The sequence below is a fragment of the Actinopolyspora xinjiangensis genome (genome assembly GCF_900104475.1).
Lineage (GTDB): Bacteria > Actinomycetota > Actinomycetes > Mycobacteriales > Pseudonocardiaceae > Actinopolyspora > Actinopolyspora xinjiangensis.
The window spans coordinates 1-113,297 of sequence record NZ_FNJR01000008.1 but is presented as its reverse complement, the minus strand read 5'-3'; the positions used below and the strand labels follow the sequence as shown (position 1 = coordinate 113,297).

Annotated in this window: 107 protein-coding genes, 1 tRNA gene and 1 pseudogene; 74 read left to right on the top strand and 35 right to left on the bottom strand. The window is 68.6% G+C overall.

Annotated elements, in window-relative coordinates; all coding sequences use genetic code 11:
- Nucleotides 1-35: 35 nt before the first annotated feature.
- Nucleotides 36-710 (bottom strand): response regulator transcription factor, encoded by a 675-nt coding sequence (locus BLQ75_RS13530; RefSeq protein WP_211481358.1) that lies wholly within the window; start codon nt 708-710, stop codon nt 36-38.
- A gap of 381 nt (nt 711-1,091) precedes the next feature.
- On the opposite strand from BLQ75_RS13530, the gene BLQ75_RS13525 reads away from it, so the two are divergent.
- The gene (locus BLQ75_RS13525; protein ID WP_092602238.1) at nt 1,092-1,700 is read left to right on the top strand and encodes a TetR/AcrR family transcriptional regulator; all 609 of its coding nucleotides are present in this window, start codon (nt 1,092-1,094) and stop codon (nt 1,698-1,700) included.
- Between the two features lie 71 nt (nt 1,701-1,771).
- Here the strand turns inward: BLQ75_RS13525 and BLQ75_RS13520 are convergent, their stop codons facing one another.
- Nucleotides 1,772-2,410 (bottom strand): ScbR family autoregulator-binding transcription factor, encoded by a 639-nt coding sequence (locus BLQ75_RS13520; protein WP_211481357.1) that lies wholly within the window; start codon nt 2,408-2,410, stop codon nt 1,772-1,774.
- Nucleotides 2,411-2,718: 308 nt separating this feature from the next.
- On the opposite strand from BLQ75_RS13520, the gene BLQ75_RS13515 reads away from it, so the two are divergent.
- From BLQ75_RS13515 to BLQ75_RS13495, 5 genes are all read left to right on the top strand, one after another.
- A complete protein-coding gene (locus BLQ75_RS13515; protein WP_092602236.1) occupies nt 2,719-3,681 on the top strand; it encodes an NAD-dependent epimerase/dehydratase family protein in 963 nt (320 codons plus the stop codon).
- Between the two features lie 130 nt (nt 3,682-3,811).
- A complete protein-coding gene (locus BLQ75_RS13510; RefSeq protein WP_092602234.1) occupies nt 3,812-5,692 on the top strand; it encodes an NHL domain-containing thioredoxin family protein in 1,881 nt (626 codons plus the stop codon).
- Between the two features lie 84 nt (nt 5,693-5,776).
- Nucleotides 5,777-6,097 carry a GroES family chaperonin gene (locus BLQ75_RS13505; protein WP_043569699.1) on the top strand — a complete coding sequence of 107 codons (321 nt, stop codon included), beginning with the start codon at nt 5,777-5,779 and terminating at the stop codon, nt 6,095-6,097.
- A gap of 163 nt (nt 6,098-6,260) precedes the next feature.
- Entirely contained in the window at nt 6,261-8,648 is a 2,388-nt protein-coding gene (locus BLQ75_RS24495) for a VanW family protein (RefSeq protein WP_092602232.1), read from the top strand.
- Nucleotides 8,649-8,850: 202 nt separating this feature from the next.
- The gene (locus tag BLQ75_RS13495; RefSeq protein WP_092602453.1) at nt 8,851-9,888 is read left to right on the top strand and encodes a zinc-dependent alcohol dehydrogenase family protein; all 1,038 of its coding nucleotides are present in this window, start codon (nt 8,851-8,853) and stop codon (nt 9,886-9,888) included.
- Between the two features lie 160 nt (nt 9,889-10,048).
- On the opposite strand, the gene BLQ75_RS13490 is transcribed toward BLQ75_RS13495, so the two are convergent.
- Nucleotides 10,049-11,893: an acyl-CoA dehydrogenase gene (locus tag BLQ75_RS13490; protein WP_092602230.1), complete on the bottom strand. Its 1,845-nt coding sequence runs from the start codon at nt 11,891-11,893 to the stop codon at nt 10,049-10,051.
- 295 nt (nt 11,894-12,188) lie between these two features.
- On the opposite strand from BLQ75_RS13490, the gene BLQ75_RS13485 reads away from it, so the two are divergent.
- The 8 genes from BLQ75_RS13485 to BLQ75_RS13450 all read left to right on the top strand — a co-directional run bounded on the left by BLQ75_RS13485 (nt 12,189) and on the right by BLQ75_RS13450 (nt 21,317).
- The gene (locus BLQ75_RS13485; RefSeq protein WP_092602228.1) at nt 12,189-12,968 is read left to right on the top strand and encodes a MerR family transcriptional regulator; all 780 of its coding nucleotides are present in this window, start codon (nt 12,189-12,191) and stop codon (nt 12,966-12,968) included.
- A 432-nt stretch (nt 12,969-13,400) separates the two neighbouring features.
- On the top strand, nt 13,401-14,954 hold the full coding sequence (locus BLQ75_RS13480; protein ID WP_170837479.1) for a DUF4135 domain-containing protein: 1,554 nt from the start codon (nt 13,401-13,403) through the stop codon (nt 14,952-14,954).
- A gap of 26 nt (nt 14,955-14,980) precedes the next feature.
- Nucleotides 14,981-16,249, top strand: a complete 1,269-nt coding sequence (locus BLQ75_RS13475) for a sensor histidine kinase (RefSeq protein WP_170837478.1) — start codon at nt 14,981-14,983, stop codon at nt 16,247-16,249.
- Nucleotides 16,246-16,983, top strand: coding sequence for a response regulator (locus BLQ75_RS13470; RefSeq protein WP_092602223.1), 738 nt, complete (start codon nt 16,246-16,248; stop codon nt 16,981-16,983). The genes BLQ75_RS13475 and BLQ75_RS13470 overlap by 4 nt, the downstream gene beginning before the upstream one ends.
- Nucleotides 16,984-17,504: 521 nt before the next feature.
- On the top strand, nt 17,505-18,695 hold the full coding sequence (gene lxmK, locus BLQ75_RS13465; protein WP_092602221.1) for a class V lanthionine synthetase subunit LxmK: 1,191 nt from the start codon (nt 17,505-17,507) through the stop codon (nt 18,693-18,695).
- A complete protein-coding gene (locus tag BLQ75_RS13460; protein WP_092602219.1) occupies nt 18,692-19,669 on the top strand; it encodes a T3SS effector HopA1 family protein in 978 nt (325 codons plus the stop codon). Before lxmK ends, BLQ75_RS13460 begins: the two co-directional genes overlap by 4 nt.
- Before the next feature lie 45 nt (nt 19,670-19,714).
- A complete protein-coding gene (locus BLQ75_RS13455) occupies nt 19,715-20,566 on the top strand; it encodes a class I SAM-dependent methyltransferase (RefSeq protein ID WP_092602217.1) in 852 nt (283 codons plus the stop codon).
- Nucleotides 20,567-20,573: 7 nt separating this feature from the next.
- Entirely contained in the window at nt 20,574-21,317 is a 744-nt protein-coding gene (locus BLQ75_RS13450; protein WP_244515522.1) for a response regulator, read from the top strand.
- Nucleotides 21,318-21,353: 36 nt separating this feature from the next.
- On the opposite strand, the gene BLQ75_RS13445 is transcribed toward BLQ75_RS13450, so the two are convergent.
- The 5 genes from BLQ75_RS13445 to BLQ75_RS13425 all read right to left on the bottom strand — a co-directional run bounded on the left by BLQ75_RS13445 (nt 21,354) and on the right by BLQ75_RS13425 (nt 26,145).
- Nucleotides 21,354-22,256, bottom strand: a complete 903-nt coding sequence (locus tag BLQ75_RS13445; protein ID WP_092602213.1) for a hypothetical protein — start codon at nt 22,254-22,256, stop codon at nt 21,354-21,356.
- Nucleotides 22,249-22,884, bottom strand: coding sequence for a flavoprotein (locus tag BLQ75_RS13440; protein WP_170837477.1), 636 nt, complete (start codon nt 22,882-22,884; stop codon nt 22,249-22,251). The genes BLQ75_RS13445 and BLQ75_RS13440 overlap by 8 nt, the downstream gene beginning before the upstream one ends.
- Nucleotides 22,881-23,849 (bottom strand): LLM class flavin-dependent oxidoreductase, encoded by a 969-nt coding sequence (locus BLQ75_RS13435; protein WP_170837476.1) that lies wholly within the window; start codon nt 23,847-23,849, stop codon nt 22,881-22,883. Before BLQ75_RS13435 ends, BLQ75_RS13440 begins: the two co-directional genes overlap by 4 nt.
- Before the next feature lie 113 nt (nt 23,850-23,962).
- Nucleotides 23,963-25,105, bottom strand: a complete 1,143-nt coding sequence (locus tag BLQ75_RS13430) for an ABC transporter permease (protein WP_170837475.1) — start codon at nt 25,103-25,105, stop codon at nt 23,963-23,965.
- A gap of 110 nt (nt 25,106-25,215) precedes the next feature.
- Complete coding sequence (locus BLQ75_RS13425) at nt 25,216-26,145, bottom strand: ABC transporter ATP-binding protein (protein ID WP_092602205.1); 930 nt, start codon at nt 26,143-26,145, stop codon at nt 25,216-25,218.
- A gap of 146 nt (nt 26,146-26,291) precedes the next feature.
- On the opposite strand from BLQ75_RS13425, the gene BLQ75_RS13420 reads away from it, so the two are divergent.
- The 11 genes from BLQ75_RS13420 to BLQ75_RS13390 all read left to right on the top strand — a co-directional run bounded on the left by BLQ75_RS13420 (nt 26,292) and on the right by BLQ75_RS13390 (nt 35,328).
- A complete protein-coding gene (locus BLQ75_RS13420) occupies nt 26,292-26,588 on the top strand; it encodes a helix-turn-helix transcriptional regulator (protein ID WP_092602203.1) in 297 nt (98 codons plus the stop codon).
- A complete protein-coding gene (locus BLQ75_RS13415) occupies nt 26,585-27,073 on the top strand; it encodes a hypothetical protein (protein WP_092602201.1) in 489 nt (162 codons plus the stop codon). The genes BLQ75_RS13420 and BLQ75_RS13415 overlap by 4 nt, the downstream gene beginning before the upstream one ends.
- 79 nt (nt 27,074-27,152) lie before the next feature.
- Nucleotides 27,153-27,788, top strand: a complete 636-nt coding sequence (locus BLQ75_RS13410) for a GPP34 family phosphoprotein (RefSeq protein WP_092602199.1) — start codon at nt 27,153-27,155, stop codon at nt 27,786-27,788.
- A gap of 5 nt (nt 27,789-27,793) precedes the next feature.
- Complete coding sequence (locus tag BLQ75_RS13405; RefSeq protein ID WP_170837474.1) at nt 27,794-29,050, top strand: M16 family metallopeptidase; 1,257 nt, start codon at nt 27,794-27,796, stop codon at nt 29,048-29,050.
- Nucleotides 29,047-30,327, top strand: a complete 1,281-nt coding sequence (locus tag BLQ75_RS13400; RefSeq protein WP_092602195.1) for a M16 family metallopeptidase — start codon at nt 29,047-29,049, stop codon at nt 30,325-30,327. The genes BLQ75_RS13405 and BLQ75_RS13400 overlap by 4 nt, the downstream gene beginning before the upstream one ends.
- Before the next feature lie 232 nt (nt 30,328-30,559).
- Nucleotides 30,560-30,727 (top strand): LxmA leader domain family RiPP, encoded by a 168-nt coding sequence (locus tag BLQ75_RS23475; RefSeq protein ID WP_170837473.1) that lies wholly within the window; start codon nt 30,560-30,562, stop codon nt 30,725-30,727.
- Between the two features lie 84 nt (nt 30,728-30,811).
- A complete protein-coding gene (locus tag BLQ75_RS23470; RefSeq protein ID WP_170837472.1) occupies nt 30,812-30,979 on the top strand; it encodes an LxmA leader domain family RiPP in 168 nt (55 codons plus the stop codon).
- 87 nt (nt 30,980-31,066) lie between these two features.
- Nucleotides 31,067-31,234 carry an LxmA leader domain family RiPP gene (locus tag BLQ75_RS23465; RefSeq protein ID WP_170837471.1) on the top strand — a complete coding sequence of 56 codons (168 nt, stop codon included), beginning with the start codon at nt 31,067-31,069 and terminating at the stop codon, nt 31,232-31,234.
- Between the two features lie 86 nt (nt 31,235-31,320).
- A complete protein-coding gene (locus BLQ75_RS23460; RefSeq protein ID WP_170837470.1) occupies nt 31,321-31,488 on the top strand; it encodes an LxmA leader domain family RiPP in 168 nt (55 codons plus the stop codon).
- Between the two features lie 208 nt (nt 31,489-31,696).
- Entirely contained in the window at nt 31,697-33,445 is a 1,749-nt protein-coding gene (locus BLQ75_RS13395; RefSeq protein ID WP_092602193.1) for an ABC transporter ATP-binding protein, read from the top strand.
- Nucleotides 33,442-35,328, top strand: coding sequence for an ABC transporter ATP-binding protein (locus BLQ75_RS13390; RefSeq protein WP_092602191.1), 1,887 nt, complete (start codon nt 33,442-33,444; stop codon nt 35,326-35,328). The genes BLQ75_RS13395 and BLQ75_RS13390 overlap by 4 nt, the downstream gene beginning before the upstream one ends.
- Before the next feature lie 330 nt (nt 35,329-35,658).
- Here the strand turns inward: BLQ75_RS13390 and BLQ75_RS13385 are convergent, their stop codons facing one another.
- Nucleotides 35,659-35,874 (bottom strand): hypothetical protein, encoded by a 216-nt coding sequence (locus tag BLQ75_RS13385; protein WP_092602189.1) that lies wholly within the window; start codon nt 35,872-35,874, stop codon nt 35,659-35,661.
- A 228-nt stretch (nt 35,875-36,102) separates the two neighbouring features.
- On the opposite strand from BLQ75_RS13385, the gene BLQ75_RS13380 reads away from it, so the two are divergent.
- From BLQ75_RS13380 to BLQ75_RS13345, 8 genes are all read left to right on the top strand, one after another.
- Nucleotides 36,103-36,633 carry a hypothetical protein gene (locus BLQ75_RS13380; protein WP_092602187.1) on the top strand — a complete coding sequence of 177 codons (531 nt, stop codon included), beginning with the start codon at nt 36,103-36,105 and terminating at the stop codon, nt 36,631-36,633.
- A 49-nt stretch (nt 36,634-36,682) separates the two neighbouring features.
- Nucleotides 36,683-39,454: a M48 family metalloprotease gene (locus BLQ75_RS13375; RefSeq protein WP_170837469.1), complete on the top strand. Its 2,772-nt coding sequence runs from the start codon at nt 36,683-36,685 to the stop codon at nt 39,452-39,454.
- A 170-nt stretch (nt 39,455-39,624) separates the two neighbouring features.
- Nucleotides 39,625-40,569 (top strand): CPBP family intramembrane glutamic endopeptidase, encoded by a 945-nt coding sequence (locus tag BLQ75_RS13370; protein WP_244515520.1) that lies wholly within the window; start codon nt 39,625-39,627, stop codon nt 40,567-40,569.
- Nucleotides 40,570-40,821: 252 nt separating this feature from the next.
- Nucleotides 40,822-41,268, top strand: coding sequence for a fluoride efflux transporter FluC (locus BLQ75_RS13365; RefSeq protein ID WP_425286453.1), 447 nt, complete (start codon nt 40,822-40,824; stop codon nt 41,266-41,268).
- The gene (gene crcB, locus BLQ75_RS13360) at nt 41,265-41,651 is read left to right on the top strand and encodes a fluoride efflux transporter CrcB (RefSeq protein WP_092602183.1); all 387 of its coding nucleotides are present in this window, start codon (nt 41,265-41,267) and stop codon (nt 41,649-41,651) included. Before BLQ75_RS13365 ends, crcB begins: the two co-directional genes overlap by 4 nt.
- A gap of 187 nt (nt 41,652-41,838) precedes the next feature.
- Nucleotides 41,839-42,822 carry a mechanosensitive ion channel family protein gene (locus BLQ75_RS13355; RefSeq protein ID WP_092602181.1) on the top strand — a complete coding sequence of 328 codons (984 nt, stop codon included), beginning with the start codon at nt 41,839-41,841 and terminating at the stop codon, nt 42,820-42,822.
- A gap of 188 nt (nt 42,823-43,010) precedes the next feature.
- Nucleotides 43,011-43,340, top strand: coding sequence for a PadR family transcriptional regulator (locus BLQ75_RS13350; protein ID WP_092602179.1), 330 nt, complete (start codon nt 43,011-43,013; stop codon nt 43,338-43,340).
- Nucleotides 43,337-43,696 (top strand): DUF1048 domain-containing protein, encoded by a 360-nt coding sequence (locus tag BLQ75_RS13345; RefSeq protein WP_092602177.1) that lies wholly within the window; start codon nt 43,337-43,339, stop codon nt 43,694-43,696. The genes BLQ75_RS13350 and BLQ75_RS13345 overlap by 4 nt, the downstream gene beginning before the upstream one ends.
- Nucleotides 43,697-44,196: 500 nt before the next feature.
- Here the strand turns inward: BLQ75_RS13345 and BLQ75_RS13335 are convergent, their stop codons facing one another.
- Entirely contained in the window at nt 44,197-44,613 is a 417-nt protein-coding gene (locus BLQ75_RS13335) for a hypothetical protein (protein ID WP_092602173.1), read from the bottom strand.
- Between the two features lie 242 nt (nt 44,614-44,855).
- On the opposite strand from BLQ75_RS13335, the gene BLQ75_RS13330 reads away from it, so the two are divergent.
- A complete protein-coding gene (locus BLQ75_RS13330; protein ID WP_092602171.1) occupies nt 44,856-45,461 on the top strand; it encodes a DJ-1/PfpI family protein in 606 nt (201 codons plus the stop codon).
- Between the two features lie 292 nt (nt 45,462-45,753).
- Nucleotides 45,754-46,725, top strand: a complete 972-nt coding sequence (locus BLQ75_RS13325) for a bile acid:sodium symporter family protein (RefSeq protein ID WP_092602447.1) — start codon at nt 45,754-45,756, stop codon at nt 46,723-46,725.
- A 388-nt stretch (nt 46,726-47,113) separates the two neighbouring features.
- Here the strand turns inward: BLQ75_RS13325 and BLQ75_RS13320 are convergent, their stop codons facing one another.
- A complete protein-coding gene (locus BLQ75_RS13320; protein WP_092602169.1) occupies nt 47,114-48,955 on the bottom strand; it encodes a glycoside hydrolase family 9 protein in 1,842 nt (613 codons plus the stop codon).
- A gap of 417 nt (nt 48,956-49,372) precedes the next feature.
- Between BLQ75_RS13320 and BLQ75_RS13315 the strand changes: the two genes are divergently transcribed.
- The 4 genes from BLQ75_RS13315 to BLQ75_RS13300 all read left to right on the top strand — a co-directional run bounded on the left by BLQ75_RS13315 (nt 49,373) and on the right by BLQ75_RS13300 (nt 53,505).
- Entirely contained in the window at nt 49,373-50,551 is a 1,179-nt protein-coding gene (locus tag BLQ75_RS13315) for a metallophosphoesterase family protein (RefSeq protein WP_092602167.1), read from the top strand.
- Nucleotides 50,552-50,669: 118 nt separating this feature from the next.
- Entirely contained in the window at nt 50,670-51,470 is an 801-nt protein-coding gene (locus tag BLQ75_RS13310) for an SDR family oxidoreductase (protein ID WP_092602445.1), read from the top strand.
- Between the two features lie 314 nt (nt 51,471-51,784).
- Nucleotides 51,785-52,708, top strand: a complete 924-nt coding sequence (locus BLQ75_RS13305; protein ID WP_092602443.1) for a DNA-processing protein DprA — start codon at nt 51,785-51,787, stop codon at nt 52,706-52,708.
- Nucleotides 52,709-52,965: 257 nt separating this feature from the next.
- A complete protein-coding gene (locus tag BLQ75_RS13300; RefSeq protein ID WP_139182979.1) occupies nt 52,966-53,505 on the top strand; it encodes a ComF family protein in 540 nt (179 codons plus the stop codon).
- 210 nt (nt 53,506-53,715) lie between these two features.
- On the opposite strand, the gene BLQ75_RS13295 is transcribed toward BLQ75_RS13300, so the two are convergent.
- The 3 genes from BLQ75_RS13295 to BLQ75_RS13285 form a co-directional block, all read right to left on the bottom strand.
- Complete coding sequence (locus BLQ75_RS13295; protein WP_211481355.1) at nt 53,716-54,480, bottom strand: DUF2182 domain-containing protein; 765 nt, start codon at nt 54,478-54,480, stop codon at nt 53,716-53,718.
- Nucleotides 54,481-54,521: 41 nt separating this feature from the next.
- On the bottom strand, nt 54,522-55,181 hold the full coding sequence (locus BLQ75_RS13290; protein ID WP_092602161.1) for a DUF1326 domain-containing protein: 660 nt from the start codon (nt 55,179-55,181) through the stop codon (nt 54,522-54,524).
- A 116-nt stretch (nt 55,182-55,297) separates the two neighbouring features.
- A complete protein-coding gene (locus BLQ75_RS13285; RefSeq protein ID WP_211481354.1) occupies nt 55,298-55,762 on the bottom strand; it encodes a GNAT family N-acetyltransferase in 465 nt (154 codons plus the stop codon).
- Between the two features lie 183 nt (nt 55,763-55,945).
- Here BLQ75_RS13285 and BLQ75_RS13280 point away from each other — a divergent pair, with 183 nt between their 5' ends.
- The 7 genes and pseudogenes from BLQ75_RS13280 (at nt 55,946) to BLQ75_RS13255 (ending at nt 62,503) form a co-directional block, all read left to right on the top strand.
- Complete coding sequence (locus BLQ75_RS13280) at nt 55,946-56,524, top strand: hypothetical protein (protein WP_244515515.1); 579 nt, start codon at nt 55,946-55,948, stop codon at nt 56,522-56,524.
- Between the two features lie 14 nt (nt 56,525-56,538).
- Nucleotides 56,539-57,027, top strand: coding sequence for a hypothetical protein (locus BLQ75_RS13275; RefSeq protein ID WP_092602157.1), 489 nt, complete (start codon nt 56,539-56,541; stop codon nt 57,025-57,027).
- Nucleotides 57,024-57,557, top strand: coding sequence for a DUF3558 family protein (locus BLQ75_RS13270; protein WP_092602155.1), 534 nt, complete (start codon nt 57,024-57,026; stop codon nt 57,555-57,557). The genes BLQ75_RS13275 and BLQ75_RS13270 overlap by 4 nt, the downstream gene beginning before the upstream one ends.
- Nucleotides 57,558-57,677: 120 nt before the next feature.
- Nucleotides 57,678-58,721: a S66 family peptidase gene (locus tag BLQ75_RS13265; protein WP_092602153.1), complete on the top strand. Its 1,044-nt coding sequence runs from the start codon at nt 57,678-57,680 to the stop codon at nt 58,719-58,721.
- Nucleotides 58,722-59,707: 986 nt separating this feature from the next.
- Complete coding sequence (locus BLQ75_RS23070; RefSeq protein WP_139182978.1) at nt 59,708-60,640, top strand: hypothetical protein; 933 nt, start codon at nt 59,708-59,710, stop codon at nt 60,638-60,640.
- A gap of 71 nt (nt 60,641-60,711) precedes the next feature.
- Nucleotides 60,712-61,949, top strand: a pseudogene (locus BLQ75_RS13260) (helix-turn-helix domain-containing protein).
- Complete coding sequence (locus tag BLQ75_RS13255) at nt 61,946-62,503, top strand: flavoprotein (RefSeq protein ID WP_092602151.1); 558 nt, start codon at nt 61,946-61,948, stop codon at nt 62,501-62,503. The pseudogene BLQ75_RS13260 and the gene BLQ75_RS13255 overlap by 4 nt, the downstream one beginning before the upstream one ends.
- Before the next feature lie 29 nt (nt 62,504-62,532).
- Here the strand turns inward: BLQ75_RS13255 and BLQ75_RS13250 are convergent, their stop codons facing one another.
- The 3 genes from BLQ75_RS13250 to BLQ75_RS13240 all read right to left on the bottom strand — a co-directional run bounded on the left by BLQ75_RS13250 (nt 62,533) and on the right by BLQ75_RS13240 (nt 64,522).
- A complete protein-coding gene (locus BLQ75_RS13250; protein WP_092602149.1) occupies nt 62,533-62,925 on the bottom strand; it encodes an NUDIX hydrolase in 393 nt (130 codons plus the stop codon).
- A 65-nt stretch (nt 62,926-62,990) separates the two neighbouring features.
- On the bottom strand, nt 62,991-63,683 hold the full coding sequence (locus BLQ75_RS13245; protein ID WP_092602147.1) for an HAD family hydrolase: 693 nt from the start codon (nt 63,681-63,683) through the stop codon (nt 62,991-62,993).
- Nucleotides 63,680-64,522 (bottom strand): GntR family transcriptional regulator, encoded by an 843-nt coding sequence (locus BLQ75_RS13240; RefSeq protein WP_092602145.1) that lies wholly within the window; start codon nt 64,520-64,522, stop codon nt 63,680-63,682. Before BLQ75_RS13240 ends, BLQ75_RS13245 begins: the two co-directional genes overlap by 4 nt.
- 118 nt (nt 64,523-64,640) lie before the next feature.
- Here BLQ75_RS13240 and BLQ75_RS23065 point away from each other — a divergent pair, with 118 nt between their 5' ends.
- Nucleotides 64,641-64,931, top strand: coding sequence for a hypothetical protein (locus BLQ75_RS23065; protein ID WP_139182977.1), 291 nt, complete (start codon nt 64,641-64,643; stop codon nt 64,929-64,931).
- Between the two features lie 92 nt (nt 64,932-65,023).
- A complete protein-coding gene (locus BLQ75_RS13235; RefSeq protein ID WP_092602143.1) occupies nt 65,024-65,293 on the top strand; it encodes a hypothetical protein in 270 nt (89 codons plus the stop codon).
- A gap of 146 nt (nt 65,294-65,439) precedes the next feature.
- On the opposite strand, the gene BLQ75_RS13230 is transcribed toward BLQ75_RS13235, so the two are convergent.
- Nucleotides 65,440-65,510, bottom strand: a tRNA-Gly gene (locus BLQ75_RS13230).
- An 80-nt stretch (nt 65,511-65,590) separates the two neighbouring features.
- On the opposite strand from BLQ75_RS13230, the gene dcd reads away from it, so the two are divergent.
- The 3 genes from dcd to BLQ75_RS13215 all read left to right on the top strand — a co-directional run bounded on the left by dcd (nt 65,591) and on the right by BLQ75_RS13215 (nt 68,966).
- Nucleotides 65,591-66,172 (top strand): dCTP deaminase, encoded by a 582-nt coding sequence (dcd, locus tag BLQ75_RS13225; protein ID WP_043571174.1) that lies wholly within the window; start codon nt 65,591-65,593, stop codon nt 66,170-66,172.
- Between the two features lie 208 nt (nt 66,173-66,380).
- Nucleotides 66,381-67,787 carry a sugar porter family MFS transporter gene (locus tag BLQ75_RS13220; protein ID WP_092602141.1) on the top strand — a complete coding sequence of 469 codons (1,407 nt, stop codon included), beginning with the start codon at nt 66,381-66,383 and terminating at the stop codon, nt 67,785-67,787.
- Nucleotides 67,788-68,105: 318 nt separating this feature from the next.
- The gene (locus BLQ75_RS13215; RefSeq protein WP_092602139.1) at nt 68,106-68,966 is read left to right on the top strand and encodes an alpha/beta fold hydrolase; all 861 of its coding nucleotides are present in this window, start codon (nt 68,106-68,108) and stop codon (nt 68,964-68,966) included.
- A gap of 123 nt (nt 68,967-69,089) precedes the next feature.
- Here the strand turns inward: BLQ75_RS13215 and BLQ75_RS13210 are convergent, their stop codons facing one another.
- Nucleotides 69,090-69,299 (bottom strand): hypothetical protein, encoded by a 210-nt coding sequence (locus BLQ75_RS13210; RefSeq protein ID WP_092602137.1) that lies wholly within the window; start codon nt 69,297-69,299, stop codon nt 69,090-69,092.
- Nucleotides 69,300-69,461: 162 nt separating this feature from the next.
- Between BLQ75_RS13210 and BLQ75_RS13205 the strand changes: the two genes are divergently transcribed.
- Both BLQ75_RS13205 and BLQ75_RS13200 read left to right on the top strand, forming a co-directional pair.
- Nucleotides 69,462-70,295 carry a helix-turn-helix domain-containing protein gene (locus BLQ75_RS13205; RefSeq protein ID WP_092602135.1) on the top strand — a complete coding sequence of 278 codons (834 nt, stop codon included), beginning with the start codon at nt 69,462-69,464 and terminating at the stop codon, nt 70,293-70,295.
- Nucleotides 70,296-70,304: 9 nt separating this feature from the next.
- Nucleotides 70,305-70,499: a DUF397 domain-containing protein gene (locus tag BLQ75_RS13200; RefSeq protein WP_170837467.1), complete on the top strand. Its 195-nt coding sequence runs from the start codon at nt 70,305-70,307 to the stop codon at nt 70,497-70,499.
- An 81-nt stretch (nt 70,500-70,580) separates the two neighbouring features.
- Here BLQ75_RS13200 and BLQ75_RS13195 read toward each other — a convergent pair whose 3' ends face one another.
- Nucleotides 70,581-71,219, bottom strand: coding sequence for a Uma2 family endonuclease (locus tag BLQ75_RS13195; RefSeq protein ID WP_170837466.1), 639 nt, complete (start codon nt 71,217-71,219; stop codon nt 70,581-70,583).
- A gap of 396 nt (nt 71,220-71,615) precedes the next feature.
- Here BLQ75_RS13195 and BLQ75_RS23885 point away from each other — a divergent pair, with 396 nt between their 5' ends.
- Both BLQ75_RS23885 and BLQ75_RS13185 read left to right on the top strand, forming a co-directional pair.
- Nucleotides 71,616-72,332: a hypothetical protein gene (locus BLQ75_RS23885; RefSeq protein ID WP_211481352.1), complete on the top strand. Its 717-nt coding sequence runs from the start codon at nt 71,616-71,618 to the stop codon at nt 72,330-72,332.
- 9 nt (nt 72,333-72,341) lie between these two features.
- Nucleotides 72,342-73,205 (top strand): hypothetical protein, encoded by an 864-nt coding sequence (locus BLQ75_RS13185; RefSeq protein ID WP_244515513.1) that lies wholly within the window; start codon nt 72,342-72,344, stop codon nt 73,203-73,205.
- Between the two features lie 331 nt (nt 73,206-73,536).
- On the opposite strand, the gene BLQ75_RS13180 is transcribed toward BLQ75_RS13185, so the two are convergent.
- Entirely contained in the window at nt 73,537-75,786 is a 2,250-nt protein-coding gene (locus BLQ75_RS13180) for a (Fe-S)-binding protein (protein WP_092602128.1), read from the bottom strand.
- A gap of 548 nt (nt 75,787-76,334) precedes the next feature.
- Here BLQ75_RS13180 and BLQ75_RS13175 point away from each other — a divergent pair.
- From BLQ75_RS13175 to BLQ75_RS13165, 3 genes are all read left to right on the top strand, one after another.
- On the top strand, nt 76,335-76,802 hold the full coding sequence (locus tag BLQ75_RS13175; RefSeq protein WP_092602126.1) for a DUF1707 domain-containing protein: 468 nt from the start codon (nt 76,335-76,337) through the stop codon (nt 76,800-76,802).
- Nucleotides 76,803-77,039: 237 nt separating this feature from the next.
- Nucleotides 77,040-77,363 (top strand): DMT family transporter, encoded by a 324-nt coding sequence (locus tag BLQ75_RS13170; protein WP_092602124.1) that lies wholly within the window; start codon nt 77,040-77,042, stop codon nt 77,361-77,363.
- On the top strand, nt 77,360-77,947 hold the full coding sequence (locus tag BLQ75_RS13165; RefSeq protein ID WP_092602122.1) for a TetR/AcrR family transcriptional regulator: 588 nt from the start codon (nt 77,360-77,362) through the stop codon (nt 77,945-77,947). The genes BLQ75_RS13170 and BLQ75_RS13165 overlap by 4 nt, the downstream gene beginning before the upstream one ends.
- Before the next feature lie 141 nt (nt 77,948-78,088).
- Here the strand turns inward: BLQ75_RS13165 and BLQ75_RS13160 are convergent, their stop codons facing one another.
- The 6 genes from BLQ75_RS13160 to hisG all read right to left on the bottom strand — a co-directional run bounded on the left by BLQ75_RS13160 (nt 78,089) and on the right by hisG (nt 82,587).
- Nucleotides 78,089-78,586 (bottom strand): MarR family winged helix-turn-helix transcriptional regulator, encoded by a 498-nt coding sequence (locus BLQ75_RS13160; RefSeq protein WP_092602120.1) that lies wholly within the window; start codon nt 78,584-78,586, stop codon nt 78,089-78,091.
- 324 nt (nt 78,587-78,910) lie between these two features.
- The gene (locus BLQ75_RS13155) at nt 78,911-79,441 is read right to left on the bottom strand and encodes a nucleoside deaminase (RefSeq protein ID WP_092602118.1); all 531 of its coding nucleotides are present in this window, start codon (nt 79,439-79,441) and stop codon (nt 78,911-78,913) included.
- Between the two features lie 37 nt (nt 79,442-79,478).
- Nucleotides 79,479-79,898: a DMT family transporter gene (locus tag BLQ75_RS13150; RefSeq protein ID WP_092602116.1), complete on the bottom strand. Its 420-nt coding sequence runs from the start codon at nt 79,896-79,898 to the stop codon at nt 79,479-79,481.
- Between the two features lie 56 nt (nt 79,899-79,954).
- Nucleotides 79,955-80,275, bottom strand: a complete 321-nt coding sequence (locus BLQ75_RS13145) for a DMT family transporter (RefSeq protein ID WP_092602114.1) — start codon at nt 80,273-80,275, stop codon at nt 79,955-79,957.
- A 73-nt stretch (nt 80,276-80,348) separates the two neighbouring features.
- Nucleotides 80,349-80,948, bottom strand: coding sequence for a DsbA family oxidoreductase (locus BLQ75_RS13140; RefSeq protein ID WP_092602112.1), 600 nt, complete (start codon nt 80,946-80,948; stop codon nt 80,349-80,351).
- A gap of 772 nt (nt 80,949-81,720) precedes the next feature.
- Nucleotides 81,721-82,587 carry an ATP phosphoribosyltransferase gene (gene hisG, locus BLQ75_RS13135; protein ID WP_092602110.1) on the bottom strand — a complete coding sequence of 289 codons (867 nt, stop codon included), beginning with the start codon at nt 82,585-82,587 and terminating at the stop codon, nt 81,721-81,723.
- Nucleotides 82,588-82,842: 255 nt separating this feature from the next.
- Between hisG and BLQ75_RS13130 the strand changes: the two genes are divergently transcribed.
- The 5 genes from BLQ75_RS13130 (at nt 82,843) to BLQ75_RS13110 (ending at nt 88,479) form a co-directional block, all read left to right on the top strand.
- Nucleotides 82,843-83,625, top strand: a complete 783-nt coding sequence (locus BLQ75_RS13130; protein ID WP_211481351.1) for a DUF4097 family beta strand repeat-containing protein — start codon at nt 82,843-82,845, stop codon at nt 83,623-83,625.
- 443 nt (nt 83,626-84,068) lie between these two features.
- Nucleotides 84,069-85,934 (top strand): molecular chaperone DnaK, encoded by a 1,866-nt coding sequence (gene dnaK, locus BLQ75_RS13125; RefSeq protein ID WP_092602108.1) that lies wholly within the window; start codon nt 84,069-84,071, stop codon nt 85,932-85,934.
- 83 nt (nt 85,935-86,017) lie between these two features.
- Nucleotides 86,018-86,683 (top strand): nucleotide exchange factor GrpE, encoded by a 666-nt coding sequence (gene grpE / locus BLQ75_RS13120; RefSeq protein ID WP_092602435.1) that lies wholly within the window; start codon nt 86,018-86,020, stop codon nt 86,681-86,683.
- A 138-nt stretch (nt 86,684-86,821) separates the two neighbouring features.
- On the top strand, nt 86,822-88,018 hold the full coding sequence (gene dnaJ, locus BLQ75_RS13115; protein WP_092602433.1) for a molecular chaperone DnaJ: 1,197 nt from the start codon (nt 86,822-86,824) through the stop codon (nt 88,016-88,018).
- Entirely contained in the window at nt 88,015-88,479 is a 465-nt protein-coding gene (locus tag BLQ75_RS13110; RefSeq protein WP_043569756.1) for a heat shock protein transcriptional repressor HspR, read from the top strand. The genes dnaJ and BLQ75_RS13110 overlap by 4 nt, the downstream gene beginning before the upstream one ends.
- Before the next feature lie 126 nt (nt 88,480-88,605).
- On the opposite strand, the gene BLQ75_RS13105 is transcribed toward BLQ75_RS13110, so the two are convergent.
- Nucleotides 88,606-89,253 (bottom strand): DUF1963 domain-containing protein, encoded by a 648-nt coding sequence (locus BLQ75_RS13105; RefSeq protein WP_092602106.1) that lies wholly within the window; start codon nt 89,251-89,253, stop codon nt 88,606-88,608.
- 87 nt (nt 89,254-89,340) lie between these two features.
- Nucleotides 89,341-90,522, bottom strand: a complete 1,182-nt coding sequence (locus BLQ75_RS13100) for a globin domain-containing protein (RefSeq protein ID WP_092602104.1) — start codon at nt 90,520-90,522, stop codon at nt 89,341-89,343.
- A 518-nt stretch (nt 90,523-91,040) separates the two neighbouring features.
- On the opposite strand from BLQ75_RS13100, the gene BLQ75_RS13095 reads away from it, so the two are divergent.
- The 7 genes from BLQ75_RS13095 to clpB all read left to right on the top strand — a co-directional run bounded on the left by BLQ75_RS13095 (nt 91,041) and on the right by clpB (nt 101,237).
- Complete coding sequence (locus tag BLQ75_RS13095) at nt 91,041-91,637, top strand: pyridoxamine 5'-phosphate oxidase family protein (protein WP_425286455.1); 597 nt, start codon at nt 91,041-91,043, stop codon at nt 91,635-91,637.
- Nucleotides 91,638-92,258: 621 nt separating this feature from the next.
- Entirely contained in the window at nt 92,259-92,753 is a 495-nt protein-coding gene (locus BLQ75_RS13090) for a MarR family winged helix-turn-helix transcriptional regulator (protein WP_244515505.1), read from the top strand.
- A gap of 322 nt (nt 92,754-93,075) precedes the next feature.
- On the top strand, nt 93,076-93,567 hold the full coding sequence (locus tag BLQ75_RS13085; protein ID WP_092602100.1) for a MarR family winged helix-turn-helix transcriptional regulator: 492 nt from the start codon (nt 93,076-93,078) through the stop codon (nt 93,565-93,567).
- Nucleotides 93,564-96,281, top strand: coding sequence for an MFS transporter (locus BLQ75_RS13080; RefSeq protein WP_092602098.1), 2,718 nt, complete (start codon nt 93,564-93,566; stop codon nt 96,279-96,281). The genes BLQ75_RS13085 and BLQ75_RS13080 overlap by 4 nt, the downstream gene beginning before the upstream one ends.
- Before the next feature lie 137 nt (nt 96,282-96,418).
- Complete coding sequence (locus BLQ75_RS13075; RefSeq protein ID WP_092602096.1) at nt 96,419-97,282, top strand: YceI family protein; 864 nt, start codon at nt 96,419-96,421, stop codon at nt 97,280-97,282.
- Between the two features lie 245 nt (nt 97,283-97,527).
- Nucleotides 97,528-98,343 (top strand): NAD(P)H-binding protein, encoded by an 816-nt coding sequence (locus BLQ75_RS13070; protein ID WP_139182976.1) that lies wholly within the window; start codon nt 97,528-97,530, stop codon nt 98,341-98,343.
- A 314-nt stretch (nt 98,344-98,657) separates the two neighbouring features.
- Nucleotides 98,658-101,237, top strand: a complete 2,580-nt coding sequence (gene clpB, locus BLQ75_RS13065; RefSeq protein ID WP_092602092.1) for an ATP-dependent chaperone ClpB — start codon at nt 98,658-98,660, stop codon at nt 101,235-101,237.
- 418 nt (nt 101,238-101,655) lie between these two features.
- On the opposite strand, the gene BLQ75_RS13060 is transcribed toward clpB, so the two are convergent.
- The 4 genes from BLQ75_RS13060 to BLQ75_RS13045 form a co-directional block, all read right to left on the bottom strand.
- Nucleotides 101,656-103,998 carry a heavy metal translocating P-type ATPase gene (locus BLQ75_RS13060; RefSeq protein ID WP_092602090.1) on the bottom strand — a complete coding sequence of 781 codons (2,343 nt, stop codon included), beginning with the start codon at nt 103,996-103,998 and terminating at the stop codon, nt 101,656-101,658.
- A 145-nt stretch (nt 103,999-104,143) separates the two neighbouring features.
- Nucleotides 104,144-105,169: a cytochrome c oxidase assembly protein gene (locus BLQ75_RS13055; protein WP_092602088.1), complete on the bottom strand. Its 1,026-nt coding sequence runs from the start codon at nt 105,167-105,169 to the stop codon at nt 104,144-104,146.
- 15 nt (nt 105,170-105,184) lie between these two features.
- Entirely contained in the window at nt 105,185-105,859 is a 675-nt protein-coding gene (locus BLQ75_RS13050) for a DUF5134 domain-containing protein (RefSeq protein WP_244515503.1), read from the bottom strand.
- Nucleotides 105,860-106,077: 218 nt separating this feature from the next.
- On the bottom strand, nt 106,078-106,998 hold the full coding sequence (locus tag BLQ75_RS13045) for a LysR family transcriptional regulator (RefSeq protein WP_092602086.1): 921 nt from the start codon (nt 106,996-106,998) through the stop codon (nt 106,078-106,080).
- Between the two features lie 70 nt (nt 106,999-107,068).
- On the opposite strand from BLQ75_RS13045, the gene BLQ75_RS13040 reads away from it, so the two are divergent.
- Complete coding sequence (locus tag BLQ75_RS13040; protein ID WP_092602084.1) at nt 107,069-108,244, top strand: TDT family transporter; 1,176 nt, start codon at nt 107,069-107,071, stop codon at nt 108,242-108,244.
- Nucleotides 108,245-108,340: 96 nt separating this feature from the next.
- Here the strand turns inward: BLQ75_RS13040 and BLQ75_RS13035 are convergent, their stop codons facing one another.
- Nucleotides 108,341-108,946, bottom strand: a complete 606-nt coding sequence (locus BLQ75_RS13035; protein ID WP_092602082.1) for a CGNR zinc finger domain-containing protein — start codon at nt 108,944-108,946, stop codon at nt 108,341-108,343.
- A gap of 91 nt (nt 108,947-109,037) precedes the next feature.
- On the opposite strand from BLQ75_RS13035, the gene BLQ75_RS13030 reads away from it, so the two are divergent.
- Nucleotides 109,038-109,877, top strand: a complete 840-nt coding sequence (locus tag BLQ75_RS13030; RefSeq protein WP_211481349.1) for an alpha/beta fold hydrolase — start codon at nt 109,038-109,040, stop codon at nt 109,875-109,877.
- A 199-nt stretch (nt 109,878-110,076) separates the two neighbouring features.
- On the opposite strand, the gene BLQ75_RS13025 is transcribed toward BLQ75_RS13030, so the two are convergent.
- Entirely contained in the window at nt 110,077-111,306 is a 1,230-nt protein-coding gene (locus BLQ75_RS13025; protein WP_092602080.1) for an MFS transporter, read from the bottom strand.
- 87 nt (nt 111,307-111,393) lie between these two features.
- On the opposite strand from BLQ75_RS13025, the gene BLQ75_RS13020 reads away from it, so the two are divergent.
- Both BLQ75_RS13020 and BLQ75_RS13015 read left to right on the top strand, forming a co-directional pair.
- Entirely contained in the window at nt 111,394-112,020 is a 627-nt protein-coding gene (locus BLQ75_RS13020) for a TetR/AcrR family transcriptional regulator (RefSeq protein WP_092602078.1), read from the top strand.
- Nucleotides 112,021-112,130: 110 nt separating this feature from the next.
- Nucleotides 112,131-112,853, top strand: a complete 723-nt coding sequence (locus tag BLQ75_RS13015; RefSeq protein ID WP_244515501.1) for a type III secretion system chaperone family protein — start codon at nt 112,131-112,133, stop codon at nt 112,851-112,853.
- The last annotated feature ends 444 nt before the right edge of the window (nt 112,854-113,297 follow it).

The window sequence follows — 113,297 nt, the reverse complement described above, 5'->3', positions numbered from 1 at the left end:
CGACGCCCGGAGATTTCCAGCGCCCCGTGTGACGCTCACTCGGTCGTGGCCGGCTCGTGCCCGAGCCGGAATCCGATGCCGCGTACCGTGACGATCGAGTTGCTGTCGTGCAGCTTGCTGCGCAGGCTGTTGACGTGCGTGTCGAGCGTTCTGCTGGTTTTGCGGTACTCTTCCTCCCACACCTCGGACATGATCTCCTGCCGGGAGAAGACCGTCTTCGGGTTCGAGGCGAGCAGGTGCAGGAGGTCGAACTCCTTCCTCGTCACGTTGATCAGGCGCTGTTTCCACCGGACCTCGCGTGCGTCCGGGTCGATTCGCAGCAGTCCGTGCGAGATGGCGCGGTCGCCCCGGAGCCGGCTGCCGGTGCGGCGGGTGACCGCCTCGACACGTGCCGCCAGTTCGTGCGTCCCGCAGGGGCGGGTCATGTAGTCGTCGGCACCGGCGCGCAGCCCGAGCACTCGGTCGGGCTCGGAGGCCCGCGCCGCCAGTGCGATCACGGGGATCTCGCACGTCGCTCGTATGTCGCGGCACAGCTTCAGACCGTCGAGATCGCCGATGTCGAGGCTCAGTATCACCAGGTCCGAGCTCCGGTACTTCTCGAGCGCCTGCTTGCCGGAGTGAGCAGTGTCCACCGAGTGACCGTGCCGTCGCAGCGCTCGACACATCTCCTCGCGTGAGGCGGTGTCGTCTTCGACCACGAGTAAGTTCAAAGTGACTCCGTCCCATGGATCGCTCGTCGCGGTGTCCCGAACTGCGGGAGGCGCGGGTGAGCCGTTCGTTCTGTGGTGGCAACCGGCCTCAAAATAACAAACCAATCGATTGGTTTTCAACGGCAGGGCTGGCTTCTGGTGCTGGTTGCGATATGTTCACCACAAGGTGACACTTCGTGTTCGAGTCGCATGCTGGTCCGTAGCACATAACCACTTTGAGCAGCGATTTTTCTTCTTCGTGACAGGGTGGCCGTGCTGGCGTCGGGACGCGGTGCCGCTGTGTTCGAGTGCGTGTTGCGGTGATTTCCGGCGGCATCGAGTAGGCTTCCGAGGAATATAAAACCGCTTAGGCGGTTTGTGAGGTGTGGAAGGAGTGTTCTGATGAGACAAGAACGTGCCAGGTACAGCCGCTGGGCGATCATCGAGGCCGCCTCCGAGCTCTTCGAGCGGAAGGGCGCCGACGCCACCGGACTGACGGAGATCTGCGAGGTCGCCGGACTCAGCCGTGGTGCGCTCTACTTCCACTTCGAGACCAAGGAGGAGCTGAAGGCGGCGGTACGTGAGCACGCGGCGGTCAGCATCGACGGGTACGAGTCCGCGCTGCTGCACGACCCACGCCCCGTCCCCGTGGCCATCCGTGACTTCACCGTCGCGATGCTGTCGCTGCTGGAGACCGACGTCGTCATCCGCGCGGGGGTGTACCTGGGCAGCGAGTCCGACGGCTCGGGAGGCGCGCACGCGATACAGCGGCGGTGGACACGGTTGATCCAAGACAAGATCGCTTCGGTGCGCGACGCCGAGAGCGTCGATCCAGGGGCCGAAGCCGGTCAGGGGCTGGCCTGGACGTTCAGTTCGCTGATCATGGGATTGTTCGGGCTGGGTAGGTTCGACCGGTTCTGGTGGCGCGAAACCACCGTGACCGAGCTCTGGGCGACCCTGTGGCCGGAAGTCCGACTGTTCTCCGTGCGCCATCCGGCGGCGACCGGTTGAGGTACGAGGGTCGTTCCCCGCTTCGGCCGGATCGTGGGCTCCACCGGCCGTTCCCGGGAGGACGACGGCGGTCAGTTCGTGGCCGGCCCGGAACCTGTCTCGTCCGGGAGGACGGCGCTCGTGTCCAGCCGCGCGAGAATGCCGGGCACGGCGATGCCGGGCAGCATGTGGTTCCAGAAGATCGACACCCGCTCGCGCAGGTCGCCCCGCCCACTCCTGGCCTGCGCCAGCAGCTGGATCCCGCTGAACGAGCCCACGACGAGCTCGGCCGTGTCGGCGGGCACGATGTGCGGCAGCAGTTCGTGGGATCCTCGCGCCTCCTCGAGCATCCGGCGGCACATGTCTATCCAGGTCATGTACGGGCTCTCCCGCACACTCATGAACGCCCCCTGCTCGACCGCCAGTCGGATGCCCGCACGCAGGACGACGTCGGCGGACAGGTCCCGCGCGACCGTCACGGTCAGGTCCACCAGTTCCTGCAACCTGAGTTCTCTCGGCGCCACCCGCACTTGCTCGGCCTGTGCGTCGATCACACCGTTGGCCAGGTCCTCCTTGGAAGCGAAGTGGAAGTACAGCGCACCGCGGGTCACCCGGGCCCGGTTGATGATCTCGGTGATACTCGCTCCGGAGTAGCCGAACTCGTCGAACACGCTGGCCGCGGCGCGGATCAGGGTGTCGCGGGTTTGCAGCGCTCTCTCCTGTACTGGCACGAAAAGTAGTCCCCCTGCTCTCGATGGCCCGGAGTCCGGGTACTGGGCCGAGACGAATCGGATCTTGAAAAAATACCGTCTGTTTTGTATTTTATCGCTCAGTGGTGTTCCTGCCCCGTGAGGTCGCGGGGCTGTTCCCGCTCACGCGTGGAACACGTGGTCCGGGGCTCGTCCCCACCGCAGCGTGGCGGCCGGGACCACCACGTTCGAGCGAGGTCCCGACTCCGGCCGGGGTCCACCGTGACTCCGCCGTCCGGTCGGATCCCGACGCGCACGGTATCGCCGTAGCATCAGCGGAAGGCTGTCGAATGACATCACGCATCCTGCTCACGGGGGCGAGCGGATTCATCGGAAGCCGGGTGGCCCGGGCACTCACCGCTCGGCCGGACTTCACCGTACGGCTCCTGCACCGGGGCGAGTCCCCGCGTGAGGGGGCCGAGACCGAGAGCGCAGCGCGGCTCGAAACCGTGCGGGCGGATCTGACCGACCCCGACTCCCTGCGCGGCGTCTGCGACGGTGTGGACGCCGTGGTGCACCTGGCCTCCCTCGTCAGCGGCGGCCCCGAAGCGTGCGCGGCGGTCAACACCTCAGGCACGCGGGCGCTCGTGGGCGAGGCGCTCCGTACCGGTCGGACACCCAGGATCATCTACCTGAGTACGGCCGCCGTCTACGGCAGGGGGCCGTTCCGCGATGCCGGGGAGAACGATCTCCCTCTCGCGCCGAGCTCGGCGCGCAGTCGCACCCGTGCCGACGCCGAGCGGGAGGTGCTGAACGCGGACGGGATCGTGCTGCGCCCCCACCTGGTATACGGCACCGGTGATCGCTGGGTGGTCCCCGCCCTGGTCGAGTTGCGGGAGAAGCTCGACGGCGGGATGCGCGACTGGCGGACGCGGATGTCGCTGATCGACGCCGACGACATCGCCAGGGTGATCGCGACCGCGGTTTCGGCCGAGCGGATACCGGGCGACGTCTACCACCTCAACCACCCGAGCCCCGTCGAGTGCGCCGAGCTGATGAACGCGGTCGACACCCTCTTCCCCCCTCGGCGAGGTGGGCCGGACCTGGACTCGACCACGGCGCGGGAGAGGCTGCGCGGTGACGAACGAGCACTGCACGACCTGGAGATGGTGCTGCACGACCACTGGTTCGCCGGGGACCGGATCTGGCGCGACCTCGACCTCGACCCCGGCCCCGGGTTCGGTGAGCGGTTTTCGAACCACCTCGCCTGGTATCGCCGGCTGCTGAGCACCCCGGCTGTCGGGGTCGGCTGATCCGGCGAGCCCGCCGTCCCCTGCCCACTCCGGCAGGGGAACTTCCCGGTGGCGGGGCCGAGCGCGGCGAGCTCGACCACATCGATCCGCGGGAGGAACACGCGCCCCGCGAGTGTTGTTCAATACGAACATGAGCGCTCAACAGCGGAATCGTCGTGCCCGTGTACGCGCCCCGGAGCCGACCGGCCGTCAGTGGTTGAACACCGGCGGGCGGACGCCGCGGCTGACCGAGCTGCGTGGCAGGTTCGTACTGCTGGACTTCTGGGCGTTCTGCTGCGTCAACTGCCTGCACGTTCTCGACGAGCTGCGGCCGCTGGAGCGCGAGTTCGCCGAGGAACTGGTCACCATCGGCGTGCACTCCCCCAAGTTCGAGCACGAGGCGGACCCGGACGCGCTCGCCGCCGCCGTGGAGCGCTACGACGTCGAGCACCCGGTGCTCGACGACCCTGAGCTGGCCACCTGGCGTGACTACGCGGTGAAGGCGTGGCCCACCCTGGTGCTGATCGACCCCGAGGGCTACGTGGTGCACGAGGCCGCGGGTGAGGGGCACGTCGAAGCGCTGCGCAGGATACTCGGTGAGCTGGTGGCCGAGCACGAAAGACGTGGCACCCTGCACCGTGGGGCCGAGACTCGGGTTCCCGCGCCGGAGTCGAACACCACCCTGCGATTCCCCTCGAAGGTCCTCGCCCTGGACGAGGGCACGCTGCTCGTCGCGGACTCCGCGCGGCACTCGCTGGTCGAGCTCGCCGCCGACGGCGAGACACCGCTGCGCCGCGTCGGCACCGGCGGCCGGGGCCGTGCCGACGGGGACGCCGAGTTCGCCTCCTTCAGCGAGCCCGGCGGATTGGCGCTGCTGCCCGAGGCCGTCGCGGCGCGGGCCGGTTACGACGTGGTGGTCGCCGACACCGTGAACCATCTGCTGCGCGGTGTTCGGTTGGCGGACGGGGCCGTCGTCACGGTCGCGGGAACCGGTGCGCAGTGGCGGGACGAACCGGACTCCGGGACGGCGCTGGAGACACCGCTGACCAGCCCCTGGGACGTGACCTGGTGGGAGCCCGCGGGCGGTGTGGTGATCGCGATGGCCGGAAACCACACCCTCGGGCTGTTCGACCCGGTAGAGGGAAGCCTCTCCCGGTTCGCGGGCACCACGGTGGAGGGGCTGCGCGACGGCTCGGCGGCCGAGACCTTCCTCGCGCAGCCGTCCGGACTCGCCGCCGCGAGCGCGGAGACGGACCCCGCCGGTTCCGAGCGGCTCTGGTTCGTCGACGCCGAGACCTCCGCCCTGCGGTGGGTCGAACCCCACGACGGGGGATTCGAGGTGCGCACCGCGATCGGCAAGGGGCTGTTCGACTTCGGCCACACCGACGGTCCCGCCGCCGACGCGCTGCTGCAGCACCCGCTCGGGGTCGCCGTGCTGCCGGACGGGACCGTGGCGATCTGCGACACCTACAACGGGGCGATCCGTCGTTACGACCCCGCCACGGCGGAGGTCTCCACGCTCGCGACGGGGGTCTCCGAACCCTCGGGTGCCGTCACCTCGGAGGGTGAGCTCGTGGTGGCCGCGAGCGCCGCGCACCGGCTGGAACGCCCGGTGCCGCCGGGGATGACCGCGCGCCTGATCGAGGGAGGAGCGCAGCGGGTCAACCGCCCGGCCACCGAGATCCGGGCCGGTGAGGTCGAGCTCACCGTGGTGTTCGATCCGCCACCCGGGCAGAAGCTCGACGAGCGCTACGGCCCCTCGACGCGGCTGGAGGTGAGTTCCTCCCCCGAGGACATGCTGGTTTCCGGTGCGGGTACCGGCACCGAGCTGAGCAGGCGCCTGGTGCTGGCCGAGGGCTATGAGCATGGGGTGCTGCACGTGGTCGCGCAGGCGGCCAGTTGTGACGACGACTCGGCGGTAGAGCACCCGGCGTGCCGGTTGACCAGGCAGGACTGGGGAGTTCCGATCCGGATCGACCGAGGGGGCAGCGACAGGCTCCCGCTGGTCATGGGTGGGCTCGACGAGCAGTGACCGGTTCGTGCCCGCCCCACCCCTGCGCGTACCCGGGCAACCCTGCGCATTCGGTGGTCTCGACCGGACGCGTAAACTTTCCGGGTGACCGATGCCAAGCTTGAGATCCAGATGTTGCACGACCGGGTCATGGTGCGGGTCTCCGAAGAGTCCGGTGAGCGCCGCAGCAGCGGCGGTATCGTGATCCCGGCGACCGCGCAGGTGGCCAAGCGCCTGCTCTGGGGTGAGGTTTTCGGTGTGGGCAGTCATGTGCGCAGCGTCCAGACCGGGGACCAGGTGCTGTTCAACCCCGAGGAGCAGTACGAGGTGGAGGTCCGGGGCGAGATCTACGTGGTGCTGCGGGAGCGTGACCTGCACGCCGTGGCCTCCGAACGGACCGAACAGGGGACCGGTCTGTATCTTTGAGCGAGGTGCGTCCGGTTCGACGGGGCCGATGTGCGCTGTGTCGCACGTGGGACCGGGTCGGAATCGGTGGAGGGCCGCCGCGGCCGGGCCGTACCGGTGATGGTGGTCGGCTGGCTGGTGTGCGCCGCCGACTCCGCCGCAAGACCGAGAAGAAGGGGACGCGGTGCCGGAAGACCACGAACGTCCCGATCGCACCGAGAGTGGTCGGGACCGGCGAGCGGACGAACCGACCGAGCGGATTCAGTTTCTCTCCGGTGATCTGAGCGGCAGTGGGGCCCCGAACCGCGACGTGGTTGGCGAGGGCACAGCGGAGGCGGACGCCACTCGGCGCTCGGACGATCCGGGGTCGGCGGAAGTCGACGAGTCACGTCGCGACACCAGGCCCGGCATCACACCGCCACACACCGCGGGGGCGGCCCTCGACGCCGCTGAAAGCCCGGACACGGGGCGAACCGGGGCTGATGGCACCGACGCGGCGGACGGCTCGGACCGGCCCGAGGCCCCGGCCGAGGACGACACCGAAAGCACCGACACCATCCCCCGGATCGCCGAGGGGACGACGGTGGTGCCTTTCGAGGGAGACGCCGAGCGCACCGACACCATCCCCGCCGTGGCCGACACCACCGAGACCGTCGAGCCGGCAGCGCCCGCCGCGTTCGTCACCGCCGCGCCGGAGTACTCCTCCGACGCGACCGCGTGGTTCGGTCACCACCAGCCCCAGCAGGAGCCCTTCGGGGTGGGGCAGCGGTTCGGGACGCCCGGTTACCCCCAGCAGCCCCCGTTCGAGGCTCCGGCGGAGGCCCCGGCTCAGGGGAAGGACGCGGCTGGTTCGCTCCTCGGGCGGAAACTGCCGCCGCGCCGTTCCTTACTCCGGGCAGGGCTCGCCGCCGGGATCACCCTCGGCGTGCTCGTACTGCTCTACATCGGTGACCTGGCGTTCAGCAGTGGCCAGGTGCCCAGGGGCACCACGGTCGCCGGTGTCGACGTCGGTGGACTGAACCCCGCTGCCGCCGAGCGGGAACTGCGCTCCCAGCTCGACGACTCGCTCAGCGACCCCATCCGGCTCGAGGTGGGCAAGGCCAGCAGCAGCATCGATCCCGCGGCCGCGGGCCTGTCGATGGACTGGGACGCCACACTGGACAAGGCGGGCTCGCAGCCGCTGAACCCGATCACGAGGCTGACCTCGTTCTTCACCACCCGCGAGGTGACTCCCGAGAGCAACGTCGACAGGGAGAAGCTTCGGGAGCAGCTGAAGCGGGTGCGCAACGACCTCCACCGGGAGCCGGTGGAGGGAACCATCCGCTTCGAGGGCTCCGAGCCCGTGCCGGTGTTCCCGGTCACCGGCAGGAATGTGGACATCGAGCGCTCGTTGGACGTCGTGGTCCGCGACTGGGTGGGCGGCGACCCCGTCGCGCTGCCCTACACGAAGGAGGAGGTCCGCACCACCGAGTCCGGCGTGCGGCGCGCGCTGGAGCGGGTGGCCCGTCCCGCCGTCTCGGGGCCGGTCACCGTGAACGGTGACGGGGTGCAGGCCACCCTGGCTCCCGCCGACATCGCCGGCGCGCTGCGCTTCGAGCCGAACGACTCGGGCGGTCTGGACTGGCACATCGACGTCCCCGCCGCGAAGAAGGTCGTCAAGCCGCAGGTCGAGTCCACCCTCAAGGAGGGCAAGGACGCCTCCTTCGTCTTCGAGGACGGCAAGCCCACCGTCGAGCCCTCCGAGACCGGGCGCGGCATCGACTGGAAGAAGACGTTCGAGCCGCTGCGCGAGAAGCTCACCCAGTCCGGCTCGGACACCATCGAGGCGGTCTACAAGGACGTTCCCGCCGAGCTGACCACCGAAGAGGCGAAGAAGCTCGGCATCGAGGAGAAGGTCAGCACCTTCACCACGGGCGGGTTCAGCGAGGACTCCGGGGTGAACATCAAACGCGTCGCCCAGGAGGTCGACGGTGCCCTCGTCAAGCCGGGTGAGACGTTCAGCCTCAACGGCCACACCGGCATCCGACAGAAGGAACAGGGCTACATCGCCTCCGGAATCATCAAGGACGGACGTCCCGACGAGGCCGTCGGCGGCGGCATCTCCCAGTTCGCCACCACGCTGTACAACGCCTCCTACCTGGCGGGTATGAAGGACGTCGAGCACAGGGAGCACAGCTACTACATCAGCCGCTACCCGATGGGGCGGGAAGCGACGGTGTTCCAGAAGAAGGACGGCACCAGTCTGATCGACGTGAAGTTCAAGAACGTCTCCGACAGCGGAATCCTGATCAAGACCGCGTGGACGCCGGATTCGGTGAAGGTGACCTTCTGGGGGACCAAGCAGTACGAGGTCAAGTCCAAGACCAGCGACAAGACCGACATCACCGAGCCCGAGAAGAAGACGATACCCGCCGGTGAGCACTGCATCGAGAGCAGCGGCAAGAAGGGTTTCACGGTCTACAACACCCGGATACGGAAGAACATCGAGACCGGTGAGGTGACCAAGAACCGGCGGAAGGTCGTCTACGACCCGCAACCGATCATCAAGTGCGAGAAGAAGGACGAGCAGTAGCCGTTCCCGGCCTCCGGGCGGTGCCCTGGCTCCGGGCGGGGACGGCGATGCCCGTCCCGTCAGTGCCGGCTCGGCCGCTTTCCGTGGAACGCGACGGGTGTGATGCCGCACGATCTCCGGATATATGCCGGTACGCGGGAATCCTGCCACTACTCCACACGTGTGAGAGGTGGAAGGTTCCGACCGGAAACGGAGTGGTTTCATGCGCGCCACCGTCATACACGGTGCGGGGGACGTGCGGGTGGAGAACGTCGCCGACCCGGTGCTGTCCGAGCCCACCGACGCGATCGTGCGGGTGAGTCTGACCTGCATCTGCGGTAGTGACCTCTGGCCCTACCGAGGCATGGAGCGGGACGGGGCGGGCAGTCGCATCGGTCACGAGTTCCTCGGTGTGGTCGAGGAGACCGGTTCCGAGGTGAACGGGCTGCGGCCGGGCGATCTGGTGGTTTCGCCGTTCACCTGGTCCGACGGCGAGTGCGCCTACTGCAGGGAGCGGCTGCAGACCTCCTGCGTCAACGGCGGCCTGTGGGGCTCGTCCGGTTCGGACGGGGCCCAGGGCGAGGCGGTGCGGGTGCCCTACGCCGAGGGCACCCTGGTCCGACTGCCGGTGGAGCCGGACAGCGAGCTGCTCCCAGGCCTGCTCACCCTCGCCGACGTGCTTCCCACCGGCCACCACGCCGCGGTCTCCGCGGGAGTGCGCCCCGGTGGCACCGTTACCGTCGTCGGCGACGGCGCTGTCGGGCTGTGCGGGGTGCTCGCGGCCAACCGGCTCGGCGCGGAGCGGATCATCGTCATGGGCAGACACACCGATCGCACGGATCTCGCCGTCGAGTTCGGTGCCACGGACGTGGTCCCCGAACGAGGGGAGGAGGCCGTGGAACGGATCCGCGAGCTGACCGGCGGCGAGGGGACGCGGTCGGTGCTGGAGTGCGTCGGCACCGGTGACTCGTTGCGAACCGCGCTGCGGGTGGCCCGGGAAGGCGGTCGGGTCGGTTACGTCGGTGTCCCGCAGGACGGCGACGGTGTGGACGTGCGCGAGATGTTCACGCGCAACGTCGGCATCGCGGGTGGAGTCTGCCCGGCCCGGGCCTACATTCCCGAGCTGTTGCCCGACGTGCTCTACGGCAAGTTCGACCCGGGACGGGTGTTCGACCGGCGGATCGGTTTGGACGGTGTGTCCGAGGGGTACCGGGAGATGGCCGAGCGGAAGGCGCTCAAAGTGCTCGTCGACCCGAGCTGAGTCCGAGGAGTGCGTTGCCGGTTCCCGGGGCGCCGCGATTTCGCGAGAAATCGACGCTCGTCGGGAACCGTCGAAAGAAGAACCGCGCCCACCGGTTCCGCCGGGTTCTCCCGGTGGTGCCGGTGGGCGCGGGTGAGTCGTTACGAGCGCGGTCCGGGGATCAGAACGCGGCCTCGTCGATCTCCATCAGCGAGTTGTCGGTGTTCTCCACGACCTTGCGCCGGGAGGAGAGCTCGGGCAGCACGTTCTTGGCGAAGAACCGCACGGCGGCGACCTTGCCGTTGTAGAACGAGGCTTCCCTGCCGGTGGCGCCGTTGTCCAGCGCGCGCAGCGCGATCTCGGCCTGGCGCAGCAGCAGCCAGCCGATCAGCACGTCGCCCATGCTCATCAGCAGGGTGACGGCCTGCTGTCCGACCTTGTAGATCTCGTTGACGTCCTCCTGGGCGGAGGTCGCGAAGCCGAACAGCGCCCCGAGCATGCTCTGCGCGTCGTCCAGCGCCTGTCCGAGCAGCTCCCGCTCCTCCTTGAGCCGCTCGTCGGCCTCGGAGGCGTTCAGGGTCTGCTGGATCTCGTTCGCCACGTGGCCGATCGCCTGGCCGTTGTTCTTCACGATCTTGCGGAAGAAGAAGTCCTGTGCCTGGATCGCGGTGGTGCCCTCGTAGAGGCTGTCGATCTTGGCGTCCCGGATGTACTGCTCGATCGGGTAGTCCTGCAGGTAGCCCGAGCCTCCCAGGGTCTGCAGCGACAGCGTGAGCATCTCGTAGGCGCGCTCGGAGCCGACGCCCTTGACGATCGGCAGCAGCAGGTCGTTGACCTGCTCGAACAGGCTGGCGTCCTCGCCGCTCGTCTTGGCCTGCGAGATGCGGTCCTGGTAGTCGGAGGCGTAGCAGTAGACGGCGCGCAGCCCTTCCGCGTAGGCCTTCTGCAGCATCAGGATGCGCCGCACGTCCGGGTGGTGCGTGATCGTGACGCGGGGCGCGGTCTTGTCGGCCGCGCGCGGCATGTCGGCGCTCTGCACCCGCTCCTTGGCGTACTCCAGCGCGTTGAGGTAGCCGGTGGACAGGGTGCCGATGGCCTTGGTGCCGACCATCATACGGGCGTACTCGATGACCTGGAACATCTGCGCGATGCCGTCGTGCACCTCGCCGAGCAGCCAGCCCTTGGCGGGTGTGCCGTGCTGGCCGAAGGTGAGTTCGCAGGTGGCCGAGGCGTTGAGGCCCATCTTGTGCTCGACGTTGGTGACGAAGGCGCCGTTGCGCTCGCCGGGCTCACCGGTGCTGCCGTCGAAGTGGTACTTCGGCACCAGGAACAGACTCAGCCCTTTGGTGCCCGGCTTGGGCTCCACGTCGGGCCCCTCGGGGCGGGCCAACACCAGGTGCATGATGTTCTCGGTCATGTCCTGGTCGCCCGAGGTGATGAACCGCTTGACGCCTTCGAGGTGCCAGCTGCCGTCCTCCTGCTTGACGGCCTTGGTGCGGCCCGCGCCGACGTCGGAACCCGCGTCGGGCTCGGTCAGCACCATCGTCGCGCCCCAGCCGCGGTCGATCATCAGCTCGGCCCAGCGCCGCTGCTGCTCGGTGCCGTTCTCCCACAGGATGGTGGCGAAGCTCGGGCCGGCCATGTACATGAAGATCGCGGGGTTGGAGCCCAGCATCAGCTCCGCCGCGGCCCACTGCACCGACGGCGGGATGCCGTAGCCGCCCAGCTCGTCGGGCAGGCTCAGCCGCCACCACTCACCGTCCATGACCTGCTGGTAGGACTTCTTGAAGCCTTCGGGCAGCGTGACCGAGCTGGTCTTCGGGTCGAACTGGGCCGGGTTGCGGTCGCCCTCCTCGAAGGACTCGGCCAGCGGGCCGGTCGCGAGGGTGTTCAGCTCGGTGAGCACGCCCCGGGCCGAGTCCTCGTCGGCCTGTTCGAACGCGCCCTTGCCCAGCCGATTCTGCACTTCGAACAGCTCGAAGAGGTTGAACTCGAGGTCGCGGATATTGCTCTTGTAATGGCCCATGGCGTGGCTCCCTCGTGCTGAATCGTGCAGGGCGGGCCAGGTACCACGCCCTTACTCATCGGTAACCCAAGTATATTACCTACCAGTAACTTCTGCCAAGCGAACACCGTCGAAACGCCCCGAACGTCGGTGTGCTCCGGCTCTTCGGCGTTCGATTCGCGGACGACGGCCGGTATTCGGCAAGCCCTCGGGGCGGCGGCTCCCGCCGGGGAAACCAGTGGTGTCCGAGGGTTCGGACTCCGGCTTGACCCTCACGCCGCGTGAGGCAGCACCCTCGTGGTCGAGGTGAGCGAACATGAGTCGTTCGGCGGCGGGCTCCGGCCGCGGTGTCGGTGAGGTGGCACGGCTCTCCGGGGTCACGGTGCGCACCCTGCACCACTACGACCAGATCGGGCTGCTGTCACCGAGCGGGCGCAGCGCGGCGGGTTACCGCGAGTACTCGGAGGCGGATCTCGAACGGCTGCGGCGGATTCTCGCCTACCGCGAACTCGGGTTCGGCCTCACCGACATCGCCGACATCCTCGACGGCGGTGACACCACTGCGCATCTGCGGCGCCAGCGACGGCTGTTGACCGAGCGGATCGACCGGCTGCGGGCGGTGCTGGCCACCGTGGAGCTGGAACTGGAGGCGAACACGATGGGAATCGATCTCTCCGAGGAGGAGAAGTTCGAACTGTTCGGCGGGTTCGACCCGGACGAGCACGCCGAGGAGGCACAGCGGCGCTGGGGCGGCACCGATCCCTACCGGGAGTCGCGGCGCCGCACGGCCTCCTACACCAGGGAGGACTGGCAGCGCATGGCCGCCGAGCAGCGGCAGCTGCACCGGGACTTCGCCACGGCGTTGGCCGAGGGCGAGTCGGCCACTAGTGCCCGTGCGACGGACCTGGCCGAACGGCACCGCCTGTTGATCAGTGGTTGGTTCTACGAGTGCTCCTACGCGATGCAGTGCTCGCTGGCCGCGATGTATTTGGCCGACGAGCGGTTCACGGCCACCTACGAGCGCGAGATCGGAGTCGGGGGCGCCCGGTTCGTGCACGACGCGATCCTGGCCAACGCCGAACGCGCCCGCGAGTGAGTGGTCCGGCGCGACCGCCGGTGAGGCCGGACGGCCGGTGACACCGGTTGCGGGCGGGTCCGTTCCAGCCCGCACCCACACACTGGACGAACCTGTGAGCATCACGGTCCGCCGTGCCGGTGAATCTCCTCACCGGCACGGACGCGCCGTCCACCGGGATGCGTGAAGACTGTTCGGCTTCTCAAACGTTGTTTCGCACGTTAACCTGATCGAGTGAATCCTTGGAGGGTGCTTTTCCCCGAGGTAAACGATCCTGACGAACTTGATGCTGTACTGGGGAGAATCGACGCCGTGGCGCTACCACGAGCATCGCGTTGGCGCCCGCGCGAAGCGCCGCAGTGTACTTTCGCGGAACTATATCCAAGAGGAACCGAAGGAGAGCCTCGGCTGGGGGAAGTCGCGGCGCGTCTGGTGGGGGATCTCGTCGAGCCGGTGCACGATGCGTTGAGCGCTCTCACGATAATCGCCCGTCCTGCCCGCGTGATCGACAGGGTGCGGGAACACCTGGTGGCCCAGGCCACCGCACTCGTGGCTCGCACCCTGCTGCAGCGGCTGGACGACGCGCGTCGAGCGGGCGCACTCCGCGGCCACAGCGCCGAGGAGCGCTTCGCCGCCTTCGTGGCGGAGTCGGCGTCCTCGTCCGGCATCGCCGACATCGCCGACGACGTGCCCGACATGGTCGCTTGGGTGCGTCTCGTGGTGCGAACGCGCCGTGACGCCGTGCTGGCGATGCTGCACGACACGCAGTCGCGGTGGGAGGCGGTGACCGGTGCGGTCGCCGGAGCGCGACCCGAGGACCGGATCGAGGACATCGACCTCGGCACAGGCGACACGCACGGCGGTGGCCGAAGTGTAGCCGTCCTCCTCCTTGACTCCGGTCGACGCGTCGTGGCCAAGCCGCGCGACCTGTGGGTCGAGCAGGGATTCACCCGGTTCGCTTCCTGGCTGGGGGAGCGGGTGGGGATCGAGGTGCCCGAACCGACGTCCTACAGCACGGACCTACGAGGCTGGGTCGAGCACTTCGACGGGCGGACACCGCCCGCCCACGGGTACCCGCGCGTCGCGGGCGCCCTGCTCGCGGCGCTGTATCTCCTCGACGCCACCGACATCCACTACGAGAACCTGCTCACCGACTCGCGCGGACTGCCCGTGGTCGTCGACGCCGAGACCCTCATGACCCCTCGCATCGAGGGGCTGGGGTTCGCTCGGTCCGACGGACTGCTCGGCGTCGTGGCGACAGGCATGCTCTCGCTGCGTCGTGAGCGGGCTGACGACGCGAACGACGAGTTCGATGACCGTGCGTTCGACCCGGGCGCATTGGCATACCGCCCGGGTGATCGCTCGCCGTTCCGAGGCTGGAAGGCGGTCAACGTGGGTCGCGACGACATGCGTCTCGAGATGGCTTCGATACGGGTTGAACACCCAGGACCGGCACCCACCGCCCACCCTCGGACTCGGGCCGAGCGCGACGAGCTGGTCGGTGGTTTCACCGACGTGGTCTCCTGGGTACTGCGCCACCGGGAACGGACGCTGCGCACGATCGAGGAATCCTTCGAACGGGGGAGCGTGCGCTACGTACACCGTCCAACGATGCTCTACCACCAGGTACTGCGTATGGCCACGCACCCGGCCTTCGCCGGTCACGAGGCACGGCGGCGGGTCTTCGGGCGTCTGGTCGTGCTCGATCCGCCAACTCCGCCACGACTGGTGAACGCGGAGATGCGTCAGCTCGCTGTGGGGGACATGCCGAGCTTCCGCGTTTCCCCGCGCGGCACGTCCGTCCGTGACGGACACGGTGCCGATACCGGGGTCCGCTGTCGACTGTCCCCGTTGGATCACTGCCTGCGGGCGGTGAGCCGGCTGACCGATGAGGATGCCGAGCGAGAAGCCGAAGCGGCGCACCGCGCTCTCGACGTGTGGGGGTCTGGGGAATCAGGGAAAACCGGAAGAACTACGACATTCGCGCAGGAAGACGGAGCCTTATGATCGGGTGGCTCCGACATGTGTCCGGTGTGGATGAACAATGGCGCCGGCCGGTCGACACCCGCCAGGTGCTGCGCATCGACTTCCTCTTCGCGCTGGTCTTCGGTGGATGCGCCCTGCTCTCGATGGAGACGGCCCGAAGTCTCGGTTCGCTCCTCGAAGTGGAAATGAGCGTTGTCGAACAGTTGCTGTGGGTCGTCGTTCCGATCCTGACCCTCGTTGTGCGGCGCCTGTTCCCCTTGACGGTGCTCGCGATCGCCACGGTCCACCTCATTCTGACCGCGATCTTCGCTCCGATGCTGTCACCGGTCTTCTTCGTGCAGGTGTACTATTTCTTCTCCCTTTTCAATGCCATGGCCTGGGCGTGGCACCGGATCGGCGCCATGGTGCTGGCGCTGGTCTTCGCCCTGGTGGCCGGTGCCTGGATCCTGTACGACTTTCTGATCCGTCAGCAGCTCGAAACGCTGGCGTTGCAGTCCAGCTACGGTGTCTTCTCCGCTACCACCGCGGCCGTGCTGCAGGTTCTGCTCTCCACCACCGTTTTCTATCTCAGCGCCACCCTCGCGGGTGTCCTCACATGGTGGAGGGCGCGACGGGAGGACGCCGCGACCCAGCAGGCGATCACCATCGCGAAGCAGACGGCCGAGCTCAGCGAGCGCGCTGTCGGCGAGGAACGACTGCGGATAGCTCGTGAACTGCACGACGTCGTCGGGCGCCACGTGTCGGTGATCGGTATTCAGACCAGTGCCGCTCGCCGTGTCCTCACCACCGACCCCGACAAGGCGGTCGAGGCCATGAGCCAGGTCGAGCATTCCGCACGGGCCGCCACTCAGGATCTGCGGCTGTTGCTGAGCGCGCTGCGGGTACGTGACGAGAAAGGCACGGGGGAAGGAGCTCACGACGGTATCGGGGCCATGCGTACCACGGTGGAGTCCTTCCGCCGGCTCGGTCTGCGGATCGACGTACGGGAGAGCGGTGACCTCGAGCGGATTCCTTCCGCACCGGCCCTGGCGCTCCACCGCATCCTCCAAGAAGCCCTGGTCAACGTTCGTCGTCATTCGACAGCCGATCACGTGGACGTGTGCGTCGAGGTCCTGGAGGACACCTCCCCTCGTGAGGTACGGCTGCGGGTCGTCGACAACGGCCGCCCCCGAGGCAACACCTCGGGCAGCCAGGTAGGGCTCGTGGGGATGCGCGAGCGGGTCGAGCTGCACAACGGAAGTCTGCGCACCTCGACCACCGAGAACGGCGGTTACTGCGTGGAAGCCTGTCTCACCTGGCCTCAGGAGAACACGTGAGCGTTCAGCACGCGGGCCACAACGAACTCACCCGGCCGATTCGGCTGCTGCTGGTCGACGACCAGCAGCTGGTCAGGTCCGGTCTCGCCACGATCCTCAACACCGAACAGTTCCTGGAGGTCGTGGGCGAGGCATGTGACGGTACGGAAGCGATCGAGCTGACCCGGCGACTCCGGCCCGACATCGTACTGATGGACATCCAGATGCCGGGGATGGACGGTATCCAGGCAACGTGGCGGATCACCGCGGAGTACCAGGCCTCGGTGATCATACTCACCAGCTTCGACGACGAGGACAACGTGCTGGAGAGCCTCCAGGCGGGTGCGTCGGGCTTTTTGCTGAAGAACTCCGACCCCGCCCAACTCGTCCAGGCCGTGTTCGCCGCCTTCGAAGGCCATGCCCTGCTCGCGCCCGAGGTCACCCGCCAGGTCATCCGTCGTGGTTGCAGCGCCGCCGAGGCATGGCGCGGGGCTTCCCGAGCCGGAGATCGCCGTCGTATGTTGGCCGAGCTGACCCACCGGGAGCGGGAGATCCTGTGCTACGTGGGCCAAGGGCTGTCCAACCGTGAGATCGCCGATCGTCTGGTGGTGGGTGAAGCGACGATCAAGACCCATGTTTCGAGCTGCCTGCACAAGTTGCAGCTGCGTGATCGGGTGAAACTCGTCGTCTTCGCGTTCGAGTGCGGCTTGATGGACGAGGTCGGCAACGTCGAGTCCAACGAGGACTCCTCCTGAGGGGTGCCTCACCGAGCCGTGAGCCCGTTGTGATCGATCGGACGGCGCAGTGGGGAACGAACACCCGCTGTGGCCGCCCGCCACGAGCACTTCGCCGAGAACACCCGCACATCCGTTGTCCGAGTCCTGCTGATCGTTCACCGTGACCGGATGTGTCCGGTGGGCGGAGTTCCCGCTGGAACCGCGAGGGTCCCCGCACGGGCACTTCGAGCTGGGCGGTTAATCGGCCGCGCCGCGGGTGACGAAACGTGTGATCGGGGCTTCCCGCGCCGACGGGTCGAACACTCCCCCTCCCGCGGTACCCGATGGAGCGCTGTTGGAGCGTGCCCTTCGTCCTCGCGGCGGTTTTTCTCCTCCGCGAGACGGAGCTCGACTCCTGCGCTCTCACTCGTTTGATTGAGCTGCCGCCGTCAACAAGTCGATCCGGCGGCCGATGCGCGTGAGCCCGCGAGCGGGCGAAGGTGGTGGCACCGACGGGCGAGCAGGCTGCGCCCGACAGCTCCCCGACCCCTAGGACAGACATGCGTATCGATTCCCGTGTCGACGAGTTCCTGACCGCCCACCAACTGGGTCGGGTCCGTCCGGAGACCGTCAAGGAGCAGAACGGCCGCAACGCGAACTTCCTGGTGGTCACCACCACGGACACCCCCTTGTTCATCAAGACCGTCCGAGGCAGCGGCGCGGAGAGCCGGGAGAGGTTCGCCGCGTGCACGGCGTTCGAGACGCTGCGGCGTGAGAACACCACCATCCGGTCGGAGCTGGGCACCGCTCCGCTGCTCGCTTCGGACCGGGAGCACGGGTTCCTCGCCTACGAGGCGGTGGCCGGGGCGTCCAGTCTGGCCGAACTCGCACGCGAGGAGCCGGAGAACGCGGAGTCCGCCCGGTCTTCCGTCGCCGATCACGCGTGGGCCCTCGGCCGAATCCTCGCCGCCGTTCACGCGCTCGACGTCGAGCGGGTCCCCGAACGCACCGAACCCCTGCACATGCCACCGGTCGCTTTCCTCGACGCCTTGCCGTGGAAGCTGTACCGGCAGGCATCCGCGTCGGTGCTGCGGGTGTGGAACCGGCTGCAGCGCGACGAGGAGGTCGCGGACGCGCTGCGCGTGCTGCAGCGTGACGAGGCGGCGGCCACCCCCACAGCCATCCATGGCGACTTCCGACTCGACCAGCTGCTCCTGGGGCACGACGAGGTGCTGCGGCTCGTGGACATCGAGGAGTTCCGTCGCGGCGATCCTGCCCGTGACGTGGGGTCGATGGTCGGCGAGTGGCTGCACCGTGCCGCTCTCGACATCGTCACCGACCGCTCCGGAGCCGCGGGAGCCGCCGCCGGGGCCGCCGCGGCCGAGCTGGAACTCGACCACGAGGATGTCGTCGCGGGCGGGACCGCGGCGCTCGACCGCCAGCGCCCCGTGATCACTCGGTTCTGGGAGTCCTACTGGGCAGCGCGCGGTGATACCGCGACTCCCGAGTTCGTGCGGCGCGCGGCCCGCTTCGCGGGGTGGCACATGTTCGACCGACTCCTCGCGGTAGCCGAATACGTCCCGCGCGTCTCCGCGGTGCACTGGGCCGCCGCGGGCATCGGACGTCAGGCCCTGCTGAACCCCGGCGATGCCGCCCCGGCTCTCGGACTGCCGAGTCTCTCGGACGCCGAACTTTCCCCGTCCGGGCGGACATCCGCCCTTCCCACAGCCTCGGAGGAGCCCGTCGCATGAACAACTCCATCATCCTTACCGGCGCCGGAGCACGCGAGCGCGTCCTCGAGGCGCTGTCCGAGGTACGTGTCGACGCGGAGAACTGGACCGCCACCGTCGGCCTCCGCGACGTGGAGGGGGGATCTCCTGCCAAGCTGCGGCCTCGTCTGGTCGGTGCCATGTACGAGGTCCTGCACATGGGCCGCGCCGAGGAGAAGGATCTCGGCCGTATTCTGCGCGAGGAGGACGTCGAGGAGACGTTTGCCGACAACCAGCCACATGACACGACGCCCCGGCGTGCCCACGTGCTGCGGCGTGAGGACGACGGCGCCGTGGTCGATCTCGGTGATGTCCGGGTTCGGGTGCCGGAGGAGCTGCTGCCCGAGGACGCCGCGAGCGGATCGGTCGCCGAACTGGCCCTGCCCGCATCCAGGCCCGGCCTCTCTCGCGGCTTCTATCTGGTGGACGGTCCGCGGGGCTCGACCCGCGGGAGCGCCACCGGTCTCCGACGGATTTACATCCATCTCGCCGACCCGGAGTCGGCAGGCCCCGTGTGGCGGGAGGCCCTTCGGGTACTCAACGACCTCGGCGTCCGTTACCGATCCAAGGTGCTGTCCCACCGGGAGGGCTACCCCCGACGTGACGCCCTGGTCGTCTACCTCGAGCGGAACGACGCGGACCTGGCCCACGACGTCGCCGAAGCGGTGGCGGGGATGCCCGGAATCCTCGACGAGGTCTCGACATTCGCCCACCGCATCGCGGACGGTGTCGCCGTCGCCGACGAACCCCGGGACCCGAGGCCGCAGTACCGCGAACTCAGTTTCGGCGAGCACCGTTGCACCGTGGTGGCCAACGCTCTGGTCCGGCACGCCGAAGACCCCGGGCCCGGATTCGACGAGCTGCTCACGGCGGAGTGCGCGCGAGCCGGTGTCGATCCCGACACCTTCGCGTTCAACGCGGTTCCCACCGGGGACGACAACTTCGATCACAGCTGACCGACACCAACGCTTCCGAGTTCCTCTCCCAGGAAGGACGTGCTCATGACGACCGCCACTCAGCACACGGACGACACACAGCGGCCCACGGAGCCGGGGAACCAGCGCCATGACCACACCGGACGGTCCGCTTCCGGGGAGTTCGGGGAACACACCTACGGCGACGGGTTGGCGGACGTCTACGACTACATGTACCCGGTCACCCCGGCTGCCAAGGCCGCGGGTGAATACGTCGCCCGACTCGCGGGCCCCGGGGGCACGGCGCTGGAGCTGGGAATCGGCACCGGGCGCGTCGGTGCCTTCACCGCGGCAGCGGGCGTCCAGCTCACCGGGGTCGACGCTTCGCAGCGGATGCTGGACAAGCTGCACGAGCTCCATCCGGACAGCGGAATCCGGACTCGCAGGCTCGACTTCACCAGTGAGAGCACGGGCGAGACCTTCGACGTGGTGTACGTGCCGCTGTCCACGTTCTTCGTGGCACGCACCCTCGAGTCCCAACTGCGGACGATGCGGTTGATGCGCGAACAGGTCGCCCCCGGCGGAGACATCGTCATCGAGGCCTTCGACCCGCGCGACTATCACGCCCAGCAGGGAACACGAACCGAGACGCACCCGTTCCCCGACGGTTCGTTGATGATCGACACCACCATCGTCGAACGCACCATGCAGTTGATCGTGGTCAGCCACACGACGATCGACTCCGGTCGGCACGAGACGGTCAAGGAAATCGTGCGCTACGCCTTTCCCGCCGAGTTGGATCTCATGGCTCGTCTGGCCGGGCTCGAACTGGTCGAACGCTCCGCGGACTGGGCGGGCACTTCCTGGAACGCGGGCAGTCTCAGTCACGTCTCGCGCTATCGAGTGGCCGATCCGGACACGACCCCGAGCCAGGAGTAAGCACACCATGGCCAGAGCATCAGCGGTGCCAACCGTCATGACCGTTTCCACACCCACCGAAGAGACCGAGGCGGTGCTGGAGCCGGCCCCCATCTCGGTGCTGATCGTCGATGACCAGGACCTCGTGCGCAGCGGTGTGGCCATGATCGTCGACAGCGAGCCCGACCTGACCGTCGCGGGTCAGGCGAGCGACGGCCGAACCGCGATCGACGTCGCGCATGAGCTGCGGCCCGACGTCGTGTTGATGGACATCCTGATGCCCGGCTCCGTGGACGGCATCGAGGCCACCCGTCGGATCGTCGCGGAGACCGAGTCGAAGGTGGTCATGCTGGCCACCTTCGACTCCGAGGAGTGCGTCTTCCCGGCGTTGCAGGCAGGCGCCAGCGCCTATCTCCTCAAGGCGAGCGACGGTGAGACACTCGTTCACGCCGTGCGTACCGTGCACGACGGTCGCGCGTTGATGTCGCCCGAGGTCACCCGGACGGTGCTGCGACACTTCACGTCACGCGCGACGGGAGGCACGTTTCAGCCGCAGCTCGTCGGCTGCCTGAGCGAGCGGGAACGAGATGTGCTCAGCCTGGTAGCTCGCGGTCTGTCCAATGCCGAGATCGCGGAGGAACTCGTCGTCAGCGAGTACACCGCCAAGAGCCATGTTTCCCACATCCTGAGCAAGACCGGCGTGCGCGACCGCGTGCAGGCCGTGTCCCTGGCTTACGAGAGCGGTTTGGTGCGGCCGGGAGAAGGGGGCTGATGCCGGGCGGTTCCCGTCGCCTCCCGCCGGAACGGCTCAGGCCCCCGTGAGTACGAGCCCGGGATCGCGGGCCAGCGCGGCGAGCCGTTCGAACCGCATCGCGGCGTTGTCGGGCCAGTCCACGTAGGCCGCGTAGTCGTGCAGGTGGATCGCCCAGCGCAGCACGGCTGCCCTGGCGAGCAGGGAACGATCGATTGGACCGTCGTAACCTGCCAGTACCGTCTCGGCGACAGGGTGACCGTCGAGAGACTGGGGTTCGGAGGCCGCGAACGGGGTGTTGGCGAGTTCGAGCGATTCACCCAGCAGCCAACCGAGGTCCCATTCCGGTGGCGCGTCAGCGAGCTCATCGGTGACCAGCACGGTCGTGCTTTCCCCGCTCGGGGCGGGGTAGAGCGCGTTGCCTCCGGGCGCGCCGAGCACGAGCGTCGCGGGAGCCGAGCGCAGCCGGCGCGCTCCGTCCAGCAGCAGTTCCCGCAGCTCCGGCTCATCGAGGAGTTGGGCGTGCAACCGGGCCGCGGCCCCGGGCCCCGTGCCCTCCAGGAGCCAGGAGGTGAGACGGCGCAATCCCGTGGGCTCCCGCCCGGCGGCGGCGCCGAGATCGTGGACCCCGGCGAGGGCCGGCCCCAAGGGGCTCACCATCCGGGCCAAGGCCGCGGTGGGCATACCGGCGAGGAGCAGCGTCGCCCAGGACGCCTGCCCCGGCACGTCGAAGTACAGCGCGGACCCGTGCGCCCGGGGCAGGGCCCAATCCACGCCGGGCCTGGTCACCTCGGCCACGCGTGACATCGCGGGAACCAGGCCGGGGCCGGGGGTTCGCAACCGTCCCGGCTCCCGGCGCAGCACTGTTCGACCGTCGGGCCTACGAATCGTGACGGTGCGCAGGTAGCCCGTCTCGGTGGTCCGCAGTACCTCGTCGTCCTGCTCGACCGACTCAGTCATCCGTGGCCTCCCGCGGCGACTTCGATGTGAGAGCGGTGGCCACGGATGCCAGGCCCACCGGGAAAGGCGCGGGTGGGAGACCCTCCCGACGTCCGGTTGCCGTGCTGACTCCGGTTCCCGGGTCGAGAACGGTCACATCGGGCCGCCCGGTGAGACGCTCCAGGTGCTCTTTGTAGGCGGGGGCATCGAGAGTGCCGGGCGGCAGAGCGGGGCACAGTACCACTGGTGAGGTCGTGCACTGCAGCGCGAGTTGGGTCGGCGTGTCGGCCAGGCCGTTCGCGACGCGGCCGAGGTAGGAGAAGGTGCACGGGTGCACGAGGAATGCGTCGGCCCACTCGGCGAGCTCGACGTGGGCGGTGCTGCCCGATGCCGCATCGTCCCAGGAATCGAGTTCGGTCGGCCTGCCCAGTAGCGCGGTGACCGCGGCCGTGCCGACCATGCTCGTGGCGGTGCGGGTGAGCCGCACCCGCAGCTGTGGCGGATGCGGCAGCCTGTTGACGAATCCCAGCCAGTAGGGCAGGTAGGCCGCGCTGAGCGAGCCGGTCACCACCACGACGACCCGTCGTCCTTCGAGGGTCGCGAGTATCTCGGCGAATTCGCTCGCCGCGTTCTCGGTCGGATCACTCACTGCTCGTCCAATGCGTCGGTGATCTCTTGCAGGTCCTGCAACGCCTCGACGGGGCCGTGCTGGAAATACACACCGCTGACGTTGAGCAGGATCTCGGTGACCCCGGCCCGGAGCCAGTGCGACAGCCGCTCGGCGATCTCTGTCGCGGAACCGTAGACGTACAGGCCCTCGCGTACGATTTCAGCGGCGTTGTGGTCGCGGTCGCCGATGATCACGTTATAACCCGCCCGCTTGAGCGTATCGCCGTAATGGGGCGCTGCCAGGTGACCGCCGAGCCCGGCGAGGGCCAGTTCCACCGGGTCGCGGCCGGGGCGGTCGAGAGCGACGTTGACCACGGTTGCCAGCCGGGGCGGACTCTCGCGCCCGGCAGCACCGCGAGCCAGCGCGGGCAGCAGTCGCTCGGCGCAGTACTCCGGCGGGGTGAGCCAGGAGATGGCTACGTCGGCGAGTTCCCCGGCCAGCTCGGTCATCCGGGGCCGCAGCACGCCGAGCCCGAGGTCCACTCGGTAGTCGAGATCCGGGTTCAGCTTCGCTCGTACCGAGAAGTAGCGCCCCTGGTGATCGACTTTCTTCCCGCTGACCAAGTCGCGCACGATCGTGGCGTACTCGCGGACGTAGGTGAGCGGACTCGCGGGCCAGCTGCCGGTCATCGCTTCGTTGAACTGCCGCGACCCGAGACCGAGCCCGGCGACGTACGGCGCCTTGGAGAAGACCGCGAGCTCCCGAGCGTGCATGGCGGCCGTGACCGGGTGCCGAAGCGGCATCAGGTTCACGGCCGTGCCCAGCGGTGTGGTGTTGCCTTGCGCGATCAGCCGTGCGAACGCGGTGTGCGGCTCGAAGATCATGCCCTGGCCGCAGTAGAACCGGTGCATCCCGGCGAGCTCGACGAAGGAGGAGAAGGTCTTGAGTTCGACGGGATCGACGGGTGAGCTCGGATATATCACCGAGCAGTCGGATCTGCGCACCGGGCGAGGGTCCATGGGTAAGTCCTCTCCGACCGGATCCGCTCGCCCCACGCGGCGGTCGCGGTCCGTTGACGACGAAGTGGGGTTGTCGGGGTGAGTTGTCTCCGGGGCGTTCATCGGTTCCGCACCGCTTCGTGCAACGGGACGCTGCCACCGGAGCGCAGCACGGATCCGGAGTAGATCCGGCCCGCGATCCAGAAGGCCGCGGCGACGGTGAGCAGCGCGACCGCGAAGGAGGTGGTTAGCTGCCAGATCGGGACGCTCTCGATCGCGAGTCGAGGGGGGAGTACGAACATGTTGAACACCGGGGCCATCGAGGCGGCGTCGAGCAAGCGGCTGTCGGTGGAGTCGAACACGAGGTAGAACGCCGCCGCCATCGGTAGCAGCGTCGCCGCCATGGCGGGCTGGAGGGCGCTGTTGAGGTCCTCCTGGCGTTCGACGCGAGCGGCGAGACCGGCCATCAGCGTGCCGCACGTGACTATGCTGAACACCAGGCACACAGCACCGACCGCGACCACCCCGGCCGAAGTGCCGTCCAGATCGGGTAGCTGGCCGCCCAGCGCGATCCCGGCGATCGCGGAGCCGAGGATGACGATGAGCTGCACGAGCCCGATGAGTGTGATGGCCACGACCTTGCCCGCCAGCAGCTGCCAGGGGCGCACACTGGTCAGCAGGATCTCCACGACGCGGGAGGCTTTCTCCTGCATCACATCGGTTGCCAGCGGAATTCCCCACAACAGGATGATGAGCAAGGCTCCGGCCGCGAAGCTGAGTCCGGTCAGCACGCCGGTCATGTCGATCTTCTCCCCGGTGGTGACCACGGACAGGGAGGCGGTACGCAGATCCCGGGCGAGCGCATCGGCGTCGACACCGTTCTCCGCTGCCGCCTGGCGCAGAGCTTGGTCGCGCAGCGCGCTCCGTAGCGTGGTAGCCAGCTGCTGGTCGAGCGAGTCCTCGACCAGCACTCGGAAACCTTCCCGGTCCCCTTCGCCCGGCACCAGCACGGCGTCGGCCTCGCCGTTGGAGAGCAGCGTGCGACCGTCGCTTCCGCTCGCCGTCTCCTTGAGGGTGAGCTGGTCGTCGAGCCCGGCGGCTGTGGTGGCGAGAGCACTTGTCGCGTCGGTGTGAGCCAGAGTGGGAGGGTCGTCGTTCTCACCGCTGAGCAGGGGGACGGCGAACGCCAGCAGCGCGAAGAGCGCGGTACTGAGCGCGAACGCACTGGTCCACAGTTTGGTGGCGAGCTCGCGTCGGAGCATGATCCATACCCCGCCGAGGCCGCGAACGCGCCGGGGCTCGGGCTCGACCCGCGGCCGCTTCGGGGGGGAGGGGGCGGACGTGCGGGTGGTTCCGGTGCTGGTGGGCAGGCTCATGCGGTGGATTCCTCCTGGTCGGCGGGATGCGGGTCGACGACGGAGCGGTAGATCTCGAAGAGGGAGGGGCGCCAGGGGCGCAGTTCCAGCAGCGAGCCGTGGCGCCGCACGGCATCGGCGAGGTGGTCGGGCCCCTCGGGAGTTCCGGCCAGCGAGACGATCACCCCGCCGTCGGGCGCGGGCTCCAGCGTGTCGCGCGCAGCGGAGTCCAGCTCAGCGCTCCACAACCGGGAATCGGCGTCGCTGCGTACCAGGTAACGTGGCTGCGCTTCGTCGGTGAGCTCGGCCACGGTCCCGTGGGCCAACAGCGAGCCCTGGCGCAGGACGGCGACCCGATCGCACACCCGCTCCACTAGGTCGAGCTGGTGGCTGGAGAAGATGACCGGCACGCCGCGGTCGGCCTCCTCGCGCAGGACTCGTGACATGACGTCGACGGCGAGCGGGTCGAGACCGGAGAACGGTTCGTCGAGCACGAGTGTGTCCGGGGCGTGCACCAGAGCTGCCGCGAGTTGGACCCGCTGCTGGTTGCCGAGGCTCAGCTCCTGCAAGCGGCTTTGTCGACGCTGGCTCAGCCCGAGAACCTCGAGCCAGTACGCCGCCGCGCGCCGGGCGTCGCCACGGGTGAGCCCGCGCAGCTCGGCGAAGAATCGCAGCTGGTGCTCCACCCGCATGGTGTCGTAGAGGCCGCGTTCCTCGGGCATGTATCCCATCCGGGAGCGGATGCCGTCGTCCACGGGCTCGCCGTCGAGCAGTACTCGCCCGCTGTCCGCTTCGGTGACACCGAGAACGATGCGCATCGAGGTGGTCTTGCCCGCACCGTTGCCGCCGACGAAACCCAGGATCTCGCCGCGTTCCACCGGCAGGCTCACGTCATGCAGGACCGGGCGGGTCCCGTAGCTCTTGCGGAGGTGTTCGAGGGCCAGCACGGTTCTCCTTCTGGATCGCCGGCGACGGGCGGTACGGCCCGTCTTGTCGTGTACGCTAAACAAGCTGTTGGGTTAACACAACATCTTTTCAGGTTCTTCTGTCAAGATGCTTGCTTTTTCGGTCCTCTGTTGCATAAACTAGCCGTATGGCTCGCAGTGCCCGTCGGGATGACGAAGGTCGGCGCATCTACAACCGCGTCGCCGTTGTCCGCGCCGAGGTGGGAATGAGTCGCGCCGCTCTCGCCGAGCACGTCGGTGTGAACAGGCAGACCATCGGTGCGCTGGAGCGGGGCGATCACTACCCCAGCCTGTTGCTCGCCATGAGCATCTGTGACGTGTTCGGCCTGCCCATCGAGGCGGTATTCAGTCGAGAACCGTTCCAGTCGATCACCGCGGCCTACGGCCGTCCCGACACCGGTGCCACGAGAGGAGACCAGGTATGAGCCGCACCGCGCGCCCGCACCCGTCCCGTCACTGGGCCATGGCCGCAGTGGCGGTCGGCCTGCTGTCCTGGGTGGTGTTCACTGGCGCCTCGATAGCGTCACGGACGCACTCCTGGGTATGGGGCCTCAGTCTCGGCCTCGTCATCGCGACGTGGATCTTCTGCCGGATACTCACCCGCGACATCGCCGAACGGCGTGCGAGCGAGATCGACGAGTACGAGCTGACCCAGCGCAACCAGGCCCGTACCTTCGGGTACTACGCCGCGCTCGGCGGGGCGCTCGTGCTCTACCTCGGACCCTCGGTCGTCGCGGCGTTCACCGAGCGGGGGCACGACGCGTTGCTCCTGCAGTCCCACGAACTCATGTTGGCCGCGTTCCTGCCCGCGGCGGCCGGTCCCTCGTTCTTCCTCGCCTGGCGGCTGCGTGACGCCGTCGATCCGGTGGAGGACGCCGACCCGACCGACCAGGATCTCCTCCAGAGCTGAGTGGGACTCCTCGCCCGGGCGGCTCCGCGTCCGGCCCTGCCCCGAGGGGGCTATCGGCAATCACGAAGGAGAGGTCGACATGACCACGCACCACCTCGTCTCGTCCCTGACTCTGCCCGAGGCCCTCATGGCCTTCCTGCACGCCGACAACGGTCGGCCGTTCGAGACCGCCCGCCCCCAGGCACTCACCGCCACCGCCGAGCTAGCCGAGCTCGTGGTGGCGGGACACGCCCACATCGAGGACGAGCGGGTCATCGTGGACGCGCCCGCCGTCGGAGAACGCGACTGGGTGACCGAAGTGACCAGCGCACTGGCCGGTCACCCCGTCGGTGTGGCCTCCTGGATCAAACAGCGCCGCGAGGCGCTGGCCGTGCAGCAGAACGCGGCCGCCACCGCCGGTGTCCTCAACTACGACCGTGGCAAGCTGCTGGGGTTGTTCGGCTACGACCGGCACGAGGTCGATCCCGAGGTCAAACAGGCCCTGACCGACGCGCTGTGCGGCCCGGACGCCGAGAGCGACCCCCGGCTGCCGGCTCTGGCCCGCCTGTTGGTGAAGGCTCGTCTCCACTCGCGCCACGAGTTCGACAGCGGCCAGCGAGCCCGGCTCCAGGAACTCGCCGAGCGGGCGGAGCGGACACCGGTGCCGCGAACAGCGACCCGGGTCATCGATGTCGCCGTAGGCTACGCGATCTACACGAGCATCACCGACGGGTGAGTCAAGTGAGCTATTCGGACCGCGCCACCCCGAGTGTCGAGATCCTGTCGAACGGGCTCACGCTCGTCACCGCTCCGGCCGTTACCACCGGGGTGGCCACAGTCGCCGTCCATGTCGGGGTGGGATTCCGATCCGAACCGGCCGACTACTCCGGCATGGCCCACTTCTTCGAACACCTGATGTTCGGTGGCAGTGCCAACGTCGCCCCCGGCGGTCACTTCGCGGCGGTCGAAAGCGTCGGCGGCCGAGTCGGGGGGCACACCCGGCACGACTACACGGAGCTGTTCGACGTCGTACCCGCTCACGCGCTCGGCGAGGTGGTGGGACTCGAAGCCGATCGCCTGTCGGAGCCCCGGCTCGACCCGGAGACGCTGCGCACCCAGCTCGGTGTGATCCGGGCCGAGCTCGAACAGGTCGGTGCCACGCCCTACGGGGGCTTTCCCTGGCGTTTCCTCCCTCCGACCATGTACTCCACTCACCCCAACATTCACGACGGCTACGGTGATCTCGACACCCTGGCCACGGTGACACCCGGGCACGCCGCGCGGTTCTTCGCGACCTGGTACGCGCCCCACCGGATAGTCGTCACGCTCGAAGGGGATCTCAGGCCTTCCGCTCTCGCGGCGGCGCGCGAGTCGCTGAGCGCGATCCCGGCCAGCCCCGACAGCGACGAAGGGGAGATCGACGTCTCGGAACCGCCCCGACAGCGGGACCGGCACGAGGTGGTCCGGGCCCGCAACATCCCGGAGCCGGTGTGGGCGGTCGGTTTCCGGCTGCCGGACCCACGACGAAACCCCCTCGTGTTCGCGGCATGCACCGCTTTGGCGACGCTGTTGCCCGTCCACGACCCCGCCGCCGGAATCACCGCGCGTTCCGGCTGGTTCGGCACGCCCGCCGACGCGCGCTCCCCGGATCCCCTGGTGCTCTCCACCCATCCGCGCCACGGGGTTGGCGGGGACCAGCTCATCGAGATGGTGCGCGAACTCCTCGCGCCCTGGCGTGATGGGAGACCGCGTCCAGCCGTGCTGGAAACCGCCCCGGCGCGGCTGCGGCTGTGGCAGTACCAGCGCGCCGAACGTCCCGCACACCGCGCCCGGCGGCTGGGCGCGACTCAGCTCCTGTTCGGGGACCCTCTCTTCGACCACACCGTCGACCCCGCCCGCGCCCTGGACCGCGACCTCCTAGGCGCGGCGGCCGAGCACCTCCTCGGGCAAGCCGTCGGATCGATTCTGGTCCTGCCATCGGAAGCGGACGCGACATGAGACTGCCGGCGCACCGACAGGAACGCACCCAGGACGGCACCGATCTGGTCGCCGTCGACTGGCCCGGAGCCACCTTCACGGAGATACGCGTAGTACTTCCCCTGGTCCGTCACTCCCGTCGAGAAGCGGCGCTGACCCAGTTGCTGGGACGCCTGCTGCCGCTCGGTCCGGAAGACCGGAACCTGGCCGGTCACGACGAGCGGGTGCTGCGCAGGGGCGGCAGCATCACCGGCGGCACGGCGGTCGATCGGTTCCACCTCACCGCGACCGTGCCTTCCGCCCAACTCGACTGGGCGCTGTCGGAGCTGTTCGGGCGATTGGTCCGACCCGACTACACCGACGAGGCCGTGGCTGACGTGTTTCGTGCCGAGGCCACCCGATTCGCTCAGGTAGCGGGACACCGCGAGGTGTTGCTGCAGCCGAGTCTCGCCCGCCTCCGCTGGGGAGCGGACCACCCTTACGCGCGTACCGTCCATTCGACGGACGACTTCACCGGGGTGCTCGCCGAGGCCCCGGAGGCGGCGGAGATGTGCCGGGTCGCCGCCGATGTGCTGACACTCGACGGAGCCACGGTGGTGGTCGTAGGAGACCTCGGCACCGACCGGGGCCGGCACTGGGACGTGGTCTGGCCCCGGCTCGCGGAACCGGTCACACGTGCATCCCGGACGTTGTGTCGATCCGCGGCTCGACCGGACGATCATGAGGCCGCTCCCCAGGGTGGGACACGAACCGTCCTTCGGCTCCCATCCGACGAGCCGATCGCCTCGCTGCGGCTGGGATCTCCCGCTCCGGTGCGCCAGCACCCGGACCACCCGGCGTTGCAACAGCTCAGCATGTGCCTGAGCGGATACTTCGGTTCGCGTCTCAACCAGGAACTCCGCGAGCGTCGGGGTGACGTGTACGGGGTAACCGGAGGGTTCGAGGTGCTCGCCGATGCCGCCACCCTGGTCGTGTCCCTCGAGTGTCCCGCAGACCGGATCGAAGCGGTGCGCGGCATCGTCACCGAGACCGTCGACGAGCTGTGTCGTCGTGGTCCGGAAGCGGAGGAGCTGAAAGCCGCGGTGCGTTACTCCACCAACGCCGTCACCGTGGGGCTGTCGACTCCATCGGCCCTCGCGGGCGCCGCCGCGTCGGTGGTGTTCGGTGGTGAGACCCTCGGCATGTGGGAACGCCACGCCGATGCCGCGGCCGACCTCCAGCCTGCCGAGGTAGCGGCGGCGGGTCGCCGCTACCTCGGTTCTGAACGGCGGGTCGAGGTGGTCGCACGGCCATCGTGACCAGCGGCGACGCCTCTGGAGGGGCATCCGAAATCGACACGGCGGAGGAGCTCGATCGCTGAGTCGGGGACAACCACGTCGTGAGTGCGACGGAGACGTACAGATGGTCCGCGCGGCCGATGAGTGATGATTTCGGCGCTTCCTAATCTCGTTCTCAACGAGGTCACGGACGGCCTCGCAGGAGAACCTCCGAGGTTCCTCCGTCACTACATCACGAAACCAGGGGAGAATCATGAGCACTCAGGATCTCATCGCCGGTTACGCCGCCTACACCAACGCCGCCGAGCTGCACGCTGGTGAGGACGACGCGCCCGCCATCACGCCGACCACCACGTCGTCGTTCCCCTGCGGGGTCTCGGTCGGCGCCTCGGTCGCCGAAACCGTCGACAACGGTTGCTGAGCAGCTTTCCCCTTATTTTCCGGGGAGGGGGGCAGCCCGAATCGCGGGTCGCCGTCCCTTCGGTCGATTCATAAGGAGAGAGTTATGAGCACTCAGGATCTTATCGCCGGTTACGCCGCTTACACCAACGCCGCCGAGCTGCACGCTGGTGAGGACGAGGCGCCCGCCGTCACGCCGAGCACCACGTCGTCGTTCCCCTGCGGGGTCACGGTCGGTGCCTCGGTCACGGAAACCTTGAACAGCGGTTGCTGAGCGGTTTTCCCGTTATTTTCCAGCGAAGGTGGCACTCGCCCGGATCGCGGGTCGCCGTCCCTTCGGTCGATTCATAAGGAGAGAGTTATGAGCACTCAGGATCTCATCGCCGGTTACGCCGCTTACACCAACGCCGCCGAGCTGCACGCTGGTGAGGACGAGGCGCCCGCCGTCACGCCGACCGCCACCTCGTCCGTGCCCTGCTCGCTCATCTCGGCCGCCTCGGTCGACAACACGTTCGACCACGGCTGCTGAATCAGCTCGCACGTTGGTTCCGAAGGGGCGGCACTCGCCCGGATCGCGGGTCGCCGTCCCTTCGGTCGATTCATAAGGAGAGAGTTATGAGCACTCAGGATCTCATCGCCGGTTACGCCGCTTACACCAACGCCGCCGAGCTGCACGCTGGTGAGGACGAGGCGCCCGCCGTCACGCCGACCGCCACCTCGTCCGTGCCCTGCTCGCTCGTCTCGGCCGCCTCGGTGCAGAACACCTTCGAGCACGGCTGCTGACGGAATACGGCAGAGCACGGGAGAACCGGGACGAGAAACCCCGCTCCGGCTACGACAGGCAGCGGAGACGGAGCGGGATTTTCTCCTCCCTGGAGCGGAGCGGCGACATCGTCCCGCAGTCGGATCCGCGTGACGGCCGCGCTGCCTAGGTTGGTCAGCACGAAGTCACGAGCCGCACCCGAGCCGACCGGATCGACTGGAGCCGACCATGCGCACGCCCTCGCCCACCCGGTCCGTGCTACGTCCCCACCTGCGGGCGGCCGCGTGGCCGTTGGTGGCGCTGGGCGTTCTGCAGACCCTCAGCGTCGCGGGCACCCTGTACCTGCCGCACCTGAACGCGCGCATCATCGACGAGGGCGTGACCCGTGGGGATCTGGACACGGTCTGGCGCCTCGGATCGGTCATGGCGGTGCTGGCGGTGCTGCAGTTGCTCATCGCCGGAACGGCCACCGCCCTCGGCGCCTACATCTCCGTCCGGATCGCCCGCGACCTGCGTGCCGCCCTCTTCCAGCACGTGATGAGGCTCGGCACCGCGGACGTGCGAGGGTTCACCCCCGCCTCTCTGATCACGCGTTGCGGAAACGACGTCGTCCAGGTCCAGATGCTGGTGCTGACGATGTGCACCACGGTGCTGACGGTACCGATCACCATGATCGGCGCTGTGGTGATGGGCCTGCGCGAGGAGCCGCGCCTGACATGGCTCATGGCGGTCGCGGTACCCGCACTGGTCCTGGTGGTGCTCGGTTTCGCCTGGTTGGCGCTTCCCAAGTACCGGCGCATGCAGCCCCAGATCGATCGCGTCAACGCGGTGCTGCGCGAACAGCTCACCGGATTGCGGGATGTGCGCGCGGCCAACCGGGAGGATCACGAGCAGCGGCGTTTCGAGCAGGTCAACAGCGCTCTCATCGACACCTCTCTGAGCGTCGGGCGTCTCTACCTCTCCTTCGGTCCGATCGTCGCGCTGCTGATGAACCTCGGAGCGGTGGCGGTCGTCTGGTTCGGTGGGCACCAAGCCGCCGCCGGGGAGATAGGCGTCGGATCGGTCCTCGCCTTCATTTCCTACCTGCTTATGCTCATGTCGGCTGTCCTCATGGCTTCGACCGTCGTCATGCTGTTGCCGCGAGCGCGGGTGAGCTCCCAGCGCATCGCCGAGGTGCTGCACACCCCACCCGAGAGCACCACCGTCGCCGGGGGAACACCGTGGCGCGATCCGGAGCTCGGGATCGAGGTCCGAGGAGCCACCGTGCGCCATCCGGGTGCGGAGCAGCCCGCACTGCGCGAAGTCGAGCTGCGGGTACGTCCGGGCGAGCGCCTCGCGGTCGTCGGTTCCACCGGCAGCGGGAAGACGACGCTGCTGCAAGCGATCTCCCGGCAGATCAGTATCGACAGTGGACAGATCAGTCTGGACGGGACAGACCTGGAGAGCGCCGATCTCGTCGACCTGCGACGTCGAGTCGTCCTGGTGCCCCAGCGTCCCTACCTCTTCTCGGGGACGATCCGTTCCGCGCTCAGTTACGGAAAACCCGACGCGGACGAAGAGCGACTGTGGCAAGCCTTGCGGTGGGCCAGAGCCGAGCGGATCGTCACCGACCTGCCCGCGGGGCTCGATTCCCCGGTGGCTCCCGGTGGTACGAACTTCTCCGGCGGACAGCGGCAACGCCTCTGTCTGGCCCGAGCCCTGGTCGCCGACGCGGACTACTACCTCCTGGACGACGTCACCTCGGCCCTGGACGCCACTACCGAAGCCGAGGTGGCGCGAGGCCTGGCGCGGGCCACCGCCGACGCGGGCGTCGTACAAGTCACCCAGCGAATCGCGTCGGTCGCCGAAGCCGACCGGATTCTGGTGCTCGACCGCGGCACCGTCGTCGGTGAAGGAAACCACGACGACCTCCTCGGAACGTGCTCGACCTACCGGGAGTTCGTCGAGTCGCAGTCACTCGAGGAGACAACGGCATGAGCGCCCGCTCCCGTTCCACGGCCACGCCACGTGCCCTCGAACCCGGCTCGTCGACCCGCCGGTTCCTCGGACTCCTGCGGCCCGTTCGCGGCCGCTTCCTCGCGGTGGTCGTGCTCACGGCCTTCGGAGTAGGCCTCACCGCCATCGGTCCGCTGGTTCTCGCGCGGGCCACCGACACCCTGGTCAACGGCCTGCTCGGCGCTCAACTGCCGTCCGGGCAGAGCCGTGAGGAGGTCGTGGCGGCGCTGCGCGCTTCCGGCCGGGAGACCCTTGCGGGGGTTGTCGCGAGCACCGATCTCGTCCCGGGGCGCGGGATCGACTTCGGCGAACTGGGGCGGCTGCTCGGCGTGACCGTGGGAATCTACTCCACCGCGACCCTGCTGCAGCTCGTCGCCGTGGGACAGACGAACCGCGCCATTCATCACGTCATGCTACGGCTTCGCGTGCGCGTCGAGCGAAAGCTCAACCGAACTCCGGTAGCCACAGTGGACACTTATGGTCGCGGTGACCTGCTCTCGCGGGTCACCAACGACGTGGACAACACAACCGCCTCGCTGACGCAGGCGATGGGGCAACTTCTCACGGCCTGCTTCACCCTCATCAGCGTCCTCGTCGCGATGCTGTACCTGTCGCCGCTGATGACGCTGGTCACCCTCAGTACACTCCCCCTCGCCGTCTGGGCGACCCGTGCTCTCGTCCGGCGTTCCCAGCCACGTTTCGTGGCGCAGTGGAAGCAGATGGGTGCCTTGAGCGCCACCATCGAGGAGAGCATCAGCGGTCACGAAGTGATCTCGTCATTCCATAGTGGACAACAGCACGTGGCCGAGCTCGGGGAGCGCAATGACCGCTGGGCCTCGGAGAGCGTCCGGGCGCAGGTTGCCAGCGGCCTGGCCATGCCCCTCATGACGTTCGTCGGCAACCTCTCCTACGTGCTCGTCTGCGTGGTCGGAGGGTTGCGGGTCGCCAGCGCGACGATGACGGTCGGCGAGATTCAGGCGTTCGTGCAGTACGGTCGCCAGATCTCCTCTCCGATCGGGCAGATCTCCGGGCTGCTCAACGAGCTGCAGTCGGGCATCGCCTCGACCGCGCGAGTCCTGGAATTCCTCGACGGCCCCGAGGAGGAGACCGGAGTACCGGAACGGCGACGTCTGCGTGGCCGGGTCGAGTTCGAACACGTCGATTTCGGCTACGAGCCAGGGAAACCGGTGCTGCGAGATCTGTCACTGGTGGCCGAGCCCGGCGAGACGGTCGCCGTGGTCGGCCCCACCGGCGTCGGCAAGACCACCCTCGCGCATCTGCTGCTGCGATTCTACGACGTCGAGAGGGGACGCGTGCTGCTCGACGGCCACGACGTGCGAGAGCTCGCTCGGGCCGACGTGCGCTCGCACATCGGTGTGGTGTTGCAGGACCCCTGGCTCTTCGAGGGCACCATCGCCGAGAACGTCTCTTACGGTCGGCAGGACGCCCACCGTTCCGATGTCGAGCGCGCTGCCTCACGGACCGGCCTGGACCAGTTCGTGGCAGTGCTACCGCACGGCCTCGACACCCACATCGACGCCGACGGCGCCAATCTCTCGGCCGGTGAGCGGCAGCTCGTCACCATCACGCGCGCGTTCGTGGCCGAGCCAGAGGTACTGGTGCTCGACGAGGCGACGAGTGCTGTCGACTCGCGGACGACGATGCACGTGCAGCGGGCGCTCGCCGAGTTGCAGCGTGATCGCACGTGCCTGGTAATCGCCCATCGGCTGGCCACCGTCCGACAAGCCGACCGGATTCTGGTGCTCGACCAGGGCCGGGTCGTGGAGTCCGGATCCCACGAGGAACTCCTCCACCGACGTGGGGCCTACGCCGAACTGCAACGCACCCGGCTCGAAGCGAGCTGAGTACTCCGTCCGACATCGCCCTCGGCGGCACGGTCGTCTCGCCGAAGTCGGTGTCGTTCTTCGCCGGAGTCCTCACCGGGGCAGGGCCGGAGGAGCAGCCGTTGGTTTGAGCATCGGTCGGTTTCTCGGCTCTTCCCCGGCGGTCGGAATCACTCTGGTCGGGGGTGATCGTCGTTCCTCGACCGAACAAGTGGCGGCCGGACCGTCGGTCCACGGGCCGACACCGGAACGAGGAGATCGGCGACTCCGTGCTTCACCGTGGTGTTGAAGGTGTCGGCTTCGACTCCCGACGTCCGGCGAAGTCGGCGATCCCGCTCGTCCGGCTCGAAGTCAGAGCGTGGGGAGCTGGAAGGGAGCGGCACGCGAGGTCAGGCAGTGGATCGTCGAGATGCCGGGCATTCCCGTCACCACGGCTTCCTCCCCGACTCGCTGCTCGGCGAGTTCCTGGTCGAGGCTACCGGCGACGTCGTGAGCCGGATCGGGCAGTTCGAGGGCGAGTTCGAGCGGGGGCATCGCCGGGGCGTGCGTTCGGGAATCGGAAGGCATGATCTGCTCCTGGGCTGAGTACGAACTGTCGGTGCGTCGGGACGTTAGCAGTTCGAGCCCTCCGCGTTCCTCGCTCGCACGGGGGAGTGGTCCCTCATCCTGAGGTCGGAGACCGCTTTCGTCCCGGGCGGTCCAACTCGCCCATATGGCCCGAACGGCCGAGTGACGGTGCGGCGCCCCTGGACGAGAATCGGTTTCCCTGGCCGAGCGTTCCCGGGGGACTGACTGGTGGGCGAAGACGAACGGCGGGAGTTCACGGTGACCACGGCGCGCCGCGTCGTCGAGTCGTTGGCTCCCGAGGAGTTGCCCGCCTTCGCCGCGACGAGCGAGGCGTTCCTGCGCGATCCGGAGCGGCTGCTGGCTGGGCGGCGGTGCGGTGACGAGGCGCTGGGGTCCGGGATCGACACCGTCGTCGCGCTGTTGTCACCGGCCGCCCTGGCGGTGGCGGCCGCCGTCTACGACCAGCTGGTCGACCGGGCCGGGGACGCCGTGGTGCGCGGCGGTGACCGGGTGCTGTCCCGGCTCCGCGCCCGGTTCCGTCGTCGTTCCGCGGTGGAGGGCGACGAGGATTCCGCGACGGAACCGGAGACGGCGGAACCGGAGACGGCGGGGTCGTTGACCACGGGGCCGCTGACCGACGAACAGCGGGAGCGGGTGCGCGAAGTCGCCGAGGCCCGCGCCAGGGCGCTCGGCCTGACCGAGGACCGGGTGCGACTGCTCGTCGGCGCCATCGTGGACTCCCTCGACCGGGAGGACTGACGATGGCTCTCTCCTCGGGACTCGGGAGATCGGACGGAAGATCCCGCCGGTGACGGGGGCGAGGCCGAGCGTGCGGCCTGCCGTGGCGGGCCTGCGGACGCCGAGCGGCACCACGGTCCACTTCGCCTCGCTGATGGCGCTGACCTTCGCGATCGCGGCGACGATCCACTGGGTGATGATGCCTTCCGGCCCCGCCGCCTGGACTCGCGAGGCCGAACGGTGCCAGGTGCGTTCGGGGAGCTACCTGGGGCGGCCCCCCGAGCCGCGGCCCCCCGAGCCGCGGCCCGAGGTAATACAGCGTTACGACGATTTCGCCGGGTGCCTCGCGGATCGGGTGTCCGATCGTGTCTTGTGGACGGCGTTCGCGCTGTCGGCGATGTTCGCGCTCGCGGTGCTGCTCTACCGGCTGCAACCGTGGTGGCGTATCCGGCGGCAGCGGCTGGTGGAGCTGCGCTCCGCCGACGATCCGGAGCTGACCGCGTACCTGCGAAGTCTCGTCGTCCAGGCGGGACTGCCCCGGGCGCCGGTCTTCCTGGTGGATCCGCTCAACCCGCGTGCGGGAGGACTCGCCTTCGGCCACGGGCACCGACGCTACGTCCGGCTCGACGCGGGACTGCTGACGTTGTTCCGGACCGATCCCACGTCGTTCCGGGCCGTGGTGCTGCACGAGCTGGCGCACGTGCGAGACCGGGACGTGCCGATCACCTACTTCGCCCTGGCGGTGTGGCGATCGTTCCTGATCACGGCGCTGGTACCGATGGTGGTGGGCCTGCTGTGGTTGTCCTGGCAGGACGTTCCGTTTCGGAGTTCGCCCGGGATCTCCTGGCGCACAGCCTGTCTGGTGCTGCTGGTCTATCTGTTCCGCAACGCCCTGCTGAGGATCCGGGAGTACCACGCGGACGCGCGGGTGTCGGCCTGGCTGGGCTCGGCGGATCCGCGCCTGTGCCTACCCGCGTTGCCGGGCACGGTGACCCGGTGGCCACCGGTTTGGCTGCGCAGGCATCCCAGGCCCGCGAGCCGTGTCGCCGCCCTGGCCGAGCCGGTCGCGCTGCTGCGCCCCGGTTTCGGTGAGTGCCTCGCGGCGGGCATCGTGCTGCAGCTCTGTTACGTCCACACCGCCACGCCGCTCCTCGCCGCTGGTACGCCGTTCCACGTTTTCCGGTTGCTGAGCGGTGGTTGGGGAGCGTTCGTAACACTGCTGGTGGGCTTCGCGGCCGCGCGCGGCGCGGCCGTGACAGCAGTCGGACGACGGCGCACTCCCGTGGCGCGCTGGCTGCTTCGGAGCTGTTTCGGATTGGGGACCGGGACTCTGCTGGGGGAGCGACTTTCGCTGTCCGGATTGGGCGACCCGTTGCCCGGAGCCGTGGCGCTCGTGGCGATCGGGGTGCTCATCGGGCAGCTCGTGCTGTTGTCCTGGTGGGTGCACCGGTGTTCGCGCCTGCTGCATCGCACGCGGCTCGCCCGGGTCCGGGTGATCGGCTGGTTCGCCATCGGTACGGCGGTGTCGTTGCTCGGCTGGTCCTGTTCGCCGCTGTGGTCCTCCCCGACGAACCTGGACCGAGTGCCGTCGCACCTCGGACGAGTCGGTGCTTCGATAGCGGATTTCGGAGACGAGGCGGCGTGGACCGGCCTGGACCACGCGCTGCTCTTGGTGACGTGGAATCCCGTCGTGATGGAGTTCGCCGCCCAGAACCTCGCACTGTGCACGGGCCTGGTGCTGCTGTGGGTGGTTCCGCTGCTGCTGGCGCACCGCACGCGGATCCGGTTCGCGCTGCCGGTCGGGCTGCTCGGTGCCGCGGCGTGGCTGGTCTTCGATCTCGCGGTCAAGGCGGCGATGCGCGAGACCATCCCGCTGTCGGAGCGTGCCACCGACGCCTTCCGGGCGGTGCTGACCGCGTGGGAGTTCTCGGGACTCCTGCTCGCGCAGTTCCTCGTCGGTGCTGCCGTCGCCGCCGTGCTGTTCCGGAGGGCGGGGCTCGCCCACGCGTTGTTCGCCGTCGCGACCACGGGGCTGACTGTCAGCGGCATGATATGGGCGTTCGCCCGTCTCGGTACGTGTGTGCCGCCGCTGCAGGCCATGGCGACCCGATGCCCGGGAGTGACGAGCGGCGAGTACGCCGCGACGGTGCTCGGCGTCGTCACGGTGGAGGGAACCGTGGCGGCCGTTGTCGGATACCTGTTCGGCACCACCGTTCGCCGGGTACTGCGGAGGTGGAGCCGCACTCGCGCCCCGAAGATCGTCCGGACACCGGTCGGTGCGGGGACACCGAAACCCGGTCGCGCGGGGCGACTCGTCGCGGCGGTCGTCGCGACCGCATCGGTCGCCGTGCTGGCCCTGCCGAACAGCCCGTTCGAGACCGACGAGGAGTCGTCGGACCCGGTAGCCGAGGCGGAGCGCACCGGATCGAATGGCACCGAGGCGGAGAGCGGCACCGCCTCCGGGCGTGTCTGGCTCCGAGGTGGGGGCGTGGGACACTTCCGGGCGGTGAGCTCGGCGACGTTCGAATTCGCGGAGGACATCAGTTCGAACGCCGAGGTGCGCGAGGTGCGCGGGAGTGCCGTCCGGTTGTCCGAGGTCGTGACCGAGGCCCGCGAGTTTCCCGAACCCCCCGACAGTCGGCGGGCCGAACTCTGGGACGAGATGCTGGGAGCCCTCGACGACTCGGCGCGGCGGTTCGTCGACGCGTTCGACACCGGCACGCTCGATTGGGAAGCGCTGCGCGGAGTCGTCGAATCGCTCGAACGGGGGGTTCGGCGGTTCGAAGAACTGCTCGACCTCTGGTGCGGCGAGTACGGGGACCGAGTGCTGGCCGCGTGCTGACACCAGTGCGCACGGCCGGAATCGCCGCGATCCGGAGCGGTTCGGTCCACCGTGCGGTCGCCCAGCGGTTCGGCGCGGCCGGCACCGCGCTTTTCCGGTCTTCGCCGCCCACGGGAGAATGCGCCTCGTCAGTTCCCGACCACAGGTGAGGCACAGTGGACACATCCGGCGTGACGGACGGTGGAACCGAATCGGCGTCCCCGCTGCCGCGGGGAATACTGCGGGCGCGCCGCCCGACCGGCGCGGTGGTCGGGATCCTGGTGGTGCTCGGCTGTTTCGTGCTCGGGCAGATCGTCAGCGCCGTCGCCTTCGCCGTGGCGGTGGTGCTCACCGGTGATCTGTCGGTGCTGAGCAGCATGCGCATCGGACTCGCCGCGCAGGTCGCCCTCACCGGTGGCTTCCTGGGGGCCACCCTGGGGCTGGTGCTGTGGCTGCCGCTCAAGGAGGGCAGGCCGTTCGGCAGCATCGGTTTCCTGCCCGCCCGACGTCCCGTACGGGCCGTCGCGCTGGGTGCCGTGGCGGCGCTGCTGGCGATCAGCCTGCTAGTGCTGGGCAACGTCGGTGCGGGCCAGCTGGTGATCGGCGGTTCCGGGGCGGGCTACGCGATCGTGGGAGTGCTCGTGCTGACGCTGCTGGGATTCGTGGTGCAGGCCAGCACGGAGGAGATCCTCACCCGTGGCTACCTGATGCAGGTCACCTGGCGGAAGTGGGGGATCACGGCAGCGCTGGTCTCGCAGGCTGTGGTGTTCACCCTGCTGCACGGCCTCAACACCGGATTCGGCCCGCTCCCGCTGCTGAACCTGGTACTGATCTCGTTCGTGCTGGCCTTCTGGGCGCTGGCCGAGGGCGGCCTGTGGGGGGTGTGCGCCTTCCACGCGGTGTGGAACTGGTGCCAGGGCAACGTCTACGGCGCAGAGGTCTCCGGGATGAACCTGACCGCCACGCTCGCCGACACGCGCCCCGCCGAGGACGGCAGCGCGTTGCTCAACGGTGGTGCCTTCGGCATCGAGGGTGGACTTCCCACCACTGTCGTGCTGGCGGGCATGCTGCTGATCGCCGTGCTGGCCTACCGCCGTCGTCGTTCGAGCTTCGCGGCCGAGCCCGCGCAGTCCTGAGCGAGCACGGCTTCTCGAGCAAGCGCCTCGTCATGAGTGGGCACCCCCTCGGGAGTGAGCCCGGTTGTCCCGTTGTTCCTCGGCCCTCCGGTGTGTGTCACGTCGCTTCCCGAGGTGTTCTCGCGCTCCGGTTCGCTACACTGCCCGTGGTCCGCGCGAGCGGATCCCGGCGGTGGGGCCCGCCGGAACCAACCGCGAAGCCGACTTCGCCAACGGTCCCTACCCGTCCGAGAACCTCCGGGTAGGGAGTCCGTGTTGTCCAAGGCCGTGCTCGCCCACCGATCGCGGGTGCTCGCCGCCGTCGCCCTCGGCGGTGCGCTGGGATCGACGCTGCGCTACGGCGTCTCGCTCGCGCTGCCGCACGCCGACGGCGGCACCGTCTGGCCCACGCTGACCGTCAACGTGCTGGGCTGCTTCGTCATCGGTGCCTTCACCGTGCTCCTGGCGGAAACCGAGCGGCACCACCTGTTGCGGCCGTTCCTCGGTGTCGGGGTGCTGGGCGGTTTCACCACCTTCTCCGGCTACCTGGCGGACGCGGGCGGACTGCTGGCCACCGGACAGCCGCTCTACGCGGCCCTGTACCTGCCGCTGACGGTGCTGCTGGCGCTGCCCGCCGTGGTCTGCGGCGCGGCGTTGGCGGGCGGGCTCCGCACGCGCTCGCGGCGTGCGCCGGGAACCGCGACGGGAGGGGAGTCGTGACGACCCTGCTGCTGGTGGCTCTCGGCGGAGCCGTGGGGGCGGTGCTGCGCTACGGGATCGACCGGGGAGTGCGGCACGCTCGTGGGTCCGCCTTCCCGTGGGGGACGTTCACGGTCAACGTGGTGGGCTCGTTCCTGCTCGCGCTGTTGGTGGGCGGTGCCGCTACGTTCGACGGCCTCGGCTCGCCCGGTTCGCGCGCGCTGCTGGTGGTGGGGCTGTGCGGTGCGCTGACCACGTTCAGCACGTTCGGTCAGGACACCGTCCGGCTCTACACCTCGGGGGCACGTTCGCACGCCGTCCGGTACGTATTGGTGACGATTCTCGGCGGCATCGCGGCGGCGGCGCTCGGATTCGGTTCGACCGTGGCGCTGGCATATCTTTGATTTCTGTTCACATTTGGTGGGGAAAATCCGGTTCTCCCGTCCGGCCAGAGCCGCGTTTTGCCATTTCGTGACGTCCTTGGCAGGATGAACTCCGCTCTATCGTGAAAACGGCTCAGACTGCGTTCCCCCATTCGGGTGAGTCGCGCTGGCCCTTTCGATTGTTCCCTGTTCGAGAAAGGTTGTTTCGTTGCTGATCGCCGCGAACGCCACGACGCGTTTCGCCGCCGCGCCCGCGGCGAGCGTGACCGATCCGGTGGTGAACTGGTTCAACGACAACTCCGGGGCGCTGTTCTCCGGACTCGTCAACGTCGTCATCATCCTGCTCGTCGCGGTGGTGCTGCGCGCCGTGCTGGGGCGGGTCATCACGCAGGGCGTGCGACGGATGGTGAGCTCGCACCAGCGGATCAACCAGGCCACCGCCAAGGCCGGGAACCTCGTCGGGCGCAACGGATCAACGGCCGACAACTCGGCCGAACGGCAGCAGCAGCGCGCCCAGACCATCGGTTCGGTGCTGCGCAGCGTGGCCACGACGATCGTGTTCGGCGTGGCCTTCGTGATGATCCTCGGCGAGTTCGGCATCAACCTCGCCCCGATCCTGGCCAGCGCGGGCGTGCTCGGCCTCGCCATCGGTTTCGGCGCGCAGAGCCTGGTCAAGGACTTCCTGTCCGGCGTGTTCATGATGGTCGAGGATCAGTACGGCGTGGGCGACGTGATCGACGCGGGCGACGCGGTCGGCACCGTCGAGGCCGTTACGCTGCGCATCACCAAGATCCGCGATCTCAACGGCGGGCTGTGGTACGTGCGCAACGGCGAGATCATGCGGGTCTGCAACATGAACCAGGACTGGGCCAACGCGGTCATCGAACTCCCGTTGGACTACAGCGTGGACATCGCCCACGCCGAGCGCGTGATCGAGTCGACCATCGAGGACTTCGCCGCCAACAGCGAGTTCCGCTCCAAGATCCTGGAGAAGCCGGACCTCAGCGGTGTGATCGGCATCGGCAACGGTTCGGTGACCGTGCGGATCATCGTCAAGGTCAAGCCCGGCGAGCAGTGGGCGCTCGGCCGCGCGCTGCGTTCCCGGCTCAAGAGCAGTTTCGACGCCGCCGGTGTGCGGGTGGCCTATCCGGTGCTGCCCGGCAACGGGGTCGGAGCGGTCAAGCAGGGCTGATCCTCCGGTCGTGCCGCCGGGGGCTCGTCCGGCGGCCTCGAAACCTTCGAGTCCCCTCTCGCCCTCGGGAGGGGACTCGATTCGTGTCGGGGCCGGTTCCGCGGTGGTCGCGGGGGCTTGCCGCTCTTCTATTCAGTGTTACTATGTACCAGTACTGAGTGACATTGAGTAGATGGAGGGGCGTCGCCGTGGGCAAGCAGACGACGGAGATGCTCAAGGGCACGCTGGAAGGGGTCGTTCTCGCGATCCTGGCCGGTCAACCCGCCTACGGCTACGAGATCACCGCGTGGCTGCGGAACCAGGGGTTCTCCGACATCGCGGAGGGCACCGTCTACGCGCTGCTCGTCAGGGTCGAGAAGCGCGGCCTCGTCGACGTGGCGAAGGTCCCCTCGGAGAAGGGGCCGCCGCGCAAGGTGTACTCCCTCAACGACCAGGGCAGGGAGTACCTCGAAGAGTTCTGGGCGGCCTGGCGGTTCCTCTCCGAACGACTCGAACGGCTCCGCGAAGGGGGCAGATGACCATGCTCATGTCCAAGATCATCGGTGACAAGCGGCGATACCGGCAGTACAAGGAACGCGTCAAGCGGCTTCCCGAGGACTACCGCACGGCGACCGAGGCGATCGAGCGCTACCTGATGCACTTCGTTCCCGCCGACAACGAGAGCGCGATCTCCGAGTTCGAGGACCTCGCCGAGCTGTTCGAACAGGCCGCGTCGGACGGAACCCCGATCCGCGAGGTCGTCGGGGACGATCCCGCGGAGTTCGCCGAGGAGTTCGCCCGGAACTACACGAAAGGCGGATACGCCCCCGACAAGGAGCGGCAGCGGCTGCTGCGCGGCATCGAGCGGGCGACCGGGGAGCAGGGCGCGGGCTGATGGCGCTCCGGCAGGACCGGGAACTCGGAGTGCAGGGGCCGGAGAAGTCGTGCGGTGGTCCGCACATGCTGCCGGAAGCGGCATCCGAACGCGCGACGGCGACGATGCCGGACCCTCGAACCACGGAGCCGCGACATCGGACCGCGGAGTAGGTGGACGTGGCCGACCCGACCGGCGTACCCGGCGCGAGTCCGGTCGCTCGCGGGGCGCGGACGACTGCGTGGGGGTCGGCTTCGCGACCCGGATCGTCGGTGTTCGCGACACGAAGGACCGCGCCGGGCGGATACCTCACCGTCACCGGTACACAGTGGACGGTATTCCTCGGCGCTTGAAGGACCGTGTGAAGACCGACCGCCTCGCCTGGACCACAGCGGACGACAGCGCACCGCGACATCGCGAGTTCCACAAGCGCCACAGCGCCGCCCGAGGCTCTCGCCTCCCGGTGCTGTGAACCGCCGACGCCGCGAACCGATCGAAACGCTCGGTCGGAACGCCTCCGGTCAGCGTCCCTGCCTGCTCATGACCCGCAGTATCAGCAGCGCCAGCAGTCCCAGCAGCGCGCCGCCCAGCAGGTTGGCCAGCACGACGCTGGCGATCGCCGGGCCGGGCAGCGGTGTGGGGTCGCCGTACCGGACGGTTCGCACGATCCAGTTGAGCGCGATCGTCAGCACCCCGTACAACGTGCCCACGATCGCCAGGGTCAGCACCGGCCGCTGTTCCCGGCGCCGCACCACCACGGCCACCCAGACCACCGCGACGAGAGCGGTGACCACCACGGGACTCCACGGCCTGCCCAGCGTCTCGTAGACCCGGAGGACGCCCAGCACCGGCTGGATCAGTCCCAGTGCCCCCAGCACCACGATGGTGCCCCAGTGCAGCCCCACGAAGGGCGAGTTCCGTGCGGGAGTGCCGCTCATCCCGTGCCTTTCCCGAGTGAGTCCGTCCGAGCCGACCCGGCCAGCATGACGCCGCGCGCGGACTCCGGCATCCGCGAGCCCCTGAAAGAAGGACGGTTCGCTCGCGGTGAGAGGTCTGCTCGGCGGGAGGACCGCGGAAGTGGCGTCCGACGGTGCGGGGGGATCGTCCATCGGTGGGGCGAAAACACGACCATGCCGGAAAATGAGTGACGGATTCTCGCCGACGATGATGGGATAGCCCCATGACAGCGGCATCCGAACTTCGGCAGATAGGTATCTTTCTTTTTCCGGGGGTGGAGGAACTCGACGCGGTCGGTCCCTGGGAGGTGCTGGGGTACTGGACCCGGTTCTTTCCCGAGGACGGCTACACGGTCGCCACCTTCTCACCGGACGGTGGTCGGGTGGAGTGCGCCAAGGGGCTGGTTATCGAGGCCGAGTACTCCTTCGCCGACGCGCCCGAGTGGGAGGTGCTGCTGCACCCGGGCGGCGACGGCACCCGGACGATGCTGGAGGACGAGGCGCGGCTGGACTGGGTGCGCGAGCAGCGCGAGTCGGTGCCGCTGATGACCAGCGTCTGCACCGGTGCGCTGGTCTACGCGGCCGCCGGGCTGCTGCGCGGCAGGCCCGCCACCACTTACCGCCCCAGCCTCGGCAGGCTGGCCGAGCTCGACCCGAGCATCGAGGTGCGCCCCGACGACCGGTTCGTCGACGACGGCGACGTGATCACCTCGGCCGGGGTGTCCGCCGGTATCGACATGGCCCTGTACCTGGTGAGCAGGCTCTCCTCGCCGGAGCGCGCCGCCGAGGTGAAGGAAGGGATCCAGTACGCCCCGCGGCCACCCGTCTGACGGGCCTCCCGCCCGGTCGTCGAGGTCGTTCACGAGGCCTCCCGATGGGCCGCCTCCGGGAGAATCCGGCCCCGGGAGGGAAATCCGCATCCGGTTACGGAACGGGTACGGAACGAAATTTTCCGTCGTCGTCGCGGTGCTTTCTCCGGCGCGTGAACCTCGTCGCTTTCCGCGTTTCGGGATCGGCGTTTACAGGGGGAATCCACCCTGCTAGGAAAGTCACGGATTTCTCGGTCGAGCCCGAAAGCGGTGCCCGGCCGTGGTGCGCTTTCACGGTGGGGAGGTCTCGGCGATGGGTGTGCCGCACCGCGTGGCCGGTTTCGTCGGTCGATGGTTCGCGCCGCTGGTGCTGCTGGGCGGTGTGGTGGGAATGCTGCTGCCCGGTGCCACCAGCGCGCTCGCCCCCGCCATCACGCCGCTGCTCGGCGTGATCATGTTCGGCATGGGGCTCACGCTGCGCGCCGGGGACTTCTCGCTGGTGCTGCGCAGACCGCAGGCCCTGCTGGTCGGGCTGGTGGCCCAGTACCTGGTGATGCCGCTGGCGGGGTGGGCCATCGGCAGCGCGTTCGGGTTCTCCGCCGCGCTGCTGGCGGGCCTGGTCCTGGTGGGTTCGACTCCCGGCGGCACGGCCTCCAACGTGGTCGTCTACCTCTCCAGGGGCGACGTCGCGCTGTCGGTGACCATGACCTCGGTGTCCACCCTGCTCGCCCCGCTGCTGACCCCGCTGCTGGTGCTGTGGCTGGCAGGCTCCAGCCTGCCGGTGGGCTTTTTCGGACTGTTCTGGTCGATCGTCAAGGTCGTGCTGGTCCCGGTGGTGCTCGGCATCGTGGTCCGGGCCGCGCTGCCGAGGCTGGTCCAGCGCGCGCTGCCGCTGCTGCCGCTGGTCTCGGTGCTCGGCATCGTGGTGGTGGTGGCCGCCGTGGTCGGGGCCAACGCGAGCACGCTCACCTCGGTGGGGGCGCTGCTGTTGCTGGCCGTGGTGCTGCACAACGCCTTCGGCCTGCTGCTCGGTTACGGCGCCGCGAGGCTGGCCGGGCTCGACGAACCCTCCCGACGCGCCGTCGGTGTCGAGGTGGGTATGCAGAACTCCGGCCTGGCCGCGAGCCTGGCAACCGCGCACTTCACCCCGCTGGCCGCGCTGCCCGCCGCACTGTTCTCCGTCTGGCACAACCTCTCCGGTGCGGCGGTGGCCTCGTTCTGGTCGCGCGAGTCCGGCGGGAGCGAGGACCCGGACACCGACGCGGTCGAATCCACGCGTGGGTGATCCCCGCCGGGACAGCGTCGATTTCCCACGAAAACGCCATGTCCTCGGTACCGACGAGTGCCGAGCCCCCACCACTCTCGCAGTCGGCACGGTCGCGGGGTCTCTCGTGGTGCTCTCGTGAGGAAGACCCGACGTCGTGTCGACTACCCGATGTCGGGGCTGGCCGCAGTGAGAGATTCCGCCGGGTGACCACCCACGACCACCGGTCCGCGGGATCCGCGTCACCAGCCATGTGGCTTGCGCGGCACGGCTGTCCCCGGTGCGTGCGGCGGATGCCTCGCAAGGCAGGGCCGCTCGCCGCGTAGGTCGCTACTCACCAGCCGGCCCAACGCCGTGAGGCGCCGCCTCACGCGCCGGTAACCGAGCACCCACGAGACGGGTGAAGGTCTCACCCCACACTGACCGCGAACAGGTACCAGGTGGTGTGCGGCAGCCACTGCTCGGTCCAGCGCCAGTCCCAGTCCTTGCCGGTCTCGGCGTACCCCCGGTTCCACAGAATCCCGCTCCCGTCGGGATTCTCCCCGGTGATGCCGTTGACGATCCCGCCGGCGGTGTTCAGGAACTGCCAGGAACCCTTCCACATGTAGCGGGGGTTGTTCCGGCCGCTGCCGCCCAGCATGCACACATTGAACGGGTTCCGTCCCAGGATCCAGTCGAGCTGGTCGGCGGCGTAGCGCCGCAGCCGCTCGGCGAACTCGCCCTCGAACCGCTTCGCGGCCAGCCTGGCGGCGGTGGCCAGCGAGGCGATTCGCGCGTTCTCGCCCTGCCACCACTCGTCGTCGGCGCGCGGGGTGACGTCGTGCGGGAAGAAGAACGAGCTGTGCCGGTCGCCGGTGCCGTCCTGCACCAGGTTGCGCGCGTAGCCGTAGGGGTTGGTCACTTCGGCGGTGATCGACATCTCGAAGGACAGCGAGCGGCGCACCACCTCCAGGACCCGCTCGGTCCTGCCGGGACCGGCGATGTCGAGGTAGCTCAGCAGGCTCGTGACCGGCATCCCCGCGTCGGAGGGGTGGAAGTACGGGCGGTCACCGTCGTCGGCGCGCCAGTAGTCCCGGTAGGGTCCCCAGGAGCTCAGCCGGTTCAGCAGGTTGTCCGCGCGCTCGTGGGCCGCCTCCCGGTAGCCGCTCTTCCCGGTGGCCCTGTGGAGCTCGACGGCGGCGACCAGCGCGTTGTAGTCGTCCTGGATGTTCTCCGCGCCGTCGTTGGTCAGCTCGACGTTGTGCTCGCGCAGGTACGCGAAGGCGTTCTCGGCGGTGCGCAGGTACTCGGCGGAGTCGTACTCCCCGCTGACGTCGAAGGTGCTCGCCAGCGCCAGGGCGGCGATGGCGACCCCGGCTCCCTCGCGGTGGTTGACCTGCCGCACGACCGGTTCGCCGTCGCGCTCGGCGGCTTTGAGGAAGCGCAGCGCGGGATCCTTCGGCGGGCCGGGCTGCATCACCGAGTGGCAGAAGGTGCCCTCCGGTCGCTTTACCCGGGTCAGGTAGTCGGCGCCGTGCAGCCCTTCGTCGCACAGCCAGGTGCGCAGCTGGGTGAACTCCTCGTCGTCCCGAGCGGTGAGTCGTTCGTGGGCCTTGAACAGCACCCAGGCGGTCAGCGGGACGGACAGCGTGTTGAAGTAGCTGTGCCGCGAGAGCTGGGTGAAGTGCTTGCCGAAGTCGCCGGTCGCGTCGTACCAGCCGCCGTGCGCGTCGATGCCTCCCGAGCCGTTCTCGCCGACGGGCAGCGAGTGGTCGGCCCGGTCGAAGCGGCCGGAGCACCGTGCCGACTTGAACCAGTGCACGACGTCGGACAGCGTGTCCCGCTCCAGCGCGAGCGGTTCGATCCGGAACGGGACCGACTCGCCGCGGGTGTGGTTGCCCGCACCGACCCGCAGCAGGTACTCGCCCTCCTCGGTGACCTCGGAGAAGTCGACCGTCCAGTAGTGGCTGTCGCCCCAGTCCCGGACCCGGCCGACGTGGTGGGGCCTGCGGCGGGCGACGACTTCGCCGCTGCCGGTGTCGACCACGGCGCACCAGCCGACCGGTGCGCGGTCGCCGGTCACGAGCACGGCCGTCTTGGGGGCGGAGGGGGTGTGGCCGACGTGGTTCACGTGCACCCGTACTTCGTCCCGGCCGCGACCTCGTCCGGCCGCCGTCGCGGCGGTCGTACCGCCGAGGGCGCCCACGGCCGTTCCGCCGCCCACCGCGGCGGAACCCGCGAGGAAGCGACGGCGATCCATACCTGCTGACATAACCACCCTCCGATTTGGTCTATACCTGTCCGGAGGTTAGGTGTCGATGGTCGGATCATGGCAAGAGTGAATTCCCGACTACCGGTGTTCGCGGTATCCGAATCCGACGCGCGGACCCCTGGCCGCTGGCCCGGAAGGAGCCGGGCTCGTTGCTTCCGATCCCGACCGGCGCGGTGGTCTCGCCCCCGTCCGGCGTCCCGGCAAGCCGAGGTGCTCCGGGAGAGGTCGAGCGGCGTCACCCCTCCCGGCGGATCCGCCCGGTGCGGGAATTCCCGCCCAGCTCCTGGCGCGGGTCGCTCCGGTGCCGCGATCGGGCACGAGGTCTTCACCCGGCGTTTCCGCGTTTCCCATCGCTGGGTCATCCCACCCGCCTAGGTTCGACCGGGTCGAACTGGAACCGGACGACGGGAACGGGCAATGAGCGAGGAAGCGGGAAGTGTCGGGCGACGTGCGCTGTTGCGGGCCACCGGGGTGGGAACGGCTGCCGCCGTGGCATCGCCCGCAGTGGCGGGTGCGCGAACCCGGAGCGGTTTCGAGGCGCCGGAACCGAAGCTGCGGTTCCGCCCCGACGGCACCTTCCGGATCGTGCAGTTCAACGACACGCAGGACGACGAGCGCACCGACCGGCGCACCATCGAGCTGATGGAGCGCACGCTCGACTCCGAGAACCCGGACTTCGCGCTGATCAACGGGGACGTCATCACCGGGGGCTGCGACAGCGAGCTGCGGGTCAAGCAGGCCATCAACAACGTGGTCACCCCGATGGAGTCGCGCGGCATCCCCTGGGCGATCACCTTCGGCAACCACGACGAGGACTCCGAGCGACTGTCGGGCATGTCCGAGGAGGACATGCTCGACTTCTACATGACCTACCGGCACAACCGGAACGAACGTGGCCCGCGCGACGTCACCGGTACCGGCGACATGGTGCTGCCCGTCAGCGGGTCGCGCGGCGGCAGGCCGGTGTTCGCGCTGTGGCTGCTGGACTCCGGTCGCTACGCCCCCGGGACGATCGCCGGGCAGGACTTCCAGGGGTATCCGCACTGGGGCTGGGTGCGCCCGGACCAGATCCAGTGGTACTCGGAGACCTCGCGGCACCTCGAACGCCGGGCCGGTGGGAAGGTTCCCGGACTGATGTGGATGCACATCCCGCTCTGGGAGCACCGCTTCATGTGGTTCTCCAGCGTGGACGGCCGTTCGGAAGCGGACCACGAGCGGGCCGTCGACAAGCACGGCATCGTCGGTGAGCGAAACGAGGACGAGTGCCCGGGACCGTTCAACAGCGGGATGTTCACGGCGATCCTGCAGCGCGGTGACGTGCGTGGCGTGTTCTGCGGCCACGACCACGTGAACTCGTACGTGGGCGACTACTACGGCGTGCTGCTCGGCTACTCCTCCGGAACCGGGTTCGGGCCGTACGGGCTCGGCGGAGCCGAGGAACACCGGCTGCGCGGGGCCAGGGTGTTCGAGCTCGACGAGAGCGTCGAAGGGATGATCGGCGACACCCGCATGGTCTTCGCCAGGGATTTCGGCATCGACATGACCCCGAACGACCAGCCGATCGACCCGTTGCCGCTGGGGCCCGACCAGCGCTGAGCGGCATCCGCGACCACGGTCCCCGTGATTTCGCGGGCGGCCGTGGATCTCGCGGGGAATCCACGCTCCGCTGGAAATCGAGTTGACGGCGGATCCGCGCGTCGCGAGGCTCGCCGTCATGGCGTTGGCGGGACGTACCGCGGTGGTCACCGGGGTGAGCAGGCGGCGCGGCATCGGCTTCGCGGTCGCGCGGCGGCTGCTCGACGCGGGCATGCGGGTCTGTGCCCAGGGGTGGTCGCCGCACGACGCGGAGATGGGCCTGGGAAGCGGTGACGAGACGGCTTCGCCGGAGTTCCGCGCGGAGCTGGGCGGCACCGAGGAGACGTTCTCGCACTCGGAGCTGGACCTCGCCGACCCCGAGGCCCCGGCCCGGCTGCTGAGCCGGGCCACCGAGCGGTTCGGTTCCGTGGACACCCTGATCCTGGCGCACGCCCGCAGCTCCGATTTCGACCTCGACGCGCTGTCCGCGGCCGAACTGGATCTGTGCTGGGCGGTCAACGTGCGGTCGAGCCTGCTGCTGGTGCGCGAGTTCGCGCGGCGGTACCGGGAGGACGGGAAAGGGGAAGGCGGGCACGACGGCCGGGTCGTGCTCTTCACCTCGGGGCAGCATCTGGCCCCGATGAGCGGCGAGATCCCCTACGCCGCCACCAAGGGCGCCCTGCACCAGCTGGCCTCCACACTCTCCGACGCGCTGGTCGAGCGCGGCATCACGGTGAACTGCGTCAATCCGGGGCCGACCGACACCGGTTGGGCCACCGAGGAGCTGACCGCCTCGGTCGGCCGTGCCCTGCCGCGCGGGCGCTGGAACACCCCCGACGAAGCCGCCGGGGCGGTCGAGCTGCTGCTCGACGAACGGGCCGCCACCGTCACGGGGCAGGTGCTCGACGCCGAGGCGGGCTTCCGCCGCTGGGTGCGGTGAAAGCCGCCCAAGTTTCTCGCCCGTTCGGGAGGGGCCCGGATGCTGCGTGGGCAGTGCCGTTCAGCTCCGCTGAGGGGACGGCGGCGAAGCCGACCTCACTGAACAGGGTGAAGTCGATGTGAGTTTCGCCGTTGTCCTGGTGAGTCGAACTTCTGTTCGATAGACTGCCTGTCGACTCGAGGGACTTGTCCGAGCGGAGCGGTCTTCGAAGCAGTCGCGGAGGGGTAGGTCGTATGCGAGCAGGCGAGCTCTCACCTGTTTCGGCTACCCCCTGGGCCGAACGTGGTAGCCCGAACAGCCTTATGGTGTCGGGTATGGGTTCCTGGGACGACGACGAACGGGCCGCGTTGCTCGCGCTGCTTCGTACTCGCCCGGAGAACATGACGTGGTCCCGGATCACCTCCGAGGTGGCCGATGCGGGAAGTGCCCGCGCGGTTTGGGAGCGGTTCGGAGTCCCCGCGCTGTTCGGCACGAACGCCGAGGGGTTCCATGACGCGGAACCGGAGATCGAATCCGCCAAGGAGGACATAGCCGCCTGGCGCTCCGCCGAGTTCGACTTCATCACTTTCCGGGACGACGAGTACCCGCGGCAGCTCCGGGAAGTGAACCAGTTCCCACCGTTCGTGTTCGTGCGCGGCACGCTCGTCCCCCGCGAGAACGCGGTTTCCGTGGTCGGTTCTCGTAAGGCCTCACCCGCCGCGCGGGACACCGCCGCCGACATATCGGCCGGGTTGGTCGGTGCCGGGTTCACCGTGCTTTCCGGGTTGGCTTCCGGGATCGACACCGCCGCGCACACGGCGGCTCTCGAGAGCGGAGGTCGGACCGTCGCCGTGATCGGCAACGGTATCCGGAGGGTCTATCCGGCCGCGAATCGCGAGCTGCAGGAGCGGATCGTCCGGGAGGGCATGGTGCTGTCCCAGTTCTGGCCCGATTCACCACCGGCCAAGCACACTTTCCCCATGCGCAACGCCACGATGAGTGCGTACGGAATCGCGACGATAGTCGTGGAGGCCGGTGAGCACAGCGGCGCCCGCATCCAGGCACGCGCGGCCGTGGAGCACGGGCGGCCCGTGATCCTGCTGGATTCGGTGGTGAGGGGAACCGCTTGGGGAGCCGCGCTGCGGGGCCAGCCCGGGGTGTTCGTGGTAGACGGCCCGCGAGCCGCCGTCAGCGCGGTGGAGCGGATCGTTTCCGGAAACCAGCGGGTGGAACGGCTGCTCGCCGCTCCCGTGCCATGAACGACCCGAGGCTGCACGAGACGCTCCGAAACGCTCTGCTCGATCGGGTCGGTGGGTTTTTCCGCAACACGGTTCGGCACAGCGGTGAGACGTGTTCGGTGTGTACCGGTCCGGTTGCCTCGACTGATTCGGCGCGTTGCGGGGTCTGTTCGTCACATCACGCCGAATTCGGCGACCGGCTCGCCGATCAAGTCCTGCCGTTGACCTATGTGTGCGGAAATCATCCCCAGGGGATACATCAGTCGGCTCACACCGTTGTGAGCTACAAACGAACTCCGGTCGCGGAGAAAAGCGTCAAGGATCTCTGTCTGATGATCCTGGCCGCCACCACCATCCACGCCTCGTGCATCGCCGTTCCGCCCGGTCGCACGTGGCAGGCGGTGACGTTCGTGCCCTCGGCGAGCAAACCGGGCCGTGGACATCCCGTGGCCCAGCTCGCACGGCAGGTCGCGTTCCACAACGATGCCGACAATCGGCTGACACTGGATCTGGGACCGGGAATCGAGGCGGACCAACGGACGGTGCGCGGCGACCGGTTCGCCGTACCCGCACGATACCGGGAACGAGTCGAGGGTAAACACGTCCTGCTGGTCGACGACACCTGGACCACGGGGGCGAAAGCGCAGTCCGCCGCGGTGTCCCTCAAGGAGGTCGGTGCCGCTCACGTCACCGCGCTCTGCGCGGCCAGGTGGTGCCGCTACGAGTGGGAGAGCCACCGCTTGCTGCTCGACCGGTGCACTGAGCCGTACGACGCGTACTTCTGTCCGGTGACCGGTGGTACGTGCCCGACGAACTGACCCGATCAGTGGAGTGGTTGGTGACGAGGTCCCCACCTCGGTCGGAGGTTTCCTCGTCGGTCGACCAGGACCCCGATTTCGCACCCTTCCGCCGGCCCGCTCGGGAAAGCGCCGACCGGGAGCTCGCCGGGACGGTCGCCGGCCGCTCCGGTCGTTCGGTGCAGACTTCCGCGAACGACGGAATCCTCGGCGGTCCTTCGGCCCGGCCAGTTACGCGACCACGCCGACCAGCTCGGGCAGGACCAGCAGGACGAGACCGGCACCGAGCAGGAGCGCACCGATCGCGTAACTGCTCTGCCTGCCGTGCGGCAGGACTTTCTCGACGGTGATCACGGCGGCGACACCGGCCATCCAGACGAGACTCATCATGCCCGCGGCCAGCAGTACGACCATCAGCGCCCAGCAGCAGCCGATGCAGTAGCCACCGTGCCCGCACCCCACCAGCAGCGCGCCGCGCCTGCTGCGGACCGCCCGCTGCCCGTGCCGCATCAGCAGGGCCATCGGTGACCGGCAGTGCACCAGGCACCACTGCTTCAGCGGGGTGAACTGGAACAACCCGGCCACCACCAGCACGGCGGCTCCCGACCGGGCCGCCGTGGCGCTGCCCACCACGTCCAGCGCGTCGAAGGCCCGCAGGCACGCGTAGGCCCCCACCCCGGTCAGCAGCCAAGCGAGCAGGTAGCCGACTACCAGGGCCGGGACGCTGCCGGTGCCCGCACGGTGAACCCGGAGCAGTCTGCTCATGCCGATGGTGAACGGCGTGATGCCGGGCAGCATCATGGCCGTCATCATGACCAGCCAGGTGAGCAGGAAGAATCCGAACCGGGTCCATTCGAAGCCGGACGGTGCCATCGGTCGTGCCCCGGTGAGGATGCCGAGCCGCATACCGGGAGTGGCCAGGCTGTGGGTCAGCAGCCAGGCCAGTGCGGCGAACGCGAGCAGCACGACCGCCAGCAGGAGCTCCGTTCCGGACAACGAGCCCGGTCGTGGAACAACACGAGACCCGGCCCTGCTCGTCACTGTTCGTCCGGTCCCGACCATTCGAAGGGGATGAGCTTGCTGGAGTAGCCGGACCGGTTCCACTGGAACCCGAAGGCGTCGGCGCGGTCACTCACGGCCTTCCCCCAGACGGCGGGCGGTTGGCCGGGCCCGACTTCCGCGCCGGGCAGGTTGTGGACCTCGACCCGGCTCCCCTCGGCGGTGGTGGAGCCGGTCAGCGCCTCCACCTCCGCTTCGGCCCTGCCGGGCACGCGCACGCTCCAGCGGGCGAAGTCCTCCCCGAACGAGGCCTCGATCGGGGAGAACTCCATGCCGAGGATCTCCGGGCCGAACATCGCGCCGAACTGCGCGGGCCAGCCGCCGGCCTCGCCGTCGAAGATCAGTTGCAGGGCCTGCCGCTGGTCCTCGTCGCCGCGCTCGTCGACGAACACGGCGGCGTAGGGATCGGTGTGGGTCCCTTCCCAGGGGTTGCCGGTGAAGGAGCCGAGCATCGTGACGTTGAGCTCGTCCAGGCGAGTATCGCCGTAATTGCCCTCCCGCACGTGCCAGAGCAGGATGCCGCTGCAGTCCCCGTAGGTGGGAGGTTGGGCGAACGAGCAGGGACAGGGGATCGCGCACTTGCAAGCGTCGAACCACACGCCCTTGAGATGCCAGTTCTGGATGGTGGCAGTAGTCATGATCGCCTCACTGGTCGTCGTGGCGGACTACTCGCCCACAGTTTCCGCCTCTCGCGAGGGCTACTGTCAATACGCGGTACGCGGTATTTCCGGGACGCCTGAGAGCTGTTCATGACTCACAGTCGTTTCTCGAACCAGTGGTCCGCGTACAGGGCGTCGGAGTACGGTTCGATCTCCTCGTATCCGTTGGCCGCGTAGAGTTTCCGGGCCTCCACCAGGTCGCCGCGAGTGTCGAGCCGGATCGCCCGCATACCCAGTTCCACGGCGGCTCGTTCGGCGGCGTGTAGTAGCGACACGCCCAGGCCTTGTCCCCTGCTCGGTTTAACCACGAACATCCTGGTGAGTTCGCCGGTGTGCTCGTCGTGGTGCCGGAGACCGACACAGCCCACGGCGCGTCCGTTCTCGCGCGCTACGAGGAAGCGTCCGGTATCGCCCGAAAGGTCGGCGCTCGGATCCTCGGCCATCGCGGATTCGATCTCGGAGTCGGTGGGATTCCTACCGATATAGCGGGCGGTCATCTCCGCGAAGTACTCGCGCAGCAGAACCACGCTTTCCGGCGCTTCGACGTCTGCCGCTGACACGGTGATCCCGCTGTTCGATGATTTCGACAATTCAGCCCTTTCGTCGGATGTCGTGGACCGGGAAGTGCGACGATCGGTCATTGTGTCACCGGGGCGGCGATTTCTCGCGGGGAATCCATCGGCGCGAACGAGGATCTGCGGTCGATCGAGACGGCGGCCGACGATCTCAACGACTGGAGCGGCATGGCCGCCCACGCGTTCAAGGCCAACTTCCTCGACCCGTTCCCCGCCGTCGCGAGCAACCAGTTCCTCGTCCTGGGCGTGATGAAGGGCGCGGTGGAGGCGGACCAGGAGGTTTGGAGGAGTGTACGTGAAGATATTTCTAACATTGCAGAGCAGACACTCCAGGCACTGGACAACGTGGCCAGTTGCGGCAAGAGCGATATCGAGTTCACGTTGTCGGTGGCCGGCGCGGTAGCGGCGGTCGGGGCCATCCCGTTCACCGGTGGCGCGTCGGTGGCCTTCGCGGCGGTGGGAGCCGCTTCGGCCGTGGGGGGTGCGGTACAGAAGGGCTACGAGGCGGTGAAGAAGAGCGGTGGCTCGGCGGAGCAGGTGGTGAACTCCATGAAGGAGACGATCGATGCTCTCACCGAGCGGGTCGGCGAGAAGCAGGGCGAGATCACCAAGGCGCTGAACGATTACGCCGGTGCGGTCGATCGGCAGAACAAAGCGGATTCCCCGTTCGTCTCGGCGCGGCCGAAGCTCGCGGGCATGTCGGGCAGTGTGCTGACCAGTGACAAGGGCGTGGGCGGCCACGACTAGGAGGAGTGAGAGCAGTGGGTGAACTGGCCGAGCGACTGGACAACATCCGGGTGCGGGTGAGTGCCCCGGGCATGGACATCCAGGCCGAGCTGCGCGACCGCACCGAGTTCTCGCTCTCGTTCGGCGAGAGCGTGTACGAGTTCGCCGACGAGCGCGCCCTGGAGCGGGCGCTGGCGAGCGTGGCGCGGCTGCTCTACGCGGGATGGCAGCGGCAGTACCGGGAGGCTGTAGCGGGGAGGGGGTTGGACGTCGAGCCGCGTGATCAGCACGACTTCGACTTCCAGGAGGCGTGCCGCGCTGTGGAGTCCTACGGCGAGTCGAGTGACGGTCGCTTCGCGCTGTCGGCCGTGGGAATGGACGAGTTCACCGCGCGGATCAAGCGCGGCAGCCTGCGCGAACTGCGTGAGGAGGAGTTCGCCGCGCGGGTGGCCGAGGCCGCGACCGTGCTGGTGCGGGACTACCAGTCGAGGACGACCGAGTTGAAGTTGAGGTACTACGGATGATCGGGCGGGGGTTACGGGTCGCCGCCGTGCTGTTGGCGGGGTTGGGGTTGGTGTCGGCGTGTGGTTCGTCGGACCGGCCCAGGGAGTTGTCGGTGAGCGACGTGAAGCCGTGCGAACTGATCAACAGGGAATCCCTGCAAGGGATGCGGATAACTCAGGAAACTCAGAAACTCGATTTTGTTCCTGGAGTGGAGGCAGAAGGGAGTACTTGTTTCTACACTACCAGGGTCGGAAATAGGATATACGTCAACACGATAACGAATCGCGGGATCGATCGGTGGATTAACTCTTCTGATGATGATGATGTGAGGTCCGAGGAGGTTTCCCGGATTCAGGGTTTTCGTTCGGTCAGGGTGTGGTTCGACAGTGAGCGTCCGGATCCGGATCACAAGTGCAGGGTCTACGTGGATGTGGCCGGTGGCCAGTCGTTGGAAGTCAGGGTTGAGCAGTCCTACAGTGATGAGGACCCGTCGACCTGCACCACGGCCCGCCGGTTCGCCGAGGCCGCGATGAACACGCTCGCCGACTGAGGGGCGAGAACCTCGCCGAGCCCGGTCACGCTCCGAGTGACCGCTCACCGAATCGACCGGATGCCGGTCCCCGACACGTCAGGCGGGAAACGGGGTGACAGCACTCCTAGATTCGGGCACATGGAGTTCGTCCAGCCCCGCAAGGCCAGGCCCGGCGACGGGATCGCTGTGCTGTCGCCGTCCTTCGCGGCTCCCGCGGTAGCTCCCGCCGTGCACCAGCAGGCGTTGCGTCGGCTGGGGGACGTCACGGGTCTCGTGCCCGTCGAGTTCCCGACCACGCGCAAGCTCGACGCCACCGCGCGCGAGCGCGCGGCGGACCTCAACGCTGCCTTCGCCGATCCGGGGATCCGGGCGGTGCTGACCACGATCGGTGGGGAGGACCAGATCACGGTCGTCCCGTACCTGGACACGGAAGCCGTCGCCGAGGACCCCAAGCCCTTTCTCGGGTACAGCGACAACACGAACCTGCTGAACCGGCTCTGGGCCGTCGGGGTGCCCGGCTACTACGGCGGCTCGACCCAGGTTCAGCTGGGGCCGGGGCCGCGTGTCGATCCGGTCCACGAGCGCTCGCTGCGGGCCGCGCTGCTCACCGGTGAGCGTGTCGAGCTCACCGAGCCGGGTGAGTCCGAGGACATCGGACACGACTGGAACGATCCCCGCGCGCTCGTCGAATTCGGTGAGCGCGAGCCGACCGAGCCCTGGACCTGGGCCGGGCCTGCCGAAACCCGCACCGGCAGGACGTGGGGTGGGTGCGTCGAGGTGCTGCGGTGGCTGCTCACCGCCGGTCGCTTGCCGGTTGATCCTGCTGTGCTCGACGGTGGGGTGCTGCTCCTGGAGTCCTCGGAGGAGCTCATTCCCGCACGGGAGTTCGGCCGGATCCTCCGTTCCCTGGGGGAACGCGGGATACTGGGCGCGGTCGGGGCCGTCGTGGTCGCCAGGCCACCGACCTCGAACCTCACCGTGAGGCCCACGGCCGAGCAGCGGCGTGCGAAGCGTGAGGAGCAGCGCGACACGGCCGTTTCCGTGGTGCACGCCTACAACCCGGACGCGGTCGTCGTGGTCGGACCGCCCTTCGGGCACACCAGACCACAGTGGATCGTCCCCTACGGCGGCTTCATGACGGTCGACGGCGCGAACGGACGTCTGTTCGCCGACTACGGCTGAGCCGTGCGCGGCTCGAAGAGACGCGGCGCCTGCAGCTTCTTGCACAGGAACCCGATACGTTCGTCAGCGCGTTGCTCCTGTCCTGCGGTGCGAGGTGGCCCGGTGAGCGTCATTGACCGGGGTCGCCCGAGCTTAATGGCCCGCGTGTGGCCCGACAACTCACCGCGAGCCCGGTCGGGATGGAACAGATCACCGCGAATGGCACACAAGGCTACGTTTGGAAGCGCAGCATGGGGCCATGTCGTCTGGTGACTCTCGCTGCGAGCGATGTGATCTGCCCGTCGGGCAGTGTGAACACACTCGGGAACCCAAGCCGGCAGGGCAGCCCGCGCCTGCTCTGATCCTCATCAGCCCAGCGGGGATGGCGCATATTCCCGGCTGCTTCCACAAGGGTGACGATCCCGATTTCTCCGAGTGGGGAGAGATCCGCGACGTTCCGCGTGCTTGGGAGCGCATCGGAAACGGCGAGGTTCTCGCTGCGAACGCTGGTGCCAACGTTGAGCTTCGTGCGGACCGACGCTGCAAGGACTGCGACAACCGTGCCCGTCAGGCGTAGTGAGCTCGCGGCTGGGGATTCGGTCGCTGTGCGGCAAGATTGTGGTCAGCGCGGCTCGCTCAGCGACCCCCGATGTCCACAGTCGCGGCAGCGATCGCCGGGCTCAGCGGCATCCGGCTGCGACAGGCACGGCGATCGATACGGACAGGCTGCGTGGCAGAGGCAGAGGCAGAGGCAGAGGACGTGGACGACGTTTGCTCTGGTTCAGCGCACCCTCCCTGTCGTCTCCGGGCGGCTGGCTGGCGCGCGAACGGCCGCCAGGCCGCACGCGCAAGCGCCATGCCAAGCCGTCCCGGAGCGCGCCGCCGCAGGCGGCGCGCCTTGATCCCATAGAGCCAAATTCGGCAACAGCGGCATAGTAGGGTAAGCCAACTATATGAAGATCAGTCAGGTTATTGGATAGAGATCAAGGACTTGCTATTCTTGCGGTGTGGAATCTAAGGATGAGAAATCCGATTTTGAGGAAGCGCGGCAGGATAATGGTGAGCCGTCAAACGCGAGGGGGTTCCCCAAAACATCTGGTATTCAGTTAGGCTATATAGTAGCCACTACTCCCGTTGTAATTGCTGTAGTAAATGTGATGCATGCAGCGAATTGGAATCCGGAGGTTATCCTTACTATAGGAAGAAGTATCAGTGTTCCAGCAATCGCATTTAACGCCTTCTTGTTTATGCTTCCTGTTGCGACTGGAACGCTCGCTCCGGGATTGCTCTATGTTTATGCTGTGGGTAATTCTTCGGGCTTTAGTCGGTTAGTCTATTTCGGCACCCTTGTGCTGGCAGTCCTGGGGATAGTAGTCATGCCGGCTGTATATTTTGCTTGTGCACTAGGTGGACTGTGGATTATCAGACAATTGAAGAAGGCGGTAATAAACTCTATTGATTTGGTGGATTTTTCGGTTTTGGTGTCCATATTACGCGACAGATTCTCTGCTTATGTTTCTTTTGCATTGGGGGTTTCAGTTGTAGCGACAGTATTTTCTACGCAGATGATGTGGCTTCCAGTGGAGGTTTTAAGTATGAATAGTGGTCGGAGTATAACTGGTTATGTCCTCAAGTCTGGGGATCATAGCGTAGTGGTACTACATGAGAAATCTCGAACAACGGAGATTCTTCCTGCTGAGAACGTAAAAAGAAGAAAATTTTGCAGCATAGCCCGAGATAAAATTAGTCACTATAAAAGATTGACAGAGAAAACTTCAAAAAATACAAATAAATACAATTATATTTTGTATTATTATTATGAATACAAAGTACTGTCATATAGGGTCAATCTCCGAGTTAATCGAGAACCGCTTGTTGATATTTTCACAAAAAAGAGGCCAGCCGAAACGTTTGCACGATGCTCGCAAATTGTAGATTAATGCGTCATAAATTGAGTTTGGAGTTAATTCCGCACTAATCGTATTGGTGTATTGGTGGTAGGGTGTAGCGCATGCGCGGTGCGGGCGAAGAGCTGAGCGTCGGTAAGCGGGTGTCGTTCTACCGGCGTCGGCGCGGGCTGTCGCAGGCGGTGCTTGCCGGGCTGATGGGTAAGTCCGAGACTGGGTGAGCAAGGTCGAGCGGGGCGATCGGCAGATCAACCGGATCGACGTGCTCGTCGAACTCGCTCGGCAGCTTGGGGTCACGCTCAACGATCTGATGGGTGAGCCGGTCCTGTTCGAGGACGACGAGGACAACGATGACGTGCCCGCCATCCGTGACGCGCTCATGTCGCCGGAACGGCTCTCGCGCACGCTGTTCGGCGGTGCGATGCAACCGGAATACGTCGATCCCGAACCGGTCGCGCGCGTCGCAGAGGAAGCCTGGCATCAGTATCAGAACGGCAGCGTCGGTCACGTCGTCGGCGTGCTTCCCGGCCTGCTGAAATCAGCGCAACAGCTCGAGCGCACCTCCTCCGGGCATCCCGCTTACTACCGCCGCGCACACGCCGTCTCGGCTCGGGTTCACCACCTGGCGGCCACCACGCTGAGCAAGGTCGGTGAGTCCGACCTCTCCTGGATCGCCGCCGAACGGGCCATGCAGGCCGCCGACCGCTCAGAGGCCCCGCTCGTGCTCGCCTCCACCTCCCGCGCGGGCACTCACGCCCTGCTCGCGGTGGGACGCTTCGACGACGCCTTGAGTCTCGGCGAAACAGCTGCCCGGTGGCTCACTCCCCAAGTCCGGGAAGCGGAACCGGAAGCACTGAGTCTGTACGGGATGCTGTTCCTACGCACGGCGGTCGCCGCCGCTCGTCGGCAGGACCGCCAAACCACCCGCGAACTGCTCAGCCAGGCCGACACGGCCGCGCGACGACTCGGTGTCGACGCGAACTACTGGCAAACCGGCTTCGGACCGGCCAACGTCGAACTGCACCGGCTGTCCGCCTCGCTCGACCTCGGCGACGTGTCCAACGTGGTCGAACGGGGCGAATCCGTGCATCCGACGCACCTGCCGGTCGAACGTCAGGTCACGCATTCGATCGACCTCGCACGCGCGTTGAGCATGTTGGCGCGTGACGACGAAGCCACCCGCGTGCTGCTCGACGCCGAGTCCAAGGCGCCCCAGCTGGTCACGCACAGCTCGATGGTGCGCGAAGTCGTGCGCACCATGTACCGTCGTGCCCCGGTAACCAACGGATCGAAGTCGTCCCCGTTGCTGGGACTCGCCGAACGCTGCCGGGCGGTGCGATGAGTACGCACACGCTCGGCCTGATCGGGTCCGCGGCCGGTGGACTGGAGAACATCCGAACTTCCCTGGTCGAACCCGCGATCGCGCGCGGGTGGCAGGTGGCGGTCACACTCACACCCACGGCAGGAACGTGGCTGGAGGACACCGGGGAGCGGGAACGGATCGAGGCCGCGACGGGGCTGCCGTGCCGGGTGGCTCCGAGGATGCCGCGTGAGACCAGTCCGCACCCGCCGATCGACTGCTTCCTCGTCTGCCCCGCGAGCGCGAACACGGTCGCCAAGCTCGCGCTCGGCCTTGCCGACAACCAGGCACTGACAACCGTGTGTGAAGCGATCGGTACTCAGTCCGTGCCGATCGTGGTGTTCCCGAGGATCAACGCCGCGCACGCCCGGCAACCCGCCTGGGACTCCCACATCTCCGCCTTGGAGCGTGCGGGCGTGTACCTGCTGACCGGCGACGAGTACTGGCCGCTGCACGAACCGCGCGGCGCACCCGCTGGCAAGGATCTCCCCTGGAGCAAGATTCTCGACGCTGTCGATGCTGTGAGCCGTACGTGAGTTGGAACTCTCTCGTTCGGCTGCGTTCGTCAGTCGAGTAGGGCTTGCTCATGGAGATGGTCGAAGATGAGTTGGTCGACCGGTGAGACAGATCCCCGGTCTTGGTAGGTCAGCCAGATGACCTCAGCGATCTCGCTGGAGGGCGTCAGCGTTCCCTCGTAGTCGGCGGCGTAGCAGGTCATTCGCACGGTGGTTCCGTTGGGATGTCCGTGTGCCTGTGCTTGAAAGGTGCCGACATGTGTCGTGCTGGCAGAAGTGATCGTGACGTCGAGTTCCTCACGGATCTCGCGAACCAGGGTGTCCGTGTCGGACTCGCCGGATTCCCGTTTCCCTCCGGGAATGTAGTAGACGCTCTTGCCGTGTGACCGTGTACTGAGGATGCGGCCGTTCTCGAGCCTGATCCATGCGACCTTGTCGATCATCGTGTGTCCCGGGGCTTCAAACGCTGTGTTTCAACTGTGCGGGTGAACGCCATGCTGCTTGGCTGCTACAGCTCACTCGTGATCGGTTCCAGCTGTTCGCTCATGGCGTCGGCTCCGGCGTTGGTGAGTTTCTCGAACTTGCCGGGCTTGTTCGCGTAGCCGATCGCATGCGCGCCGAAGGCGTGTGCGGCCTTGATGTCGCTCGGCGAGTCCCCGATCAGAGTGCAGGCGGTGGGACTGGTTCCTGTCGCCTCGGCCGCACGTTTCAAGAGTCGCGTATCCGGCTTCAGGTGGGCGACATCATCCGATCGACGCGCAGCGATGGCATCCACCTTGCCGGTAAGTCCGTGTTCGGCCAGATAGTCGTGTAAGGCGCTGTCGGCGTTATTGCTGACGATGCACAGCGATCGTCCGGAAGCGTGGCAGCGCTCGATCAACTCGACCGCTCCCGGCGTCGGGGTCGCGCTGGAAACTGCTTCGATCTCCGCGCCCCGAACCACTGCTTCGACGTCTTGGACAAGCTCGGGGCTATTACCGGCCAGCAGTGACAACAGCTCCAACGGATCGTTCGTTTGGCACCGCTGCGCGATGTCGGCGTACCCGGCTTGCCGGATCGCATCGAGCGCCCGATCAGCGACCGTCGAAGCTCCCAGATCCGCGAACACGGCGCAGACGGGTCCGTCGAAGTCGAGCATGACGCACGACGTCCCCGCGAGGATCTCGCGCAACCGTTGCTGCTCGGCGCAGTACTCGGTCATGGTTTGAACTCGCGACTGACGGTGGTCCACATCGACTCGAACCACACCCGCGACTGCTTGACGTACTGACTGCCGGTCGACTCCTCGTCCGCGTCCGCGGCGTGCTGGAACATCGTCGCGTCCTTGCCCATGAGGTCGTAGATCGGTGTGTCCTCGCCCTCCAACGGAACGACGTGCTCGCGCACCGGGTAGAAGCCGAAGAAGATCTCGGAGTTGTTCAGTACGTAGAGCTTGAACAGCGGTGCGGTCGGATGCAGCCGCACCTCGGCGGAAGCATCCGGAACCAGACCGAACGAGGCGAGCTCTCGAACCGAATCCATGATCGCCTGGGTGTGCCTGCGCATGATGCCGTCGGCCCGCGCGCGAAAAGCCGGACTGTCCTCCAAACCGTCGACTTTGCAGGGCAGCGGCATCGGGTTCCGCGTGTCCGGCAACAGCATCCGAATCTTCAACGACTGCGGAGTCAGCCGTCCCACACGGATCTTGTCCAGCGGTTCTTGAAGTACGCCGTGCAGCGTCTCGCCGGAGAAACCGGCGAAATCGATCGAGATGTGTTCGGCTTCGAAGGCGCGTTCGATGTGCGGGCGCAGCCCGATCGGCCGTTCGGTGCGTTCCCGCACGAACACGCCGCTTCCCTGCCGCGAGCTCACCAGTCCTTCCTCACGCAGTATCCGTAGAGCCTGCTGCACCGTCATGCGAGCGACGCCGTACTGCCTGCCCAGCTCGGCACCGGACGGCAGCCGGTCCCCTGGCTGATACGTCCGCGTGAGGATCGCCGCTCGAAGTGCGCTCGCTACCTGGACGTAAGGCGGGCGAGGGTCGTCGGGATCAAGGCTCATGCGCTCAGGTTAGAGCTCACCTTTGGCTGGTACCTAGCCAGATTGACATGGCTAGCCAGGTTGGCTAGGTTGTTCATGTTGATTGGATCGCTGCACACCATCCGAACGGGATTGACTGATGTCAGAAGAGCGCTCTTCTCGCCCAGAGGTGAAGGTTCAAGAACAAGAGCTGGAAGCTCTGGTGGAGCGGGTTCATACGGTTCGGCGATCGATGTCGCCTTTTCAGGGAGACAGTGATCCCGAACGGAATCGGCTGGTAAACGACCTCATTCACCAAGTGCGCGAGGTGATGGCACTCAACGAATGGTTCGCGGAAGCACTGGTTTCAGGATGGCTCCGCCCGGTCGCCGGGCGGAGCGAAGCACGAGGGGGAAGCGTAGTTGATGAACGGAGGCGTCATTGTCTTTGAAGCGGGAGTCCACTGAGTCCGTTCCGGAGCAGACGGACGACACGGCTCTGGAGTCGGGCGCGAGAACGTCTCAGTCCTGTCGATGTTCCGAGGTGACGGCGACAACGCGTCCCGCCGCCAAGCAGCAGCTCGAAGGTGTGGCGTTCCCGCTGGGCCGCGCCAAGCGGCTGCTGATCGTCGATCGCACCTCGTTGATCGGCGAGACGTGGCGCCGGTTCGACCTCGCCGATCTCTACATCGCCGCGCGAACCCCGGTCGTGTTCACGATGAGCCGCGCCAACCTGTTGCGAGTCAAGGAAACCGTGGACACCGCGGTGTCCGAGTTCGAGTCCCGGCCGGAGTCCTCGGGGCTCGCGGACTGAAAGCCGCTGTCCGGGCGATCGGCGGACCGAGCTTCGCCACGGAGCCGCGCCGCATCGGTGCCCACCTGTCGAAGACCGCCAACCCCCGCGCACGAAAAAGGCCCAGGCGGAACTCGTAAGCTCCTGACCTGGGCCTTCGTGCTCTGAGCGGGTGACGGGAATCGAACCCGCGTTCTCAGCTTGGGAAGCTGATGTTCTACCATTGAACTACACCCGCATCGCCCTCAATGCGACGTGTACAAGCCTAGCACGGCGGCCATCGGCGATCTGCACCCACCCACCCGATACGCTGTTTCCGTGTTGCTCAGTGACCGCGACCTGCGTAAAGAGCTCGACGAGGGCCGACTCGAACTCGATCCGTTCGACGACGCGCTGATCCAGCCGTCGAGCATCGACGTCCGGCTGGACCGGTTCTTCCGGGTCTTCGACAACTCCAAGTACACCCACATCGACCCCTCGCGGCAGCAGGACGACCTCACCTCGCTGGTCGAGCACTCCGACGACGACGCATTCGTCCTCCATCCGGGTGAGTTCGTGCTCGGCTCCACCTTCGAGACGGTGCGGCTGCCCGAGGACCTGGCGGGCCGTCTGGAGGGCAAGTCCTCGCTCGGCAGGCTCGGGCTGCTCACCCACTCCACCGCCGGCTTCATCGATCCCGGCTTCAGCGGCCACATCACGCTGGAGCTGTCCAACGTCGCGAACCTGCCCATAACCCTCTGGCCGGGCATGAAGATCGGCCAGCTCTGCCTGTTCCGCCTCTCCAGCCCCGCCGAGAACCCCTACGGCAGCAAGGCGGCCGGTTCCCGCTACCAGGGCCAGCGCGGCCCCACTCCCTCGCGCGCGCATCTCAACTTCGCCAGGGTCGACACCAGCCGCTGACCCCGATCGAGACCCACTTGTTACCGGTTCAGAAGCAGCTCGCTTCGATTCAGAAACGCTGCGCGTCTGAACTCGTCACAGTGGCGAGTGTCACGCTGAATCGTGGAAGTCAAGCGGGCCGGATGTGACTTACGTTGTCGCGTAACCCGTCGTTAACGAGCGATGTGCGACATGGCACATCGGCGATCGGGGGCACAGGAGTACTTCGATGTCGGTAGATCAGACGAGAGGTCGTTCCACCGATCACCTGGCGCACGTGGTGATGATTGCCGGGGCCGCCGCCCTGGGAGGCTTCCTGTTCGGCTATGACACCTCGGTCATCAACGGTGCGGTTGGAGCCATCCAGGACAACTTCGGCGTCGGCGCGGCACTGACCGGTGTCACCGTCGCCGCGGCGCTGCTCGGATCGGCACTGGGTGCGGCCATAGCCGGTGGCATAGCCGACCGGATCGGGCGCACCAGGGTGATGCAGGTGGCGGCCGTGCTGTTCATCATCAGCGCCATCGGTTCGGCGCTACCCTTCACGGTCTGGGATCTCGCCTGGTGGCGAATAGTCGGTGGTGTCGCCGTCGGCATCGCCTCGATGATCGGCCCCGCCTACATCGCGGAGGTCGCGCCCGCCGCCTACCGCGGCAGGCTCGGTTCGCTGCAACAACTCGCGATCGTGCTGGGTATCGCGGTTTCCCAGCTGGTCAACTACGCGCTCGCCGCCTCGGCGGGCGGCAGCGCCTCGGCTCAGCTCGGCCCGCTGGACACCTGGCAGTGGATGCTGGCCGTCGAGGCCGTCCCCGCGTTGATCTATCTCGTCCTCGCCTCGGTCATCCCGGAGTCCCCGCGATTCCTCGTCCGGGCGGGCAAGATCGACCAGGCTCGTGGGGTGCTGCGGCGCATCGAGTCCACCGACGCGGACACCAAGATCCAGGAGATCCGGGACGCTCTCGGTGGCGAGCGCAAGACCAGGCTCAGCGACCTGCGCGGCAGGTTCGGCGTGCTGCCCATCGTCTGGGTGGGTATGGCGATCGCCGCGCTGCAGCAGTTCGTCGGCATCAACGTGATCTTCTACTACTCCTCCACGCTGTGGCAGTCCGTCGGCGTCGAGGAGAGCAACTCGCTGCTGCTGAGCCTGTTCACCTCCATCGTGAACATCATCGGCACGATCGTGGCGATCGCGCTGGTCGACAAGCTCGGCCGCAAGCCGCTGCTGGTGGGCGGCTCCCTGGGCATGACCATCGCGCTGACCCTGACCGGCTGGGCGTTCAGCTACGCCAACGTGGTCGACGGCGAGACGACGCTGCCCTTCGCCTGGGGTGCCCTGGCGCTGATCTCGGCGAGTGCCTTCGTGTTCTTCTTCGCCGCGTCCTGGGGTGTCGTGATGTGGGTGCTGCTGGGCGAGATGTTCCCGACACGCATCCGCGCCGCCGCGCTGGCCCTCGGCACGGCGACCAACTGGATCGCCAACTGGCTGGTCACGGTGACCTTCCCGAGCATGCAGGCCTGGAACCTGCCGGTCACCTACTTCATCTACGCGGCCTTCGCGCTGATCTCGCTGTTCTTCGTGGTGCGCTACCTCAAGGAGACCAAGGGGCGCTCCCTGGAGGAGATGGGAACCAGCTGACGGAAGCTCCGTTTCGTCTGTCGAGGGAACACGCTGAACGGAGTCCCGTCGGCTTTCGCGGCGGGTACTTCGTCGTTCCCTCAACCACATCGAACGAGGAGGGGCGTCGTGCGCCACGACGCCCCTCGCCGCGTGTCCGCGGGTGGCCGCCGCGGACGAGTTCCGCGAGGTGGTTCGGCTCCGTTCGTGCCTTTCGTCTCTCGACCACTTCTTCTCACGGTCCGTGGCGCCGCCGCTGCCGTGTTCGCCCCGGCCTCTCGGCGTGTCGTGGGGAAATTCAGTGGACGGCCCCGGCGGGGCGTCGTAGGTTGTGCCGCTGTGCGGCACACGGTGACGGTCGGCCCGGACTACGAGCTCTGGGCGGAGGAGCGGGGTGATGCGGATGCCCCGCCGCTGCTGTTGATCATGGGGGCGAATTACAGCGGCATGGCCTGGCCCGAGCCGCTGCTGGAACGTCTGGCGAGTCGGCACCGGGTGATCCGCTACGACCACCGCGACACCGGCCGGTCGTCGCGGGCTTTCGACGTCGCTCCGTACGCGATCACCGACCTGGCGGAGGACGCGGTGGCGGTGCTCGACGCCTTCGGCATCGACCGGGCTCACGTGGTGGGCATGTCGCTGGGCGGCATCCTGGTCCAGTTGCTGCTGCTCGACCACCCGGATCGGCTGCGCAGCGCGACCGTCTTCGCGACCTCGGCGTTGGGAGGAGTGCTGCCCGAGTCCGGTGAGCTGCCGGGGCCCGACTCCCGAATCCTGGATCTGTGGCAGCGGATGGGCGAGGAGCGCGACCCCGCCGATGAGCTCGCCTGGCGCGTCGAGCACTGGTGGATGCTCAACGGCGACGTCCTGCCGTTCGATCCCGAGGAGTTCCGGGCCCTGGAGCAGCGTCTGGCCGAGCACGCCGGAACCCACGTCGCCGACACCGCACACGCGCGAGCCGAGGTCGGCGGCCTCGACCGTGCGGCCGAGTTGGCGTCGGTCACGACCCCGACCCTGGTCATCGAGGCCCCGGCGGACCCGGTCAACCCGCCACCGCACGCCGAGCACCTGGAGACGGTGATCGGCCGAAGCCACCGGGTGCTCGTCCCCGGCATGGGCCATGCGCTCAGCGGCGCGGTGCTCGAACCGCTGTCCGAGGCGATCCTGCGGCACACGGCGGCGGTGGATCGGGATTCCTGAGCTCGGTGGCCGACTGAGCCCGCCGCCCGGGCGTGAGCTTCTCGCGAGATCGCGGGGCGGCGAGGTGGCGCTGTGGGACCGGGTGTCGATTTCTCGCGAGATCGCCGGGCGGCGGCGTGGGAGTCACGGCCGGTAGAGCACCAGGTCGAACAGCGGGCCGAAGCGTTCGGCCGCGCGATCGGCGTTCTCGAACACCGCGAACTGGCTGCGACCGCCCTCCTGCCAGTACAGGATCGCGCCGTCGGCGGTTTCCATTCCCCACAACAGCACCGAATCCGGGTCGGGCCTGCCGGTGTCGTCCTGCCGGGCGAGGCCGAAAACGTTCGGGACCACGTGAACCTCCTCGAAAGGTAGCCGTTTCACCGAGCACTGTCCGAACGGGAATCGCCCATCGGGAGGCCGTGCGGCGGGATCACCGGATGCGGGAATCCCGATCACGGATTCCCGCTGGGATCATGGTGTGGGTCACGACCGTTGTCGGGGAGGTCTTTTGCGGTGGTTCGCACCAGCCCCACGTTCCGGCGCCGCAGGCTCGCACGCAGGATCCGGTATCTGCGGGAGCGGGCCGGGCTGACCCAGGAGCACGCGGCCTGCGAGCTGGACATGTCCACCAGCGCGCTGAGCCGCAAGGAGAACGGCGATGTGATCACCTCGGTGCACGAGGCCAGATCCATGATGGACCTCTACGACATCCGGGACCCCGAGCTGCTGGACCTGGCCAGAGCCGCCAGGGAACGCGGCTGGTGGCGGGCCTACGGCGTGGAGGATCGCGGCTACGTGGACCTGGAGACCGAGGCGTGCTTCGTTCGGGACTTTCAGGTGACGACTGTGCCCGGTTTGTTGCAGACCGAGGACTACGCGCGAGCGCTTTTCCAGAGTGGCCGCATCGGCGCGTCACCGGAGCAGATCCGTAACGATCTCGCTGTTCGAATGATTCGGCGGCAACGTTTGACCGATGTCGAGAATCCGCTCGAACTCCGTGCTGTGGTGGACGAAGCGGCTCTCTGGCGGACTGTCGGGGAGCGGAGAGTGATGTACGAACAGGTGGTTCACCTTGCCGAATGCGCGGAGATGCCCACTGTCGAGTTGCAGGTTCTGCCACTGGGAAGCGGTGCACACTGTGCGATGAACGGTGCGTTCACGCTTCTGGAGTTCGCCGAACCAGCCGATCCGGAAGTGCTCTACGTCGAGTACCCGACGGGCTCGCTGCACGTGGAGAAGGCGTCCGAGGTCAGGGCCGGTAGACTCCTGTTTGAGGATCTACGGTCGAGCGCACTAGACTTCCAAGAGTCCGTGAAGCTGATCAAGAAAGTCGCTGAGAAGCTCTGAGGAGGCGCCATGTCGACGGTGGACGTCTCCAACGACGGATGGCGGAAGAGTAGTCGCAGCGGCAACAACGGTGCTGGGGGGAACTGCGTCGAGGTCGCCTTCGCGGGGCCCGCCGTGGCGGTGCGGGACTCCAAGGTGCCGGACGGCGCGGTGCTCGCCTTCGACCAGCGCGCCTGGGCGTCCTTCCTCGCCAGCCTGCGCTGAGAACCGCTGCGCTAAAAATCGAAGTGCTGACAACCACTGTGCTGAGAACCGCAGTGGCGGCGGGTTCTTCCACTCGCCGCCTCAGTCCTCCAGCAGTTCGGCGGGGTCGAAGGAGAGCGGAAACGGCTCTCGCGTCTCGAAGGTGTCGCCCGCCAGCGCCTTGGCGTGCACCTCGTAGACGCCCTCGTCACCGAGCCGCAGCAGTGTGATCTCGGCGTGGTTCTTGGCGTAGGAGACCTCCACGCGCATGAAGTACTCGATGCCCGCCTCGGCGCACATGGCGGGTTTGTCGATCCGGTCGGCCACGCGACTGGACGGCGAGACGCACTCGCCCACGAGCAGAGCTTGGGTGGCGGGTATCCACACCCGTCCAAGCGCCGGTTCGCGCAGCACCGCGAAATCGGGCTGGATCCAGCGATTGATGCCCAGCTGAACGTTCAGCGTCGGATAAACTCGGCACCCCAATCCTCTGGCCGGGGGTTCCATGAGGGTAAGCATTCGGTAAGCGGCGTATGTGTTGGCCGAACCTTCGTAGGGGCTCACGATCAGGTGTCCGTCCTGGCACTCGTACTTCACCGGTGGCATTCCGGGAATCGGCAGGTACCGGTCGGCGAGATCGGGGGTCCAGACGCCGCGCAGCTCGACGAGTGGGTCGAACGCGCCGGTGTCGTGGGCAGGTGCGGCCACAGGTATCACCCCTTCGGCCACCACGGTACTCATACCCCGAGCCTGCCGCGAGCGGTCGACGGTGTGGGGTTTCGCGACGATCTTTCACCCCATCGGGGAGGGCGGCAGCGACGCGGCTGTGCTTGTCAGCTCGTCCAGCAGCCTCTCGGCCCCCGATCCTCGGGAGCGCCCCGGCCTACCGCACGGCCGCCGCGAGCTGGGGCTCCCGCGGGCGCAGCCGGTCACTCTCCCGGGAGGCCGCGTTTCTCGCCGGTGTCGATCGAACACGAAGCGCGGCTTTTTTACACGATCAGTGAATGGCGCTGGTGCCGTTTCGCGCGGCAGGCTGGAACAGCCTCTCCCCGCACGGGCAGGACCGCCCGGTGGTCGGCGAGAGGTATCGCTGTGCACAGTCCCTGTCCCGCGGTACGTGTCTCGGAAGGACCGATCGTGCACCACGAACATCGTTCGCCCCTGAACAGCGCGTCCACTGTGTCCGTGTTCTCCCGGCGGTGGAGCACGGCGCTGGCCTCGACGCTGGCCCTCGTCGTCGTGCTCGCGCCTTCGGCGATGGCGACCACCCCGTCGCCGTTCGCTGACCGGGCATCGGGGACGGTCCCCGTTTCGAGGGCGGCGGCGGACGGCACCGACGAGCCGGACCTCCCTCCGAAGGTCATCAAAACGGAGCCCCATCAGGCGGTCGAGCCCGACGCCGTGCCCTCCGTGGCGCCTTCCGGCGCCGACACCAGTGGGTGGTGGCCCGAGGAACCCGGAACGCGGCCCGCCGGAGCGGACGGTCCTGCCGGGGCGCGGATCGGATGCAACCCCGTGGCCGACTCGGACAACCCGCACCTGTCGGGCAACCGCACCGACGTCTCCGCCCACGCCTGGTGGTACCAGGGCGACTGCGACAACGACAGGGCGACGGTGACGGCCTGCCTGTACGAGTGGTACACCGACAACACTTGGCGCCGGAAGGCGTGCGACACCAACGGCAACCAGAAACCCGGTCGTAGCAGCAGCAGGTGGCTCAACGTCCGCGAGAGCTGCGACTCCTTCGAGAGGACCTCGTGGCGTGCTCACGTCGACGTCGACGTGAACTGGGAGGTCGACAATCCCGGGGTTTCCACGAGGGAGGCCGACGTGAACTGCCGGGTCTTCGGCTGAGGGGATCGATTGACCAGCAGCGGTGAAGAAGAGCCCCGTCCCGGTGTGGCACCGGGCACCTCCGGTCCCGAGGGCACCGTGTTCGCCGCACTGTACGGCGAGCTGGAGCCGCATCCGTGGCGGGACCCGGACGCGGAGCGGGACCTCTACGCCCTGTTCCACGCCAGGTCGCACGCCATGGGCTGGCTCCACGACATCGGCACGAGTGCCCGGCGGGCCGCCGACGGGCAGCTCACGGATATGAGACAGGTCGGCGCGCCGGGCCTGTGGAGCATGAACGACGCCGGGGAGGAGCACCCGCTCGCCGACCCCGAGGTGCCGCTGGTCGCGTGGTTCCAGGCGGGGATGCGACCGCCATCGGGTGAACGCCCGATACCGGCGCAGCCCTTCCTGCGCTGCGCTGGTGATGCGGTGGCACGGCTCGGCACCCCGCGGCTGCGCGCGGTGCAGCTTCTGCTGCCCGTCCACTGCCTCGACCCCGCCGCCTCCAGGATGCCGCCCTCGTTGTTCACCGCCGACTGGTTCGCCGACGGTTCCTTCCGGGCCGAGCTCCCGGTGCGGGTCACGCTGGACAGCGGACAGGACCCTTCCCTACCCGCTGCGGCCCCCCGGCTCCGGGAGCGGATCAACCGGCTGGACCAGCGGGTGTTCACGTGCCACTCGCACTCCCCGGCCGGGCACGACCCGCTGGCGGTGCGACCGCCGTTCGGGGACCACCTCTGGAACGGGCCGCCGCTGCACCGGACGACCTTCCACGGCACCCTGGCCGAGTGGTCGCTGGACGCCCTGGGATGGCTCGCCGGTTTCCTGTCCGATCTCGGTGCTCGCCACGGCGTCACCACCCCGCTGGTGCTCACCGCCGTTCCGGAGTGACGGGAGAGTCGATCCCTCGCGAAGTCGTCGCGTGGGGGTGCGGAGCGGTTCGGCCGTTCCCGGTACGGTGTCGATCCCTCGCGAAATGTACGCGGGGAGGAACGGAGCTGCTCCGCCGAACGAAAGCGGACAGCGAAGGGGCAGTGCGGTAACTGGCCGGTGCGGTACGGGAGCCGGACAGGAAACAGCATCGGACAGCGGACGGGGCCGCTCACGAAAGGGGCCGGACCCCCGAATGGGAATCCGGCCCCGTTCGCCGAACGAAAGCCCCTGGCCGGGAACTCGGGCCCGAGCAGGGGAACGCCACCCCGTGAGGGGACTACGGCCTCGCTCAGCCGCTGGTCTCGGCGCTCGCGGCGACACCGCCCGAGTCCTGGGTGCCGCCATCGCCGCCACCGTCGGTGCCGCGCTTGACCGACTGCAGCAGCAGCTGCGCGACGTCGAGCACCTCGACGTTCTCCGAGGCCACCTCCTCGTTCTGTCGGGTGGTCATCCCGTCGGTGAGCATGACCTTGCAGAACGGGCAGCCGGTGGCGACCTTCGAGGAGGCGGTACCCAGCGCTTCGTCCACACGGTCGAGGTTGATGCGCTTGCCGGTGCGCTCCTCCATCCACATCCGGGCACCGCCCGCGCCGCAGCACATCGCGCGGTCGGCGTGGCGGGGCATCTCGCGGAACGAGGCGCCCGAGGCGTTGACCAGGTCACGCGGCGGCTCGTAGACCTTGTTGTGCCTGCCGATGTAGCAGGGGTCGTGGTAGGTGACGTCCTCGGCGACCGGGGCCACCGGAACCAGCCGCTTCTCGCGTACCAGCCGGTTGAGCAGCTGCGTGTGGTGCACCACCTCGTAGTTGCCGCCCAGCTGGCCGTACTCGTTGGCCAGGCTGTTGAAGCAGTGCGCACAGGTGGCGACGATCTTGCGCTTGCTCGGCTCGCGTCCCTCGAACACCGAGTTCAGCGTCTCCACGTTCTGCTCCGCCAGCATCTGGAACAGGAACTCGTTGCCCGCGCGGCGTGCCGGGTCACCGGTGCAGCCCTCGTCCGGGCCCAGCACCGTGTAGTTCACCCCGGCGATGTGCAGCAGCTCGGCGACCGCCTGTGTCGTCTTCTTCGCGCGGTCCTCGAACGCGCCCGCGCAGCCGACCCAGAACAGGTACTCGACGTCCTCGTCGAGCTCGCCGTCGAACACCGGGACCTCGAAGTCGAGGTCCTTGGTCCAGGCCAGCCGGTCCGAGTTGTTCTGGCCCCACGGGTTGCCCTTGTTCTCCAGGTTCTTGAACATCCCGCCCAGCTCGGTGGGGAAGTTCGACTCGATCATCACCTGGTAACGCCGCATGTCGACGATGTGGTCGACGTGCTCGATGTCCACCGGGCACTGCTCCACGCAGGCGCCGCAGCTGGTGCAGGCCCACAGCACCTCGGGGTCGATGATCCCGGCTTCCTCGGGGCCGCCCACCAGCGGTTTCTCCGACTCGGCCAGGGCCAGTGCGTCGATCTTGGCCAGGCGCTCGTCCGAGTCCTCACCGGTGATGCCGACCTCGTCACCGGCCATGTCCTTCTTGCCGCCCTCCAGCAGGTAGGGCGCCTTGGCGTGGGCGTGGTCGCGCAGGCTGGTGATCAGCATCTTCGGCGAGAGCGGCTTGGCCGTGTTCCAGGCCGGGCACTGCGACTGGCAACGCCCGCACTCGGTGCAGGTGGTGAAGTCCAGCCAGCCCTTCCAGGAGAAGTCCTCCACCTGGCCCGCGCCGAACACGTCCTTGTCCGGGTCGGCCTCCTCGAAGTCGATCGGTTCGCCGTTGCTCATCATCGGCTTCAGCGCGCCCAGCGCGGTGCTCTCGGGATCACGCTTGAAGTAGATGTTGAAGAACGCGGTGAACCGGTGCCACGCCACGCCCATGGTGATGTTCGAGGCGATGACGATGATCCAGATCATCGCGGAGAGGATCTTGAACGCGGCGAACAGCGAGACCGCGAACGCGCTGGCGGGCAGCACGCTGCCCAGCGCGAAGCTCACGGGGGCCGACCACACCGGCGCGTGGAACAGGTCGGAGGAGACCTTGAACGAGCGCAGGCCCATGATGCCCACGCCCTCGAGCACGACCACGGCCTCTACGAAGTAGGCCTGCCAGAAGTTGGAGCCTGCGAACCTGGACACCCTGCCCGCGCGGCGCGGGTGGTTGAGCTGGCGTATGGCGCTGAGCCAGATGCCGCCGAGGATGGTGGTCACGCCCAGGATCTCGACGAGCAGGTTCCAGGGGCCGAACGAGCCCAGCCACGGGAACTCGAACGGGGCGTGGAACACTTCGCCGTAGGCGACCAGCACGCTCAGGCTGAGTCCGCCGAAGCCCACCATGACGAACCAGTGGGCCACTCCCACGTGGCTCCACTTGAGCATCCTGGTGTGTCCGAGGACTTCCTTGAGCATGTTGGCGAACCGGGTGCCGAACGGCCCCTTGCGGTTCGGATCCGGTTGTCCGAGCCGGATGGACCGCACCATCCGTCGAACGGTCCTGACCACCATGACCACCGCGACCGCGGTCACGGCAAGACAGATCAGGCCCAGGACGAGCTGTAGGGCTCCCATGCTCGTGGCCTCCTGTTAGCGGGTTTGAACGCCGAGCTTAGCTCCTATTACTCATCGGTAACCAGAGGGGCGTAGCTCGTGGTGGGAACAGTCGGTGATTGTGCGAGACGTCGAACCGAAAAACCAGTAGGGCGGGGTGCCGGTCCGCGCGTGTCCCGTTTCGTTCGTGATGGGCGGCGGCATGAGAGTTTTCGCTGCGTATGACCGGTTTTTTGTTCGTGTGCCGCTCCTCGCCAGTCCGGGTGAGCCGGTTTCGCGCCCGGTGTGGTGCCGTCCGCCCGGCGAGATGAACCGAGGTCGCGGCGGGTGCGATTTTCGCCACTCCGACGGGCGAGAAGGATTCTCGATCGATCGAGTGAGGTCGGATCAGGTGGTGCGGCCTGATCGCGCGGGCGGGGCCTCGGGAGCGCTGCCGGGTCCCCTGACTTCGCCCCGTTCGCGCGAAAGGGTGCCGTTCCGTCGAGCGTCTTCGGTATCCTGGTGCCTCGTCGTGGCGCACCGGCGGCCCGGCGCGAGCGGATTCATGAGCGGCCGGTCCGGGAGGCGTGATGGCCGGTCCCGACGAACGGGAGATGCGCGCTTCCGACGCTGAGCGGGAGGAGACCGCGGAGCGGCTGCGCCTCGCGCTGAACGAGGGCAGGCTCGACATAGCCGAGTTCGACGAGCGGGTGGGCCGGGCCTACGCCGCCGTGACTCGCGGTGACCTGGAGCCGCTGACGCGCGACCTCCCGGTCGAGCGGGGAACGTCTCGGCCGCCGCGTGGTTCCGTGGCCGAGCCGGAGGAGCCGGAACCGGCCGAGCGCGGGCGTAGGGGACCCCGGAGTCGCAGCGCCGAGTGGCGCGATTGGGCCGGCACTTCCTTCGTGCTGGTCGGTATCTGGCTGATCACCTCGATCGCCTCCGGCGGCCCTCAGTTCTTCTGGCCGGTCTTCCCGATGGGGATCTGGGCCGTGATCCTGCTGGGAATGACGATCTTCGGTTCGGGTGGGGAGGACGGCTCCGGCGACCGCCGCTGAGCGATGGACACCGGAGCCGGGCGAAGCCCAGGCTCCGGTGTGGGGACTCGATCCACGCGCGAGGGCGGCGGAGACATCCGGCGACCGGACACGGAGTTGCCGGTCCGCCGCTTCGACGGGACATCGACACTCGGCTCGGGGAACGGTATATTAAAGAAGTAGTACAGTCGTTCAATTTTTTGTCGTGCGGTCGCGTAGCGGTTCGCGTGACGATCCACTCGGGTGTTCGGAGGTCAGTTGGCCTACATCGTGTTGGTGGCGGCGATCCTGTCGGAGGTGCTCGGCACGATCTCGCTGCGGTTCGTCGACGGGATGAGCAGGCCGTTGCCGCTGGTCCTGGTGGTGATCGGATACGGTTCCGCGTTCGTGGCGCTGGCGAACGTGCTCAAGATGGGCATCCCGGTGGGGGTCGCCTACGCCATCTGGTCCGCGGCGGGTGTCGCCCTGGTGGTGTTGATCGGAGCCCTGTTCCTGAACGAGACGATGACGCTGACCCAGATCGGGGGAATCCTGCTGATCATCGGCGGTGTGGTCGCGCTGGAAGCGGGAGGTGCGCATTGACCCACGGCGGAAAGTCGGCCGAGCACCCCGACGGACGTCGCGCCAAGGGGGAACGCAGGCGCAGGGAGATCATCGACGCCACCCTGCGGGTGATCGAGCGGGACGGCATCGCGGGGGTCAGCCACCGCAACATCGCGCGTGAGGCCGGTGTTCCCCCGGCCTCGGTGGTCTACTACTTCGAGAGCATCGACGGGGTGCTGATCGCGGCGCTGCTGGAGAGCTGCGAGACGATGATCGCCGAGCTGCGCGAGCTGACCGGACGGGTGCTCGACGACCCCCAGGGGTGGGTCAACGCCACGGCGGAGATGCTGTCCCGGATGGTGCGGGAACAGCGCGGCAGGACCCTGGCCGAGTACGAGCTCTACCTGCTCGCCGCGCGCAGGCCCGCCCTGCGTCCGGCCGCCCGCAGGTGGATCGAGGTGGCCGCCGGGTACGTGCACGACACCGGGACGAGCGACACCGGGGCCGTGAGCGCGCTGCCCGCCGCCATCGACGGGCTGCTGATGCAGGCCCTCATCGCGGAGGAACCTCCCGGACCCGAGGCCTTCCGGCCCGCACTGGCGCATCTGGTCCCCGAGTCCTGAACCGGGCCAAACGGTTGTTCCCGGCGTGCCGGAACGATCGCGCTATCCCTTTCGGGGGTGATTCTGCGACGAGCGAGCCCGACTCGTGCGCGGGGGCCGAGGGTGGCCGGTTCGGGATCGAGCGGACGGTCACCGCGGAAGTCACGCTCCATCGGGCCGTTGTCCGTCCCGCTCGGCACGCAGTGCGTGGAGGACGGGCCTGAGCTGGGGGTCCAGCTCCGCATGGGCCATCGCTTCGCTGAGTGCGTTCTCGTACACGGGTATGGCTTCACGGAGGGTCTTGAGGCCGTGTTCGGTGATGCCGGTGTAGACGCCGCGACGATCGAATTCACACAGCCGACGTTCGGTGAGTCCGGAACGTTCCAAGCGGGCGACCAGACGGCTGACGGAGCTCTGGTTGAGGTACACGGCCTCGGTCAGTTCCTGCATCCGCATCTCTCCGTCGTCGCTCGAAGCGCACGCGGCCAGGGCGAGAAACTCCGAAAGGCCCAGAGCGCACTGCCGGTGTAGTGCTTTTTCGATCACCCCGTCCACTTGCGCGTGCAGTGCCACGAGGCGTGTCCACTGCTTCCCCTCGGCGGAGAGCCCTTGTAGCGGAGTCGTGGTAGCGCTGGAGTTGTCCGTGTGCGTTTCGGTCATGGACCGCTGTCCCTTCCGCTGTTCAGGGGCCGGGAGGTGGTGCTCACCTCCCGGTGTGCCCCCAGCGGTACTTGTCAGGCCATGAACAAGCACCCACCATCGTCAATCAGACATAGTATGCACATGCAATCAATTGACTGTCAACGGTGACCGGTCGCCCGTGATCGCCTGCGGAACCGGTGTTCGGGCCGGTGGGTCGTGTAGCGAGCCGCGACAGGATCTGGTCGGCGGTGAGTACCGGAGTGCCCGGCTCGGCCCCGGCGTACGGAACCACGGCCGAGTATCGCCTGGCTCTGCCGTACGTCGTTGTGGAACAGAGGAGAGTCACTCATACGCGGATCTCTTTCGAGGTGTGTTTCGGGGTGATTTCCCCAGGTGCAGGTCGCGCCAGGTGGTGAAGGGGGTCAGGGAGTCGTCGACGGGCCAGTGCCGGGTTCTCAGCCCGCGCCACGTCTCCGGTGGTTCGGCGAACAGCTTGTAGGAGTCGAGGTAGTCGAAGCCCTGTCGGGCCGCTTCGTAGCGATCAACGGCGGAGACGACATGGGTTATGTTGGAGTACAAGGCGCTGGTGTAGCACAGGGCGCAGGGTTCCCCGGAGGCGATCAGCACGCATCCGCCCCGCCGGAACCGGCTCTGGGAACCGCTCGCATCGCGCAGTGCCACTACCTCGGCGTGGGCCAGCGGATCACGATCGGTCGTGACCCGGTTGACGCCGGAGCCGACCACGCCGTGTTCGGGGTCCACGACCAGCGCCGCGAAGGGGACGCCGTCGTTTCGCACGTTGGACAGGGACAGCGCGACCGCTTGACCGACGTAGTCGTCGAGTCGTTCGGTGCTCAGGGCTGTCGTGGGCATTTCCGTGCCCTCCTCGTGGTAGGCGGTGGCCCGGAGGTCACGTTCGGGTTCGGGCGGTTTCGGAGCTTTCGGCCAGCTTGGGGCTCGAGGCCAACTTGATCCACACCACGCCGGCGATGATCAAGGCGAGCCACATGACGCGCGTCGTCGTCAGCGTTTCGTCGAGTACGAAGGAGCTGACCACCGCCGCACCGGAGGAGCCGATACCGGTCCAGATCGCGTAACCGATGCCGACGTCTATGCTCTTGAGTGCCAGGGTGAGCGTGAAAACGGTCAACAGGAAGAACACACCGGCTGAGATGGACCAGCTCAACTCGGTGAATCCCTCGCTGCCGCCGGTGCTCACCGCGTAGCCGATCTCGAAGAGTCCGGCTGTCAACAGGACGATCCAGGGACGGGCGTCGCGTTCGGGGGTGGATGCCGGTGCGGTTTCCGAGTGCGTTGCCGATGTAGTCATTTTCTTCCGGTCCCAACGATTGTTCGTTCGTGCGTGGTCGGTTCGCGATGGTGTGGTCAGGCGGCGCCGCTGAGATTCAGCCCCACCACGCCGACGACGACGGCGGCGATGCCGACGGATTTGCGCCAGTCCAGGCGTTCCTTGAACAGCACGGTGCCGAGCAGCACGATCCCGACCGAGCCCAGGCCGGTCCAGATCGCGTATCCGACTCCGACATCGATGCTGATCAGCGCCATACTCAGGAAGAAAGTTCCGGCCGCGCCGATGACGAGGGTGAGAATGGAGTAGCCCAGGCGGGTGAAGCCTTGAGAGGCGCTGGAGCACAGTGCGAATGCGATTTCGAAGATCGTGGCGATCGCGAGATAGATCCAAGCCATGATGGTTCCTGTTCTGTGTATGACGAAAACGGATACGGCTCGTCGCTTTCCGCCTCGTTGGCGGGAACGCTTTTCAGGAAGCGGTGTCGAGCGTGCTGGACAGGGCTGTGCGCAACCGCTCCTCGCTGGGGACGCCTTCGATCCGGTGCTGCCCGATGAGGACGGTCGGAACCGCGGTTATGCCCAGTTCGTCCCGCGCGTGCTCCAGCGCTTTCCGGTGGGTCTCGCCGTAGCGGCGGTCGGTCAGGGCCTGTTCGAACTCGTCGCTGTTCAAGCCGAGCTCGGCGGCGAGGTCGCTCAGGACGTCGATGCGCCCGATGTCGAGGTCCCGCTGGAAGAAGGCCCGCAGTACCTGTTCGTTGTAGGCCTGTCCGATTCCGTGCTCGCGGGCGTACTGGTAGCCCTCGAAAGCGGTGTGGCTGTAAGGCTGCGGTGAGGTCGAGGGCAGCTTGATCTCCACTCCCTTGCGCCGGGCCATGGGATACACCGCCCGTTGCCAGATCGCGGGCAGGTAGTCGTCCTCCGGCCGGAGCGTCTCGGCCGGGGCGGGTCGGAGCTCGAAGGGATGCCACTCGACACCGACTCCGTACTCCTCGGCGACGGTGGTGATGTCCGCTTCGGCGAGTAGGCAGAACGGGCACACGTAGTCGAAGTAGACGTCCACCCTGGTCACTGTCGGCACCTCGTTTCATTCGGGTGTGAACTCGCAAGAAAAGTGTATGTACATCAATGTATTTGGTCAACAGGAGATCGCTGTGGAAGCCTGCCCGGTCGATCGCTCCGGAACCGGGTGCCGTGCTCAGGTGCTTCGCCGCCCGAGCTGTCCTGACCGGGTAAGGGCGGTGCCGGTGCTGGACATCGCCGGGTGTCGCCGTGTCGTGACTTCCCTCGGTCTTTCGTGGGGCGACGTCATCGAATTCGCCGAAGCTCCGCGGTGCGCTCCAGCTGTTCGTGGCGGTCGAACGGGTGATACAGCCCGCTGGAAGTGCTGCCGGAGTCCGGAGAGGGCGTGTGCTGTGAGCCGACACAGCAGCTTGACGACCACCGGGGTGACGTGAATCCGTCCCGGCGATGAGCGCTGTTCAGCCAGTACGCGAGGGTGTTACCGCCCCGCGGTCGACGCGGGGCGGGGCTGGTCGCGCACCTGGCTGACGACGATCCGGCCCGGATGCCCACCACTCGCACCGAGGCCGCTTTCCGGTCTCTTCAGCGGTGCGGACCGCTACTCGGGAGTCGGTTCGAGACGTTCGATGAGCCTTGCCCGTTCCCGGACGTCTGTCCGGCACGTGTTCCGCGCCTGGCGAGCGTCGAAGCGACCGTTCTCGCGGTCCGACCACGGGTGGTGGGACTCCGTAGTGGACTCGCCCCGTCGCACCGAGCCGACGGAGTGATGACGGGGCCCTTTCCCGCATCCGCTGGTCGGCCCGCCGACGGTCGTACGCGGCTCAGAGCCTGCACGCCTCCAGCCGCGTCACCAGGATCTCGGTCGCCCCCACCTCGGCGAGCTTGTCCATCACGTCCTGCACGTCGGCGCGGGGCACCATGGCCCGCACCGCCACCCAACCGGGTTCGGTGAGGTTGGAGATGGTGGGCGACTCCTTGCCCGGGGTGATCGCCGTCGCCGTTTCCAGGGCCGACTGCGGGCAGTTGTAGTCCATCACCACGTAGGATCGGGCGTCGAGCACACCGCGCAGCCGTTGCCGCAACACCTCGACGGCGTGTTCGCGCTCCTCGCCGAGGGTGGCGCCGGAGCCGCGCACCAGCACCGCCTGGGAGCGCAGGATCGGCTCGCCCAGGGTGACGAGCCCGGCGGCCCGCAGCGAGGAGCCCGTCTCGACCACGTCGGCTATCGCGTCGGCCAGGCCCAGTTCCACGGCGGTCTCCACGGCCCCGTCCAGCTCGACCGGCTCGACGCGGATGCCGTGCCGCGCCGCGGCTTGCTCGGCGAGCTTGGGGAACGAAGTGGCCACCCGCTTGCCGTCCAACTCGGCCACCGATTCGATCGGCCCGTCGGCGGCTACCGCGAAGTAGAACCGCGAACTGCCGAACCCGAGTCGCAGCAGCTCGGTGGTGGTCTCCGCCGTGCCCGCCCCGGCCAGCAGGTCCTGCCCGGTGATCCCGACGTCGAGCACCCCGGCGCCCACGTTGCGCGCGATGTCGCTGGCCCGCCAGAAGATGAACCGCACGTTGTTGGCCTGGTCCTCGGCGAACAGGGCGCGATGTTCGCGGTGCAGCCGGTAGCCCGCCTCCTCCAGCAGTTGGGTGGTCGGACCGTGCAGCGATCCCTTGTTCGGGACGGCGACGCGCAACATCAGGCATCCTCAATACGGCGTATGGCCTCCTGGAACGATTCTAATGGTTCCGGCCCCCGGCCTTCCGGCGCTCCCCGTGTCGAAGGAGGGAGTGCCCCGGATCTCCGTGCGCTCGGCGGCTCCGGGGCCGGCTCCCGGAGCCGCGCTTTCGGGGGATCCGGGACGGTTCCGGGGGATTCACCGATGCCGCCCCGGCTCCGCCGGCGGTAGCTTGACCGTGCCGGGTGACCGAGGAATCCGCTGGAACCGGGAGTGATGACGATGCGCACTGGGCTCGCGGTCGGTGGGGCCGTACTCGTTCTGCTGGGTGGTGCGGTGCTCGCGTGGGGAGGGCCCTCGGACGTCCGGAACGGCTCGCCCTCGGGGGTTTCCGCCGTGGAGCTGCGTTCGGGCAGTGGCAGCGTGGACATCAGCTACCGGGCCGGTGCCCAACCGCGGGTCCGCGAGGAGCGCGACGGCTGGTGGAGCGGCTGGGGGCGGAGCCAGGAGACCTCCTACCGGATCGATGACGGCGCGCTCGTGCTCGACACCGACTGCGGCTGGAACTGCGAGGTGGACTACGAGGTCACCCTGCCCCGGCGGGTTCCGGTCACCGGAGAGCTCGGGGCCGGTTCGCTGGACGTCACCGGCATGTCCTCGACCGACGTCCGGGTGGACTCGGGTGGACTGGAGCTGCGCGACATCGACGGAGCGGTCAGGGCCCGCACCGGTTCCGGGAGCATCGAGCTGGCCGGAATCGGTGGCCCCGTGGACGTGGAGACCGGCAGCGGTGGGATCGAGGGCGAGGCGATCCGCGCCGGGGAGGTGACGACCCGCACCAGTTCGGGTCGGATCTCCCTGGAGCTGTCCGATCCCCGCGCCGTGCGCGCCGACAGCGGTTCCGGCGGTATCGAGCTCACCGTCCCGGCCGAGGAGTACAGCGTTCGCGCCGACACCGGAAGTGGCTCCACCGAGGTCGAGGTGCCCCGCGACTCGGACGCGGAGCGTTCGCTGCGGCTTTCCACCGGCAGCGGATCGATAGAGGTCGAGAGCTCCTGATCCGAGGGAGACGCAGGCGACGCCCCCGCTCGTTGGCGGGGGCGTGATTGTTGGTGCCCCTGGCTGGGAATCCCCCGGAAGTGGCCCGTTCGGTGCGGAGTCGGTCGCTGCCGGGGCCGGGTGGGCCGGGGCGGTCGGAATTCCGCCGGGCGGTCTCCGATCCGTCCGCCGCGCGCCGGTCCGCTGTCGGCGCGGTGGCCGACGATCCCGCCCGGTGGCGAGAACCTTCGCGGGAGCAGGTCCCAGCGGCACGAATCACACCCCGTGCGGGGGTCGTTTCGGAACACTCGTGGCTGGTCACGCGTTGGTCAGGCAGAAACCTTGAGTCGCCGGGACTCAAAGTCGGTTTGACGGATCGGACTCGGTTTCGGTACTACTTGAGTCAGTAGGGCTCAGGAGTTATCAGTCCTAGGCAGAGAAACAACACGCTGGAGGAGACTTCAATGGGGCGAGCGGTCGGTATCGACCTCGGGACGACAAACTCCGTCGTTTCCGTCCTGGAGGGCGGTGAGTCCACGGTCATCGCCAACTCCGAGGGTGCGCGCACGACGCCTTCCGTCGTCGCGTTCGCGAAGAACGGCGAGGTGCTCACGGGGCAGCCCGCCAAGAACCAGGCGGTGACCAACGTCGACCGCACCATTCGGTCGGTCAAGCGCCACATGGGCACCGACTGGAAGACCACCATCGATGACAAGGAGTACACCCCGCAGGAGATCAGCGCGCGCGTGCTGATGAAGCTCAAGCGGGACGCCGAGGCCTACCTCGGCGAGGACGTCACCGAGGCGGTCATCACCGTTCCGGCGTACTTCGAGGACGCCCAGCGGCAGGCCACCAAGGAGGCGGGCCAGATCGCCGGGCTCGACGTGCTCCGCATCGTCAACGAGCCGACGGCCGCCGCCCTGGCCTACGGCCTGGACAAGGGCGAGAAGGAACAGCGCATCCTGGTCTTCGACCTCGGTGGCGGGACGTTCGACGTCTCCCTGCTCGAGATCGGCGAGGGCGTGGTCGAGGTCCGTGCCACCAGCGGTGACAACCACCTGGGTGGTGACGACTGGGACGAGCGCATCGTCGAGTGGCTGGTCGACAAGTTCAAGAGCGCCAACGGCATCGACCTGACCAAGGACAAGATGGCGCTGCAGCGGATCAAGGAAGCCGCCGAGAAGGCCAAGATCGAGCTCTCCAGCTCCGCGCAGAGCAACATCAACCTGCCCTACATCACCGTTGACGCGGACAAGAACCCGCTGTTCCTCGACGAGACCCTGACCAGGGCCGAGTTCGAGCGGATCACCTCGGATCTGCTGGAGCGCACGCGCAAGCCGTTCGAGGCCGTGCTGCGCGACGCCGGGATCAAGGTCGGCGACATCGATCACGTGGTGCTGGTCGGCGGCTCCACCCGCATGCCCGCCGTCACCAACCTGGTCAAGGAGCTGACCGGCGGCAAGGAGCCGAACAAGGGCGTCAACCCGGACGAGGTCGTCGCCGTCGGCGCGGGCCTGCAGGCCGGTGTGCTGCGTGGCGACGTCAAGGACGTGCTGCTGCTCGACGTCACCCCGCTGTCCCTGGGCATCGAGACCAAGGGCGGCATCATGACCAAGCTGATCGAGCGCAACACGACCATCCCGACCAAGCGCTCGGAGACCTTCACCACGGCCGACGACAACCAGCCCTCGGTGCAGATCCAGGTCTTCCAGGGCGAGCGCGAGATGGCCGCCGAGAACAAGAAGCTCGGCATGTTCGAGCTGACCGGGCTGCCGCCCGCGCCGCGCGGCGTGCCGCAGATCGAGGTCACCTTCGACATCGACGCCAACGGCATCGTGCACGTCAACGCGAAGGACCAGGGCACCGGCAAGGAACAGTCGATGACCATCACCGGCGGCTCCGCGCTGCCGAAGGAGGACATCGACCAGATGGTCAAGGACGCCGAGGCCCACGCCGAGGAGGACCGCAAGAAGCGCGAGGAGGCCGAGACCCGCAACCAGGCGGAGTCCATGGTCCACCAGACCGAGAAGGTCCTCTCCGACAACGACGACAAGCTGCCGGACGAGGCCAAGCAGAAGGTCCGCGGCGCCATCGACGAGGTCAACGAGGCGCTGAAGGGCGAGGACTCCGACGCCATCAAGTCGGCGGTGGAGAAGCTGGCCACCGAGTCGCAGTCGCTGGGCCAGGCCCTCTACAACGAGTCGGGTGCGGCCGAGGCCGGCGCCGCTGGTGGCGAGGCCGGTCAGGCCACGGGCTCCTCCGAGTCCTCCGGTGCTGACGATGTGGTGGACGCCGAGGTCGTCGACGACGAGGACGAGAAGAAGAAGTGACTCCGAACAAGCCAGAACAGGACGGGGGGCCGCAGCAGCAGGCCTCCGGCACGGGTGAAGAGGGCGAGCAGGAGCCCGTCGTCGTGCGGGACCGGCGCAGGATCGACCCGGAGACGGGCGAGCGCCGGTCCGGCGACGGGGGCGAGTCGGATGCCGGTGAGGTGACCGACAGCATGTCCGGGTCGTTGGACGACGAGCTCGCCAAGGTCGCCGCCGAGGCGGAGGCCGTGGAGACCGCCGCCGAGGCCGAGGCTCCCGCCTCGGACGCGGAGACCGAGCTGCGTCGCCAGGTCGAGGAGCTCACCGCCGACGTGAAGCGTGTTCAGGCCGAATACGCCAACTACCGCAAGCGCGTCGAGCGCGACCGGGAGTCGGTGATCAACAACGCGAAGGCGTCCGTGGCGGAATCCCTGCTCACGGTGCTGGACGACCTCGAACGTGCCGATTCGCACGGCGATCTGACCGGTCCGTTCAAGGCGGTCGCGGACAAGCTCAAGTCCGCGCTGTCCGAGGCCGGTCTGGAGGGCTTCGGCCAGGAGGGCGAGGAGTTCGACCCGAGTGTGCACGAGGCCGTCCAGCACGAGACCTCCTCCGAGGTCTCCGGGCCCACGGTGACGACGGTGCTGCGGCGCGGTTACCGCTTCGGTGATCGGGTGCTGCGTCCGGCGATGGTCGGAGTCACCGATTACGAACCCGCGGGCGACGGTGCCGAGCCGGAGTCGCAGGGCGAGACGTCCGAACAAGGCTGATTCACGAGACTGCTTAGGAACTGCCGTGTTCAGTAACCGTTACGGGCTCGCACCGGCGTCCTCACGGGGCCGGTCACCGCTGTCCGGTGGGCCGTTGTGGTGCACGTCGACGGATCGGGACGGAAGGAGGGACGTCCGGTGAGTGCCAGGGAATGGCTCGACAAGGATTTCTACGCCGAACTGGGCGTCTCCTCCGACGCCTCGGCCGACGAGATCAAGAAGGCGTACCGGAAGCTGGCCCGGGAGAACCACCCCGACGCCAACCCGGGCGACACCAAGGCCGAGAACAAGTTCAAGGCCGTTTCCGAGGCCTACGGCGTGCTCTCCGATCCGGAGAAGCGCAAGCAGTACGACGAGGCGCGCAGGCTGTTCGCCGCCGGAGGCGGCGGCCAGGGCGGCTTCGGCGGTTTCGGTGGCGGCTTCGGCGGCCAACCCGGTGGCGCGGGCGGTCCCGGTTTCGACATCGGTGACCTGTTCGGCGGTGGTGCCGCCGGTCAGGCCGGTGGGATCGGCGATCTGTTCGGCGGGCTGTTCGGCAACCGCAGGGGCGGTGCCGGTACGGCCAGCAGGCCGAGCAGGGGGTCCGATGTGGAGACCGAGGTCCGCATCGACTTCACCGAGGCGGTGAAGGGCGCGACCGTTCCGCTGCGGCTCTCGAGCCCCACCACGTGCTCCACCTGCCACGGTTCGGGCGCGCGTCCGGGAACCAGTCCTCGGACGTGCTCGACCTGCGCCGGGCAGGGTGCGGTCACGCGGAACCAGGGGGCCTTCGCGTTCAGCGAGCCTTGCCCGGACTGCCGTGGACGTGGCCGGGTCGTCGACAATCCGTGCCAGGAGTGCCGGGGTGAGGGCGTCAGCACCCGCACCAGGACGTTGACCGTGCGGATTCCGCAGGGCGTCTCCGACGGCCAACGGATCAGGCTGGCGCACCAGGGCGAACCCGGCCGCAACGGCGGCAACTCGGGCGACCTCTACGTCGTGGTGCACGTCAACCCCCACCGGGTGTTCGGCAGGTCGGGGCACGACCTCACGATCACCGTCCCGGTGACCTTCCCCGAACTGGCGTTGGGCGCTACGTTGACCGTGCCGACCCTGGAGAGCAAGGTATCGGTGAAGGTGCCCGCGGGCACCGACAGCGGTCGCACTCTCCGGGTGCGCGGCAAGGGTATCGGCAAGAAGGACGGCAGCAGCGGGGACTTGCTGGTGACGTTGCAGGTGGCCGTTCCGAACAAGTTGGACGGCAAGGCCGCCGAGGCGTTGCGTGCCTATGCCGAGGCGACGGAGCAGCACGACCCCAGAGCCGAGCTGAACGAGCTGGTCCGGAGGGCGGAATGACCGCGCGTGAGTCCGCTGCGGAATCCGGTGGCATGGCCGGATTCCCACCGGGTGCTTCCGAGGACACCCCGGTTTTCGTGATCTCGGTCGCCGCGGAGCTGTCCGGGCTGCATGCCCAGACGCTCCGCAGCTACGACCGGCTGGGTCTCGTCTCGCCGGGCCGGACCCCGGCCGGTGGCAGGCGTTACTCCGCGCGCGACATCGCGGTGCTCCGCGAGGTTCAGCGGCTCTCCCAGGAGGAGGGCGTGAACCTCGCGGGCATCAAGCGCATCATCGAGCTGGAGAACCAGGTCGACGCACTGCGCGACAAGGTCAAGGAACTCACCGAGGAGGTCGCGGCGGCCTACGCCGCGGCCGAACAGGCCGCCGCACGGGTGCACGCCTCCTACCGGCGCGACCTGGTGCCCGTGCGGCAGGAGACGGCGCTGGTGGTCTGGAAGCCCGAGCGGCGCCGTCGCTGACGCCGCTGACGGTTCCGCGACTGGCGGTTCCGCGACTTTCCGGGACGGTCACCGGAATCGGTGGCGGGTTCGATCAACACCGGCGGTGCTCGGCTCGCTGTCGGCTCGCACTTGGTTGCGAGCCGATCAGCAGCACTGCGTTTCCAGCCGGACGCGACCGAACTCGCCCGCTTTCAGGTCCATTCCCTCGGCGAGGAAGTGGAGGCTGCCGGAGTCGCCCCAGCGCCACTTCATCCGTTCCTCGCTGTCCAGCTGGGCCGGCAAGTGAACCTCTCCGGAGTCGTCGAGCACCGGATTTCGAACCAGGTTGGGCCACCCACCGATCCGGTGCCGGGGTTCGGTCTCTGCTTCGCCGAGCACATCGTAAGTCTCCGCTGTCGTATCCGGCAGGTCCGTCAGCTCGTACACCACATCTTCGAAATCCGGGATCGTGAAGCTTTCCCGGCCGTACAGCGCCCGTTCACGATGGCGCTGCACGCTCCTGGGGGAGTGCTTCCGCGCCGCCGTTTCCGGGTCGGCGAGTACGACCCGGCAGCTCTCGTATTCGCCCGCCGCCACCGAGTCGCTGGACAGCAGGTTCTCGATGTAGAACAGGTTGAACACCCCGTGCCGGGGCGGTGGCAGCTCGGGATTCAGCGGTGCGACGGCGGCGAGGTCGAGGACGGCGAGCGGTTCGAGCGGTCTCGATTCATGGTGTGGCCATGTCGTGTCCGGTGGTAGTAGCGCATCACCGCCGAAGCGGACCTCGGCGTGGTTCTTCCCGCCGACGGCCACGGATGTCCGTCCCGGACTCCGCCGCGACGGGCGGGGCCGGTAGCGGTGGAGAGACCGTGATCCGGCCCCCGGGCGACCGGTGAGAGCTCAGTCCAGTGTGAACGGGTCGTAGTGGATCCGCTCCAGCGGAGTGCCCGCGACCATCATCCCGGAGACCGTGTTTCGGATCATCTCCGGTGAACCGCTCACCAGCACGTCGTGGTCCTGCCAGGTGCCGTAGCGAGCGGCGGCCTCGGCCAGTGTGCCGTGCTCGGCGCCCGGGGCGGAAGGGTCGTCGTCCAGCACCGGGATCACCTTCAGCCAGGGGTTGCTCATGGCGACCTGTCGCAGGTTCCGCAGCTCGTACAGGTCGTCCCTGGTACGTCCCCCGTAGAACAGGTGGACCTCGGGATTGTTCCCGTACTGTGCCAGGTCCTGGATGATCGACCGCATGGGTGCGAGTCCGGTGCCGCCCGCGAGCATCACCACGTCGCGTTCCGATTCCCGGTCCACGCCGAGCCTGCCCATCGGGGCTCCCATGCGCCACTGGTCGCCGAGCTGCGCGTGCCCCACGATGGCGCGGCTCACCCAGCCGGTCGGCACGGCACGCACGTGGAACTCCATCGTGCCGTCCTCGGAGGGCGGGTTGGCCGGGGACAGGTAACGCCACATCCTGGGGCGCTGCGGCACCTCGACGCTGACGTACTGGCCGGGCTGGTACGGCACGGGGTACTCGGGCTTGACGCGCACCATGGCGATGTCCCAGCTCAACCGCTCGTGGTGCACGACCTCGCCGTTGTACCAGGCCGGGCCCTCGTCCTTCGAGGCAGCGTCGGTCATGGTCGTGGCCATCACCGTGTATGCCTCCGCCCACGCCCGCTCCACGGCCTCGTTCCAGGCGGTGCCCGCGTGCTTCTTGATCGAGGCGATCAGTGCCGTCCCGACCGCCTCGTAGTGTTCGGCGACCACGCCGAACTTGCGGTGATCCCTGCCCAGTTGCTGCAGGAACGGGGTGAGCTCCTCCGGCCGGTCGACCATCTGCACCACGTGCACCAGAGCACGCAGCAGCCTGCTCCGCTGCACCTCCATGTTCACCGGGAACAGCTCACGGGTGCTGGGGGCGATGCTGAACAGCATGCCGTAGAAGAACCGTGAGACCTCCTCGGCGTGCGGTTCCACCACGGCCCAGCTCTCCCTGATCAGCCGAACCGTGTTGTTGATGTCGGTCGGGCGCTCGCGATCAGCTGAGCCGCCGGGTTGTTCGGGGTGTAAAGCGGCGTTGGCTGTCATGGTTCGGGCGATTCTCTCCACATAGGCGGCCGTGTCGTTCCGGCACGGTATCCGGATACATGTCCCCCGACTGCCCGAGACTCTAACCCCTTTTTGGGGTTGTGTGACCCTTGATGCCACCTTCGAGTGGTTGTTTAATACACATCGTCACAACAGCTCACACGCTCGTGTTGAATCTTTTTCAGTATCTTGCATCCCAATCGCGACGTGACACGGTGAGGCGCGTGATCGCGGACTGGTTACCCCATCTCGAATCCCGTCGTCCCAGTGGCATGGCGACGGCTGAACTGCTGGACCTGGAACTGGCGGATTCGTCACCGCGCGATTCGGGGCGAACGCGTTCCGAGTCCTCCCGGGAGGGTGGAAGCCGCTACGACGACGGTCCGACCCGCCCCACCCTGCGCCCGGTGCGCCCGCAGGAGTCCATTCCGGACCAATCCGTCGGGCCCCACCGGCCCGAGGACCCATTCGCGGCCGAGGAGGAGCACTCCGCGCTTCCGGGATCGGCGGGCGAGCACCTGTTGCAGAGCGCCTACGACACCGAACGCCGTGCTCGCAAGTTCTACGAGGACCAGGTGTTGGACCACCTCAACGAGCGGATGAAGGAGTTCGTTCGCTCGATGAGCATGGCCTTCATCGCCACCGCCGACGGGCACGGCGAGTGCGACTCCAGTCTCCGCGCCGGTCCCGAGGGGTTCATCGAGGTACTGGGCGACCGCCACGTGGCCTATCCCGAGTACCGGGGCAACGGTGTCATGGCGAGTCTGGGCAACATCAGCGAGAACCCGCACGTCGGCATCCTGCTGGTCGACTTCGTCGACGCGCTGATCGGGCTCCACGTCAACGGCAAGGCCAGGATCCTGGAGGACGCCGACCTCAGGGCGATACACCCCGGGCTGCGCTCGGACTTCGAGCGCGGCCGCAAACCGGAGCGCTGGGTGGTCGTGCAGGTCGAGGAGGCCTACATCCACTGCCGCAAGCACATTCCCCGCATGGCGCCGGTCTCGCGGAACCGGGCGTGGGGCACCGACGACGTCAAGCGCAAGGGCGGTGACTACTTCGCGGCCAAGGGGACGCCGCGACCCTGGCACCGGACGCAACCCCAGCACGACTGATGAGAGTTCACATCAGCGCTCGTGCGCGTGGCCGGGTACCGGCACGTGAGTCGGCCCTCGCGGCGTTGGGCCGACTGGTGCGTAGCCTCCTACGCGGCGAGCGGCACCGCCTCGCGATGCGTCCGACTCACGCACCGGGGACACGCGCGCTGCGCGAGCCGTGTGAAGGACAGCACTGAGACCACGACTTCTCGTCCTGCCCGTCGGGGCGGTGGCGGAACCTCGCGCGCGGCTCTCGTCGCGGCAGGCCCGACATCGGGTGGTACTGCACGACGTCTCCGGCGTCCTCGCGAGAGCCGCGCGAGAACCCGCGGCGGTGGCCGATCGCGAGGATGGCGGGAGTTCGGCCCGCTGGGGCGGGGGTCGGTTCTGCGTGAGTGGCGGGAACTCGACACCGCACCGAGGGCGCGTCGGTTTCGCGAGAAGTCGATGCCCACCCGGCCCCGACCGCCTCACCTGCGCGGCGACTTCGCGGGGAATCGACGTCGCCGGGACCGTGTCGCCGCACCGGATGTCGGTTCCCCGCGCGGTGTTCCGGCGCGATTCAGGTTGAAGGACCGGCTGCCGGGGCGCCGTGGGCCACCGTCAAACTTGGGGTGTCGGCGTTGGGAGGACGAAGCCGTGACCGAAGAACTTCCGGGCGGATCCGGTGGAGTGGAGTCCGACGAGCGGGCTTCGGTCGAAACCGAGCGTGAGAAGGCCGCCGCCGAGGTCGAGCGCGAACTGGCGATGATGTTCCGCCGTGCCCGCAAGATGTCGCTGGAGGTGGCGGCCGAGGTCCACCCCGAGCTCGATCCCGCCTCCTACGGTCTGTTGCTCATGGTCGCCGACGCGGGGTCGTTGCGTGCCATCGAGGTGGCCGAACGCATCGGCCTGGACAAGTCCACCGTCAGCAGGCAGCTGGCGAACCTGGAACGGTTGGAGCTGCTGCGCCGTGTCCCCGATCCGGAGGACGGCAGAGCGAGGTTGATCCAGCTCTCCGAGTCCGGCAGGAGCCGGTTGGACCGCGCGCGGCAGCGTCGCTCCCGCCACCTGCGGCAGGACTTCGTGCAGTGGTCCACCGAGGATCTTCACCAGTTCGCGAGGCTGCTGGGCAAGCTCAACGCGATGTACTGACCGGGGTGTGCCGCTCCTGTCGGGCCGGGTACGGGCGGGAGGCGACCTTGCGGTGAGCCCCGGCCGCGGTGGCGCGCGGTGCGGTGGTGTTCCCGCCTCGTGGCGCGTCCGACGCGCGCAGCGGCGCGGATCGGGTGAGGCGGCGTGCCCGTGGTCCCGTGTTGGTTCGTCGGGGCTGCTCGTCCGGTCGGCGCCTGACGGGCGGACCCGGCGTCCGGTTCGTCCGATTCGGGTGTGACCTCGGTCTCTGTCCCCGAAAATGAAGTTGCTTGCTGAAACTAACTATCCTTATAGTTGCTTGTACCAACCAAAGGAACGCGCGATGGGATCGCACTTCGAATCCTGCGAGCGGCTGCTGGAACCGCTCCGCAAGCTGCTGGGGCTCAGGCAGGTCGCGATGCAGCGGGCGCAACACGACAACGAACTGACCACTTCGGGAACCGGGCTGCTCTCCGAGTTGGTGCACGGCGGCGAGTCCAGGGCGTCCGACCTGGCCCACAACCGGGTCGTGGACGCCTCCGTGGTGAGCAGGCAGCTCGGACACCTCGAACAGGAGGGGCTGATCGAGCGCAGGCCCGATCCCTCCGACCGCAGGGTCTCGTTGCTGCGGGCCACCGAGCGGGGGCGCGCGGCACTGGCGGAGCGCGAGCGGCAGAAGGCCCGCTGGCTCAGCGAGGTGGCGCTCAGCGACTGGGACGACAAGCGGCTCGCCGAGCTCGACGAGCTGTTGCGCGCCTTCTCCGATGACCTGCTGGCCGCTTCCCGGCAGCTGCTCACCAATCCGGAGGACGCGGCGAAGGAAGGGAACCGATGACCACGTCGAACGTCGCGGGAACCGAGGCGGGGGCCGCCCCGCCCGGGGAGACCGCCGATGCTCGGCACCCCGCGCGGGAGACATCCGCGACCGGCGGTGCCGACGGCAGCGGGGGAGCCGGGCAGCCCATGACGCACCGCCAGGTGCTCAAGGCGCTGACGGGGCTGCTGCTGGCCCTGCTGGTGGCGATCCTGAGCACCACGATCGTGTCCAATGCGCTGCCCAGGATCACCGCCCAGCTCAACGGCACACAGGGCCAGTACACCTGGGTGGTCACGGCCATGCTGCTGACCTCCACGGCCACCACGCCCATCTGGGGCAAGCTCTCGGACCTGTTCAGCAAGAAGCTGCTCTACCAGCTGGCGATCGCGATCTTCACTATCGGATCGGTGCTCGGCGGCTTCTCGCAGTCCATGGGGATGCTCATCGGCTTCCGCGCCATCCAGGGCGTCGGCATGGGCGGTATGCAGGCGCTGATCCAGGTGGTGCTGGCCGCCATGGTCGCCCCGCGCGACCGGGGCCGCTACACCGGCTACATCGGCGCCACCTTCGCCGTCGCCACCACCAGCGGCCCGCTGGTCGGCGGGCTCATCGTCGATTCACCGCTGGGCTGGCGCTGGTGCTTCTGGGTGACCGCGCCGATCGCGGTGATCGCCTTCCTGGTGCTGGGGCGCGTGCTGCGGCTGCCCGTGATCAAGCGGGACGTATCCATCGACTGGTTCGGCGCGCTGTTCCTGGTCGGCGGGGTGAGCCTGCTGCTGGCCTGGGTCTCGCTGGCGGGCAAGCAGTTCGACTGGGTCTCCTGGGCCACGCTCGGGTTCGTGGGCGGCGGAATCGTCGCGGTGGTGCTCGCGGTGATCATCGAGACCAGGGTCCGCGAGCCGATCGTGCCGCTGGGGATGTTCCGCAACCCCACGGTCTCGCTGGCGGTCGTGGCCATGGTCTCCGTCGGCACCGCCATGTTCGGCGGTGCGGTCTTCCTGGCGCAGTACTTCCAGCTCGGCCGCGGCTACACCCCGACCGAGGCGGGGCTGATGACGCTGCCGATGGTGCTCGGCCTGTTCGTCTCGTCGACGGTGACCGGGCAGATCATCTCCCGGGTCACCGGCAGGATCAAACCCTTCCTCATCGGCGGCAGCGTGGTGCTGACCGTGGGGATGGGGCTGCTGAGCACGATCGACTCCGACACCCCGTTGCCGCTGGTGGACCTCTACCTGGCCCTCATGGGGATCGGCGTCGGCGCCCTGATGCAGAACCTCGTGCTGGCGGTGCAGAACAGCGTCGACATCAGGGACATGGGCTCGGTGACCTCGGTGGTCACGTTCTTCCGTACCCTCGGCGGCTCCGCCGGGGTCTCGGTGCTCGGTGCCGTGCTGGGCAACCGGGTGAGCGAGTACGCCAGGGAGGGGATGGCGGACCTCCCCGGGCCGACACCGCCGCTGAGCGGCGGAAACGGCGGCGTCTCGCTGGACCTCGGCGCGCTGCCCGCACCGATCGAGGCGATCCTGCACGACTCCTACGGCAAGGCCATCGGGGACCTGTTCCTCATCACCGCCTGCATCTCCGTGGTCACCCTGCTGGCCGTGCTGTTGATCCGCGAGGTGCCGCTGCGCACCACCGTCGAGAAGCACGACGACGCGACGGGCGCCGGCAGGCACCGGGCTGTGGAAAACTTGAGCGAATCTGTGGACAACTCGCCGAGTGGTAGCGACGGATCGGTGACCGGTAGCTCGAGTTCGTCGCAGCCGATCACCCGTGCGATCACCCGTGAGGGCCACGCATCGGAGGCGGTGGAGCGCCCTGTGAACACACCGGTCGAGGCTGTGGACAACTCTGTGGACAAGTCTGTGGAAAACGTTGGGGAGGACTCGATGGGAGGCAGGTCAGCCGCACCGCCGAACAACGGTTTCGCTCCGAATGGGCACGGTGCCAGCCTGGCCGGTTCGCTCTACCCGGACGACGGCTCCCCGGCGGTGTACGGCGTGGTGCGCGGACCCGGTGGAGTCGCCCTGTCGGGGGTGGTGCTCACGCTCACCGACTCGGTGGGCAATCAGGTCGATCGCGCCCATTCGGATGATGAGGGGCACTACCAGGTGAAACCCGCCGGTGGCGGCACCTACGTGCTGATCGCCGCCTCGGGCGACTACCAGCCCGCCGCCGCCATGGTCGCGGTCTCCGGCCGCACGGTGCGCCACGACGTCGAGCTCTCCGGCGGTTCCGGGCTGTCCGGCATGGTCCACAGCGGGCCGGTCCCGGTGCCCGACGCCACGGTGGTGCTCACCGACGTGCGCGGTTCCGTGGTGGCCGCCGCGCGCACCGGCGGCGGAGGGGGCTACGAGTTCACCGACCTGGTCGGAGGTTCCTACGCCCTGACCGTCACCGCCGAGGGCTACCAGCCCACCAGCACCGAGGTGTCGCTGTCCGAGGGGCAGCGGGCCACCCTGGACGTCTCCCTGGAGTCCGGCGCCGAGGTGCGCGGCGTGGTCCGCTCGGCCCGGCTGGGGCACGCGGTGCCGGAGGCCCAGGTGACGCTGCTGGACGCCTCGGGCGGTGTGGTGGCCTCCACCGTCACCGGTGCCGACGGGGAGTACCAGTTCACCGACCTCCCGCACGGGGACTACACCGTGATCGCCACGGGCTACCCGCCCGCCGCGAGCAACCTGAGCGTGCGGGACGAGCGCGTCGACTACGACATCGCCCTCGGTCTGGAGTAGTGGAGCGGGACCTCCCGCCGGGAGGCCGGCCCGGACGCGTGTTTCCGGCCTCCCGGTCACCGACGACGCGACGTCGCGAACCACAGCCGCGGATTCGGCCCGCCGTCCCCGCGGCCCACGCAGGAGAGGACAACCGGATGAGCCTCGGCCAGGGCGAAGTTGGCGAACAGCACGATTCGGCCCCGAGCGGGGCGGTCACCGCGCGGGTCCGTTCGCTTGGCGGTTGGCCGCTGCCGGAGGCGGTGCTGACCGTCACGGACGCCTCGGGAACCCAGGTGGGACGCGCTCCGGCCGACTCGGTAGGGGCGGCGACGGTGAACGCGCTGCCCCCGGGGCGCTACACGGCGATCATCACGGCGCTGGGGCACCAGCCCGCGGCGCGCACCGCGCTGGTGCGGCAGGGCGGCACCGTCGAACTGGACGACGTGGAGCTCTCCCCGGTCGGGGGCGGCGACGAGCTGCCCGAACCGGGGCTCTGGCGGATCGACCCCGTGCACTCCTCGATCCGTGCCACGGCCAGACATCTGGGGATCAGCAGCATCCACGGCCGGTTCAACGACTTCGGCGGCGAGATCAGGATCACCAGGCCGGTGGAGTCCGCCACGGTCGAGGTGAGCATCGACGCGGCGAGCGTGGACACCGGCAACGCGCAGCGCGACGAGCACCTGCGCAGCGCGGACTTCCTGGACGTCACCAGGTATCCCGAGATCGGGTTCACCAGCACCGGGGTGCGGCGCAGGCAGGACGAGGGCTGGGACCTCGACGGCGAGCTCACGCTCTGCGGCGTGACACGACCGGTCCGGCTGGAGACCAGGTTCACCGGCGTCGGTCCGGACCCCTGGGGCGGCACCAGGGCCTCGGCCACGGCCACCACGGTCCTGCGGCGCGAGGACTTCGCGATGACCTTCAACCAGTCGCTGAGTACCGGGATCGCCGCGATCGGCACCACGCTGCGGATCGAGCTCGACGTGCAGGCCGTGTTCGTCGAGGGCGCGAACTGAACTCGCGTCGTTCGCTGCCGCGGGTACGACGCCTCACGCGAGACCTCCGGCGGGGCTCCCCGTGCCGGTAGCGGTTTCCGGCCACCGGGCGCGGTGGTGATCCGGGGTCCGTACACCGTTGACTTCAAGTGCGCTCGAAGGCCGAGACTCGTCCGCGTGCCGCCCCGGGGGCGCGAACTCCCGCTGGGGGTCACTGTGCGCGGGCGGGTGCACCCGCTGGTTTCGAGACGGTGTTCGGAGAGCTCATGATCCTGGTTACTTCCGCGACCGGAAACATCGGTCGCCGTCTGGTGCGCGAACTGCACGGAGCTGGTTTCGCGGTGCGGGCGACCACCCGGAATCCGGGTGGGGCGGACCTCCCCGCCGGGGTCGAGGTGGTCCACGGCGACCTGGCGGATCCGTCCTCGCTGCGGGATGCCTTCGCGGGTGTGGACGGGGTGTTCCTGCTCGGTTCCCCGGGCGACGTTCCGGGGATGCTCCACCTGGCCGCGGAGGAGGGGGTGCGGCGGGTGGTGCTGGTCTCCTCGCTGCTCGCCGAGACCCACCCGGACTCCTTCATCGGCAGCGGTGCGCTGGCCGGGGAGAAGGCGGTCCGCGACAGCGGACTCGCGTGGACCGTGCTGCGGCCCTGGGAATTCACCTCCAACGCGCTCTGGTGGGCGCCGTCGATCAGGGAACACGGCAGCGTGTATTCCCACGAGGTCCCGGAGGGGTCGCAGGTCGTCGATCCCGCCGACATCGCCGCGGTCGCGGCCAGGGCCCTCACCGAGCCGGGCCACGAGCGGCGGATCCACCCGCTGACCGGGCCCGAGCGGCTCACCGTCGCGCGGCGGGTGGCAGTGCTGTCCGAGGAGCTGGCCCGCCCCGTCGAGTTCGTGGAGCTGAGCACCGAGCAGGCCCGGCAGCGGATGCTGCGCTACATGCCCGCCGGGATCGTCGAGGACATGCTCTCCACGGAGGGCGGGGACCCGGGGCTGCCGGACACGGTTCGGCGGATCACGGGAAGGCCCGCGCGCACCTTCCGGCAGTGGGCGCGGGAGCACGTCGAAGCCTTCCGCTGAGGCGCGGCACCGCGACACCGGCCGTCGTCGGGGGACGTTTCACGCGAAACGTCCCCCGAACTCTTGTGTGGGGCCGAGTTTCGGCCGAGCTCTCGCGCGGCGCTCCGCTCAGCCTCCGTCCCTGCCCTGTCTCCGCTCCACCTCCACCCCGCACCGGATGACGCGAGTCGGCTCGTATCTGTATAGTTGAGTCAGACAGACTCAAGTTTGCTCCTGTGGTCGCTGCGATGCGGCTGTTACGTCGGGCGGCCTTCGGGGTATCGCAGGAACGTGAGCCCTCGCTGGGCGACGAAGCCGCTACGGAGAGGTGAGGAATGGACGCTTTCAACCCGACGACCAAGACCCAGCAGGCGATCTCCTCCGCGGCGCAGGCCGCGACGATGGCGGGCAACCCCGATGTCGCTCCCGCGCACCTGCTGGGTGCGCTGCTGGCGCAGAGCGACGGCCTCACCCCGTCGCTGCTCTCGGCCGTGGGAGCCGATCCGGCGCGGGTGCGCGAGGAGTGCGAACAGCTCGCCAACAACCTGCCCTCCGCGAGCGGTTCCACGGTCTCCACGCCGCAGCTGTCCCGCGAGTCGATCAAGGCGCTGACCCACAGCCAGCAGCTCGCCACCGAGCTCGGCGACGAGTACGTCTCCACCGAGCACCTGGTCGTGGGGCTGGCCGCCGAGGGCGGGCAGATCGGTGACCTGCTCAACCGGCACGGCGCCACCCCCGACGCGCTCCGGGAGGCGTTCACCAGGGTGCGGGGCTCGGCGCGGGTCACCAGCCCCGACCCGGAGGGCACCTACAACGCGCTGGAGCAGTACGGCCTCGACCTGACCGAACGCGCCCGCAACGGCGACCTCGACCCCGTCATCGGCAGGGACGCCGAGATCCGCAGGGTCGTGCAGGTCCTCTCGCGGCGCACCAAGAACAACCCGGTGCTCATCGGCGAGCCCGGCGTGGGCAAGACCGCGATCGTGGAGGGCCTGGCGCAGCGCATCATCGCCGGGGACGTCCCCGAGTCGCTGCGCGACAAGCGGGTGGTCGCGCTGGACATGGGCTCCATGGTCGCCGGGGCCAAGTACCGGGGCGAGTTCGAGGAGCGGCTCAAGGCCGTCCTCAAGGAGATCTCCGAGTCCGAGGGGCAGGTGATCACCTTCATCGACGAGCTGCACACCATCGTCGGCGCGGGCGCGACCGGCGAGGGCGCCATGGACGCCGGGAACATGATCAAGCCGATGCTGGCGCGGGGCGAGCTGCGCATGGTCGGCGCGACCACCTTGGACGAGTACCGCAAGCACATCGAGACCGACGCCGCGCTGGAGCGCCGGTTCCAGCAGGTCATGACCGGTGAGCCCAGCCCGGACGACACCGTGGCCATCCTGCGTGGCCTCAAGGAGCGCTACGAGGTGCACCACGGTGTCCGGATCACCGACGGCGCGCTGGTCGCGGCGGCCACGCTGTCCGACCGCTACATCACCGACCGGTTCCTCCCGGACAAGGCCATCGACCTGGTGGACGAGGCGGCCTCCCGGCTCCGGATGGAGATCGACTCCCGGCCGGTGGAGATCGACGAGGTGGAGCGCGCCGTCCGCAGGCTGGAGATCGAGGAGATGGCGCTGTCCGGCGAGGAGGACCCCTCCTCCCGGGAACGCCTCGACTCGCTGCGCCAGGAACTGGCCGACCAGCGCGAACGGCTGTCCGAGCTGACCGCCCGCTGGCAGCGCGAGAAGGAGTCCATCGACAGGGTCCGCGACCTCAAGAGCCAGCTGGAGTCGGTGCGCGGCGAGTCCGAGCGCGCCGAGCGCGACGGCGACCTCGGCAAGGCGGCCGAGCTGCGCTACGGGCGCATCCCCCAGCTGGAGAAGGAGCTGGAGGAGGCCACCGAGGAGCAGAACCGCTCCAAGGCGATGCTGCAGGAGGAGGTCACGCCCGACGACGTCGCCGAGGTGGTCAGCTCCTGGACCGGCATCCCGGCGGGCAGGCTGCTGGAGGGCGAGACCGACAAACTGCTGCGCATGGAGGACGCCATCGGGTCGCGCGTCGTCGGCCAGCAGGAGGCGGTGCGCGCGGTCTCGGACGCGGTGCGCCGTTCCAGGGCCGGGGTGGCAGATCCCGACCGCCCGACGGGCTCCTTCCTGTTCCTCGGCCCGACCGGTGTCGGCAAGACGGAGCTGGCCAAGGCGCTGGCCGAGTTCCTGTTCGACGACGAGCGCGCGATGGTGCGCATCGACATGAGCGAGTACTCCGAGAAGCACTCGGTGGCGCGCCTGGTGGGCGCCCCGCCCGGCTACGTCGGGTACGACCAGGGCGGCCAGCTCACCGAGACGATACGCAGGCGGCCCTACTCGGTGGTGCTGCTCGACGAGGTGGAGAAGGCCCACCAGGACGTCTTCGACGTGCTGCTGCAGGTGCTCGACGACGGCAGGCTCACCGACGGCCAGGGGCGCACGGTGGACTTCCGCAACACCATCCTGGTGATGACCTCCAACCTGGGTTCGCAGGCCATCGCGGATCCGAACCTGTCGGAGGCCGAGCGAGACGAGGCGGTCAGGTCGGTGGTCCGCGCCCAGTTCAAGCCGGAGTTCCTGAACCGGCTGGACGGCACGCTGGTCTTCCACGCGCTGTCCACCGAGCAGCTGACGTCCATCGTGGACATCCAGGTGGACCGCCTGGCCAGGCGACTGGCGCAGCGCCGTCTGACGCTGGACGTGCGCCAGCCCGCGCGGGAGTGGTTGGCGGTGCACGGCTTCGACCCGGTCTTCGGGGCCCGGCCGCTGCGGCGGCTGGTGGAGTCGGCCATCGGCGACGAGCTCTCCCGCAAGCTGCTGTCCGGTGACATCAAGGACGGTGACAAGGTGACGGTGGATGTCGCCGAGGACAGCGGGCTCACCGTGAACTCGGAATGAGTTCCTCGCGGAGTTCTGCCGCCGGGGTGCCGGAGTGGTCGCTTGGCGGAACCTCTCGCGGGCTCTCGCTGCGGCTCCCCCGACATCGAGTAGGTACTACGCCACGTCGGGGGCGTCCTCGCGAGAGCACCACGAGAGAACCCGCGGCGGTGCGGGTTGCGGGAGTGGTCGGAGCTCGGCCCGCGAGGGTGGGGCCGGCTGGTGTGAGTGGTGGGAGTTCGCCTCGCGGGGGTGGTCGGAGTGTGGCTTCAGGCGCACCGACCACCTCCACACGCGTCATCCCGACCGGTTCACCCACCCCCTGAAACCAACCGCGAAATCGACGCGCACGGGGGCCACACCGCACCACCGGGGACCCGGCGATTCGTGAGAAATCGACGCCGTCCGGGCGGGGCGCCGTCACGGGGTGGCCGTGCCGCTACACGGTGGTCGCCTCGCCAGCCCGGGGATTCTCCGCCGTTCGCTCGTCGGTGGGCGATCCTCGCGGGGCGGTGTCCCGACAGGACGCCTCGGAGCCGAAGCGGCGCAGCCGCAGGCTGTTGGTGACCACGAACAGCGAGGACAGCGCCATGGCCGCCGCCGCGATCAGCGGGTTGAGCAGCCCCAGCGCGGCCAGCGGCAGGGCCGCCAGGTTGTAGCCGAACGCCCAGGCCAGGTTGCCCCGGACGGTGCGCAGCGTGCGGCGGGCTAGGGTGATCGCCTCGGGCACGACGTCGAGCTGGTCCCGCACGAGCAGCAGGTCGGCGGCGTCCAGCGCGACGTCGGTGCCGGAGATGACCGCGATCCCGAGGTCGGCCCGGGCGAGCGCGGGGGCGTCGTTGACGCCGTCGCCGACCATGGCCACGGTCCGGCCCTCGGCCCGCAGTCGCGCCACTGCGGCGGCCTTGTCGGCGGGCAGGACCTCGGCCCTGGTCTCCTCGATGCCGAGCCGTCCGGCGACGGCCGCCACCGTGGACGCGTTGTCCCCGGACAGCAGCACGGTGCGCAGCCCGAGCCGGTGCAGCGCCGGGATCGTGCGGCTCGCCGAGGGCTTGACCGTGTCGGTCAGGGCGAACAACCCCTGGGCCGTGCCGTCCACCGCCACGGCCACCGTGGTGCGCCCCAGGCGTTCCCACTCGACGCGCCGGGCCTCCAGCTCGTCGGGCAGTTCGCTGCCCCGCTCCCGCAGCAGTCGCGCCGAGCCCACCAGCACCGCACGGCCGTCCACGGTTCCGAGCGCGCCCAGCCCGGACAGGCTGGTGAAGTCCGCGACCGGCTCGGGCTCTCCGAGCTGGTCCCGCGCCAGCGTGCTGATCGCCAGGGCCACGGCGTGCTCGCAGGCGTCCTCGACCGCACCGGCCAGCCGCAGCAGGGTGGCCGTGTCGGTCTCGGCGGTGGTGCGCAGGTCCACCACCGTCATCCGGCCGGTGGTCAGGGTGCCGGTCTTGTCCAGCACCACGGTGTCGATCGCGCGGGCGGACTCCAGCGCACGGTGCCCCTTGATGAAGATGCCCAGCTGGGCGCCTCGGCCGGTGGCGGCCAACAACGCGGTGGGGGTGGCCAGCCCCAGCGCGCAGGGGCAGGCGATGATCAGCACGGTCAGGGCGGCGCTGAAGGCCCGCTCGGCCGGCGCGTCGAGCAGCCACCAGCCCAGGAAGGTCAGCACGGCCAGCAGTCCCACGGCGGGCACGAACCACCCGGAGACGCGGTCGGCCAGCCGCTGCGCGCGGGCCTTGTCGTGCTGCGCCCGCTCGACCAGCCGCCGCAGCTGGGCCAGCTGGGTGTCCGAACCCACCCGGGTGGCCCGGACTACCAGCCTGCCGCTGGTGACGATCGTGCCGCCCACCACCCGGTCGCCCGCCGAGGCCTCCACGGGAACGGGTTCACCGGTCATGGTGCTGGTGTCCACGGTGCCGTGCCCGCGCAGCACCTCCCCGTCGGTGGCCACGGTCTCGCCGGGACGGACCGTGAAGTGGTCGTCGGGGCGCAGCCGTTCGACGGGGACGCGGTTCTCGCGGCCCCGCTCGTCCAGCACGGCCACGTCCCTGGCACCGAGCGCGGCCAGCGTGCTCAGGGCCCCGCCCGCCCGGTGCTTGGCCTTCGCCTCCAGCAGTCTTCCGGCGAGCATGAAGACGGTGACGGCCGCCGCCACGTCGAGGTAGACCGATCCGGCCGGGCGCAGCAGCAATCCGAGCAGGCCGTGCTCGGCCGTCGGGGCGTGCCGGTGGGCGAAGACGGTGTACACCGACCAGCAGGCGGAGGCGACGATGCCGATGGAGACCAGCGTGTCCATGGAGGTGGTGCCGTGACGGGCCTGCACCAGGGCCTGGCGGTGGAACGGCCAGGCGCACCAGGTCGCCACCGGCAGCGTCAGCGCCAGCAGCACCCAGGGCCAGCCCGGGAACCGCAGCGAGGGGGCCAGTGCCAGCGTGATCGACAGGTCGGCCAGCGGCACCCCGCACAGCAGCGCCACCACCAGGCGGCGCCACAGGTAGCGGACCCGCTCGGCGGGATCGCCCCCGGCCGGGGCGTCGGGCTCGACGAGCTCGGCGCGGTAGCCCGCCGTCTCGACCTGCCGCAGCAGCCGCTCGACGGCCACTTCGCCGGACGCCTCGACGGTGGCCTTCTCGGTGGCGTAGTTGACCTCGGCCGAGACGCCCTCGACCCTGTTGAGCTTGCGCCGCACCCGCGCCGCGCAGGCGGCACAGGTCATCCCCGTGATGGCCAACTCCACCGAGTAGCCCTCGGAGCGCGACTCCTCGGACGGTGCCACCGAAGTCATCGATTCCCTCGTTCCCGTCGAGCGTTCCGGGTGTCGTGGGGCCCGTGGCCGTTCGCCTTCCGGGGACTTGCCGGTGGCCTCTCCACCGACCGCGCCGGGTGCTGTCCTGTCGCTGGAGGGGAGGTGTCCCACGTCCGCCGGGCGGTCACGGTTCGCCTTCCCGCTCGGGTCGGGGCGGGGCGGGGTGCTGTGGCTCCGGGGCGCCGTGCAGCCGGGCGAGCATGGCGTTGTAGTCGGCCAGTGCCCGCTCGTCGGCGTCCACGTCGGTGGAGTCGCTCAGCGCGGGGGCGGGGGCCGAGGCGGTGCGGGCCAGGGCGCCTCGGCGAGCGGTCTCCAGCCACGAGCCGAACCCCGCCTCCGGGCCGCGCGAGCGCAGCCAGATCCCCACGGTGATCAGCGCCAGCACGGCCATGGTGGCGTCGCCGAAGAACCACATGATCGCCCCGGCGAGGTGCTGGTCGGTCAGCAGTGCGGGACCCCAGTCGGGGCGGGCCAGGCGGTAGGCCGGTGCTATGGGGTTGGGCGCCATCATGAGCACCACGCCGACCAGGGTGTCCGGCAGCATGCCCGCCATCAGCAGCACCACGCGCAGCGGGTGCGGGAAGTGCTTCCACCGCAGCGGCTCGTTGCCGAGCACGGGGAGGAAGAGCAGGTAACCGCTGGTCAGGTACAGCACGATCTCGAAGTGCCGCAGCCACTCGTGCTCCAGCCGCAGCTGTGCGAACACCGTCAGGTGGGTGACGACCAGCACGGCGGTGTAGTACACGAACGAGGTGGCCGGATGGGTGAGCCATCCCGCCGCACGGCTGTTGAGCAGCCCCGTGAGCCGCCGCGAGGTGGTGCCGTCGTCGGCCGTGGCCCACAGCGCCAGCGGGCGCCCCGCGATCAGCAGGATCGGTACCGCCATGATCAGCACCAGGTGCTGGACCATGTGCACCCAGGTCAGGCTTTCGCTGTAGACGCCGATCGCGCTGTTGACCGCCAGTACCAGGGCGAGCAGTCCAGCGAGGAAGGCGGCGGAGTGCCGTACCGGCCAGCGCCCGCCGCCGCGCCGGTACCTGACCACACCCGCCAGGTAGCCCGCGGCCAGCGCCACCACGAGCCCGTCCCAGGGCGAGAGCTGCCAGCTGGTCAGGGCGTTCGACCAGGTCAGAGGTTCCGTCGTGGGCATCGTCCTCGTCTCCCGCTACATGACGGCCAGCATGTAGGCCATGCTCGCCGCCATCACCGCCAGGGTCACCCGCACTCCGAGGCTGGAATGCGCCACCAACCCGACCACGGGTCCCGCCGTCGGGTCGGGCGCGGGTTCGGCACTGAGCGGGGTGACCGCGTGCTCGTGCTCCCGGGCGTGCTCCGTCGTCGCGACTCCGGCGGTGACGCTCGTCGGTGTTCGGGAGGTGAACACCGGGAGCCGGTCCCAGGCGCCGAGGCCGTAGGCCACCGTCTGGCAGGCCAGGTAGGCCACGAACACCCAGTTCAGCCAGTCCGGGCGTGTCGTGGGGGGCAGCAGCATGTAGACCATCGCGAGCATGTCCACTGTGGCTAGGAGCCACAGCGGGTTGACAGCTCCCTCGCGGGCCCGGAACGCCACGGTGATCACCGCCTGGACGAGCGCCACGAGCGCGAACAGGACCAGCCCGGCCCGGTACAGCTCGGGGTGCTGCATCCGGGGAAGCAGGTACATCAGGGCCATCCCGGCGGCCATGACCGTGTGTCCGGTGTGCCAGGCGCGGTGCTGCCCCGACAACACGACCAGGTGACCGGTGTGCACCGCCATCACGGCGAGGAGTGCCACCACCCACACGATCCGTAACCACATGGGTAGAAGTGGCATGTCCATGGCCGCCATCTCACCGTGCATGTCCCGCTTCCGTTTCTCGGTCGCTGATCCTGGAACGAACCGTGTTCGACGTGCAGGTCGTGCGGCCGGGGTGTTGAGTTCCCGAGGTCGTCCGGAGTGGTGTCGGGAGTGGAGAACGTCACAGCCGCCCGGCGATTTCGCGGGTGTGTTCTGGGGGTGCAAGAGTGGAGGGACGGTGATCCCAGCGGCGCCGATTTCTCGCGGAATCACCGCGCCGCTCACTGCTCCCGCAGCGCGATGGCGAGCAGGTCGCGGGCGGGCCCGCGTGGTTGGGCGCCTTCGGGCCAGACCGCGCGCAGGCTCCGGGTCAGGTCGAGGTCGGTGACGTCGAGCCGCACGAGCGTTCCGGCGGCGAGCTCGGCGACCACCGCGCGTGCGCTGAGCACGGCGGGGCCGATACCGCCCGTCACGGCCGCCTTGATCGCGGTCGTGGAGGAGACCTCCAGCACCGGCTCGGCGGTTTCGAGGCCGAACCGCTCCGCCAGCGCCCGTTCCAACGCCAGCCGGGTCCCGGAGCCGCGTTCCCTGCTGACCAGCGAGGTGGCGGCCAGCTCCGCCGCCCTCGGGTTCCGCCTGCGGCCGGCCCAGGGGTGGGACGGGGCCACGACCAGCGCCAGCTCGTCCCTGGCGACCTCGCGCGAGGACAGTCCACTCGCGACCTCCGGCCCCTCGACGAACCCGATGTCCGCCGACCCCGCCAACACACCCGCCTCGACCTCCGCCGAGTTGCCCGAATCCAGCGCGACCACGGTCTCGGGATCGGCCGCCCGCAGCGCGATCAGCCAGCGGGGCAGCAGGTACTCGGCCACCGTCAGGCTCGCCGCGATCCGGACGTGGCCGTGGTGGTCGGCGCGCAGCGCCGTGATGCCCGCCGCCAGGTCCGAGGCCGCTTCGACCGTGGCCTGCGCCCAGCTCGCCACGAGCTCGCCCGCCGTGGTCAACCGGGTGCCGCGCGGGCGTCGTTCCAGCAGCGCGGTGCCGACGTCGGCCTCCAGCTGCCGCAGCCGCGCGCTGGCGGCGGGCTGCGACATGTCGTGTCGGCGGGCCGCCTGCCCGATGCTGCCGAGCTCGGCCACGCTCAGCAGCAGTTCGTAGCCGGTCAGGTCGCGCACCGACCGGGGTAACGGCCGAGAAGACATAGGTACAGCTTATGCGTTCACAACCGGAGCGGGGCTACTCGGCCACGGCGAACCGAACCAGGGTGGAGGCATGACCAGCACTCCCCTCACCGAGGAGCCCGTCACGGCCCGCCGTTCCGGCCCGTTGCGCGAACTCGACCACCCGGCCCAGGTCTTCGCCTGGCTCGGCCCCAACTGGTTCGCCTCCGTGATGGGGACCGGCATCGTGGCCAACGCCGCTGCGACGCTGCCGGTGTGGCTGCCCGGCACGCGCGTCGCGGCCACGGTGGTGTGGGCGCTCGGCGCGCTGCTGCTCCTCGCGCTCACCGCCGCGTGGGTGGTGCACTGGCTCCGCCACCCCGCCACGGCGCGCGGGCACGCCCGCGACCCGGTCATGGCCCAGTTCTGGGGTGCTCCCCCTATGGCGCTGATGACGGTCGGTGCGGGCGCGCTGCTGCTGGGCAGGGACTGGATCGGGCTCGGCCCCGCGTTGACCGCGGACTGGGTGCTGTGGACGGCCGGGACCGTGCTGGGGCTGGTCACGACCGCGTGGATTCCCTACCTGATGATGACCACGCACGACATAGCGCGGGACGCGGCTTTCGGTGGCTGGCTGATGCCCGTGGTGCCTCCGATGGTCTCGGCCGCCAACGGTGCCCTTCTGGTCGAGCACCTGCCGCCGGGGCAGCCGAGGCTGACCATGCTGCTGGGGTGCTACGCGATGTTCGGCATCAGCCTGTTCGCCACGCTGTTCGTCGTTCCGCAGCTCTGGCAGCGCCTGGTGCACCACAAGACCGGCGCCGCCGAGGGAGTCCCCACGGTGTGGATCGTGCTCGGGCCGCTCGGCCAGTCGGTCACGGCCGCCAACCTGTTGGCCCGACCGGCCGGGGACGTTCTGCCCGCGCCCTACGGGGGAGCGGCCGAGGCCCTGGGACTGTTCTACGGCGTGTCGGCCTGGGGTTTCGCCGTGGTCTGGCTCGTGCTGGCCGCCGCGCTCACCCTGCGCACCGTCCGCGTCGGGATGCCCTTCGCGCTGACCTGGTGGAGCTTCACCTTCCCGGTGGGGACCGTCGTGACCGGCACCAGCGCTCTGGCCGCCCGCACCGGTGCCGCGCTGTTCGTCGTGGTCGCCGTGGCGCTCTACCTGCTGCTGGTGCTCGCCTGGCTCACCGTGGCCGTGCGCACGGCACGCGCCGGTTACCGGGGTGGGCTGTTCCGGCCGGTCCGGCGGGCGCCGTCGCCGTCGCCGAGCGGCGCGGTGGCGTGACAGCCGAGGCGTCCCCGGACCCCGCGTGGCGGAAGGAACCGATGGCCGGAGCGCGGGATTCCGGTGGAACCGCCGCGTCGGTGCGCACGGCCGGTGTCACCGGCCCCGGCCCCGCTGGTGGCGTTCGACCTTGGCCCTGTTGCCGCAGATCGCCATCGAGCACCACCGGCGTCGTCGGCTCGGGGACGGGTCCAGGAAGAGCCACGAGCACCGGCCGCACACGCCGATCAGCGACCGCTGTTCGCTCAGCAGCAGTTCCGCGCTCGCCAGTGCGGCCCTGCGGGCCACCAGGCGCGGTCCCAGGCGGGCGGTGTCGAACACCCAGCTACGTCGCTCGCGGAACAGCTCCGTGGGTTCGGCCTCCCGCTGTGCGGCCAGGACGTCGGCCTTGACCCTGTCCCGGACGGCCCGCTCGCACCGGACCCGTTCCACCCCCGCCAGCAGGAAGGCGTGCAGCGCCTCGCGTTGTTCGCGCAGTTCAGCCAGCGCCCCGTCCGCTTCCGCCCGGTCGTCCGCCGCGCGGCTGAGCAGGTAATCGTGCTCCTCCGGTTCGAGCAGCCCGGCCGCGTGCGCCCAGTCGGCCGCGTCGGTGAACTCGCGCAGGTACTCCACGTCGCGGGCTCTGGTGCGGCCGCCGACCGTGTTGACGAAGAGCAGCGCCGGGTGATCGCCGATCAGCGCGGCAGCGGACCAGTCGGCCATCTCTCCTCCGCGAGCACTTCGCCGGTCGGGTTGACAGTTCGGTGGGCCACGGCAACCATGCTAACCATAAAATCCAAAAAAGGGGTTAGTTATGTTCGAGACGGCGGAACGCGAGATGTGGAACCCGCCCGAGGTGTTCGAGTTCCACGGTCAGGAGGTCCGCTACGGAGTCATGGGGGAGGGCACCCCCGTGGTCCTGCTGCACGGCACGCCGTTCTCCTCGGTGGTGTGGCGGCGGATCGCACCGCAACTCGCCCGTCACCACCGGGTGTACTACTTCGACCTGCTCGGCTACGGCCGCTCCGAGAAGAAGGCCGGGCAGGACGTGTCGCTGGGGGTGCAGAACAGGGTCTTCGCCGAGCTGCTCGACCACTGGGGGATCGACTCCCCGCACGTGGTCGGCCACGACTTCGGCGGAACCACCGCGCTGCGCACCCACCTGCTCGACGGCCGCGACTACCGCTCGATGACGTTGATCGACCCGGTGGCGCTCAGCCCGCATGGTTCGGAGTTCGTGCGGACGGCCCGGCGCCACGAGGCCGCCTTCGGCGAACTGCCCGCCTACGTCCACGAGGCGGTCCTGCGCGCCTACATCGGCGGGGCGGTGTGCCGCTCGCTGTCCGAGCGGGAGATGCGGTACTACCTCGAACCCTGGTCGGGGGATCGGGGGCAGGCCGCGTTCTACCGTCAGATCGCGCAGATGCACGACCGCCACACCGACGAGATCCAGGACCGCTACGACGAGGTCCGCTGTCCGGTCACGCTGCTGTGGGGCGAGCGGGACGCGTGGGTTCCCCTCGAACGGGGGAGGGCGCTGGCCGAGCGCCTGCCGCACACCGAGTTCGACGTCGTCCCCGAGGCGGGGCACCTGGTTCCCGAGGACGCCCCGGAGGCGGTCGTGGCCGCGGTGCTCGACTCGTCGCGTCGCTGACCGGAGCGTTCCCGACCCGGCGCGTGAGCCGCGAACGTGGTCGCGGTGCCGGGGCGGCGGAAGCCGTCCGGAGTGGTCGCGTTCGTGGCTCGGCCGTGGGCGGGTCGACCGAGCACGGGACCCCACTGCCGTGGCGTCGAACTCCAGGACGAACCCGACGAACCGGTCGGGTGGACCCACCGGATGACACCGCTGCCGGTCAGCGACCCCTGCCGCTGCCGATCCCGGCCAGCACGGTGAACACGCCCGCCGCCACGGCGAAGACGATCGTGGCGGTGTCCAGTCCGAACAGCGTGGTCAGGTAGCCGAGCAGGATGCTGGCGCCCCCGGCGGACAGGTAGGCGACCACGTAGATCATCGCCGAGGTGCCCGCGCGCTGCTCGGGTTTCGCCAGGGCGCTGAGCATCCGGAAGCCGCCCATGAACATCAGCCCCCAGCCCGCTCCCAGCACGACCGAGCCGCCGAACAGCAGGACGGCGTTCGCGAGGATCACCGCCGCCGCCACGGCGGCCAGCCCGATCAGCAGCAGCGGGACCGCCAGTCGCACCGCGCGGGTGCCGTGCCACCCCGAGGCCAGCACCTGCCCGACGCTGCCGACCCCCGCCAGCGCCGTCACGGTCAGCCCGCCGACGAAGTGGGAGCCGCCCTCGACCAGTCCGCCCGCCACCGACGGGCCCAGCGACATGAACATCCCGCCGACCGTCCAGGCGGCCAGCATGGTGGTGGCCAGCAGCGCGAACGTCCGCCCCTGCCCTTCCGGCACGATCGGCCGCTGCGGGCGCAGTATCCGCCTGGCCGGGGCGGCGGGGCCGGTCACGGGCTCGGGCATCGCCAGCACCCCGAGGAACAGCACCGCCAGCGCGGCGATCAGCACGAGGTAGCTCAGTTCGGTCGGCGCCGGTGCGAACTGCACCAGCGCGCCCGCCATCGCGGAGCCGACCGCCATGCCCGCCGACGCGGCGATCCCGTTCACCAGTGGCCCGCGTCCGCTGCCCGGCGGCTGGAAGTCCAGCAGGGTGGCGCTCACTGCGCTGGTCACCGCTCCGGTGGCCAACCCCTGCAGGATCCGCCCCGCGCACAACCAGCCCACTCCGGGCGCGAACGCCAGCACCAGCAGCGAGACGATCTCCAGGCCCACCGCTCCGAGCAGCACCGGCCGTCGTCCCAGCTGGTCGGACAGCGAACCGAACAGCAGCAGCGCCGTGAGTATCCCGATCATGTACACGGCGAAGACCACGGTGAGCACCGTGCTGGAGAAGCCCCACTCCCGTTGGTAGATGGCGTACATGGGGGAGGGCGCCGTGGAGGCCATCAGGAACACCGCGAGAAGGGCTCCCGCCAGCGCGAACGATCCGGTTCCGGACAGCCGGCCGGGGTGCGTCCTGCCGGTCGCCGGGGCGGCCGTCGTGGCGGTGGGGTCGGGTGGCATGGGGCTTCTCCTCACCGGAACGAGTTATTCCGCGCCGGGCAACACCACCCCGGAACGGATCATTCCGCTCCGAGGTACGCTGTGGCCATGCCCACACCGCAGTACGCGACGGACTACGACGAGCGCGTCGTCAGCGCGGCTCGCGAGGTGTTCGCGCAGCAGGGGTTCGCCGCTCCCGTCTCCGAGATAGCCGAACTGGCCGGGGTGGGGGTCGCCAGCATCTACCGGCGTTACCCGAACAAGCGGGAACTGGCCGAGCACGTCCGGATCGCCGCGACGAGCCGCGTCATCGCCGAGGCCGAGTCCGCCGTGGCAGCGGAGGCGGAGCCGTGGTCGGCCTTCGAGCGGTTCCTGCGCGGCTGCCTGCGGGCGCACGCGGGCATCGGCGTCGTGCTGCCGCCCTACGAGGACGCCGAGGACGTCTCCGAGGAGCTCCGGGGGCTGCGGCGGCGCATGATCGAGCTCATCGAGCAGCTGGTGACAGCCGCCCGCCGCGCGGGGCAGTTGCGCGCCGACCTCGGCTCGGCCGACGTGTTCCTGCTGTTCAAGCACCTCAATCCGCCGCTGGCCACCGACGAGGAGCGCCGTGCCGAGCTGCGCGAGCGCTACCTCGAACTGCTGCTGCCCGGCCTGCGCGGCGACGGGGCGCCCCTGCCCGGCAGCGCGCCGGACTGGGACGAGGTCTACCGGATGTGCGTTCCCGGGGATTCCTGAGTAGCACGATCAAGTGAAATCGGTTCGCCGTCACTCGTTCACCGGGGAGTTTCCCGGAATCCACCCCAGGTGATCTTCGCACTGATCCACCGGCCGACTACCCTGCGCGTGTGGGCATACCTGCATGGGTCTGGTTCGCCGTGGCGGCGGTCGCTATAGCGGCGGGCGTCACGCTGCTGATCACCGACCACGCGCGGCGGACGGCGAAGAACAGGGAAAGAAGACGTTGGGCGGCGCTGCGCGGGTGGCAGTTCGCCGAGTTCGACCAAGTGCTGCCGACAAAGTGGGAGCGGGGCCTGCTGCCGCAGTACAACGGCGCGGTGGCCGCCGACATCGTCGCGGGCTCCACCTTCACCGCCGACGGCAGGCGCCAGGTCTCCGTGCTCGACCTCGTGGTCGGTGGCAGGACGGTGGCGGTGCTGCTCGGGCTCCGCTGCCGCCGTGTCGTGGCCACGACGCTCGAACTGTGGCTGCCGGAGGTGCCCGTACCGCCGGAGTCCGAACTGGACCTGCTCGGGCCGGTCGGTTCGCGCTACGCGTTCGTGGGCGACGTCGCCACGGCCCGGCCGCTGGTCAAACCGGACGTGGTCGACGCGGTCGAGGAGTTCGGCGACGACGTGACCGTGGTCTGGGCCGAGAACGACTGGGTGCTCGCCGCGCTGGAACCCGCCGCTGCCGAACCGGAGCAGCTGGAGAGCGCGCTGCGCGCGCTGGGCACGCTGGCCGACCTGATCGATCCGTTCGAAGTGGACCCCAACGGCGAGACCCCCGCCGCCGAGACTCCCGAGGACGAGCTCCTGTCCGAGCGCTCCACCGAGGACGACACCGCCTGAGCGCCCGAACGCGGCTGCGTACGCGGGGCACCGCTGTGTGTTACGCCGCGCGCGTCCTGTCCCACGGGGTGTGCCCGGTTCGTGGGAGCGGGCGCCCCGTGTGTCTCCGCTGTCGGGGGCGGACCAGGCCGTGCGGCGAGGTTCCGGACGGGTCCGTGAGCGCGGGGATCGGGCGAGAGCGAGTGCCAGGCGGGTGGGAATCGGCTCCCGGGCGGGTTCGTGGCGGTGCTCGGCTTCAGCCGGAATGGTGAATCGCCACCGTCACGACTGCGAGTTCGGTCGTGTGGATGGCGGTGAGTGTCAGGCCGGTGGTTGGGGGCAGGTCGATGGCCATCCGGCGAGGCGTAGTCCGCCCACGCCTGTTCACCACAGCAGGCAGGCCAGTGCGTCGAAGAACGCGTGGAGTTCGATGCCTGGATCGCTGGGGTGGGTGATCGTGGTGAC

What these genes read in the sequence shown, in the direction of transcription:
- BLQ75_RS13290 (WP_092602161.1), bottom strand. Translation starts at nt 55,181, where the DNA reads ATGACTACTGCCACCATCCAGAACTGGCATCTCAAGGGCGTGTGGTTC.
- BLQ75_RS13040 (WP_092602084.1), top strand. Translation starts at nt 107,069, where the DNA reads ATGACCAGCACTCCCCTCACCGAGGAGCCCGTCACGGCCCGCCGTTCC.
- BLQ75_RS13220 (WP_092602141.1), top strand. Translation starts at nt 66,381, where the DNA reads ATGTCGGTAGATCAGACGAGAGGTCGTTCCACCGATCACCTGGCGCAC.
- BLQ75_RS13395 (WP_092602193.1), top strand. Translation starts at nt 31,697, where the DNA reads ATGCGCACGCCCTCGCCCACCCGGTCCGTGCTACGTCCCCACCTGCGG.
- BLQ75_RS13410 (WP_092602199.1), top strand. Translation starts at nt 27,153, where the DNA reads ATGACCACGCACCACCTCGTCTCGTCCCTGACTCTGCCCGAGGCCCTC.
- BLQ75_RS13460 (WP_092602219.1), top strand. Translation starts at nt 18,692, where the DNA reads ATGAACAACTCCATCATCCTTACCGGCGCCGGAGCACGCGAGCGCGTC.
- BLQ75_RS13490 (WP_092602230.1), bottom strand. Translation starts at nt 11,893, where the DNA reads ATGGGCCATTACAAGAGCAATATCCGCGACCTCGAGTTCAACCTCTTC.
- BLQ75_RS13430 (WP_170837475.1), bottom strand. Translation starts at nt 25,105, where the DNA reads ATGCTCCGACGCGAGCTCGCCACCAAACTGTGGACCAGTGCGTTCGCG.
- BLQ75_RS13110 (WP_043569756.1), top strand. Translation starts at nt 88,015, where the DNA reads ATGACCGCGCGTGAGTCCGCTGCGGAATCCGGTGGCATGGCCGGATTC.
- hisG (WP_092602110.1), bottom strand. Translation starts at nt 82,587, where the DNA reads ATGTTGCGCGTCGCCGTCCCGAACAAGGGATCGCTGCACGGTCCGACC.
- BLQ75_RS23470 (WP_170837472.1), top strand. Translation starts at nt 30,812, where the DNA reads ATGAGCACTCAGGATCTTATCGCCGGTTACGCCGCTTACACCAACGCC.
- BLQ75_RS13455 (WP_092602217.1), top strand. Translation starts at nt 19,715, where the DNA reads ATGACGACCGCCACTCAGCACACGGACGACACACAGCGGCCCACGGAG.
- BLQ75_RS13330 (WP_092602171.1), top strand. Translation starts at nt 44,856, where the DNA reads ATGACAGCGGCATCCGAACTTCGGCAGATAGGTATCTTTCTTTTTCCG.
- BLQ75_RS13255 (WP_092602151.1), top strand. Translation starts at nt 61,946, where the DNA reads ATGAGTACGCACACGCTCGGCCTGATCGGGTCCGCGGCCGGTGGACTG.
- BLQ75_RS13240 (WP_092602145.1), bottom strand. Translation starts at nt 64,522, where the DNA reads ATGAGCCTTGATCCCGACGACCCTCGCCCGCCTTACGTCCAGGTAGCG.
- BLQ75_RS13025 (WP_092602080.1), bottom strand. Translation starts at nt 111,306, where the DNA reads ATGCCACCCGACCCCACCGCCACGACGGCCGCCCCGGCGACCGGCAGG.
- BLQ75_RS13390 (WP_092602191.1), top strand. Translation starts at nt 33,442, where the DNA reads ATGAGCGCCCGCTCCCGTTCCACGGCCACGCCACGTGCCCTCGAACCC.
- BLQ75_RS13400 (WP_092602195.1), top strand. Translation starts at nt 29,047, where the DNA reads ATGAGACTGCCGGCGCACCGACAGGAACGCACCCAGGACGGCACCGAT.
- BLQ75_RS13030 (WP_211481349.1), top strand. Translation starts at nt 109,038, where the DNA reads ATGTTCGAGACGGCGGAACGCGAGATGTGGAACCCGCCCGAGGTGTTC.
- BLQ75_RS13150 (WP_092602116.1), bottom strand. Translation starts at nt 79,898, where the DNA reads ATGACTACATCGGCAACGCACTCGGAAACCGCACCGGCATCCACCCCC.
- BLQ75_RS13510 (WP_092602234.1), top strand. Translation starts at nt 3,812, where the DNA reads ATGAGCGCTCAACAGCGGAATCGTCGTGCCCGTGTACGCGCCCCGGAG.
- BLQ75_RS13050 (WP_244515503.1), bottom strand. Translation starts at nt 105,859, where the DNA reads ATGCACGGTGAGATGGCGGCCATGGACATGCCACTTCTACCCATGTGG.
- BLQ75_RS23065 (WP_139182977.1), top strand. Translation starts at nt 64,641, where the DNA reads ATGTCAGAAGAGCGCTCTTCTCGCCCAGAGGTGAAGGTTCAAGAACAA.
- BLQ75_RS13060 (WP_092602090.1), bottom strand. Translation starts at nt 103,998, where the DNA reads ATGACTTCGGTGGCACCGTCCGAGGAGTCGCGCTCCGAGGGCTACTCG.
- BLQ75_RS13250 (WP_092602149.1), bottom strand. Translation starts at nt 62,925, where the DNA reads ATGATCGACAAGGTCGCATGGATCAGGCTCGAGAACGGCCGCATCCTC.
- BLQ75_RS13320 (WP_092602169.1), bottom strand. Translation starts at nt 48,955, where the DNA reads ATGTCAGCAGGTATGGATCGCCGTCGCTTCCTCGCGGGTTCCGCCGCG.
- BLQ75_RS13265 (WP_092602153.1), top strand. Translation starts at nt 57,678, where the DNA reads ATGGAGTTCGTCCAGCCCCGCAAGGCCAGGCCCGGCGACGGGATCGCT.
- BLQ75_RS13160 (WP_092602120.1), bottom strand. Translation starts at nt 78,586, where the DNA reads ATGACCGAAACGCACACGGACAACTCCAGCGCTACCACGACTCCGCTA.
- BLQ75_RS13175 (WP_092602126.1), top strand. Translation starts at nt 76,335, where the DNA reads ATGGCCGGTCCCGACGAACGGGAGATGCGCGCTTCCGACGCTGAGCGG.
- BLQ75_RS13075 (WP_092602096.1), top strand. Translation starts at nt 96,419, where the DNA reads ATGAGCCTCGGCCAGGGCGAAGTTGGCGAACAGCACGATTCGGCCCCG.
- BLQ75_RS13420 (WP_092602203.1), top strand. Translation starts at nt 26,292, where the DNA reads ATGGCTCGCAGTGCCCGTCGGGATGACGAAGGTCGGCGCATCTACAAC.
- BLQ75_RS13525 (WP_092602238.1), top strand. Translation starts at nt 1,092, where the DNA reads ATGAGACAAGAACGTGCCAGGTACAGCCGCTGGGCGATCATCGAGGCC.
- BLQ75_RS13100 (WP_092602104.1), bottom strand. Translation starts at nt 90,522, where the DNA reads ATGACAGCCAACGCCGCTTTACACCCCGAACAACCCGGCGGCTCAGCT.
- BLQ75_RS13085 (WP_092602100.1), top strand. Translation starts at nt 93,076, where the DNA reads ATGGGATCGCACTTCGAATCCTGCGAGCGGCTGCTGGAACCGCTCCGC.
- BLQ75_RS13445 (WP_092602213.1), bottom strand. Translation starts at nt 22,256, where the DNA reads ATGACTGAGTCGGTCGAGCAGGACGACGAGGTACTGCGGACCACCGAG.
- BLQ75_RS13450 (WP_244515522.1), top strand. Translation starts at nt 20,574, where the DNA reads ATGGCCAGAGCATCAGCGGTGCCAACCGTCATGACCGTTTCCACACCC.
- BLQ75_RS13245 (WP_092602147.1), bottom strand. Translation starts at nt 63,683, where the DNA reads ATGACCGAGTACTGCGCCGAGCAGCAACGGTTGCGCGAGATCCTCGCG.
- BLQ75_RS13130 (WP_211481351.1), top strand. Translation starts at nt 82,843, where the DNA reads ATGACGATGCGCACTGGGCTCGCGGTCGGTGGGGCCGTACTCGTTCTG.
- BLQ75_RS23465 (WP_170837471.1), top strand. Translation starts at nt 31,067, where the DNA reads ATGAGCACTCAGGATCTCATCGCCGGTTACGCCGCTTACACCAACGCC.
- BLQ75_RS13145 (WP_092602114.1), bottom strand. Translation starts at nt 80,275, where the DNA reads ATGGCTTGGATCTATCTCGCGATCGCCACGATCTTCGAAATCGCATTC.
- BLQ75_RS13200 (WP_170837467.1), top strand. Translation starts at nt 70,305, where the DNA reads ATGTCGACGGTGGACGTCTCCAACGACGGATGGCGGAAGAGTAGTCGC.
- BLQ75_RS13035 (WP_092602082.1), bottom strand. Translation starts at nt 108,946, where the DNA reads ATGGCCGACTGGTCCGCTGCCGCGCTGATCGGCGATCACCCGGCGCTG.
- lxmK (WP_092602221.1), top strand. Translation starts at nt 17,505, where the DNA reads ATGCGTATCGATTCCCGTGTCGACGAGTTCCTGACCGCCCACCAACTG.
- BLQ75_RS13345 (WP_092602177.1), top strand. Translation starts at nt 43,337, where the DNA reads ATGACCATGCTCATGTCCAAGATCATCGGTGACAAGCGGCGATACCGG.
- BLQ75_RS13195 (WP_170837466.1), bottom strand. Translation starts at nt 71,219, where the DNA reads ATGAGTACCGTGGTGGCCGAAGGGGTGATACCTGTGGCCGCACCTGCC.
- BLQ75_RS13305 (WP_092602443.1), top strand. Translation starts at nt 51,785, where the DNA reads ATGGGTTCCTGGGACGACGACGAACGGGCCGCGTTGCTCGCGCTGCTT.
- dnaK (WP_092602108.1), top strand. Translation starts at nt 84,069, where the DNA reads ATGGGGCGAGCGGTCGGTATCGACCTCGGGACGACAAACTCCGTCGTT.
- BLQ75_RS13485 (WP_092602228.1), top strand. Translation starts at nt 12,189, where the DNA reads ATGAGTCGTTCGGCGGCGGGCTCCGGCCGCGGTGTCGGTGAGGTGGCA.
- BLQ75_RS13055 (WP_092602088.1), bottom strand. Translation starts at nt 105,169, where the DNA reads ATGCCCACGACGGAACCTCTGACCTGGTCGAACGCCCTGACCAGCTGG.
- BLQ75_RS13325 (WP_092602447.1), top strand. Translation starts at nt 45,754, where the DNA reads ATGGGTGTGCCGCACCGCGTGGCCGGTTTCGTCGGTCGATGGTTCGCG.
- BLQ75_RS13335 (WP_092602173.1), bottom strand. Translation starts at nt 44,613, where the DNA reads ATGAGCGGCACTCCCGCACGGAACTCGCCCTTCGTGGGGCTGCACTGG.
- clpB (WP_092602092.1), top strand. Translation starts at nt 98,658, where the DNA reads ATGGACGCTTTCAACCCGACGACCAAGACCCAGCAGGCGATCTCCTCC.
- BLQ75_RS13155 (WP_092602118.1), bottom strand. Translation starts at nt 79,441, where the DNA reads ATGCCCACGACAGCCCTGAGCACCGAACGACTCGACGACTACGTCGGT.
- BLQ75_RS13070 (WP_139182976.1), top strand. Translation starts at nt 97,528, where the DNA reads ATGATCCTGGTTACTTCCGCGACCGGAAACATCGGTCGCCGTCTGGTG.
- BLQ75_RS13270 (WP_092602155.1), top strand. Translation starts at nt 57,024, where the DNA reads ATGATCGGGCGGGGGTTACGGGTCGCCGCCGTGCTGTTGGCGGGGTTG.
- BLQ75_RS13315 (WP_092602167.1), top strand. Translation starts at nt 49,373, where the DNA reads ATGAGCGAGGAAGCGGGAAGTGTCGGGCGACGTGCGCTGTTGCGGGCC.
- BLQ75_RS23475 (WP_170837473.1), top strand. Translation starts at nt 30,560, where the DNA reads ATGAGCACTCAGGATCTCATCGCCGGTTACGCCGCCTACACCAACGCC.
- BLQ75_RS13280 (WP_244515515.1), top strand. Translation starts at nt 55,946, where the DNA reads ATGGCCGCCCACGCGTTCAAGGCCAACTTCCTCGACCCGTTCCCCGCC.
- BLQ75_RS13080 (WP_092602098.1), top strand. Translation starts at nt 93,564, where the DNA reads ATGACCACGTCGAACGTCGCGGGAACCGAGGCGGGGGCCGCCCCGCCC.
- BLQ75_RS13045 (WP_092602086.1), bottom strand. Translation starts at nt 106,998, where the DNA reads ATGTCTTCTCGGCCGTTACCCCGGTCGGTGCGCGACCTGACCGGCTAC.
- BLQ75_RS13180 (WP_092602128.1), bottom strand. Translation starts at nt 75,786, where the DNA reads ATGGGAGCCCTACAGCTCGTCCTGGGCCTGATCTGTCTTGCCGTGACC.
- BLQ75_RS13515 (WP_092602236.1), top strand. Translation starts at nt 2,719, where the DNA reads ATGACATCACGCATCCTGCTCACGGGGGCGAGCGGATTCATCGGAAGC.
- BLQ75_RS13020 (WP_092602078.1), top strand. Translation starts at nt 111,394, where the DNA reads ATGCCCACACCGCAGTACGCGACGGACTACGACGAGCGCGTCGTCAGC.
- BLQ75_RS13495 (WP_092602453.1), top strand. Translation starts at nt 8,851, where the DNA reads ATGCGCGCCACCGTCATACACGGTGCGGGGGACGTGCGGGTGGAGAAC.
- BLQ75_RS13310 (WP_092602445.1), top strand. Translation starts at nt 50,670, where the DNA reads ATGGCGTTGGCGGGACGTACCGCGGTGGTCACCGGGGTGAGCAGGCGG.
- BLQ75_RS13415 (WP_092602201.1), top strand. Translation starts at nt 26,585, where the DNA reads ATGAGCCGCACCGCGCGCCCGCACCCGTCCCGTCACTGGGCCATGGCC.
- BLQ75_RS23460 (WP_170837470.1), top strand. Translation starts at nt 31,321, where the DNA reads ATGAGCACTCAGGATCTCATCGCCGGTTACGCCGCTTACACCAACGCC.
- BLQ75_RS13385 (WP_092602189.1), bottom strand. Translation starts at nt 35,874, where the DNA reads ATGCCTTCCGATTCCCGAACGCACGCCCCGGCGATGCCCCCGCTCGAA.